Raw genomic sequence first — 115343 nt, forward strand, 5'->3', positions numbered from 1 at the left:
AATTTTAAGTTTTATTAAAAGAATTAAAATTAAAATTAGTTTTTTATCTGATTAACTTTTACTTATTCCTCCTTTATTTTAATATAAAAAAAATATACTTATCAAACTTACTTATTAGGATCTGGATTTTTAAATATTAGTTTTGGGATAGTATTTTTAGCTAAGACTTTTTAAAGGAAAGCAAGCAAACATTTATATATTAAAACTATTATATATAATTTAAAAAAACATTAATATTGGTAATAAAAAAATAGTTTATCTATAGTTTTGATTTTGTTTTAGTAATCTGATATATAAAATTAATTATATTAAATGTATTAAGTATATCATATATAAATAATATATATTATTTTAGATTAATAAACTTTAGATGAAAAAAATATATATTTAAATTTTGATAAAAAGAAAAAATATAAATACTGTAATTCCAAAAAAAAGAAAAATGCAAATTATTAATTTTTTATATCCATGATAATAAATATGCTTTTTATTATCTTTATAATTTTTAATTGCAATGTATTTTATTAATCATTTTATTTTAATAAGATTTTTTATATCTTGAATTGTATATTTTTGTTTTTTGGATAGATAATAAAGTTATATTTTTAGCAAATTTGACGATTATGCTTATTATTTGAGGAGAGTGACTATATATATTTTTTGAAAATGTGGTTTTAAAATATTGTTTAGCTTTATTTTTGATATTATTTTTAGTCTTGTGTTTAAGACCATTGGCAAAAGTAGTTTTTTTATTGGATAAAAGGCCTTTATCGGATAAATTGCTTTTATATCAAAATTTATTAGTGAAATATAAAAAAATAGATTTTTTTTATATTTGTGAACTTATATTTTGGATAATTTGGTTTGTTGTTTTAATTTTTCTTATTTATTTTGCATTACCTCAGTTTTTATTTTTTTTAGATAATTATTCTTTAAACCTATTATTATTTTTATCTAATTTGGGATGTTTAAGCTGCTTAGTACTAGGTTTAAGTTTGTTCTTCAAGTATGCGCGTCAAAAAATTATGGTTCCTTTAGGATTATCACCTTATCGATATGCTCATATTTTAATATTTATTATGTTTATTTTTCATTTATATCGTTATACTTATTTTACTAATTTATTACAATCACAAAGTGCGGAAATGTTAATTTTTTGGTATACTTTATCATCTTTTTTGTTTATTTTCGTTACATTATTTGGTTTGGGTTTTAGTATAACTAGGAATTTAAAGCAAATTTTGTTGCGAGTAGGTTGGAAGAAAAAAAATTCTCTAAAAATTTTTTTATTTGTTTTGTTCTTAGCGTTTTTTGATTATGTATGTACTAATTTCTTTTATAGTTTTTTGCATTTATTAAATAATTACTTAGGACAACCTTTTTATAGCAAGGCTTTAACGCCAATACCAGAACTTGATTTTCCTATTTTCGTATTGTTTATTATTGGTTTTTTGCATGTTTTAGGAGAAGAATTATTTTTCAGAGGTATGTTACAACCATTAATAGGGATTTTCTTTACCAGTGCTTGGTTTGCTATTATACATGCTCAGAATGATGCATTACTTATTTTTTTATTTTTTTTGGGTTCGTTAATTTATGGTTGGCTAGCAAAGCGTTATGGCTTATGGTCGTCTTTACTTATGCATATTGTTTACAATATATTATCTATTAAGCTCGATTTTGATTTTGAGTTTATGACAGAAGCTTTATTTAAAAATCTTCTACAATAAAACCATTGCCAAAAAATATAAAACGAAATTATATATTATTGATCTTATATTATTATAGATAAAATATATAATATAGTTTTAATATTTATATATTAGAACTTTCATTAGAACTTTCATAAGAGTTTTTATTAAATAAAAAACGACAACGCATATTATGGTCGTCGTTTTTTATTTAAATTTAACCAAACATTTTATGCCAAAAACGTCCTAAGGGCCAAAATGGGGTTTCTGAAGCTACACCGCGTAGGTTTTGTCTTGGTACAGGTCCAAATATGCGGCTGTCCCCGCTATTTCTGTAATTGTCTCCAACAACAAAAAATTCATCGTTATCGTCATTTTTGTCATCTTTTAATACGATATTTTTATTCTGACAGTAAGGCATGCGATCAATATTAATTTCATTAATTTTCTGATTATTCTTTGTTACTAGTATATATTGATTATATCCCAAATCATTCAGTTGGCAACTTATTTTTATTGTATCGCCTGGCTCAGCAACCACTCTTTTGATATATCTGGTTTCTTTTACAATATATTTAGCATATAAGACATTTAAGGGGGCTAACAAAGCATTGCTTTCTTTGCGTATTCTATCTAATGATTCCTCTGAAATTTCACCCTCTTTGCCTGGTGGGGTAAGGATGACGGTATGGCCTTTTTTAGGTGTTATTAGTGGTGTAATGAAAAGTCTATCTCTGTTTTCTAAAGTAGGGTACATCGAATTACCGCTCACGTTAGTTGGATATATAATAAATTTAGGGATCAATACCGTGAAGACTACAAATATTACTAAATATATTATATATTCTTTTATTGTTTCTATCAAATTTTTCATTTAAATATAAGCCCTTTCATTTACAATTGATGAAATTATTTAACAAAAATTATAGCATTATATTTACGACTATATTTATATTCATATTTTAATTCAAAAAAATTATATATTCATTATTTTTTATATAATGAAAAATCTTCTTTTGATTATTAATGATATATGAATGATATTTATATAATATCCATCAGTTTTTTGCTATAGAATAGATGATTAATATTGTTTTTAAATCTTGAATATTGAAAAAATACGATCTTGATAAAGATGAATCTTTTATAAAAATAAACTTTAAATTTAATTTTATTTCAAATTTAAACATTCTTTCAAGGTCTGATTATTCTGGTTATAAATTACTTATTATTTTTTAATTTAGTATATGAGTATATAAAATTAAAAGTTACAGAATTTGATTTATAAAAAACCAACATTTCAATTTATTATGTTTTATATGAGGACAATCAAATGTCTTTTTGATGTCAATAACTGATCTTTGACTGTCCTTTATTTTATTTGCATTTACATTAACATCAGAAATAAAAATATTTTTATAAAATTATTAACCGAATAACTTATCCCAAACACGATTTAAGGGCCAAAATGGGGTTTCTAAAGCTACACCGCGTAGATTTTGTCTTTGGATTGGACCGAAAAATCGACTATCGGTGCTATTACGGTAATTATCACCTACAACAAAAAATTCATCCAGATCGTTATCTTTTTCATCCTTTAGTGTTATATTTTGTTCTTCACAAGATGAAATATTATCAATCTTGATTTCATCAATTTTTTTGTTGTTGCGCGTTATGAGGATATTTTGATCATAATCTAAATCATTAACCTGACAACTAACTTTCACATTATCCCCTGGTACAGCAACAACCCTTTTTATATACCGTATTTCTTGGGATATATATTTGTAAGTGAATTCTCTCAAAGGAGCCATAATAGGATTACTTTCTGCGCGTATTCTTTCTAACGATTCTTCTGAGACTTCGCCTGCTTTTCCTTGTGGTCTAAGAACGACAATATCTTCTTTGTTTGGAGTTAGCATCGGGATGATAAAAAGATAATCCCCTGGTTCTAAATTAGGATGCATAGATGTACCACTTACATTTGTAGCGTATACCACGAATTTATATATTAATGTAAAAGCAACGAGGCATATAATTAAATCTTTTGCGAAGCCAAGCATATTTTTCAATTAAATCTAATTCCTTTCATAATTAATTCATAAAATTAATTAACAATAATTATATCATCAAATTACATGGTTGATAAGTTAAACTTTAATAAAAAACAAAGCTATTTTGATATAGATATTTTGATATAATGAACATATCCGGACTTTTGCTTTATCTTTAGTTTTTCACTTGTAGATATGTGTTATCTTTTGTCAAATATAACACAATAAATATAACACAATAAATACATGATTAATATAATTATATTTATTGTGTTATATTTGATAGGAATTATCTTTTATTGTTTTTATCTTTTTTAAAATAAGTTAAAATAGTGATTTTTTTAATTATATCTTCGAATTTTTGTTTTTCTATTAAACGTAGTTTTAAAATTAATCCTAGGTACAAAGCTAGTCCAATAAGGCTTAATACCACTACAATTGATAAATGCCACAAATAGCTATGTGTTTTCATTAAATCAATGCTGAAGATTTTTTTAATGAGGTATAATGAACTAAACATGATACTTGTACAGAGAAGAGGTTTGACAATCATATGGTGCATGTTAATCGATAAACTACCTGTTTTTTTCAGTATGTAACTAATATTAAGCGAGCATGAAACGATATATGCGATAACCATGGCCCAAGCTGCACCTTGAATGTCCTTCAGGAGTGGAATTAGAATTAAGTTACCCAGTACTTTGACCGCTCCTGCTAATAGCAGATGACGAAATGGTATTTTATTATAGCCGAGACCTTGTAGGATACTTGAGCTTATTGAGGTGAGTCCAGCAAATACAGATGATAAGGCTAGAACAGCTAAAATATCATGTCCCTTGTTATCAAAACCTATGATGGTTGTAACAGAAGGTGCTAAAGTTATCATAAGAATGACTATTGGTAGCGAAGTTATAATAGTCATTAACCATGAATTGCGTATTGTGTCTTTAACCTCATCCATCTCATTTCTCGCGATGTTTTTGGCTATTGTAGGTATAAGGGTTTGACCTAATGATGAAGCAAAGATAGTAATTACACCTACATATGGTTCAGCACGGTTATAGATACCCATAAGTAAATGGTGTTTGTAAGTTTCTGTAATGCCTATACTTGATAATGCGCTAGGAATAGTAAAAGAATCGATGGTATTAAGTAAAGGTAAAACGAGACTAGCTAATGAAATAGGTAGAGCATGCTTAGCTAGACTACTTGCTAAAGATGTGATCGGTGTTCTTTCATTATTACGTTTTCTGTATTGTGAAATAGGCAATCGTAATAACATCGTTTGTGTTAGATCTATTTTACGTTGCTGCTTACGGTCTTTTATATATAAATAACTAACCATAAGGAATGCTGCAATGCCGCCAGCAAGTGCGCCTGTCATAGCACCAGCACTTATGATTGATGAAGGTTGTTGGTTTTTAACTAACAAAGCTACAAAAGACAATGTGGCAATAATACGTACAACTTGTTCGATCATTTGTGAATAAGCTGTTGGTTTAACTTGTTTCTTTCCTAAGAAATATCCGCGTATAATGCCTGTAATAGGTAAAATAAGCGTAGCAAAGGCTAGTACCTGAAGTGAATTTTCTGATTCTTTACCCAGCCACGCTCTTGAAAGATATGAAGAGCCAAAAAATAAGATACCAAATCCTAATAGGCTAGTTAAAGAAATGATAATGACCGAAGCACCTAAAATGCGTTGTGCTCCTAAATCATCATCATAGGCTAATCTTTCTGATACAAATTTAGATACTACATTAGGAACACCAGCACTCGCGATGGTTAATACTGTGCTGTAAAGGGGATAGGTAGCTCTGTATAGTCCTACAACGGCATCGCCACCTGAAATATAGCGAAAGGGTATCCAGAAGAGTAAGCCCAATAGGCGGACGAAAAAAGTAGAGGCTGTTAAAAAAAGCGTCCCACTCAACAAATTTTTCATTTCAGCGGAAAATTACCCCCTTTTTATTATATATTTTGACAGTTGAGTATAGGCGAAGTATACATTTATGTAAATTTTTCGATTGCTTTTCTTGGAATTTACATCTTACAATAAGGGTAAGTAGTGATGGCTAAGCGTTCATCGAGCAGCTGCATTATCATAACATACCTTATATATTACCATAGTTAAATCATTCATAAAAAATCAAGATAGCTCACATGTGGAATATATTTTTGATGAAAGGAGATCGGGATAAAATGTATGTTACCCTAGTCAATGTAGGTTTTGGAAACATCGTTTCTGCCAATCGAATTGTCTCGATTGTTAATCCCGACTCTGCACCTATTAAACGGATGATACAAGATGCACGTCATCGTGGAGGACTTATTGATGCAACATACGGAAGGAGAACGCGTGCTGTGATTATTACAGATAGCGATCATATTGTTCTTTCAGCAGTGCAACCAGAAACTGTTGCTCACCGGTTAGCTAATAAACGGTTAGCGGTGGAAAATGAATGAAACTTTTACCCAAGAAACAAGGCCTATTATTTGTTGTTTCCGGCCCTTCCGGCGTCGGAAAAGGCACCATATGTTCTGCCTTACGTAAAATGACCCCTGATCTTTTATATTCTATTTCTATTACCACGAGACAGCCTCGAGAGGGAGAAACGAATGGTGTTGAGTATTTCTTTATTTCTAAACATCGCTTCCAGGAAATGATTAAAAATAGAGAACTGATGGAATGGACCGAATATGCGGGTCATTTTTACGGCACACCATATAATTTTGTTTATGATACCTTAAATGCTGGACGAGATGTACTATTAGAGATTGATGTTAAAGGTGCTGAGCAGGTAAAAAAACATTTTACACAAGGTGTATTTATTTTTCTCCTCCCCCCTAACAGTAAAGTTTTGCAAGACCGTATCTTAAGAAGGGGTACGGAAACAATTTCTAATATTGAAATGCGTTTAGGTGTTGTAGACAATGAATATAAACATATTAATTATTATGACTATGTTGTTGTTAATGATGAAGTTCTTGAAGCATGTGCAAAAGTAAACGCAATTCGTCAAGCTGAACTTTGTCGTCGACAGAGAATTAATCTTATTAAATAAGGAGGTAATACATATTTTATATCCTTCGGTGGATCTTTTAATGAAAAAAGCAGAAAGTAAATATTTATTAGTTATCCTTGCCTCGAAAAGGGCACGTGAATTACTGGTAGATCAAAACTCCAAGATTTCCCCTCGTGCAACGAAGTACGTAGGACTTGCTCTGGAAGAAATTGCTGCAGGATTGTTAAAAGCTGTTAAACCAGCAGTTATTGACTCAGCTAAAATAGCTGAAATAAACAAAGCTGTCACAGTTAAGAAAAAGCAATCCCAAACAAAACAAGAAGAAACAAAACAAGAAGAAACAAAACAAGAAGAAACAAAACAAGAAGAAACAAAACAAGAAGAAACAAAGCAAGAAGAAACAAAACAAGAAGAAACAAAGCAAGAAGAAACAAAGCAAGAAGAAACAAAGCAAGAAGAAACAAAGCAAGAAGAAACAAAGCAAGAAGAAACAAAGCAAGAAGAAACAAAGCAAAAAGAAATAAAACAAGAAGAAATAAAGCAAGAAGAAACGATAAAAGTTGAGTTACCAGCCAAGATTGACGATGCTAAAAAGATAGCATTAGAAGATGATGATATCGAAACTTCCGAAATAGTTGATCAAAATAAGCAAAAATCAAACATATCTAAGACCGAAGGTGTTGAAAGTGAGGATAATACAGAGAACGAAGGAGTGGTCGATGATTCAGATAATGATGAAAGATTATCTGACGTAAAGGTGGCTAAATTAGCATCTAAGGAAGCAGAAAAAGTGGAGGATGATCAATAAAAAAGTAGTGAATAGGGGAGCTCGTGTGTCAAATATTTTATTAGGTATAAGTGGTAGTATTGCAGCATATAAATCAGCTCTTTTAGCCCGTCAATTAACACAACAGGGACATGTCGTGCGTACGGTGTTAACTTCTGCAGCACAAAAGTTTGTGACTCCATTGACGATTGAAGCTTTAACGAAGCAACCTGTTTTGGTTACACCAGGACCGGTTAGTTCCCCTTTTATACATATTGATTGGATTAAATGGGCCGATATTTTTTTAATTGCCCCTGCGACAGCGAATATCATTGCAGCTATGTCACATGGTATGGCTTCAGATATGATAGCGACATTTTTTTTGGCTGCAGGAGAAACGCCTACGTTAATTGCTCCGGCTATGAATCCGGATATGTATTCCCACCCCCTTGTTTTAGCTAATTGTCAAAAATTACGCGATATTGGGGTGATTATTTTGGATCCTGACGAAGGTGAAACAGCTTGTGCGCAGTATGGAAAAGGTCGTTTTCCTGAGCCAGAGAAGATCGTATCTTTTGTAGATCGTTTTTTGCATTATAATGATGATCGACATAACAATGATCAATATACGGATGCTAAATTTAAGGATAAAAAAGTGCTTATTACAGCTGGACCTACTATAGAACCATTAGATCCAATGCGTTACATCTCCAATCGCTCTTCTGGAAAAATGGGCTATGCGATTGCGCAAGCGTCTAAATCTGCTGGAGCGGAAGTTATTTTGATCAGTGGTCCTGTGGCATTAACGCCACCACCTGATATAACGTTAATTAGTGTAGAAACAGCTTCAGAGATGTTTCAAGCAGTTCTTAAATATTTTCGTGATGTTGACGTTATTATTTTAAACGCTGCCGTAGCCGATTTTTCCCCGGCTAAGTTTGAGGAGACTAAAATAGCTAAGGCTGATTATGGTTTTTCGCTTAAATTAAATCCAACAAAAGATATTGCTGCTTTTGTTGGAGAAAATAGCTTAGATCACCAATTTGTTTTGGGTTTTGCTGCAGAAACAGGTGCTCTGGATCCTTATAAATTACAAGCTAAAAGAAAACTTAAAAAATTAGATGCTATTGCTTTTAATCGCATAGATAAGCCCGACGAGGGTTTTGATAGTATGTATAATCGTTTGGTTTTATATCAAGACCAAGGTGAAGCGATATCTTTTCCTAAGATGTCTAAGTCTATGTTGGCCCATAAATTAATAGATTGGATTGGGGAACAGTTATGACTCTTTTGGTTGATGTCGTTGTGCTAGGTGTTAGTAAGGTAATCGATCAATTTTTTTCATATATTGTACCAAAATCATTGCATATTGATTTAAAGATTGGCTCAAGTGTGAAAGTTCCTTTCCAAAGACGTATGTACCAAGGTTTTGTTTTTCGGATAGCATGTATTGATGAAACTAAGCGTTATAAACAAATTGACCAATTGTTACATCCAGTACCTATTTTAACTAAGGAGCTTTTAGGTCTTGCTTCATACATGGCTAAAAATTATTTTTGTACCGTTAGCCATGCTTTAGAAACGATTGTACCTGTAGCTGTACGTGGTAAAATTGAACGCCGTTTATGTAAGGGTAATCTTGAACATTCCTTACTTCATTTAGCGATAGCACCTTTGTTTGTTGACGGGCAAAAAAAAAAGCTTTTCGGGAAGCTGAGGTACTCGCTTTACCTGGTGTGGATAAAAAGTTGCTTAAAACGTTGTTGGAATCTGGTGTTTTAGTCTATGAAGATCATATAACTAAAACAGAAACTGTTGCAGAGATGGTTGTACACACTGGTTTAACCGATACCCAGCTTGAGGAAGCTTTAGCGATGATTCCGGAAAATGCGAATAAACAACGTCAAGTTTTGCGTTATTTTATTGATCATTGCAAACCGGTGGTTTTAAAAAAATTATATCAAGATTTAGGACCTGTAAGTCCTGTTATACAAAGATTGGTACATAAAGGATTGTTTTTTCTAAAGGAAGAAACAGCTAGTCATATGACAAAAGCACCTGATCGACCACTTATGCCTGATCAAGCTGTAGCTTGGTGTTCGATTAAAGCCGCTTTAGACCAAGCTAAATATCAAACATTACTTTTACAAGGAGTTACAGGTAGTGGCAAAACTGAATTATATATTCGGGCGATTTTAACTAGTTTGCATTATGATAAACAAGCTATCATGCTTGTACCAGAGATCGCTTTAGCTGCACAGATGATTAAGCAATTAAAAATATATTTTGGTGATCATGTTGTACTTTGGCATAGTGGGTTAACACCACGTGAAAAAGTAGCTATCTGGCATCGTTTGCTTGAACAAAAAATATCTGTTGTTATTGGTGCTCGTTCAGCAATTTTCTTACCTTTTAAAAATTTGGGTATGATTATTATTGATGAAGAGCATGAAGAAACATATAGTCAGACAGAAAGACCTGCTTATAGTACTGTTGTCATGGCTAATTATCGTGCTCGGTATCATCAATGTCCGCTTTTACTTGGTTCTGCTACACCGTCTTTAACGACTTATTGTTTAGCTAAAAAAAAAATTTATCAACATTTGCATTTAAACGAACGGATCTATCAAAGGCCATTACCACCTGTACATATTGTAGATATGCGTGAAGAATTACTGAGTGGACCATTGCAAATTTTTAGTCGTGCGTTGCATGATGATTTAAAAATATGTCTTGAACAAGGTAACCAAGCTATTTTATTTGTGAATAGGCGTGGTTTTGCTACTTGTGTCCTATGTCGTGATTGTGGACAAGCGCTTAAATGCGAACATTGCGATGTTTCTTTAACATATCATGTATCGGCACCACCTAAACTAAGATGTCACTATTGCGGTTATCATACATTGCTTTTAACGACATGTCCTCATTGTGCTGGTACTGAGCTTAAACCATTGGGCTTAGGTACACAAAAAGTTGAAGAAGCGGTTAAGTTGCTTTTTCCAACCGCTAATGTTTTGCGTATGGATGTTGATACAACGAGAAAAAAGGGTTCACATGAAAAGATTTTAACCACTTTTGCCCAAGGTAAAGCAGATTTATTAATTGGTACACAGATGATTGCCAAAGGTCTCGATTTTCCCCGTTTAACCTTAGTGGGGGTGGTTTTAGCGGATACGATGCTTCATTTACCCCATTTTCGTTCTGCTGAGCGCACTTTTCAAATGATTGTCCAAGTCAGTGGTCGTGCAGGACGTCATGGTGATGGCAAAGTGATTATTCAGACATATCATCCCGAGAACTATAGTTTGAAAATGGCTGCCAAACACAACATTCCTGTTTTTTATCATCAAGAGCTGAAGCTGAGAAAGATGCATCATTATCCACCGTTTTGCATTCTGGGGACGATTTTAATTAGTCATATACAACGTGATCAACTGGTCACATATGCGACTAAATTGACCGATGTTTTAAAGAGTACACTTAATATGATCCAAGATTTTGAAATATGGGGACCTGCCATGGCGCCTGTACCTAAAGTTGCTGATCGATATCGCATGCAGGTTGTAGTTAAATTCCCTGTATGTTTAGATAAATATCAAAAAACAGTTACCTTATTAAGAGCTTTTGTTTTACGTAAAACTGATCCTCAATTACGTTTTTTTGTATCTTTTAATGGGTCAGAAATTATCCTCGTAAAGGAAGATCAAAGTGACGATACTTTCAATTGTTAACCATCCATCTTTGCTGTTAAAACAAAAAGCCTATCCTGTACATAAATTTGATTCAAAGCTCAAGACGCTTTTAGAAGACATGGCGGAAACAATGCATAAAGAAGATGGAGTTGGATTAGCTGCTCCACAAATCGGTATTCAAAAAAGGGCGATTATTGTCCTTGATCATAATGATAAATTGTACGAGATGATCAATCCTAGCATCACCACTTTTTCTGATCAAAAGAGCGACGACGTTGAAGGTTGCTTATCTGTACCTGGATTGTTAGGTAAAGTAGAGCGTTCTCTAGAAGTAACAGTTAATTATCAAGATTCAGAGGGTACATACTATACTATCCAAGCTAAAGATTTTTTGGCGCGCGTTATTCAACATGAAATAGATCATCTAGATGGCATTTTGTTTATTGATCGTGCTATGGAAATTTATAATAAAGATGATTTACTGAAGAATGAAGACAAAAAGAAAGCGAAAAAGACAAAGAAGTGATAAGTAAGCTAAAGATAATAAATGAAGAGGTAAAGTGATGGACAAATACCGGATTATTTTCATGGGGACGCCTGTTTTTGCGCAGACGATTTTAGCCACTTTGCTTAAGCAAGGATATGATATTGTTTCCGTTGTAACACAACCAGATAAAGCGGTGGGAAGGAAGCGTCATTTAACGCCTTCACCTGTTAAGCAATTAGCTTTAGAGCATAAATTGCCTGTTTTACAGCCTGATAAGATCAAATCTCTTGAAGACGATCTTAAACAATTGGCGCCATCATTAATTATCACAGCGGCATACGGACAGTTTGTACCACAAAGTATTTTAGATCTTCCGCATTATGGTTGCCTTAATATTCATGCATCGCTTTTACCAAAATATCGTGGTGGTGCGCCTATTCATTGGTCGATTATTAATGGAGAAAAAATGACAGGTATAACTATTATGAAGATGGTTAAACAGATGGATGCTGGTGACATGTTAATGCAGCGTAGGGAATTGATTAGTGATACAGATAATGTAGGGACGATGTATGAAAAACTTGCTCGTTTAGGTTCTAATATGTTACTAGATCTTTTACCCATGTGGTTTTCTGGTCGACTGCAGCCTGTGCCTCAAGATAACCATTATGCAACATATGCACCTAATCTTAGGCGTGTTGATGAAGAGCTTTGTCTAAATTATAAATCTGCAAAACAATTATTTAATCATATCCGTGGACTTTCTCCCTGGCCTGGTGCTTTTTTTTATTTAGCTGATGGTTCGATTTGTAAAGTATGGGAGGCAACTTATCGTTATGTAACGCAGACGCCGTCGGGTATTATAGGTACAATTTCGGCCATCGATCATGAACAAGGTATCATTTGGTTATTTACCAAAGAAGGTGAACTAGGCTTAAAATCGATACAAGTAGCGGGTAAAAAACAGACTTCTATCAAACAATGGCTTCTTGGACAGCGTGATTTATGGGTTGGTAAAATGTTTTTTCATGAAGGGAATAATAAATGAAGGTACGTCAAGTGGCATTAAATTTGATCAAGAGGGTTGAAGAAGAAGGAGCTTATGCTAATCTTCTCCTTTTATACTTATATAAATATAAATTACCGTTAGCGCCAGATGAGCATCTTGTCACCAAAATCGTATATGGCTATCTACAGAACAGAGGTACATTAGATCAGATGCTTGATGTTTTGCTAACACAGCGTACATCTTTGCCTGAGGTTACACAATATATTTTACGTTTAAGCATGTATCAGCTATATTACTTAGATCGCATTCCCGCCTATGCAATTGTTGATACGGCGGTTGAGTTAACCAAAAAACAAGGTTTTGCTGGTTTTGCTAAATTAGTTAATGGTGTTTTAAGAAATGCCATTCGCAAAACAGAGCAGTTAACAGTGCTTAAAGAAGATATTAAGATCTCCTTACCATCATGGATGTTTAATTATTTAACGCGTATGTTTGAACATGAACAAGCTTTAGCTATGGCAAAATATTGGTTACAGGTACCTAGATTGAGTATCCGTTTAAATACTCTTAAAACAACTAAAGATGCTTTTTTAGCACAAACACAGGATAAATTTATTAGTTCATCTTTAACTAAAGAAGGTTTTTACTTATCTTCCAATTTATCAAATGATACAGCTTTCTCTTATATACAACAAGGTATATGTGTGGCCCAAGATGATAGTTCAATGTTAGTTACGGATGTTTTAGATCCACAACCTGGGCAAAATATTTTAGATGCCTGCGCTGCCCCGGGAGGTAAGACAGGACATATTGCACAGAGGATGCAAGATCAGGGTAGCTTAATGGCATACGATTATAAAGAACCACGTATTGCTTTATTACAAGAAACTAAAAAACGTTTAAACATATCATGTATGCAAACTAAACTACAAGATCTTTTACTGACTACAGAAGAAAAAATCTATGATAGCGTCTTATTAGATGCACCATGTTCAGGATTAGGTGTGTTAGGTCGCAAACCGGAAATTAAATGGCGCATAAGCAAAAGAGAAATTTTACGTCTATCAGCTTTGCAAAAAAAATTACTTGAAGCAGCAGCAAGATTAACAAAACATCGATTAGTATATGCCGTATGTACGTGGACAAAAGAAGAAACATTAGAACAAGTTGCATATTTCATGGAACATTGCACAGATTTTATACCAGAAGAGCAAATGCACGATAGATTACCATCAGAATTACACACAAAAATGCCAAAAGGTATAAATTGGCTACAAATTTTACCTGGATATGCCCATAATGACGGCATGTTTATTGCCTCCTGGATTAGAAAGTAATATCGATAATTTATATATTATGAATTTATAATTATTAATTTATATATATAATTTTAAAGAAATTTTATTTTTATATTAGTCATTTCCCTTTTTAATGAAAAAATAAAAAAATATAAAAATAATAAGTGCTATGCGATTAAAAGCTTAGCACTTATTATTTTTATCTAGTTTATTATGACCACTATCATATATTTTTTCGTGTAATTTATGCATAATAACACTCTATAATAATTTTTAATATTACAAATAATTATATATAATATTTAAAAAATTTTATTTTTATAATTAAAAAAATGATTTATGTTTTTAACCAAAAATTATTTTTTAATATTTATCGAAGATATTGGAATTTGTAGACAAGTTACGGCTACCTATAAACTAAAAGTATACAATTGCTTATTTTTGCACATTTTTTAAAACTTTAAACAACAAAAATAACAAATGAGTATATTCTTGATTAATTAATCATTTAATAGTATAATTACAATTACTTTGATACTGATGCAAACATAATTAGTCATTTGAGTACTTATGATGACTTTTACACACTTTTTTGCTTTAAAAGTATATAAATTCTTATGTATTTTTAAGCCTAGAGTGGAGTTTGTTTAAATCAGTACCAAAGAAGGGCGATAAATATAGACATAGATAATTTATTGCTTAAGCTATAAAAATATTGAAAATAATAAAAAGATTCAAAAAATATTTAGATGGAAAATTTAGCACAAAAACACCCTATTTTTGACTGGGTGTTTTTGTGCTAGATTTTATAAAAAGTTACCTAAATGATCTTAAAAAAATAAATTATTTAGGTAACTTTGGATAGATAGAATCATATAGTTTGCTCAATTTATTAGTCGGATCTAATGATAATAGCATTTTTTTCCTCATTATAAATTCCTGAAGCATCATTTTTTGTACGGGACTTTTCCAAGAATACTAATATATCCGATTAGTAAAGATTATGGGTATTTATTATCAATTTTAAAATTTTATTAAAAAAGCTTAAAATAAACAATAAAGCTGCCTTTTATATATTTTTTAAGATATATAAATACTAATGTTTGAATTATTTGGATATTAATAATTATATATAAAAATGCATATATTTTACTAATAGTTTTAAGTTTATGATAAAAAATAAGTTTATATAAAATAACTTTATACCCTTCTAATATTTTTAAATTTGATATATATTACTATAAAATTTGATATTTAAAAGGGAGGATTAAGCCTATATGTATAAATCTAAAGTTAAATACTTAAATATGGGATATTCAAAAATAGCAGCATTTGATTAAGGTAAATTCATGTCTGCTGTCAGTGTAGATAAAATCATCTTTTAAAGAATAGTTAATAGAGTTAGGGGAATAGATTTAAAGACACATAGAAAGGGTGGAAGGCAAAATAGCCTCGACCCCGAAAATCAAGTATACTTATTTTTTAATAATTTTTTCTAGTGCTTACAAATATAATGGTTTCACAAATTTTTGATATTAGTAAAAGTGCGGTTAATAACATTATATAAAAGATACAAGGTACCTTCAAGAAAGTATTATCTAAAAGATATCCTATAAATCAGTTTGCATATTTTTCATCCCCCATATTTGGGATGGTTATCTTTGATTGTACTGAATTACGCATAGAAAGATCAAAAAAAGATAATAAAAAATATGAATCCGGCAGATCCGAAAATGAATTCTTTCCTTATATTTGAAAAAAACAGACTTTCTATAAAATTGATATTAAGGTATAACCAAATATTTTAAAAAATACATAAATTTGCCTAGAAACTATAATAAGCACTAATTATCTTGTACTTACTGAAATTAATTTACAATTTTTTACTGCATTTTCCAGAACGTACAGAAAAATGACTATATGTTATTTTTCATCTGAATTATTGTACTATTTTTAATTATTTAAAGTAATTACTTAAGCATAAAACAATCTTGTTCATTTGTGAAATTAACTAAGATGGTTTTATTAACAAAAAAAGATTAAATAACTAGTCCTTTATCATCATACGAAAATAAACCTAATAAATAAAAGTTAATATAATAATCGATATTATCTGAATTTATAGCTGTATTAATAACATTAGGTAATGATGTTAATAGATTAATACCTAAAAATAGTTTAAGCAAACTTTTATGATCTGTTAAAAACTTAATTAAATCATCATTAGATTTTATTTTTTCTGCATCTAAAGATCCAAAAAATGATTGACTTAGAATAAATGTCAATTTTCTACTTATTATATCAACATTTTTTTCGAGATGTTCCTTTAGATTATTTTTATCATCATTTTTATAATTTAAAATTTCTTTAGCTATTTTTTCTATAAAATTGTTAAATACATCACCATCTATCTGTATCATATCAGGAGATTTAAAAAATAATCCAAAATGCTCAATTTGCTTTCCATATTCTGCCCTATTTACAATTAGGGGCATGCTATCATATTTAGAAGAAAATTCAACAAAAAAATCAGCTAATTTATTATATATTCTTTTATCATGCAAAGAAATATGTTCTTTGTGAATATCATTAGAAATATCCCATTTTTTATCAAATAAAATATCTAAAAAAGCTTTTATTTTATTCGGAAATTCTTCTGATTTAATAATATCATACAATGCATCTTCTGATTCTATATTTAAATTTCTCTTTATAATAGGAACTATATATTCAATAAATTTAGATAATAAATGATCATCCGTTTTACTAAGATTTTTTAAACTTGTTCTAAATTCTTTAGAAAATATATCTAGATAGGAACGTATATTTTGAACAAATTTAACATTTGATGCTAAATTATCATCTTTTAAAACGAAATTTTTTAAACGCATCACGAAATCTGATTCAAATGAATCTAAATAATTAACAATATTTTGAGCGAATTTATGATTAAAAAGATTTAATCCTTGATCTTTTATATGTTCTCTAACTAACTTATCCATACCAGTAATTTCATCGATTTTGATATCATCATTTATATAAATATTAATTAACGATGATGCTATATCATTTAAAATATTTTTATCTGTTAATATTTTTTTGAGATTATCTCCAGATATATTATTATTTATAGAAAAAGCAGAAAAGAATTCTATACTAAGTAATTTTTCAACCATAATTTTAGATACATTAGTTTCATCCTGATTTTTGTATAAAAAATCCTTGAAGTTATAAATAAAAACACTATCTATATCTTCATTATTACGGGAAATAACTTTATCGAAAGCAAATAAAAAAGCTTTTTCCACAAATTTAAACATTTTAGATATATTATTATATTTTTCATTTTTCTTTTTATCATAATCATTTAAAAGCTTTACAAAAGAACTGTAAAGGTAATTATCTAATGGGTCATCTAAATACCATTTTTTTATATCTAAATCTTCAAATCTAACAGAATCAAAAGGGCTAGCTGATCGAGCAATTACTTTTGCAGATAATATATTTTCTTTATTATTATGTATTTTTTCATATAAAGAAAGAAATAAATAATTTATTTTATTATCATACTTGTCTGAATTAATTTTTCCTATCATAATATCAGGTCTACCTCTATTTACATCTGATAAATTATTTAAGGAGGCGGGAATTAAAATATTATCTGAGTCATCATACCGAGATCCAGATTTATTTAATTCTCTCAGATCTGTTTTTGAATACTGTAGTTTTTTACACTCTAAATCTAAATCAGGATTCTTTTCTTTTAATTTTTTTAACCGACCACAGGATCTAAAATACGCACCTACATGTTCCATACCTGAATTATCTTTCTTAATAATTTCTATCATAATTTCTTTCAGGGATTGCAAGACGAAGGTATTTTTTGAATTATTTGAAAATAATTCAAAAAATACCTTCGTTATATTCGCATCATGAACAATATGTTCGTATAATTCATTTATTGCATTTGTAAACAATTTTTCTTCACTTGGACTACTAGCCATACTAATTAAATTATTCATACTTAGTGAATTGAATAATAAACTACAAGAACTAGCTATAGAAAAAACTAAAGCAAATTTAGATAATTTAGAAAATTTATTACTATTCATAGATGCACATATCACCTTTGGATATTAAATTTTGCAATATTTGTTATATAATAACTATTACTTAGAGTTATAGATTTCATGCTTATATTTTAATTTCTATATTAAAATGTATTATGTTAGTGACCTGAACATAAAAAACCAAATTAATCATTAATATAAAAGAAAAATAATAGATAAATCAAATATAAAATATAACATACTCTTAAATACAAATTGATAATAACACGTCTATTATTTTATAGCGAATATATATTTATTATTCCTATAAAATAAAATATATTATTAATAATATTTAGATTTTAAAAAAACATCTTACATCGATTTTTTTATGCTTTTTTATATCCATATATGCGAAAGTGAATAGAATTCCTATTGCGAAATTAATATAAAAACTATTTTGATTTATTTATAATAAATTAAATATTATAAAATTAAATTTAACACTAACTATGTGTTTGGTTATTAATAAAAAACTTATTTAAATTATAATTTTATCAATATTAATAAACGATACATTAATTACCATAAAGCATACTCATATATTAAAGTATAATTTATATACTTGTGATTAAAAAAATAGTATCAGCATGTTATTATCGTATAATTACAAAAAATATTATAAAAATTTGGATTTTATTAAATATATAAAAAGTGAGGAAATCATCTGAACCTATCAATTGTTTATTTAAAAAATGGGAAGGATGATTCATAATTCAAGAAATTATTTATTGATTTATTAAATTTAAATAAATAAAGCATTGGGATTTATATACATGACTTGCCCTTAAATGGTTAGTTAATTATGTTATTTAAATACAAAAATAGCCATTATCATCGCTTTTAGTGCATTCGATTGGGTTCTCAAACTACCTTTAGATTATTTTTCTGGCAAGCTAATCATAGAAAAGTATTTTTCTGATTCTTTTGAAAAAATATAAATATTAATGATATCTTATTATATAAATTTTTTAGAATTAATAATAAATTTCTCTTTTATATATTATATTACATAATTGATAAAACAAATGATACAGTTATTATATTTAATTCATTTAATTTTATATTAATATTAAAAAGTGAAACTAATGAGGAAATTAATATTAAACAAATCAAAAAAATCCATAATTGGCATAATGAAATTATTTGCAGTATGTGGGAGTTCATATATATTTAAACCATTTTAAAATAAATTAATTGCGGCTTTTTTAAAAGCTAATCCATATAAAAATTATTAAGCATTCTTATTTTCTGAAGAACATGATTTAATGAATTAAATTATACGAGAAGGGAGTGACACGCTGGAAAACATAGAAAAAATTTATGAGTTTTTAATAAATTGATTTCCTTATGATCCCGGTATCGCTGCTGAATTACTAATATTATTTGATGATTTAATTATTAAATGGAAAATAAAAAATCCTGAATTGTTTAGAAAAGCGGCTTTTATAAATCCTTTTGAAAACTTTTAATTAAAAAATATGGTAAACATAATTTATGTCACAATTAAATTGATATTAGTATAGAATTTGACATTTTTTTAAGAATTTCATTCTCCGATTAAACCATCCGCAAAAATTTTATAACTGTACATGCAAAAAAAGCAAAAAAATGTAAATTATTAATAAAAATAATAAAATTTTATTATATTTCCAAAGTTTACAATATATTACATTTTAATATTTTACAAACAAAAATAGACATTCCGCTATCACCTGTGTAGAATGTAAGTGTTAACAAAAAACCAACAGGAGGATAGAGAATGTCTATTAATTGTAGGTTAACAAATAAATCCCATTTGGTCAAATTTTTTCGTAAATTGGGGTTAATATCCCAATTTACTTCATCTGTTTTTAATCATATTTTGCAGATTATTGATGGTATGTTGTCACAAAACTTTAACGGAACTTTGTCAGATATTCATAAAAAAAGCTTTTATAACAGGTGCCGCCAAACGATAAGCCATATGATGACTAATTCAAAATGGGATGAAAAAATACTTAGTGACGCCATAAACAATGTTTCTTATGAAGAAGTTATCAATCAAGCTAAGAGAAAAAATAAACCTTACTTTCTGATAATTGACGATACAGTATGCCATAAGACAAAGCCATCATCATTAGCTGAACACCCTATACAAGCAGCAGGTTACCATTATTCTAATCTAGATAAAAGAAGTGTATATGGTCATTCTATTGTTCAAGCTATGTTACATACAGATGGTTTAAGCTATCCTATAGAAGTTACACGTGCTAATAAAACAGAAAGTAATAAAATGGATACTGCTTGCGATATCATATCTAGTGCTCCTGAGCCAGATCACAAAGCATATGTTTGTGTAGATTCTTGGTATATTTCAAAAAAGATCATCGAAACAAGCTTAAAAAAAGGATTTCATTTTATAGGTGCATTAAGAATCGATATTGTTATTTGTCCTTTAGGCATTAAAAATCAAATAAAAATGTTTTTAAATTTTATAAAAAATAAAGATACAAAAGTTGTTACCATTAAAAAACAAAAGTATCGTGTTTATAGATATGAAGGTAATCTTAATTTTATTGACAATGCAGTTGTCCTTATTTGTCTTAAGGAAGGTCAAGATATATCTAAAGCAAAAGCTTTTATTTGCACAGATATGGAGCTAAGTAATGAAGAAATTCTAAATTATTATTCGAAAAGATGGGAAATCGAAACCTATTTTAGAACAGCTAAAAATTATCTTGCTTTACAAGGATACCAAGTCAGATCCATCAAATCTTTAGATAGATACTTAATTTTACAAATGTTTGTAGCAATGTATTGTATACATACAGGTAATGGTAATCTCCTAAAGGGATTACGTAAATATCAGGCTAAAAAAGAAGCTGATCGAATAGAAGATATGATTGATATATTAATTTCATCCCTTAAAGAGGTAATATCATATTTAGATGTTCCTACGCATATATCTGTGAAGCTTATTTTATCACGTGCCAAAAAAGGATTAAGAGCAGCACTAAGGTCCTACTGTTATCAATTTAAAGAGGTAGCCTAAATCTGCAAATACAATTAAAAAGGATAGATATGGTAAAAAAACTAAAAAAGCTAGATTTGTTTTTTGACCATTTATAAATATAATTAAATTTATTATAAAAATACAAATATATAAATTCTCTTTTTAGAGTAATTAAACATAAGGATGCTAAATTAATCTAAAAATAAAAACGATCTTTTGTATAAACAAATAATGTTCAAACTTAGATTATAATAAACTTTTTAAGTTAATTTTTGAAAATCAAAAATTATGGCCTATTTTTTTTGGCAAGTACAGTTATATATTTTTTCATATGTTTAGGTATTTATAATGTAGCTGTTTGGATAAAAATATATTTATATTTTATATTTTTTATATATTGAAATTATGTAGCGATTTATTTTGTTTTAATATTTTGATTATTTTTATATTTTGTTTTTTAGGCTAACTTTAAGATATTTATACTAGCCAATGTTGGTTGATGTTGTAAAGTTAATCTTGTTACTTCTGAGTATGGTGTGAATTCTAATGGTGAGATTGAGGGTACGATTTGTAAGGTAGAAGTGTTTTGTATTTGTATAACGATGGATGCACCTAGCCAACTGGAGGTATTATGTATTTCTTCTCCTAGTTGGTTTGTTGTGTTTTTAAAGATGAAGCTACCTAAGATGGGATCGTTGTTTTTTAAGAGTTGACATCCTGCTATATTGTGTTCATTTTCAGAATTTGTCATGATACCATAATCTATATGATAAATACCAGGTTCTAAGGTAATTGCATCAACAGCGGAGAGACTAATACCTTTACCATAAATACGGTTGAATTTATTGATGGGTATTGGATTATCGGCTGGTAAACTGATAGGTTCTGCGGCTATGAAACCAAAAGATCCTAATCCTAGAGCAAAATCGCCTTGAGGTCCACTATTCCCAGTAGGTCCTGTATTACCTTTCATGCCGTGGATGCCGGTTAAACCTGTAATTCCTTTAGATCCTTTAGGTCCTGGAGGTCCTTGAAGTCCTTGAAGTCCTCGAATTCCTACATTTCCATCTTTTCCGATTGGACCTTGTGGCCCTTGCGGACCTTGCGGACTTATTGTGGTTGTTATACCTTCAGGTCCTATCGATCCTTGTGCTCCTATTTCGCCTGTTGCACCAGTTGGACCTTGCGGACCTTGAGGACCTACGATAGAGATGCCATCAATACCGTTATTACCTATTGGCCCTATTGGTCCTTCGGATCCATACATTCCCATGTAACCTGCTGGGCCCATATCACCATTTGGACCCGTAGGACCTGTGATAAAGAAACCAGTTGGCCCTTGCGGACCTTGTAATCCCGTGGCGGAACCGATAAGGCCGGTGGGGCCAGTTGGGCCAGTTGGACCAGGTATTGAAATAGTGTTTATAACCGAACATGTTTGATCATGTAAAGCTGCATTTTTTTGTGCGGTACTTTGTAAAATTAAATTTACGCTATTACTGATTGATATTAAATCTTGTAGTGTTGGCGGTGTGGGGTTTGTAACACCTGGTAAAGTGCCCAAAATATATTGCATTTTCTCTGCTTCAGCATTTAAAAGATGGCTTAGGCCTAATTCATTCATTGCTGTCGATACTAAGATAAGATTTAGTACGTCTGATTGATTCAGAGAAATTTGAGGAGATATACCAGGTATATTAGCTTGTGACATATTTTTTATTTATCTCCTTAACTCTAATTTAAATTAAAAGATTTTTAGCCGATTTTACGTATGACAACATAAGCGTTAATAGGGTTGTGGGGTAGTGCTGTTTTTGTTGTAGCTTCTTCAAGTATTTTTTTGTTTTTATGCGGCATTACCATTTGGATAGTTGATTTTATTTGAACATCAAAAAAGCATTCTCTATTTGTGGAAAAACACTCTAAGACTTGATTATCATTTGAAGCATTTAAGTGACAGGAGAAATTATTTAATTTAACGTTTGGATTTCCGTATGTTGTTATGTTTCCTGAATTAACTTTCCAAGATATATCGTGTTCTATTTCATGAGAGGGCATTGTTTGTGAGCCCCCATAGCTAATGATATAAACACCAGGATTTAGTATAATTTGCGATTCATTATTCAATGAGACGTTATTTGAACTGAAGTTAACTTGATAATCCCAGGTAACGGTAGGTTCAAGTTTATTTTTTTCATTGATAAAAGAGGCGAAATAAGCGATATTTGGCAAGGCGGGATCGCCTTTAATACCTGCATCACCACTAGGACCATCTTGACCTTGTTCACCTTGATTACCTTGTAAACCTTGAGATCCCATGGGACCTGTATTTCCGATTGGACCTTGCGGACCTTGAGAACCTGGTATACCGGGTTCTCCCATATCACCTATAGATCCTGTCGGTCCTGTCGGTCCTGTTATAAAAATCACAGGGCCCATTTTTCCTGTAGTTCCTGTTATACCTCTTAACCCAACAGGACCAATTGCTCCCATCAGGCCAGTTGGCCCTGTGATAGATATGCCATTTATGCCTGGTAAACCTTGAGGGCCTGGTAAGCCGACAGGTCCTATATATCCTTGTGGACCACGTGGACCATCTGGTCCTTTATTACCCATTCTTCCTATAACGCTTGGTCCTGTCGGTCCAATACTTCCTTGTGGACCACCTGGTAAACCTTGAGGACCTCTTGGTCCTATGGGCCCTTTTGGACCTATTAATATACTCATAGTTTTAAATCCTTTTCTAAAAAATATGTTTAATTAAGATATATTATTTATATTATTCATTTTGTATTATTTATCATTATAGATTAATTACATTAGTTGTTGTATTAGTAATTGAAAACGCACATTATTATGTTGGTTCATACAGCTATTCGAGTTTAAAAATTTTAAATTCGTAGACGCATCTGCTGGCAGGATAATTTTCATTGATCCAATAGCACTATTGGCTTTGCTCTGGTTAGGATTACTATACGAACCATAAAATGTTCCGCCTGAGAAAGGTACATCGTTTACAATCAATTTTAATATATTGAGATTTAATTTTTTATTAGCATTTACAGGCGCTAAGTAACCTAAATTACAGAAGATAGCGTATATACCTGGATTGATCAATGTAATTGTGGTCAAATCATCTGATATCTTAAGGGCATTTGTGTACATTTTATCGATATTGTTATCAAAAGCTAGATAGTATGAATGGATGTCTTGGCTATGAGGTACTATTTTCAAACCTTGGAAAGAATTGTAAAGATTAATACTGCCAGGTGCACCAGCATTTAAACCTTTAGGGCCTATGGGACCTTTATGTCCTTCCATGCCTTTCTTGCCGCTAGCACCTATTAAGCCTTTTTCCCCTGCAGGTCCTATTAATCCCTTTGTACCTATTAATCCTTCTGGACCAGCAGGACCTTGATTACCCTTAAAACCTTTTTCGCCTTGTGGACCAATAGGGCCTGTTGGTGCAAAACCTGTTGGTCCTAGTATACCCATTATACCTTTTGGACCAATATTTCCTTTAGGACCTATTAATCCAGCAGGACCAGTAGGGCCGATAATAGTTTTGCCATCTAAACCTTTTGGACCTTGCATACCTTGCGGACCTCTTGTTCCAAAAGGTCCTTTAGGTCCTACTGGTCCTGTTGCACCAGTAGGGCCCTTAGGACCTACGGTGATTAAGATTCCTTTTTCCAATACGCTTATTCCGGGTGCGGTTGGACCAGTTATCCCTCTAGCACCTGCAGGTCCAAGTGGACCTTTTGGACCAGTAGCACCGGTTGGGCCAGTTGGACCAACAGAGACTGCATTTAGTTCTGATAAAGCACAGCCTAATTGGGAAGCAATAGATATTTCTTGACTAGCTATTGCTTTTAAGTTATTTTGAATATTTTTATTTATTGCCAGCAAATCTTGAATTGACGGGGGATTAGGATTTGTAACACCGGCTAAGGTACCGAGGACATATTGTAGTTTATAGCAATATAGAAAAACATTTTGCTCCACACCGTACGTGAAACTAGCTGCATCTATAATTTTAACTTCTTATCTTATTTTTTTATATTAAATAATCATTTTTCATAAGAATAAAAAATTATAGTTTGCATTTATACCATGCATGAGGCTTTAACCTCACACGGCATTTTGTTATTTTCTTATATAAATTTACTTATCGTGATATCTTTGTTGTTTATTTATAGATATTTATCTAATATATAAAAATTTAATTATATATTAAAATATATAATTAAATTTTTATTTAGTAAAATTTTGTGAACTTAGATTTTTATTTAATTAAATTTTTTATATATTATTACGAATTGAAATAACTGAAAATCTATCCCTTTATATTTTTTAGATATTTACAAGGTACTTTGATTTTCGCTCTCGTAATAAATAATATCTCTAATTTATTTATTACTTTCCACGTTCCAAATGATTAAGCTATCTATGATATTTTTAGGCAGAAACTATAGGTTTGGAAATTTAAGTATAAAATTACGTTGTTGTTCCTCAATGAAATTTGTACTTAACAACATCCCCCTTTTACCCGTAAAGTTGTTTCTTTGTTTATTGTTAAAAATTATTTATTAACAATTTCCTTGCCCTATATATCTTTATTAGCCTCTTGGTTATAACCATCTTTACCTGGCTTTTTACATATACAAAATATGCAAACAGGTGTTTTAGTGTTTTGATCATTAATCATTTAGTTCATAAAATTTATGCTTAGGATTTAGCTAAGAACGTGTCGCACTTCATTTCATACGGCGTTTTATCGAACATCGATTTGTTAAGTATTTTTAGATACTTTCCTTCATCAGACGATGTTGCTTTCATAGAATTATCTACTTACCACGTTCCAAAGTGTTGTTTGATTCTTTTGCATCCTTAGGCAGAACAAATAGGTTGTGAAAGCAGATAATTATTTTTAAATTTAAAAATAATTATAATCGCCTTTCCTTAGGTGAAAATAAGTTAGCGACTTTTTACATCCTAAATATTTCTTTGCTTTATCTTGCCTTAGATGTTTTTCTATCCTTTACAAGTTTTTTGTTTTTATTGACCTGGCTTCCTACAAAATGCAGGCAGGTTTTAGGTTACAACACTTTAGTTCTATTCAGATTACTTTTATAAAAAATTTATTTTTTATAAAAGTAAACAAATGATTGACTTAAATCTTATAATTTAGATTTTTCATCAATAACGTGTCGCACTTCACCTTCAGTATTAATAATACGAGGTAGCATCTTTTGCCCCTCCCAAACCGCACAAGCATCTTGCAACACATACGGCTTTCACTCTGTTTTAGGTCATTCAACATCTTGTTCATTATCATCCACAATTTAAGAAGAAAATGACCCAAAACAGCCTATCCTCTTGAGCCTTGTAGTTGGTATTAACAACTTCTGACATTAGAGAATTCGATATATTTTTCTTAAAAAATACATAATTTTATTTTTTTTACAAAAATTAAATTTAACAATCCGATGGATGCGATTTATTTTCTTGGATCACTTATATAGCTTTAGCCACATCAAAGCTATACCCAAGTTAACTGAAAGGACATCTATGCATTTCTTATCGTTCATGTTCTTCATCCATTTAGATCAATTGGATAAACATATATGAAAAGTGATAAATATATATTTATAAAAACACTAATTAAACAACGTGGCTAAGTCCTAGTTCCTCCATGGCAATAGCTGCGGCCATTAGTTTTAATGCATCGGCTCGATTAACATTAATTAATGGTGTAATATTGGGTATATTGGGTTGCGACACTTTATCACTTTCCTTCAAAATTAATCTAATTTTTTGTGAAATTTACAACTTTATTGAGTTTTAATCTCTGCTGCTTATAGTCATATATTATGAAATTTAGTTTGATTGTTACCTAGGTTGTTGTTTGGCTTTGATCTATATAATTAAATTTTTTATATCTTGCCACATCTGAACATTATTTGACCTAATTTTAATTTTTTATACTTATTATAATGAAGTTTAAAAATAAATAAATTTATAAAATCGCAGGTTTAAAAATTACGTAGGCCGCGGAAATAAGGATATAGATAATTAACAAGGATGATTTTTATTTATTTTTATTTATTTTTATTTATTTTTATTTATTTTTATTTATTTTTATTTTTATTTATTTTTTAATTTTATCCAAAAATTTAAAATTAAAAATGCTGTTTATATACTTTTTGATATATAAACAGCATTTTTGCATTTATATTAATATAACTATGGGCTTATAATAAATATTAATATAGCTGATTAGTAATGGTGTAATTTAAACACAAAAATAGCCATTATCATAGCTTTTGAGGCATTAAATCAGGTTCTTAAACTCTCTTTAATGGACTTGTCCAGAAATATTAATATAGCCGATTAGTAATGGTGTAATTTAAACACAAAAATAGCTATTATCATAGCTTTTTGTTCATTAAATTAGGTTCTTAAACACTATTTAAGATGGGTTATTGGAAAAGGCTCTATATACCTTCTGAAAAATAGATCGAAAGAAAATATGTTTATTTATTTACGATAGTATGTAGATCCGAGTTTCAATATATTTTAAATTTATTTTTTTAAGGCCATTATTTTTTACAATTTTGCTGTCTCAAAAATAATCAAGCGTAATTTTTATGTATGTTATCGCTAATAATTGGTAACAACTTAGTTTGTTATTATTTTTGTTGGGGGTTGTTTTGTATGCTTGATGAGCATGAATTAGATTTATTGAGTCAGCAGTTAAAGGTTAGGTATTCTAAAGCTTCTTATGTTTCGTATGAAAATTGGTCAAATGCTTTAAAAGCGTTACTTGTCGTGATGTGGCTTTTATTAGTATATCCTTGTTTGAATCCTGCATTGTCTCGGGGTGCAAATATTTCATTAACAATAGATAAGCTGGTTAAGATTTTTCCGCGGATTCATTCTGTTATGATGTGGGAATTTCTTTTAAAACGTTTGGTGCGTTATGATTATTTACGTATTAAAGATGGCTGTTTTTTCGCTGGATCACGTTTATGGACGAATATAGATGCACGTCATCTATATAATTTTGCGGTTACATATCCAGAAGTTTCCAACTGGTTACATAGATGGCGTTTGGCTGAATTGCGTGATTCTTCATATATTTTCCAATGAATTGCTTTTAAAAGATAGGATATTGTCTTTTAGAATGGGCAGTCTATTGATGTCGGAGGTGACATATAAAATGTATCAAAAAAATCAAACACCAGGCCAGTCAGAAGAACAGTTAAGGCGTGGTAGTACGAATTACTTGGTTGTACCTGGTTCAGCTAAAGCTCTTGATCAAATGAAGACTGAGATTGCCCAAGAGTTAGGTGTTCAATTAGGTCCTGATGAAACATCACGTGCGAATGGTTCTGTAGGTGGTGAGATAACTAAGCGTCTTGTAACAATGGCTCAACAACAGTTAAACAAACAAGGTTCTAGTGGTAACACGCCTTCTTAAAGCTCTTAATCTTCCCTTATTTATTTCCCTTGTATTTATAAAATTAGTTTACGACCTTCATTAATCCATATTTTTCATGATATCATCATATTTAGGATATAATCTATCAAGTATATATTTTATCAATAATCCTCGCTTGTCTTTTGGGATGAGCGAGGATTATTTGTTTTTTAGTGTTACTTTTATTTTGATTTTTTCATTTATTCTGTACTTTGCGTAAAATGCCAAGATTGTCCAAAAACTTCTGTAAAGAGATTTTAAGAACCTAATTGCATTCATTAAAAGCTATGGTAATGACTACTTTTATGTTTAAATTCCATAAATAGTTTTAAAATATAAAAAAATAATATTTTTTTTAGTGATTTGATTAATAGGTTTAATTTTTCATTTTTATAGATATAAACAATGTAACTCTATTAAAAGCACCTAACTAATACATATGTAAATTATCAAAATTGTTTATTCTATATTTATTTAGTTTTCTTTTTTATCTTTTTGTGATTCCCATACAGCTAGGTTGGCATGTAACCTAGCATATATTAAATATTATTATAAATTTGAAACTATTAATAAAATATATTTTATTTTGACCTGTAATCAGTAATATTCCTATAATAAAATAATTAGTATTTATATATCTTAGAAAATATATAAAATTTATAATTATTTTTTATTTTTTATTTTATATATTGTTTTATCAAATAAATGAACAGGATGCATTGGAAAAGGAGGAAAAAAATCGAACCTTGTTCTTCGATTTATTAGATATTTTGCCTGAATTTTTAGGAGCATTAGGAGCAGTTGAAGAGGAAGTCGCATCGGGATCAAAAACAAATCCTAGGTAGAGGAGTTAACAGATGTAAAAGGAATGACACGGGATTTGGGCTGCCAGGATTTGGTCGCCTTGCAGAATCAAATAGGAATAATAGGACATAGCATTGGATTAGTCAGGTTAGAAAACGGGTAAGTCAGGTGGGAAGACGGATAAACAATAGTATACTAGAGATGTTTTAACCATTTTCTACTACCTCGCCACCTACTTACGATAGCATAATGAATATGTAAATTCTACGATCTCACCTCCGCCTAATTATGATCTGCCCCAAGCTGAATATGAACACACTGCAATAATGAGTGGTAGGCAATTGCCACATGATCAGATTTATCAACTTAATAATTTTCAAACAATAAATCCTCCACCAAGCTATGACATATCAATGTTAGATTCTTCTTTTCCAAAATTTCTAAGAATACCAAAAATATTTTAGGATCCTTCTAGATCAGTTCAGCTTGGAAATTATTAGGAGGATAGTTCCCAAGTCTGATTATCTCCTAGCCACCAAGCCCGATTCATAATAGGCCAGAGGGAGAGAAAAATATTACATACCCATCTTTAAATTGATATATAATAGCGCACAAAAATAATATTGTTATGTAATATTGTTATGTAATATTGTTATTTTTTATATTAAAATTTATGCTAATTATTAAAATAAAAAATATATCTGCAGTTGGTTTTGATAGGGGAACTGTCTTTAAAATAGTAGAAAGAGTTAAAAAATGCTACTTTAAAAAATATAAAAAATTGGGAGAATAACAATAATATATCCTGAAAATGAAGTGTTGTTTTTTTGTATAATTTTTTTGATCCTTAAATTAATAAATAAAAATCCAGATAATTATTATATTTATTAGTTAACTTACAGTTAATAGAAATCTTTTAGCCACCTTTTATTTTTTGTAAATGCAACTTACATTTTAAACAGTGGGTCTAGGGATGTCTCTTTTTTTTCAACATCTTAAAATATTATGATTTTGCAAACTTTGGTAATATTATAATTTTTCTTATTTTATTAATAATTTACAGTTTCTTGCTTTTTTTTCATGTGCAGAATATAATATAAAAAATAATATTATTTAATATGGTTATTTTTGTATTATATTAAAATTCAAAGATATAAACATAATTTTATAAATAACAATTATTTTTATTTATCTTTTATCTTTTATCTTTTATCTTTTATCTTTTATCTTAATAATACCAATAAGTTAATTTTTTATCTATATTTTATGCGATACTCTATATTTTATGCGATACTCTATATTTTATGCGATACTCTATATTAATTCCTAGAAGTATTTAAAGATAGATTTAATATGTAATTAAAGTAGGTGAACAGAGATCTATGATTAAACAATCATTATTTAGAGAACAAAAATTAAAGAAATTAATGTTAATATTTACTATATTTTCGATACCCACTATCTATGTCGCACCTTTTAATGTATTTGCTCAGGATAAGGTTGATGCTGGAAATAAGATGGGGGATATACAGACAAAAAAATTGTTTTATCAAAGTCTAAAGGAATTAAATACAAAAAATAACGATTTATTTAAAGAATGGATTCATTTATACACATATAAACAGTGGTTAGTTCATATAGATCCTTCAGGTAATGACGATTTATATGATTATAATCATAAATATTCTGATAAATACGAAAAATTTGAAAATTTTTTCCGACCATGGATAAGTGAATTTTATGGGTTATCAAATCATAAATTCGATTTTAAGAGAAGTGATTTTGTTGCTCTCGGGGTAGTACCTTATTTGATAAATCAGCTGCTTTTAAAAGATTACAAGGGCATAGATAAACAGTTTTTAAATTCATTGAAGAAACGTTTAGATGAACATGATGATTTGTTTAAAACAGAAGATCAATCTAGTTTAACCAAAAATATAGATATAGTTTTGGTCAATACAACTAATGAATTATTTGAAAAATTGAATATCGATTCTAAATCAAATTCGATTAAAGAAGATATATATAATTTATTTAAAATAAAATCATACAATAGTTTGGTAGATAAATCAAATTTTAAATCTGATTTAATTGATGCTAAGATTAAAAACAGGATACAAGAATTGGAAAAAGAGATGGATAAGAATGAAGTAGAAGGAGATAAAGAGTTAAAAACAGTTTCTGGGAGCACGGGACTTCATTTAGTACATAAAAGGGATATAGATTTTAAGGCTTTAAAACCTGATTTATTAATTTGTATGAGAAAATTGGTTCTAAATGCTGTAGATGTTTCATCTAATTTAGATTTTAATTATTATTTCGCATTGAATGATTTAGAATCATTGATTAATGGATTTATACAAAATAAAATAACATTAGAATTAAGCACCGAAGATGGCATATCTGAAGGAATGTATAAAGGTATATTTTTAGATATGGTGTCTTTGGATAAAATGCAGGATATTATATATTATTTAATCGATATGAAGTTGGTCGATAAATTATTCAAAGAAGAATATCTTCAATTTATTGGTAACTTTAGAAAAGAAACTAATAATAATTTTACATCAGACGATTTTGAAAAAATTAAAGTTCGTATTAAAGATATGAAAGGAAAGATTTTCAGGAATATAGTCAAGCGTTTATTTGATAATATTTCTATTGATTATAGATTATATGATTTTGATGAATTTTATTCTTATTTTTCGGACCCTAGGGGCCATGTGTTTGAATATTGGACTGATTTAATAGGTAAAGATAAGGATAGTATGGTTATAAACTTAGATAAAAAGATTGAGGATTTGAAAAGGGAAATTTATAGACCAGAAATCAATTCTGAAGTTTATGCTTTAAGTTTCGTACTTGGTAGCATGGCCAAAAATTTAGATAAATCGAATTATATTGATTTTAAGTCTCATTATCTTAAGTGGGGTTCTATTAAGTCTGAGTTTAAACGTCATCTAGATTCCCTTGCCGATATAGATAGTCAGAAGTTAGATGATATAACAGACTTAAATAAATTTTTATCTGATATAAAATATTTTGGAGATCTTTTAAAAAATAGTTCAAATGATGATAATAGATACTTTGGTTCTAAATCTTATAATGAGTTTTTTAAAAGTATCTTAGAAGATTATAGTTCATCTGTTGATTCTTATAAAACAACTCGATCTGCTATTATTTCGTTTTTAAAAGATATGTTTTTTGAATATATAGATATTTTGTTTAAAAGGATTTTCTCTAAAATTCTGCTTGATTCACCTTCTTTGCCTGATGCTGATTTTAATATATTTTATACATTGATATTATCAAACCAAGAAATTGAAAAAGAATGGCAGAAAGCATTAGAAAACCTTGATACTTTTAAAATGGATAAATTTGAATCTAATCTACGTTCAATAACCTCAATTATACAAAAAAAATACCCAGAATTTAAAGATAAAAATTTCTTATGTCCTGTTGAACATTCTTCTAGACCTAGGCGTATGGGTTGTTTTGATATGAGGGAGTGGTTTTATGGTCGTAGGGCAGATGAAGAAATTATTAATAGTGCTATTAATAGGAATGCAGAATCTATTCCATTAAATTTCATAAGACCTAGGTTTGAACGCAGATTAGGTTTAAACTCCCTAAGAAGATTTTCGTGGCAGACTAATCAAAATCCAAATAATGCACCTATGCCAACTAATCAAAATCCATTTGATCGTGATTATGCATTAAGATATGGTGTTAGACCTAGGAATGAAAATAATGATAGAGCTATTATTCCTAATCGATTTATAGAACAGATGGATAAATTTGAAAAGAGAAGATTAAAAATTGTAAATAGAAACCAGACATGGATGCCTGTAGGATTTAATTCTTCTGGTTTGATTAAGGCTATTAATGATAAAAGTCTATATCCTCTTAGGGATTTATTAAGATTATACTTTGATGCTAATATGGTTTGGGATATACATAATAAACTTGAGGATTCAATACGTAATGCAGATAAGATTGATTATTCAGATGTTTTCAATGATTCCATAGATCCAGAACAGTTAGACGCATATCGACCTGATTATATCACTGATGCAGATTTAAAAATTTGGGAATTGTATAAAAAAAATTATAGCGAATTAAAGAAGTTAAGAGATGAATATTTAAGAAATATTTTTACTTATAGACTTAGCGGCGATTCAGATGAATTTTATATGCATTGGCGTAATACATACAGTAGTTTTTTGAATAGATTTTATAATGAATTATCCGATATTATTTTAGATAATAAACTAATGAGCCAAGAAGAAATTTACAGGGATAAAACTGCTTTACATTCGCGATCTTTTATTTATTTAGATCATTATTTTAAGGATTTGGCTCTTCATGATAGAAGAAAGTTAGCATCATCTTTAGGTATTGAGATAGAATCTATTATTAGTTCTTCTCCGGAAATTAATTACTATGATTTGAATATATTGAGATTTATACCACACATAGATTTGGTATTTAATGTATTAAATAATATTGATCCAAATGATGCTAGGAGGACAGATAAATCAAAATTTATACATAGTCTTCAAAAGTATATATTAGCGCTTCAATCTTATAGTATTGATTATATTTCGGATATATTTTTGCATGATTCTGGACGGGATACGAGTTCCTTAAATAATTTATTAGGGATGAATATTTTACATCCTGACTGGCTTAAATTTTCTAATGTGATTTATGCTAATGCATATTATTCTGTTCTTGAAACATTGCAGTCTATGTATGGAATTTTGACTAAGGATAGAAATGCAGATCCAGAGGTTATCTCTTCGGAATGGGATAGATTGCTTTTAAAACATAAAGATAATTTTTCTGTATTATTATCGGTAATTGCTTCGCTATTTCATAATGTTATTTCTGAACGGGATTCTTATTATAATGATACGGGATATCAATCATCATATGATTCTTTTAAACGTATTAAGGTTTTACTGAAAAAATATATGGAAAATTTAAATCTTTTTCTCACTAGAGGTAGATCGGCTGTATATAATGATGACCGAGCCGCTAGGTCTTTAATTGCTCAAGCGGCGAGTGCGGATAATATAGATTCTCAGGATATTGTTCCTAAACTAAGTAGACCTGATTCTTCTCATTTTAGGGTTGCTTCTGCTTTAGGGAATGCTTTTAATAATCAGCAATTTATAAATATTGATAATCTGAGAATTGCTACATTAGTACCCCTAGCTAAGCGTGATGAAATAGATAAATTAATAAGCTCAGCTAGTAGTAAGGAAAAAGTAGATTTTTTACTTAGAGGAACTTTTTCTCATTCTCCTGTTTTTTCTATATACTTAGATTTATTTGAAGATATTCAAATATTATATAGTATTTTATTTAATAATTTAGATAGGGATTTAAATCAGCAAGAAATTAATTATATAAATGAATTTAGAAGTAAGTATTCCGAAAATGCGGATCGGTTAAAGACTTATATTTACAATCGTAATCTTAACCAAGATCTTATTTTGCCAATTAAAGATAATGAACTTATAAAGCAAGATATTTATTTTGATATTATTGATGATTTGAGCGTTTTATTAAATAGCTGTATTAAAGACCGTTATGATATTGATTTTCATGATAAAATTAATAGCCATATTTCCAGAGTTGCTCAACATCTTAATTCTCTTCTTCCTTATTTTTACCAAAAAAATGATTTTGATGATGTTAACTCTAATTTTAGGGACTATATTATTAGTTTAAGGCATTTAAGGTATAAAGATAGATTACCGCAACTTAATAAACGAGTGGAAAAATTTGGAGTTGACGCTTCTGAGAACAAAAAGTTGGTTAATGAAATTGAAGCTTTAGGAAAAGAGCTTTTGGGTATTTTAAAAAATCAAACTATAGATTCAGGGGGAACATCTTCCGGAAAGTCTAGTAATATCAAAGCTTTGATAGCTGATTCAAAAAAGCGGTTTTCTAACTTTGAGTCAGAAATTGCTCCTATAAAAAAATATTTTAAAAAGATGTTTAATATGCATAAAGATAATATGTATAAGAATTTTAGCGAACGTCAAATTAAAGATCAAAATTTAAAATTAAAAGATGCCAATCAATATTACCGAGATGCAAAGTTAGCTCTTAATAAACACATGGAAAAGTATCAGGGTAATTTACACGATGAACAGAAAGCAGAATTATATGATTCCAATGAATTTCAGGGAGCGGTTTCTAGAGAGTATACTTCTTTTCAAGAGGAAGCTAGGGATCTAATTTATAAAGTTCAGACTTCTATAGATGATTTAGAAAAGCTTTATAAAGAAAATTATAGTGGCGATTCGAATAGTCCTTATTTTTCTTTATTGACATACTATCAACCCTTTGATTTAGAGGATAGAATTATTAGGTATGCTAATCTTTTTTTCTTAGCTTCTAAATTAAGGATTTCAGCTCTCTTACAAGAGGCTAGATTCAATGATATTAAAAAACAAAAATCCGATTTAGACAGTGATGTAGATAAAGAAGAAAGTTTATTTTCTGAAGTTGATTTGCTTTTTGCAGAAGCACAAGCTATAGAATCTGCCGGAAATAATTATATAGATTTACCGTTAATAGCGGAAGATAGGAATGAATATCAAACAATTAGGACTTTGTTTAGGAGACGGATTGAAAAATTTAACGAAACTATTGAAGAACTTAATCTACCTTTAGAAGATGATTCTGATTTTTTATCATCTATTTTACAAAATTCTAAAAAATCACAAGATTATTTATCACTAATCCGTGTGGGCCAGGGTTTTTCCGCTGAGATAGTAAATTATATAGATAGCTTAGATTTCGAAAAATTGGAGTTAGATATTAATGAATTCCAAACTAAACTTTCGGGATTAAGCCCTACTTTAAACAATATTAGGAAGCATATGGAGGGATTGAAGTCTTTACGTGAAAGTATGGAGAAAAAATTAAAAGAATCAAAAGTTGCTGGTAAATCAAAAGTTCCTAATCATGATGAATTGTAATTCTGTTTTTATTTTTTCAAGATGAGATTTTTATCGTAGCACTTGCTTGGCGCAAGTTCATTTTATTCCTCATAGTTGTAATAGGTATCTATGATATTTTTCTTTTAAAAACTGGTTTGTGTATCTTTATTTACTAGGCTTCATAAGTTTTTATATTTATTTTATTACACAAATAGGGGAAAAATGCCCTATAAGTACAGTTGTATGATCGATTTCCATCTGGAGTGTGTTTTTTGAGAAGCACAGACAAGATGATGATATTCAAGATATGCTGCGTCAGGTTAGAATGCCTTTTTTAGAGGCTGATATTCGTTTTGCTATCTTTAAGTAATTTGTGGAAAGAGTAAAAGAACGCGCGTCAGGTCAAGATGTTCATGTCCTGGTCAACATGTAATCAAGATTGTCATTGATGAGCTTATGGGTCTAGAGGCAAATCCATTGACTGTTCCAACAAGTTGCGGTTTACGCTGCTTGTTGGATTTTACTTGATAGAACTACTACTATTGATTAGTTCTTTATTTCTGTACAGGCAAAAAAACAAAAAAATGTAAATTATTAATAAAAACCATAAAATGTTATTGTATTTCCTAAGTTTGCAATATATTATATTTTAAGATTTTACACAAAAAATAGACATTACTCTGAATACGCTATACAAGCAGCGGGTTATCATTATTCTAATCTAGATAAAAGAAGTGTATATGGTCATTCTATTGTTCAAGCTATTTTACATACAGATGGTTTAAGCTATCCTATAGAAGTTAAACGTGCTAATAAAACAGAAAGCAATAAAATGGATACTGCTTGCTATATCATATCTAGTGAGCCCAGATTACAAAGCATATGTTTGCGTAGATTCCTGGTATATTCCAAAAAAGATCATCGAAACAAGCTTAAAAAAAGGATTTAATTTTATAGGTGCATTAAGAATCGATATTGTTATTTGTCCTTTAAGCATTAAAAATAAAATAAAAATGTTTTTAAATTTTATAAAAAATGCAGATAAAAAAGTTGTTAACATTAAAAAGCAAAATTATAGTTTTTATAGATATGAAGGTAATCTTAATTTTATTGACAATGCGGTTGTCCTTATTTGCGTTAAGGAAGGTCAAGATATATCTAAAGCAAAAGCTTTTATTTACACAGATATGGAGCTAAGTAATGAAGAAATTCTAAATTATTATTCGAACAGATGGGAAATCGAAACCTATTTTAGAACAGCTCAAAATTACCTTTCTTTACAAGGATGCCAAGTCAGATCCAGCAAAGCTTTAGATCGATACTTAATTTTACAAATGTTTGTAGCAAGGTATTGTATACATACAGATAATGGTAATCTTCTAAAGGGATTACGTAAATATTAGGCTAAAAAAGAAGCTAATCGAATAGAAGATATGATTGATATATGCATTTCATCCTTGAAAGGGATAATATCATATTTAGATATTCCTACGCATAGATCTGTGAAGCTTATTTTATCACGTGCCAAAAAAGGATTAAGAGCAGTACTAAGGTCCTACTGTTATCAATTTGAAGAGGTAGCATAAATCTGCAAATACAATTAAAAAGGATAAATATGGTAAAAGTCTAAACAGGCAAGGTTTGTTTTTTGGCCATTCATAAATATAATTAAATTTATTATAAAAATATAAATATATAAATTATCTTTTTAGAGTAATTAAACATAAGGATGCTAAATTATCCTAAAAATAAAAGCGCTCTTTTGTATAAACAAATAATGTTCAAACTTAGATTATAATAAACATTTCAAGATAATTTTTGAAAATCAAAAATTATGGCCTATTTTTTGGCAAGTATGGTATAATAAAAAATATATTTATTGTAATTAATGCACTGTCTAAAATTTAGAAGTAAGTTTATATCTAAGATTATATTACAAAAATATACTTTATTAATTTTGATATATTTATCAACTAATTAAATCTTTATTATATCTATAATTATGGAAAAAATAAAAAGGAGTGTGCGTATATGTATAAAAAGAAAATTAATTTTAATAAAATTGCAATATCTGCATTTCTTATGAGTGGTGCATTTATTTATACCGATAATAATATTTTGCTACATATCTCAGAAGCCGGATCCCCAACTAGTGAAAATGAAGAGATTCGCTATGGTGAATATCAGTTGAACGATAACATGATTCTTGAACATAATGGTGAGTTTACTTTCAAGAATCTTAAAAGTCATGGTTATGAGGAGGATACGATGGTTTTTACTATTTATTTTGACATTGAGGATGATCCGAATGGACCTTTGTATTGTGACCCTGATGATCAACTTCCTTATGATATCAAGCAGGAAGGGGATAAATTAATTTTACGTGATGGTACTGAATTGATTTTTAATCGTGAAACTATTAGGGATTCTAGCAATAGTAGTACTTTAAATAATATAAATGATTATACTATAATTTTACCCGCCGGTAAAATTATTCGTGTTATGCCTCCTGAAAACCAAACACCACCACCAGCACCACCAGCACCACCAGCACCACCAGCACCACCAGCACCACCAGCACCACCAGCACCACCAGCACCACCAGCACCACCAGCACCAGATACTGATACATCAATAAACCCAATGTTATTAATTCTATTAACTAAATATTCATCCAAAGAATCAGCTCCACTTTCATCTGCTAATCAATCGAAAAAATCATCTGATGCAGTAAGTCATATCACCAGTACTGACGATGAGAATTGGTACAATGAGCTTAAAATTGGAATTCAAGAATTGGCCTCTGCTCAAGAGTTGAGTGATCCAGAATTGATTAATTTACTAATGGGTTATCTTGTTAATAATAATTTAGATGAGATTTGTGATGAAAAATTAATTAAAGCAATCTCGGATATTATTATGGACTTGATTGGAAAAAATAAGGACATAGCTTAATACAAAAACAACTAAGAGTTGTATAGTGAACCTGTGCCTGAAATTAATTTACAATTTTTTGCTGCGGACTTGTCCGAGAATACTAATATATCCGATTAGTGCAGATTATTGGTATTTATTGTCAATTTTAAAATTTTATAAAAAATCTTAAAATTGACAATAAAGCTGCCTTTTATATATTTTTTAAGATATATAAATACTAATGTTGTAATTATTTGAATATTTATAATTACATACCCAAATGCATACATTTTATTAATAGTTTTCAGTTTATGTTAAAAAATAAGTTTACATGAAATAATTTTTTCTTTTTCCATAATTTTTTCTTGGGATTACGAATAGAATGATTGCGCAAATTTTTGGTATTAGTAAAAGCACGGGTAATAACATCATACAAAAGATACAAGTTATCGCAAATAAAGTATTATCAAAAAGATATCCTATAAGTCAGTTTACATATTTTTCATCCCTCATATTTGGTATGTTTATCTTCGATTGTATTGAATTGGGCACAGAAAGACCAAAAAAAGATAATAAAAAATATGAATCTGGAAGAAAAAAGTATCAAACAATGAAGTCTTTCCTTGCAATTTTTGCTGAAACAGCTGTTATTGGCTACACCAATTTTTCGCCTGGTAGTGTACATGATTTTAAGTTTTTTAAAGATTCGTACATTCCATGGTTATCTGAATATGCCACTTTAATCTCTGATTTAGGCTTTCAGGGCTTACAAAAGCTATTTCTATACGTGCTTTTACCATATAAAAGAAGTAAGTTGAAGAATTTGACTCAGGAACAAAAGGAATATAATCAAAAAATTTCTCGTAAAAGATCATTGGTAGAAAGAGTTATAGGTTGGTTAAAAAGATTTAAGATTATTTCTAATAGATATCGTAATAATCCTAAAAAATTTCCAGAAAAATTTGATTTAATATTCGCAATGTGTAATGCTCACCTAGCTTTAGGGAAATTCCAAGAAGTTAAAGAAGATAAAAAAGCAATCTAAATATCAAAATTAAAAATTCCGATAATTTACATATGTATTAGTTAGGTGCTTTTAATAGAATTTCATTGTTTATAACTGAAAAAATGACAAATTAAACCTATTAATAAAATATCTAAAACAAAAATCTTCTTTTTTTTATATTTTAACACTATTGATGGAATTTAAACACGAAAATAGCCATTATCATAGCTTTTATTAACTTTGATTAGACCCTTAAACTTTCTTCGCATTGATTCTTGTACAAGTGATATATATATTAAAAAATATATATAAAAGTCATTATTTTTTAGTTTTTTTGATAGAATTCTAAAAATAAAGCAGCTTTGCTAATTGTCTATATCAGTATTTCCTTACACGTTCTACATTTCCAGGTATGTACAGTTATTATTTTATAATTTTTTTCTTTTTTCTTTTTTTTGATTTTTTACTGAACATTGTTTATGGTGACTTGATTTTTTCTTGATAAGTGGTGTTTATTTCCGTTATGCTTACGAGAGAATTTGTTTATTTCAAATGTTCGGGGTGTATTGTTTATGAACAAGGAGAACCATTTCGATTTATGGCATGTTAGTATGATAGAAGATAAAATAATTACGACTGAATTTACTAAAAATATGTTAGTTAAACGTTTACTTTTGATGAAAGAAGATGGACCTTTATTTTTTGGACTGATTTCACTTGATATGCCTCGTTTGGACTTGTGTGGTGAGGTTATGACTTTTTTAACCCAAGAAGGATTTATTTCGCCTAATATTACTTTTCGTTTGTGTGATCTTTCATGTTTATCATCTGATAATCTTGAGGTATCTGATGAAGTGCAGATAAAAGAAAATCCATTGGTGAATTTACTTTTTTCGCAAGAGGTTGCTTTTTTAGTGGAAAATAAAGAAGGTAAGTTAGTTAATTATCGTGTGTATTATTTAAATACAGAGGATGGGGTTTATTTTTTTGCAGTCCAAGTAGCTTCTTTAGATTTATTAGCACATGTGGCGGCTTTTTATGAGAAAATCGGCACTTATGGTAAAGATTTTGCTTTTAAGAGCAGAGGTTGTAAAGCTTCTTTTCGACCTTGTTTGTGATTATTTAGAAAAATTTTTTAGGCAGACGCTATGGTAGATTATTTTTCCCTCTTTCATAGTATAATACAAACCCCCATTTTATCTTTGTTCTTTCTAAAGTAATTTTTTTAATGCTTTTTTTAATTTTTTTTAACGCTTTGTTTAGCGTTTTTTTGTTTCTTTTTTATTATTTTCAATTTATTTTTAATACTTGTTGCTTTTGGTTTTTATTCATGATTGTTATGCATTGGGGTTTGGAGAAAGGAATGATCTATCATATGCGACCGCCCTCTTGGTATATAAATTCACATTTTTCACCGCGGCGTATTTTTTTATTTGGTAATCGAGGATTGTTAGCTAATTGTTTGAGAAATATGTATTTGTTTGGTATTAAACCTTTTAGATGTTTATTGAATTTGGGTATAATTATTGGTGAACCTGATTCAGGAAAGCTTCGTCTGCAAGCTGAACATGTAGAGCATGATTTGGGTTTGACATTAAATGAACCTTATTTGGAGCCGCGTATCGTTAGTACATCAAAGTTTCCTTGGGGTGTCAGACGTATTGAAGCGCCACGTGCTTGGGATTTATCGCATGGTTTGGGTGTTAAGGTTGCTGTGATTGATACTGGTATAGATCGCTATCATGAATCTTTAGCAACTAATTACCATGGTGGAGCTAATATGATTTCACCTAATGCTAAGCCTATGGACTACAATGGTCATGGCACACATGTTGCAGGCATTATTGCTGCAGCTCGTACACATCAAAGTAATTTGATTGGCGTTGCTCCTAAGGCTAAGTTATATGGTATTAAAGCTTTTAATCGTCAGGGTAGTGCTAAGTTGTCTGATCTTTTGGCTGCGCTAGATTGGTGTATTGAACATAAAATGGATATTGTTAATATGAGTTTTGGTATGACTGAACGCAGTGAATCTTTACGTCAAGCTGTGAAAAGAGCTCATAAAAAGGGTTTAATTATGGTCGCTGCTGCGGGTAATGCTGGTTCAAAGAAGCAGATTGACTATCCTGCTGCTTATCCGGAAACGATTTCTGTGGCATCTTTTTCCAAGAACGAACGTTTATCATCTTTTAGTAATTTTAATAAAAGAGTTGATTTAGGGGCACCTGGTGATAAAATTTTGTCTACGTGGATTAATGATGGTAAACGTGAGATGAGTGGTACATCTATGGCTACACCCCATGTTACAGGTACGATTGCTTTATTGTTACAACGATATGGTGCTTTAAATCCAGAAATTGTACGCATTTTTTTAAAAAATGCAGCTACGCCTATGGGAGATATTCGAGCTTTAAATGCTTACCATGTTTTACGTAAGTCTGAATTATATCCATATTATAATTTGCGTGGAAGTGCTTAAATAGGTTTTTTTTACATATTAAAAAATCCATCCTGACTGTTTTTTCAGCCAGGATGGATTCGTGGGTATTACGTTAGTTATTTTTTGGTTGTTGATTTTGGTTGCGGTTAGCAGAAGGGGTTTTGTTTGTTGAAGGAGAAGAGGACATGGAAGGAGAAGAGGAAGTTCCTAGTTCGCTACCAAATTCGTAATCCTTGCTACGTGCAGCATTTTTTTGTGGTTGACCTTGTGGTTGTTGACCTTGTTGATTCTTTTGATTTTGTTGACCTTGTTGTTGACCTTTTTTGTTATCCATTGAATGTTCACCTCCATGATAGATATAGTACCCGTTTAGCTGATTAAATACGCTGCCGCTATTTTCCTTATTGTTTCCTTATTATATTATTGGAGGGAAAAATATAATGTTATGGTCTTGGCTACCAACAAGATGGTCATCTCGGCTTTGTGGCAAGTTAATGCGGCATCCTTTGAGTAAAAAGCTAATTCCCTTTTATGTTCGTTTTTACGATGTTGATACATCTGTTTTAACTAAACCGCTTAATTCTTTTGATCATATGCTGGATTTTTTCACACGATCTCTTAAGCCAGAAGATAGACCTATTGCTGAAGGTGATGATTTGCTTGTCAGTCCTTCTGATAGTGAAGTTTCTCAGATAGGTTCAATTGATGTTAATTGTACGATTGTTGCTAAAAGTAAAATCTATACACTTCATGAACTTTTAGCTGGGCATGGTGAAGATGTTATACCTGCTTTTTCTAAGGGATCTTTTGCTGTATTTTATCTAAGTCCGCGTGATTATCATCGTTTTCACATGCCGCTTGCCGGAAAGTTACAAACTATTATCCATGTACCTGGTTCTTTGCATCCTGTACGAATCAAACGTTTAGTTAAGTTTCCAAGGGTTTTTTTAGGTAATGAACGATTGATTTTAATATTTGAAACATTTTTTGGTCCAATGATGTTAACATTAGTTGGAGCTACAAATGTTGGGTCGATTCAATTAAATTGTCAGCCTCAGTTAATGACAAATATATCAGGGCAGCGACAAGTGTTTGTGTATGATTCTGATGTTGATTTTAAAAAAGGTGAAGAATTAGGTTTTTTTGCTTTTGGTTCAACAGTTATTTTATGTTTACCGCCTCAATGTAATAGCTTAGATCAAATGCTTTCTGAGGGTAAGTTTTTAAAGATGGGACAAGCTATTGGTCGTGTGAAATAAATGTTCAATTAAGTTTTATTTTTTTCATTAGATTATTATTTTTAATTTTATTATACATAAGCTTAGTATACATATCTCAGCATAAATGTTTTTAATTTGTTGCTTGTTCAAATAATTTTCTAATGAAAGTTATTTTCGGATCATCAGGGTTTTATTTATGTAGATTTAACTTCTTATAATACGTTTTAAGCATACTTTTTAAGCATATTTATTTGGATATGAATAAGCCTATGCATTTTCCTCGTCTAGTGTTTTCTCTGATGTTTTTATTTTTTTTTTTGTTAAGCATATTGCTAAATTTGATTTTGTAGTAAAATGTTTATGTTGTAGTAATCTATATTCCTAGTTTGTCGTTTCTTGTTTTCTTTTTTTATCTTTGGGTGTACATTTGTTGTCTTTTTTATATATAACTGTTTTGGTTTTTATATATAACTTTTTTATTTTTCGTATATAATAAATTTATGTATCTTTTTATTTTTTGATGTATATCTTTAGCATGGGATTTTTATCATTAATATTTTTAGATTTATTGTTTTAAGTGATATTATTTTAACTTTTTATGTTCGGGGTGTTTGTTAAGATTTTATTTTAACTTTTGGGTATTTTCTGGTTTCTTGTTGGTTTCTTGTTGGTTTCTTGTTGGTTTCTTTTTTTCTGAATTTATATTTGAACTCAATGGATGGTTTATTGCTTTGTTTAGTTTTTTTAGAATAGCATTCATTATGGAAGGGTGTTATTTAATTGGCTTCCCAGCCGTTTTCGATGTTTTTTCTCGGTTATGCTTGTTTTTTTTTCATAGTTTTTTATATTTGGCAAGGTATGCGTTTACCACATTTTTTGCCTCGTTGGTTAACTGTCAGTTCAGAGGATGAAGTGTCGAGGGATAAGCAAGATCGTCGTCGTGCAGTGGCTACGCCTGTTGGAGATGGTTTAATGGATAGTGATTTTAAGCCTGCTTCGAACGCGTTACCATCAGATTATTCATGGCAGCGAGAACAATACAGTTATTTATTTTGGTTATTGTTTTTAACAGCAGCTGTTTCTTTGCTTTTTATGGATGAGTTGTTTATTTCTTTGTGTTGGATTGGCCTTGGTTTTACAGCTATTTTAATTGGGAAAAATTTAATTTATAAAAAATTGGTTTACAGTGGTATTTTATTGTATTTTTTTGCATCATTTATTATGTTATTTGAAAAAGTGACCTTAGGTCGAATGTTCTTTCCTATCTTCAATTTACATTCAGCTGTATATGCTGTGCTTACAATTAGTTTATGTGTGTTAGCTTTTCAAAGCCGTTTATGGAAATGGCCACCATCTAAAGGCCGTATGCCAACGAGTATGTTCATTTCTTTTTTATTGCATGTAAGTTGGTCGATGAGTTTAGTTTTTTATTTGACGTCTGAAGTGCAATTAAGTATTGATTTTTTGCTTATTGGTAAGGAGATTTTTGAATATACGTTTTTTAATCAGTGCAAAGCACCTTTAGCAAGTATTGTTTGGGCTTTGTACAGTGTTTTTCTTGCTTGGTTAGGTTTTGAAGGTAAAGTGTCGGCTTTGGTTTTTTCATCATGGTCTATTTTGGGTGTTTCGCTTTTTTCATCACTTATACGTTATGAAAATTTTGTGATGTCTACAGGTGTTAGTTTTATATATGAGTTGATTGTCCAGGGGATAGTTTTACTGGTCACTTATGGTGTACTTTTTTGGCATATTTATAATATTAAAAAGTATAATTGGTGGATTAAAACTTTCCCTACTTTTCCGGCATGGTTAATGACAGCGGGTATTTTACAGTTTTTAGTTATCATTTCTGTTGAGTTAGTTGGCTTATTAAGCTTTGCCCAGGAGCAATTATTTTCCGTGGGTTTACGTTATGATTTTATTATGTCCATGATCTTATCCATAGGAAGTTTGTTTTTATTAAGGATAGCTTCTAAATTTAAATTATCTGCTTTACAAAGTTTAAGTTTTATTATCTTATTTTTAATAAATGTATATTCTTTATTGACATCGTTAGTTTATGATATAGTTGATTATAATCCTGTGGTTAACGGTCGTTTTTTGTTTTTAATCTGGTTATTTGCTGCATCCTTCTATTACTTGTTTTTAGGTGGATCTTTTTTAGCTAGGCGGACATTAATTAAAAAATTCATTAGTATGAGTGGTATTTTACTGGCCTTGGTGGCTTGGTCTCTAGAAATGTATGATTTGATGAACTGGTTGGATATACCATCAGAGTGGTCTAAATTATATGCAGCGGTATTTATTTTATTTCCCCTAGCCGGTATTGGCTTTATTTTTCGTAAGTATAAGCCATTCCTGATTTGCATTTATTTATGTACATCTGTCGTTTTATTTAAAGCTTGGTTTTTAGATTTCCCTGGCCAAAGATGGTTAGTTTGGCGTTTGTTGGTTGCTTTTATTTTTTTACTGTGCTTTATCCATTATCGCTATCCGTTGTTAGTCAAAAGAATTGTGGCGTATGTTGAAGCTTTTTGGAAACGGTTTCAAATTTTACTTATTAAGCAGGCGTATGAATTTAAGAATAGTGAATTAGTCAAAAAAGATTTTTCTGATGATTATATGTCGCTTTTACGCAGAAGAAAAAAGCCATTTTTTAACAAGGTTACGTTGTTTTTTCGGTATACGGCTAAAGAAATGCTAAAAGTTTTTAAAGTTATGATTATCAAGTTTCAGCTAAAACAAAGCAAGTTACTTAAGAAACGATTTTTTGATGATTTCCGCTTGATGTTTTATCGTTTTGTGGCATTAGTTAATCATTGGTTTAATCGAAACAAATAGTTTTTATTTTGGTTTTAGATTTATTCATAAAAAGTTTTTCGTTACTAGGGGGATTTTTTGATGGTAGCAGGAGGTTCCAAGGCTCCGAATAAGAAGGATGTTTTGTTGACTCAAGAGGGTTTAGAGGAGATTAAGCAAGAACTTGAGGACATTAAGATTCGTAAACGACGTGAGGTTGCAGAGCGTTTAAAGGAAGCTATTGCTCAAGGAGATTTGAGCGAGAATTCAGAATATGATTCGGCTAAAGAAGAACAGGCTTTTATTGAAGCTCGTATTGTTGTTCTCGAAAGTATGATTCGTAATGCCAAAATTATTGATCCCGCCAAAAGAGATAAAAATGTTATTGATGTAGGCTCAAAAGTTACGATCCAAGAGTTACCTGATGGGGATCATGAAACATACAATATTGTTGGTCGCGCGGAATCTGATCCTGAATTGGGTCGCATTTCAAATGAATCACCACTTGGATTAGAGTTATTAGGTAAGCGTGTGGGTGATGAGGTTAATGTTTCAGCACCTGCAGGAAATATTGCATTTAAAGTCATCAAAATTGATTAAAGGGTGTTATTTATATGGGGGGTAAATTTTTACATACTTCAGATTGGCATATGGGACGTTTACCCTCAAATCTCCTTGTTGATTTAGATATAGCAGAGCATCGTGCTAAGGAACATCGTGCAACACAGATCGCGATTCTTGATCTGGTGGAATCAGAAAAAATTAATTGGTTATTGTTAGCAGGTGATATCCTGGAACACGGTTGTACGACGATCCAGGATATCAATTGGTTTCGTGATCGATTAGCTTCACTTAAGGCTCATGTGCTAATTTCTCCCGGTAACCATGATCCACTTATACCAGATAGTCCATATTTGTCTTGTCATTGGCCGCCAAATGTGCATATTTTTCAACATGAGTGGTCATATCGTTACTTTAAAGAAGAAGATGTTGTTATTTATGGGCGTGGGTTTACTGATATTTATGAACATAAAGCATTTTTGCCTTCACTTGATGTCCAAGCTAGGTTTTGTTTGATGCTTGTCCATGGTGATGTTTTAACCAATGGACAAGCATATTTTCCGCTTAAATTGTCAGAACTTACACAAATGGCTTTTCATTATATAGCTTTAGGTCATATTCATCAAGCATGGGAAAAAAACCTAATGAATTATGTCCGGACAATTGTCCGTTATTCAGGATCACCTGAAGGTCATACGTGGAATGAATTAGGACCTCGCACGGTAACTATTGGGGCACTTACGCCTTTGGGTGTACAACTTACATATCCTTGTGTTTCAACAGCGCAACATCAGTCTCACGAGCTTCATATGCCATATGGGCAGAAGTTAAATGTTTTTAAAGATTATGTTAATCAGTTATTAATTACAATTGAAAAAGATGATTATCACCTAATACGTTTAACTGGTCAGCAAATAGAAATTGCTGAGCTTACTAGGTGGTTTCAAAAAGCTGGTTTTAGGCGTTTCAAGATGATAGATGAGTCTGAGCAAGCTTTTAATCTAAATGATCTTTTACAGCAAGGTGGTATATGTGCGCATTTTATTAAAAAAATGCAGGCTAAATCAGGAGAAGACAAAGATTGTATACAACAGGCCATGCACCAAGGTCTTAGGGCTTTGTTAGGTGATGCTAATGGAGTGTGAATATTTTGTATATTGAAGAAGTTTTTTTAGATGGCTTTGGTAAATGGATAGATAAACATTGGATTTTAAAACCAGGGATTAACTGTTTATTTTTACCCAATGAGCAAGGGAAATCAACCTGGTTTCGCGCCATTTTTGCACTTCTATACGGCGAAAAGCAAGCTGGGCCTAAGCGTGCTACTAAAATGACCTGGGTCGATATTGATAAACCATGGCAGAGTTCTGCATATGGTGGATATATTATTTATCGTCTAAAAAATGTTCGTTATCGTTTAACAAGAAATTTTATTACAGGTACCTTAAGTGTAGAGAATTTACATACAGGTAAAGATATTACCAATGATTTTCCACGTGTAGCACGTACTGTCCGTTATGTTATGGATAAGCAATTAGGACTTTTGCCAGAAGCCATGTACCATCTGGCTTTTTGGGCTTCACTTTCACCTTACCACGAACGTACTCTTAACCGTCATTTAAAATGGCATGCCGAAGGCAATAATTTATTAGTTCAGCAATTTTCACGTCTATTGGGATGGATTGATACAGGACCGGCTATACAGTCGCTTAAACGTCAATTATTAGATATAGGGACCATTAATACGCGTAATAAACCACTAGGTAAAGCTTTTCTAGCTGAAAAACAAGCTAGCTCTTCATTACATCTTCTACAGCAAAAACAACGAACTTGGACAAGAGGACAAAACAAATTAACAAATCTTGTTTTTTATCAACAATTTTTGTTAGCCAAGCAAAAATTCTTAGGCAAAGTAAAGAATGAACAAGCAAAGCATCAAGATATACTAACTTGGGAAGAACGTCAACTAGCATGGCTGGATGCTAAGCCTGAGACTTTTATGCCAACAGATATATATGATAATTTGCTGGAAAAAGCGGCCTTTTTGAAAATATCAACCCAAAATTGTCAACAATTTAGCGTAAAATATCCTTATGTTAAACACACACCTGAAGAGTTAGTTCAAAAAAAATGGCAAGAAGAACTTCTTCATCAAGAAGTTAAACAATTGTGCCAACAATCGGCCAAGGAAACCAAAAAAAGGCGGTTTTTTGGTGCCATTCCCATACTTTTATTATGTATTTTGCTAGCTTCAGCGTTGCTCTCACTCAATGGAAAATACCTTCTTTTTTTATCTTTACTAGCAGTATATAGTTTTGGCCATTATTTTATTTTACGCTACAAAGGACAAAAATTTCAGCAACAAAAAAATGCTAAAGATCATGATTTAGCCGCTATTTATCAGAAATATAATGTTCAAGACGAACACGGTTGGCAGAAATATTGGCTTGAGATAAAAGATCGTGTACAAAAATATCAAAATATGTTGAAAAATCATAACTTGTCAGAAAATGCCCTGATGCCACAAATAGAGCAATACGGTAATAGTGTACATGAATGGCAAATTTACCATGAAAACTATCTGGAATGGCAACAACAAAAACCGTCTCGGGATAAATCGGGGGCGACGGATGATCTATACCAACTTATGCATGATACTTTAGCTTTACAAGAAAAAAGCTTAGCTTATACACAATACGCAAAAGCACGTCTTGAAGGTATGTTAACCGCTTATTTAACCGAAACTGTGCCTTTACCCCAAGCTTATGCTGAATGGCAAAGAACATGTGATATAATAAATAGTAAATTGCGCGAGCGTAAAGCTTTAGAGATGGCACTTGAGACTTTAAATGAAGTTATAAAAGAAGAGCAACCTGATCTAACTACTTCTTTTGTACCTTATGCTAGTATGTGGTTGAGAGACATAACCGACCAAAAATATGATAATTTAATGGTTGATCCTGAAAAAAATGCTGCTATACGTATTAGATCAAGGGATGGTATGTGGATACCCGAAGAACAGCTTAGCATGGGTACAGCAACTCAAGTTTTTCTTTCCTTGCGTTTTGCCTACTTGGCTTTTTGGCGTCAGAAGACGGATATTTCCTTACCTATGTTTTTGGATGATGCTTTAATTCATTTTGATCAAAAACGCTTACAGATTATGATGGGCCTCTTTTTTAAAGCATCTGAGCATCATCAAATTTTTCTCGCCTCTTGCCATCAACGAGAACAAAATTGGTTTGTTGAACATGGTATTCCTTATCACGAAGTACCTTCGTAGTTTATTTAATAAAATTTAATATATTTTTTCGATCCTTAATTTATATTTTGGTTTAATTGATATTTTGGTTTTATTTTAATTTATAAATCATATCAAATATTAAATATTTTTTGATTATTTAGGTACTTATTGAATTTATTTTTGATTACTTAACTTATTTGAGTTTTTGGTTAATTAAATACTAATATTTCATCTCTCTTTTATTAGCAGGGTATATATTTATATTTCTTTTATTAGCAGGGTATATATTTATATTGCTTTTAATAGCAAGGGTATATATTTATATTTCTTGATGTTGTTTCAACTATTTTAGTTAATTTTATGGTGAATGGGGGATATTATTGGAATTTATTTATTGGAAAAAAGTTGTGACGCTTCATTTGTTTTTTTCAGGTTTTTTTAAGATTTGGATGTTTTCGATCGCTTTATGGATGGTAGGATTATTAGTTATTTTAGTGCGTGAGATTTTACGTGATGTTCCATTTACTATTTCAGATTATTTATGGGATGTTTTTCGTTGGTTTATTCTTTCTTTTGAGATCGGTGCTTATCTATCTGTTCCCATATCATTATTTATGGTTAAAATGAATTGGGGTACGGATAATGAAGAGGTTGTTAAATCTTTTGTTTTGACAATAAATGGTATTATGTTATCTCTTTTTTCTCTTTATATACGATTGAAATTTAATCTGCGTTCTTTTACTTTGCAAACTAATTTTAAGAAGAAGCCTGCTTCTTCAAAACCCAGTAATTTAAAATCAGGTAGTAAGCCAGGGGATTTAGAATTAAAATCAGGTAATAAGCCTGGAAATATAGAATTAAAATCAGTTAATAAATTAACCAATAGCTCAGATTACGATGATAAATTTTCCCATAAGCTACCTTCTCGTGTATCTCGTTTAGAAAAAAAAGAGGCGAGAAGAAAGTATGGTAAGAGGAGATAATGTTTTTGTAATTATTATCTGGGCCCGTACATATCTATATCTCTATAGTTTATATCAAGGTGGGTTGGTGGGATATGGAAGTTGAGGACTTAACAGCAAAAGGTAATGGAGATTTATGTTATGAATTGCCAATGCGGTTAGCGTGGAGCGATGATATTGAATCTTCATTTTTTTTACCTAAACCTTTAATTGAGCAACTTAATTGGTGCGAAGGTGAAAATTATCGTTTGTGTATTGGTAGGGGATGGTTTTTTTGTAGGAATACATCTCCTATTACTTATGAGCTTGTTAAACAGCCTGAAGTTGTTTTAAGCCCATTACAAAAGGCTGTTAAACATTCTCATAAGAGGTATTCGCAGATTTTTAGGCGTTAATTATTTTTTTTGTCTATATTAATAGGAATTGTTTCTTTTATTTTTATTTTTTAAACTTATTTTATTTTTTAAAAATTATTTTATGATTTTGTTTTTTTAAACTTATAATAGTTTTTATTTGTTACTTAATGAAGGGTATAGTTTACCTTTAAGTTTTATAAGGTAAACTTTTATAACCCTTTGTTTTCTTATCTTTTTTTGGCTCAATGTAACACTTTATGTATTTTTTGCTATGTTATTTGATCTTTGTTTATATTTACTTTGACTGATCTTTATATATCTTTTTAATACAATTACTATTTTTTGAAGACATTAAAAATTATTTTTAAGGTTTTTCCTATTTTTGCTATCAAATGCTATGTAAATTATAAGCTTTTTCAGATAAGAGTCAGGAAAAAAATAAGTTTTTTTCCGTTTTTAGCAAAATATAATATATACTCCTATTGTAGTTATGATAAAGTAATTACCATGAGGACGCATTACACGCCAGCTAAAATGGCTAAATTATTGGGTGTTTCTGTGGCAACTTTGCAACGTTGGGACCGCGACTGTGTTTTAAAAGCTTTTCGCACACCAACGAACCGTCGTTATTATACGCATGAACAGTATTTAAACTATATAGGTGCCTCTTCAACAGATAAGGAGGGAAGAACGGTTGTTTATGCTCGTGTGTCGCGTCGAAGGCATTTACATGAACTTGAGTTGCAGAAGGATCGTCTCGGTGAATTTTGTGCTGCTAATGCTTGGCGTATCGACGAGTGGATTTGCGAATATGGTAGTAGTTTAGATTTATCTAGGCCTAAGTTTGTTGATTTAACACTTTCGATTGAAAGGGGCGAAATAAGTAGACTGGTCTTTGCTCATAAGGATAGATTGATTAGATATGGTTTTAATTGGTTCGAGACTTTTTGTAAACGACATGGTGTTCATGTGGTTGTGTTAAATGATGATCGTTTTTCTCCTGAGGAAGAGATTGTTTATGATCTGATTTCAACATTACGTGAGTCTAGTCTGCGTTTAAAAAAATTACGGCGATGCAAACGTATTTTACATGAAGTTTTATTAAAAGAGCTTCATGCTGAAACTGATCGTTTAAGAGGTAAGATGGGTTCTGAAGCGGCGATTTCTTTAGAAACAATGCATGATGATTTAGATGGCGATAATAGAAAGCGGGGTTAATATTCGGACGAGTTTAATTTGAAGTATTTTCCAATTTTCCAATTTTCCAATTTTCCAATTTTCCAATTTTATTATTTTCAATATTTTTATATTATAATTTAGAAGTATAGACTTAATTGGTCTATACTTTTTTTATTTTATACGATTGTTTTTGTTATATGCAAATTCCAAAAAATATTATTATAAAATTATATTTTTTGGATATAAAAATTAATTTTCAAAAAATATACGCGTACATAAATTTAAATCTTTTTAAGATATATCGAGATAAAAAATAGCATTATAAGGAAAAAGCCTTGAATGGGGGATTTTTTTTGATATAATATATTTGTATTTTATGAATATTGATCATTTTTTTATATATAATTAGCTGTTTTTTTCTTTACATTGTTTTCTGCATTTCCCATTAAGTTTTGTTGAACATTTTTCTGTACTTGAAAAAGCTGTTATTTTTTATTTAATTTGATAAATTATAGTTATTTTTTTGCCAATATATCTATAATTTTCTTTTATATTTTTTTTATAAATTTAGTTATTTCGCTTCTGGTTGCAGATCATATGTCAATGGATATATATTATATTGATATCTGCAATGTATAAATATATAGAATTGTACAACTTAACGCACCCTAAAATAAGGGGGGATTAATTGAATTATTTTTATAAAAATATAAGATTAATCCTCAAAAAATTAATCAGAAAATATAGTCCTAAAAATATAAGCTTTACTAACAAAAAGCTAAGGCTTAACGTTATTTTACGCTTGATTTTTGTGGGGTTTACTTGTTTTTTGATCTTAAATGTGACAAAATTCAATTTCGATTATTGGTATATCGGTTCAAATATGACCAATAATCATTTTGAGTTAGAGCGCGATGCTGAACATAATTATTTTGGAAATAACACAGTTAAATCTGATTATAGTGAACATAAGGAAGTTAAACACCAATTAAGGATGTCTTTGACATTTGATGATGGCCCTCATCCTATTTATACAGAGCAAATTTTAAATATTTTACGTCAGTATAGATTGAAAGCAACGTTTTTTGTTATAGGAACAAATGCTGAACTTTATCCAGAATTATTAGCTAGAATTGTTCGAGAGGGACATAAGCTGGGAAATCATTCTGTTACACATAAAAATTTACATGTTTTATTTAATAAAACTAATTTACAAAATGTAATTGATAAAGAGATTTTTTCGCTTAATAAAATTATCGAAAGCTATCAAGGTCATGTGCAATATTTCAGGCCTCCATACGGTGCAACTTTGCCTAAAAAAGCTGGCATGGATATGGAGAAAGTTTTAGAAGAGCAATTAAACATCAAGACGATCCTTTGGTCTGTAGATACCTTGGACTGGCGTTTGAAGAATGAACGTAAGATCATTGATCAATTTGAACGGCAGGTTAATATCTTTGTATCCCACCATCATTATAACAAAGGTCATATAGATGATGGTGTTATTTTGTTCCATGATGGTGGAGGGGACAGATCAAGTACTGTTCAGGCTTTACCCCATATTATTGATTTTCTCCAAGCTCAGGGTATTGCGATTGTTCCCGTAGATGGGTTACATCATTATTAATAATAAATTGATCGATAAAGGCTAAAAAAGATCCAAGTTTAAATATCTGGATCTTTTTTAGCAAAAATAAATTATGTTTAAGAAAAATAAATGATTAATTTTTATATTGGACTTGTCCAATAACCCATGTTAAATAGTGTTTAAGAATCTAATCTAATTCACTAAAAGCTATGCTAATGCTATTTTTGTTTTTAAATTATACCAATAGTATTAAAATATAATAAAAAATTAATTATAATTTGGATTTAAAATTATCATAAATAAATTAAACAATCTTTTTTAAATTTATTTTGCAAAATAAATTTAAAATTATTAATATTATATATTAATAACAAAAACATTGCGTTCTATATATTAACAAAATATATAGAACGCAATGTTTTTTAATTTCAAGGTGTTAAATAAAAGTTAAAAAAATCAAACATGCTTGATAATTTTTTATATCATTATTTCTGATTACGTTTATAGCTTAAAAACCGTATTTTTTAATTATGGTTTTGAATATTCAGAAGCTTAAATCTTTTATAATGAATTTTTTATTATATTTTTATCTTTTTTATATATTAATTACATATATTTTACTAGAAGTAACTATTTAATTGCGTTATAATTTAAACATACTTGTTTTTTAGAGGAGGTAGATTTATACAAAAATTAATATTATACTGTACTTGCCAAAAAAAATAGGCCATAATTTTTGATTTTCAAAAATTAACTTGAAAAGTTTATTATAATCTAAGTTTGAACATTATTTGTTTATACAAAAGATCGTTTTTATTTTTAGAGTAATTTAGCATCCTTATGTTTAATTAATCTAAAAAGAGAATTTATATATTTGTATTGTTATAATAAATTTAATTATATTTATAAATGGTCAAAAAACAAACCTAGCTTTTTTAGGTTTTTACCATATTTATCCTTTTTAATTGCATTTGCAGATTTAGGCTACCTCTTTAAATTGATAACAGTAGGACCTTAGTGCTGCTCTTAATCCTTTTTTCGCACGTGATAAAATAAGCTTCACAGATATATGCGTAGGAATATCTAAATATGATATTATCTCTTTAAGAGATGAAATTAATATATCAATCATATCTTCTATTCGATCAGCTTCTTTTTTAGCCTGATATTTACGTAATCCCTTTAGAAGATTACCATTACCTGTATGTATACAATACATTGCTACAAACATTTGTAAAATTAAGTATCTATCTAAAGCTTTTCTGGATCTGACTTGGTATCCTTGTAAAGCAAGATAATTTTTAGCTGTTCTAAAATAGGTTTCGATTTCCCATCTTTTCGAATAATAATTTAGAATTTCTTCATTACTTAGTTCCATATCTGTGCAAATAAAAGCTTTTGCTTTAGATATATCTTGACCTTCCTTAACGCAAATAAGGACAACTGCATTGTCGATAAAATTAAGATTACCTTCATATCTATAAACGCGATACTTTTGTTTTTTAATGGTAACAACTTTTGCATCTGTATTTTTTATAAAATTTAAAAACATTTTTATTTGATTTTTAATGCCTAAAGGACAAATAACAATATCGATTCTTAATGCACCTATAAAATGAAATCCTTTTTTTAAGCTTGTTTCGATGATCTTTTTTGAAATATACCAAGAATCTACACAAACATATGCTTTGTGATCTGGCTCAGGAGCACTAGATATGATATCGCAAGCAGTATCCATTTTATTACTTTCTGTTTTATTAGCACGTTTAACTTCTATAGGATAGCTTAAACCATCTGTATGTAACATAGCTTGAACAATAGAATGACCATATACACTTCTTTTATCTAGATTAGAATAATGATAACCCGCTGCTTGCATAGGGTGTTAAGCTAATGATGATGGCTTTGTCTTATGGCATACTGTATCGTCAATTATAAGAAAGTAAGGTTTATTTTTTCTCTTAGCTTGATGGATAACTTCTTCATAAGAAACATTTTTAATGGCGTCACTAAGTATTTTTTCATCCCATTTTGAATTAGTCATCATATGGCTTATCGTTTGTCGGCACCTGTTATAAAAGCTTTTTTTATGAATATCTGACAAAGTTCCGTTAAAGTTTTGTGACAACATACCATCAATAATTTGCAAAATATGATTAAAAACAGATGAAGTAAATTGGGATATTAACCCCAATTTACGAAAAAATTTGACCAAATGAGATTTATTTGTTAACCTACAATTAATAGACATTCGCTATCCCCCTGTTGTGTGTTTGCTTAACACTTACATTCTACACAGGTGATAGAGGAATGTCTATTTTTGTTTGTAAAATATTAAAATATAATATATTGTAAACTTTGGAAATACCATAACATTTTCTTGTTTTTATTAATAATTTACATTTTTTTGCTTTTTTTGCATGTACAGTATTATATATTGATCTGGTCCAAAAATTGCTATAAAGAGAGTTTAAAAACCTACTAACATCTATTATTATGGCTATTTTTGTGTTCAGATTATATTATTACTAATCTGCTATATTAATATTTCTTTATGAGTTAGATATAAATAGAGATAATTTTATTATCTTAAGATAGGAGGTTATTTGATGTTTAAAATAAATAGTAATTTGGGTGTTTGGGTTTTTTTAACTTTACCATTTGTATTTTCTAATATGATTTCATTAGCTTCGGATGATAAAAAGAATCTTAAACCAACAGGTCTTAGATCAATTATAGGTGACTTATGTTTGTCTCAGTGTGTAGATAGCGATAATCTTTCAATTGCCCGAAGATTTTTATCATATGAAGATATGATGGATGAATTAGAAACTATTTCTAGCAGTCATACGGGATATATTTTTCCAACACTATATGATTTAGGTATTTTAAGGAGTATACATGAAACTATAAATCGATATGATAATTCTAGTACAGCAATTCGTGCGCGAGGGTTTATGGAATTGCGATCGAGATATATTTCTGTATTTTTCCGACTTGTACCATTTGCTCAAGATCTTATTTCTGATCAAGGAACTTTAACCTATAGCCAACTATTTTTGCGGGTTAAAGGTGCTATGGATGATTTTCTTCAGAGGTCCTCTAGTTTAATGACAGAAATTACTTCGCGTAATTATTATGTATCTGATGATTTAGACCTTTTAATAACCTTTAGATCAGCATTTATTTTATACGCAGGTTCGCCAGATAATGTTATGCTAAGTGATGATGATAAAAAATTAAAACATATTTTTGATGCTATTTTAAAATTTTTACTTAACAAAGATCGTGATATGATTTTAGGCGTAGATATTATGCCTATACGTCGTATATCGATGATATTAAGATACACATTAGCTTTATCACAAGTTAATACTGCTATTCCAGGCACAACAAAAGCTCAAAATACCTCAAAAACTAATAATGACGATTTATTATTACCGAATACATTTTATGAATTTACTATTGAACAGATAATTGAAGAATTGAAAAAAATGACAGCTAGAGTAAGTATTGACATTAATGAATCGGATATAATATTCTTAAGTATAGTTCATGATATGTTACAGAAATATCATAATAGTGGAAATCAGAATTTTTTTTTAAGTTCTTTGGATAATTATTTTCTATACTTTTTTTTATACTTACTAAAACCCGAACAGCTATCTTTAGTTTTTAATAATACACATCAGTCAATTCCGCTTATCAAACGATTAAGGTTATTAGTCGAGCCTATTTTATCAGATGGTTGTTTAACAGAATATTGCATGATAAGAACGCCAAATATGCAAGAAGACATTTATCTTTCAATTTCAAGCGAATTAGAGCCGTTGTTTAAGGTAATGATTGCAAATATTGATATATTATTACGTAACATATCTTTGCGCGCTTTTTTTTTAGAACTTATACAGTCATCTAAAATGTATACATTAGAATCATTTAATGAGGCTATTCATAGAATTAAAAGTATCTTTCATAGAAATGAAAAATTTAACATTCATTCTGGTGACTTAAATCTCTTATATTTGTTTTATGATTATTTATTTTTACTAGAAAATAGAGGGATTTTGAGTCACGATAAGTATGTTAAATTTCATAATATTTTGGGTGATATATTAATAAAATTAAAACCAGAGATTAATAATCTGGATATTATGAATAAACAGGCAATATATGAATTATCTGCTGTACCTTCTTCTTCTCATCAAGGTGAATCTTCCACCAGCGAGTCTACCAGGACTAGCAATATAGTAATTACGTCATCCGATAATTATGCTAATACAGATGATTATTTAGAGCCACAACCCGGATCATCTGTACTTAGTAATGATGGTTATTTAAATCAAGAAGAATTAATGATTGGATTAGAAGAAATTTTAAATAGGCCAGTGATTGTTCTTGATGCTGAAGATTTAGAATTTTTACGTTTTATTAGAGGTAAACTAGAGGAACCTGAAAATTATCTTAGAGGTAAAAAGTATGATAACTATTTAGCTCTAAAAAATAAATACTATGCTTTATTTGAAAAAATGAGCAAGGCTTATCGTGAGCAGCTCGAGCATGCTACACCGATCTTAAAATCATCATGGCATCTAGCAATGATGGTTAGGTTGAGACAAAATATTTATAATAAGTTGCATAAATCGAGACCAATACAAATCTCTTCAAGAGATTTCAATATTTCTCGACAAGAAGTCGTAGAAACATCAAATCGAGATGCATTAGCTAACGATGTATTAGACACACCCGTATATCGAGATCAGCAGTCAACTTATTCCAGATCTAAACCCTATGATGCTTCCTTAGAAAGAAGAAGAAAAAAATTAAAATCAAAGAAACATGATGAATTAAAATGATTAATCAAAATGATGATTTTTTATATTTAACGTTTTTTATTACACATTTCCTTATTTATGAGATATTTATTCATAATTAATTTTTTTATTAATTAAATGAAACCGAGAACATGTTTTAAATTCACAAGAATATAAATCTAAATAATTTTTAATAAAAATAGATCCTGAATGTATAGGATGACGTTTTTCTTTTGGATATAAAAATTAAATTTAAAAATCTTATAGAAAGACAAACGGGCTATTTAGAATTAAAGGAATTAATTATTTTTTATCATAATCAGTCAGATTGGATTTTTATATTACTGTACTTGCCAAAAAAAATAGGCCATAATTTTTGATTTTCAAAAATTAACTTTAAAAGTTTATTATAATCTAAGTTTGAACATTATTTGTTTATACAAAATATCGTTTTTATTTTTAGAGTAATTTATCATCCTTATGTTTAATTACTCTAAAAAGAGAATTTATAGGTTTGTATTTTTGTAATAAATTTAATTATATTTATGGATGCTCAAAAAACAAACCTAGCCTCTTTAGGTTTTTTACCATATTTATCCTTTTTAATTGCATTTGCAGATTTAGGCTACCTCTTTAAATTTATAACAGTAGGGTCTTAGTGCTGCTCTTAATCCTTTTTTGGAACGTGATAAAATAAGCTTCACAGATATCTGTATAGGAATATCTAAATATGATATTATCTCTTTCAGATATGAAATTAATATATCGATTATATTTTATATTCAATCAGCTTCTTTTTTGGACTTGTGCCTAAACTTTAATGCAATGTGTATTTGAGACTAATAAAGTGTTTTCAAAGATGTTATTATCATTACTTTCATGATTATATTTTATCATAAGTGTTAAAATATCAATAAACATGTTTTAATAAGGAAACTAAGTTTTACTTATCCCTCTTATATGTTTAATTTAATTATTTAAATTTAAATAATAGCTAAAATTATATTGATTTGATACAATTGATTGTTCGTGTAAATTGTCTGAATTTTTTAATTTATATTTTTGGATTTTATATAAATTTTTTGAATTTATCTAAAGATAAATGATGATTGAATATTGCTGAGATTAGATCAAATTGCTTTGAGAAATTTTTCAGTTTATTACGATATCTATTAGCAATAAGCTTGAATCTTTTTAGCCATCCTATAACTCTTTCAACTAAGGATCTTTCTTGGGATAAAATATGGTTATAGTCTTTTTCTTCTTGGCTTAAAACCTTGTATTTACTGTTTTGATAAGGTATAATCGCATACAAATGATATTGGTTTAGGCCTTTAAAACCTGAATCACCTAGCAACGTTGCGTTTTCTGATAATGGAATACGTGATTTTTTGTAAAGATTAAAATCATGTACGCTACCAGGAGCGTAATTTGTAAAATAAATCTTGGCAGTTTTAGAGCAAATTAAAATTAAGGATTTCTTACTTGTTTGTTTTTTACGTCCAGATAAATAGGGTTTGTAATTCACCTTAGGACGTTGAATGCATATTTCTGTACCATCTATAATGAATCTGCCATATGTTAAGCTAGGTAGATATTTTTTCATATTTTTAGGATTTTCTTTATTAAGTACTTTTGTTGCGACAGCTTGTACCTTTTTTATAGTTTTATTAACAGTACTGCTAGTAACATCGAAAGTTTTTGCAATACTTCTATAAGTACGACCAAAGAAAAAATTATGAAAAAACAATAACACTTGATTTTCCGGGTCAAGTATGTTTGGTCTACCCCCTTTTTCATGGTTTTTCAAGTCATATTTTCGCACACTTTCTACTATAATTGAAAAGGTTATTTTATCGACGCCTACGGCGGACATAAATTCTTTTTCTGTTAATTTTGCTATTTTTGCATATTCCATATTTACATATCTCTTGTTAATATTAGACATAGTTATCTGCTCTTTTCTTTTAGTGTTAAATTCCATATTAATAGTAGTATATATACATAAAAAAAACAACACAATTTAATAATAGTGTTGTTTTTTTTATGTATATAAAGAAATAGCATTTTAATTTAAAGATATCAAAACACAAAAATTTATCTTTTTTCATATCTTAATGAAATTCCAAAAAAATAATAATATATATAATATTTTTTAGTTTATTCAGATTATTATAACAATATAGCTCATAAATAAGAATAGATATTGAAATTTTATATTTTTAAAAAAATTTAAAAATATCCATAAATGACAATTGTTCGTCTTAATCACATGTATTAAAGTTTAGGCACAAGTCCTTTAGCCTGATATTTACTTAATCCCTTTAGGAGATTACTATTACCTGTATGTATACAATAAATTGCTACAAACATTTGTAAAATTAAGTATCGCTCTAAATATTTTTTGATCTGACTTGTTATGCTTTTAAAGCGATATAATTTTTATCTTTTCTAAACTAGGTTTTTATTTCCCATCTGTTCGAATAATAATTTAGAATTTCTTCATTACTTAGCTCTATATCTTTGCAAATAAAATCCTTGGATCTAGATATATCTTTACCTTCCTTAACACAAATAAGGACAAACGAATTGTCAATAAAATTAAGATTACCTTCATATCTATACACATGATACTTTTGTTTTTTAATGGTAAAAAAATTTTTTCTACTAAAGATCTTTCTTGGGATAAAATATGGTTATAGTCTTTTTCTTCTTTGCTTAAAACCTTGTATTTACTGTTTTGATAAGGTTATGATGGCATACAAATGATATTGGTTTAGGCCTTTAAAACCTGAATCACCTAATACCTTGGTGCTTTCTTATAATGGTATACGTGATTTTTTGTAAAGATTAAAATTATGTACGCTACCAGGAGCGTAATTTGTAAAATAAATCTTAGCAGTTTTAGAGCAAATTAAAATTAGGGATTTCTGAACTTGGTTTTTTTTTACGTCCTGATAAATAGAGTTTGTAATTTACTTTAGGACTTTGAACGCATATTTCTTTACGGTCTATAATGAATCTGCCATATTTTAAGCTAGGTAGCTTTTTTTTCATATTTTTATGATTTTCTTTATTAAGTACTTTGGTTGCGATAGCTTGTACCTTTTTATAGTTTTATTAACAGTATTTCTAGTAACATCAAAAGTTTTTTCAACGCTTCTATAAGTAAGGCCGAAGAAAACATTATGAAAAAACAACAATACTTGATTTTCCGGATCAAGTATTGTTGGCTTGCCAATTTTTTATTTGTTTTCAAGTCATTTTTTTGCATGCTTTCTAAGATAACATTTTTTCAGATATGTTATTATATTTAAATACACCTTGCGCGAAAGTTTAGGCACAAGTTCTAATAAAAATTTAAAAATATATTAATTATATACTGAAATTACAGTATTTTGGCCTAATATAGCGATGTGCTATATTGTCGATATTTGATTTTAATATTATATTTATGTTAAATAGTGCGTCTTGAGCATGTTTTTTATATATTTGAATATATAAAATTTTACATATTCAAATATCAATTGTTTATTTTTAAAATTTACCAAAGATCGTAAGGGAATATTAGATTAATTTAAAATAATCCAAATATTATAGTATAAAATTTATTGTTTATAAAAAAACTAAACACAAAATATAAAAATTATTTATCTATATGTTGTATATATTAAAATATATAATTTAAGGAGTGTGTGTTTTTATTATAAAATATATGTTTAGGCAAATCTTATTTTTAGTAAGCTGTATTTCTATGTTGATTTCACCTACATATGCTATTTTATCACAAGCATCAGATATACAATTATTGGATGTAAATATTCAAGAAAATGTTTTAAATGGGGGCTCTGCGGCTTGTTCTTTAGACGATTTTATAAAAAGATTTAATATAAGGAATTTTTCTGGCCAAAGAATTCGGAAAAATATGAAAAAAGATTCGAATAGATTAAAATCCTTAGAAGATGCTTTAGCGCTTGATGGTTTTGAAGTAAAACATAATTTAGACGATATAAGTGGTTTTAGAGTTACTTTTGATAATATAAAAGATTTATCTGCAGAAGCGAAAAACAATCTTGTGTATAAATTGGGATCTGATATGAGTCATGGTTTTATGGTTCTGAACGTATATGATAAAAATACACAAAAGAAAGTGGGACAAGTTATACATTCTCGCGGTCAATTTTCTGATGGAACATTTACAGCAGTAGCTAAAATTGGTGAAAGTATGGAAGGAAAATTATATTTTTCTGATGGTCATACATCTGAAAATGTTTTAGTTAAAGATATAGAACAACGTAATATTCGTTCTAAAAGGTCATTTTGCGATTATTGTCCGGATGCTGTTAATGTTATTTGTTCAGTAGCTTCTGCGAGTTTTATTGGATGTATAAGTGATGCTTGTAAAAGATTTATCGGTAAACCTAGGGGGTTTTCTGCATGTTTATTTTTATGTCCGCTATTAGGATGGACTTTATGTAAATTATCCTCGGATGATGTTTGTCGTAGATATTGTTAGTTTTTAATATATTTTATTTATCATAAAAATATATATTTAAAATATATTTTTAGTCAAGGTTTTATTTAATACATAAAAAACAATATGTGCATTTTACGATATATTGGTTTTTATGTATTATTTTTTTATCATTTTATACATTTAATTTAATGATTATTTAATTATAATTTGAGTTTTTCTATGATTTAGGACTTTTGTTTGTAGGATTAACGATAAGGAGGATGCTTTATGATTCGCAAATTCGATTCTCAATTTTTAGAAACTAAAAAAATGAGCATTTTTATTTTCAGATCTTTTTATTATGTACTTTGTGGATTTTTATTGTTTTTGCCTTTTGGTCTTAATATTATGACAGAGGTGGAGTTGTATAGGGAATATTCAGGTTATGATTTTTTGGGAATGAAGATATTTTTATCAACAGGATTTATATTAGTTTTTATTTCTCTTTATATGTATTTATTAAATAAGAAAACAAAAAGTTTTTTTTTATTGCTTGAAGATGATTGTAACAAAGAATATTTGGAATCAAACTATATATTAGTATCAAAAGAATATTGGACGAATATTTTTTTATATTTTAAAGGTTGTTATCAATATGCTTATGATAATAAAAAAATAACAAAATTTCGTTTTTTCTTTCTTTATATTTTTAGTTTATTTGTTTTGCTTATTACAATTATTTTATTGTTTTTAGTTTCCCAACCTTCATTAGTTATGTGCATAGGCATTTTAATTTGGTGCTTATTGATTAAATTACAGAAATCGTATGAAAATTCTTGGTATGACAAGAAAGTGGATTTTAAATATTTTCTTAAAAATGACATGGTATTCTTCTTCTTTGGTTTCTATGGAATTATTGTTCCTAGTATTTATGATTCATTTTTTAATATACCTATTTTTATTAATAAGTTGCCATTTATTTTCTTAAGCTCATCATCTTATGTATACATTATTTCGACTATTACAACTTATTTTTTTATACCAAGGGTACCTGCTTTTGTGTTTGGTTTAAAAAAATAGATTTTTTCGTTAATTAATTTTTTCTTAATTCTTTCTTAATTCTTTCTTAATTTTTTCATTAAATTTTATTTAAAAATAAATTTATCTATTTAAGGACTTGTTCAAGAATCAATTTGAAGATAGTTTAAGGGTATAATTGAAGGTACTAAAAGCTATGATAATGGCTATTTTTGTGTTTAAATTCCATCAATAGTATTAAAATATAAAAAAAGATGAAGTAAATTGGGATATTAACCCCAATTTACGAAAAAATTTGACCAAATGAGATTTATTTGTTAACCTACAATTAATAGACACATTCTCTATACTCCTGTTGTGTTTTTTTATAACATTTACATTCTACACAGGTGATATAGGAATGTCTATTTTTTTGTAAATCTTAAAATAATAAAATATTATTTTTATTATAATATTTTATTATTTTTAAATTTTTTTTTTTGCATGTTCAGTAATAGATTTTAATAGTTCTCGACAAGAAGCAGTAGAAACATTACTTATATATGTATTAGCTAATGATGTATTAGACACACCCGTATATCGAGATCAGCAGGCAACTTCTTCACGATCTAAACCCTATGATTCTTCATTGTACTTGTTCAGAAACGTTAAATATCTAATTAGTCGTGGGTTAATTTAAAACCCAAAATAGCCGTTATTATAAGCTTTTGGTGGTTTCCATTAGGTTTTGCAACTCTCTTTTACATAGGTTTTTGGACAAGCTCATTAGCAAAAAGAAGAAAAAAATTAAAATCAAAGAAACATGATGAATTAAAATGATTAATCCAAATGATTATTTTTGATATTTAACGTTTTTTATTATACATTTCATTATTTATGAGATATTTATTTCTTTATATTAATTTTTTTTATCAATTAAATGAAACCGAGAACATGTTTTAAATTCACAAGAATATAAAGCTAAATAATTTTTCATAAAAATATATCCTAAATTTATAGGATGACGGTTTTCTTTTGGATATAAAAATTAAATTTAAAAAATCTTATAGCAAGACAAATGGGCTATTTAGAATTAAAGAAATAAATTAAATAAATTAAATAAATTAATTTTTATAATCATAAGTTATATGGGATTCTTTTATATTAATTAAAAAATATATTTTTTATAGCCAGGTTTATTTTTTAAGGACTAGTTTCGTTTGATATTAAAGCTTATATTTAATTACTTAAATAGTTTTTTATTTTTAAAATAATAAAAATATAATTTTGAAGAAAATGGTAACTAATGATGCTGAAAAAACCTAAAAAAATATTTTATGCTTTTGTTTTTATGACTTCTTTTTACTTATTAGAAGATAGTTTTGCTATGGCTAACAAAAGTGAGCAAAATGCTATCTTAGACTTGACTGTTAGACCTTTGGAGATTTTAAATAAGTTTTTGACAGATCGTTCTGTTAAAGATGATGATCGTATTCTTTTTAGAATTAAAAATTTTAGAAATATTAGAAGTTTAATTAATAAATTTTGGGATTCGGTAGATCTTGCAAATAAGTCCAGCCTCCATTCTTCTCCTGGAGAGATTATTATGGGTCTAGAGTTATTTCTTAAACAGCATGCGTTTGCGATTTTTGAAGGTAACCATAATGTTTTTATCAAAATTAAAGATGGACTAAAAACAGGAGAAAGTGTTGATAATGCGCAAAATAGAAACTTATTACAAAATGTAATTGATGATTTGTGGGCATCGGTATTTAAAGATCTTTGTCAAAATGGTATTTTTGATTTGTTAGATGATTCTTTAAAAAAGCATTTTGTGGATAAAGAAAAATTTTATGAACATATGAAATTTCATCAAAATGAATTGGCTAATTATATTATTGATGATACGGATGATGATATATTAATTTTTAATATTATGTCTTATATCGAGAAGATAAAAAATAGAGAAGATAAATTAATTAATGGACATACTTCTAATATTGAGGATGCTATAATTTATCAATCTATACATAAGATACCTATAAAAAATATTAATAGTTTTTTTATAGATCATAATATTGATAGTAAAATAGTGGATTGGTTTAACAGGAATATGCATAAATTAGATCCTGGTATAGACAAAGCTGATTTTGCAGTTATTTCTAGAATAGAGCGCGATGCTAAAAGTAATGTTTCAATGGATAACGATGATCAAAATGCTTTTCGTGGATTTATAAGTCGTGTTAGAAAAAATCCCATATTATTTTTTGAATTATTGATGCTTATTGTTGATAGCTTATCAGATGATTTAAAATCAGAATTTAAGCTTATATCTGGTATGACGACAGATAATTTGCCTAAATCATTTTACAGTTATTTTATAAGACATTTTGATCATAATTTATCAGCAGTATTGTGTGGTATGCAGAATATAGCAAAGGATAAGCTTAAATCTTGTAGAGCGAATTTATTAACCCCTGTATTTAATTTAATCTTACAATCATTAGATGACGATATATTTACATCATTAAACGAGGCACAGGTAGAGATTAAATTACCCGTCGCTTTGGAGAGTATTAATAAACTATTTCGCAAATTAATGATGATTGATCCTAATAGCTTGTCTGATAGAGAACAAATAGCCTTGTCTAATTTTCAGAGGACACTTGCTTTAAGGACTAATTTCAACAATTTTCTTATGCAAGATATGGATTATAAATTGAAGGATTTGCCCGATCAAATTAAAGCAATAAGAGATATAGCTAAAGATATTGATGTTCATCTTTATCAAAAAGTTTTGTCTTTTTTTGAAAAAGGAAACATTATTACAGGTGTTGATATGGCAGAGCATCAAAATTATTTAGAGCATATAGTTAGGGAATTATGGTTTATTTCATTTAAGAACTTATTTCAGGAATTTTCGCAATTTTATCTAGAAGATATTAAAGTTAAATTTGGTGATGACCAAAATTTTTATAAGATATTGTCAGACCATCGTTATCAACTATTTTATGCTTTACATGGCTATGATTTGTATAGTATTAATCGTTCTATGGAAAATTATATGTATCAAATTATAGATAACGGAGCATTATCTAACATAGATCCGATGAAATTTCAAGAAAATATGTCTTATGAATTGTCAAAAATAGATATTTTAGATTATATTTCAAAAGCTTTTTCTGAAGATAAAGGAGTTTTATTCTATGCACCTAAGAAACACCCTTCTTTTTTTAATTTTCAATGTGCTATGAATGTAAAATACTATCTTTTGCGTGATTCATTTTTTACTTATTATAATCTAATGAATGTTTTTGAAGAATATGGATTACATTCATTTAGTGATTCAACTATCGCTAAAGATTATCTAGCTATCTTGAGTCAAGTGAAACAAAAATCCAGTATGGAGGCTAATGATAAGCAAAAATTAAATCAGATATTAGATAGATGGTTAAAGTCGGAATTAAATTTAATTTTAGGTGAAATTTATAATAATGTATCTAGTTTAAGACATACATTTGTTGATAAACAAACCTTTGCTGAATTTATTTTTTCTCAGTATGATGAATTTATTAATTATTTTGGTATATCAAACGATAAATATACAGGTCATCCAAATGATGTACTTCATAAATTAAAATCATTTTATATACAAAATATTGAATTAAATTCTGGGAATATACAAAAAAAAATCAAAAATTATGTTAATGACCATTTTTTAAAAGATGAGCGATGTAAATTATCTAAATCAGGACTATTGCGTCCTAAGAGAGGATTAGACGACGATGATTTGATTAATCAAGGAGCTAGTCTACAATGTAATAACGCCCAAAATATTAGTGTAGCTCAAAGAATATATAATATTATGCAAGATTTAACCAAGCGTATTAATGAATTGTCATCCGAACTATCAGATGCTAATGAACAATTAAAGCAATCTTTATCATCCTTACAGAATTCTCGTCAAGAGAATAGGTCTATAGAGGTCTCAAATGATGAGTTGGCTATTTTAAACGAGCGTGTATCAAGTCTTCAAACGCATATTAATGAATTTTCAGAATCACTAAGAACTTGGCAAAATGAATTTGTAACTACTTTTCAAACAATTATGTCCGGTATTTCAATCTATCCTAGCTCCGATACAGGTACTACAATGTTACCTTGGCGCCATTTTATAAATGATCACAGAAATTTATATGATATGTATAACTCCATAATGGGTAGTCGACCAGATATTTTAGATTCATTAAATGCAAGTATGCACGAAAGAATAGGAGCAACTTCACCACTAAATGTATCAGGAGCAACTTCATCACTAAATGTATCAGGAGCAACTTCATCACTAAATGTATCAGGAGCAACTTCACCACTAAATGTATCAGGAGCAACTTCATCACTAAATGTATCAGGAGCAACTTCATCACTAAATGTATCAGGAGCAACTTCATCAGGGGAAACGATGCATAGAAGATTTTTATCCCAAGGTAGTAGTTTTATAAATTATTTACGGAAGTGTTTTCCTCTCCCACGAAATACAAATTCAAGAGAATCGATGAGTAGCGAAGCGCCCTGGAATAGATTTTTAGTTGATTTACTTAAAATAGTTAAGAGGAAAGATTTTGATAAATTTGGCATTTTGAAGTCGAATAAAAATGATTTGTTATATCTTTTTGAAAGTATGTTAAATGCTAATGATCAGAATTTAGATGTTATTATCTATATGTTTTTGCATAGGGTAATCTTGGCATCTAATTCTGCAGTGGAGTTATCTCCAAATTTTGAATCAGATGCCGGTAGAGCTGGGCAACTAGATTCTTTATATTTTTTTCCGCGTTCTTTTCTTCCTACTTCTTCTCCAAGAAGAATTTCTGATCCTGATATTGTATCAGAGAGACAAAGGTTAAGGAATGAAGAACAAATTTTGTCATCAGCAATAAATGATGTTCCGACGTTAATGATGGATCACATGCATATGAGTAGGTTACTGATAAATAATAATAGCAATCCAGTAGGGTCGATGTCAGAAGTTTTTTGGAGTAGTCAGCCAGGTACTTTGACAGAAACAGAGTCTTTATTAACAATTGGCTATAATGTTAATAATAACTTAGATCTGATGATGCGAAATCTTAATGATTTAATTATTTATGATCGTTTGAATAGCCCAATTCATACTGTTCCTAGGTATTTATCAAATATATATAACCTTGGATTGCCTAGAGAATTTTTTGAATTTATAGCTTATGATTCGATGCTTACATATACCTTGTCTGAATTTGAATATATGAATAGATTGTTTAATCTATCGATAAATTTAGAAAGACGACTAGACAGAAAGCGTTTGTTATATTCAACATACCGTATGTTCGCAACTGATTATACACCATATCATACATTATCTAATACATTAACTAATTTAAGGGAAGGATTTTTGCAAGATAATCGTTATCTTAGCAATATTTTAAGTAGTTTTAATTATAACTTAGTTGTTTTGCCTCGATCAAGAATGGATATAGTTTTCGATAAACTGAAGAAATGGATACAAGAAAATCCCGAAAAGTGGGCTAAGGCAAAGGCGTATTTAATGACAGATAATTCATATCCTATTAGGGCAGAGCTATGGGAAAGATTAAATGCGGAAGTTCCAGAATCTGCACATGCAACAGTTGCGCCTCTAAAGAGAGAAGAGATGTAATTTTAATTCTTTACTCTTGAAAAAATGTAAATTATTAATAAAAAGTTAGGAAATTTTAATTGTTTTTGTTTTTTAAATCTTAAAATATATGATTTTGAAAACAAAAATCAACATTATAAATAAAAGATTTTTTAATCAGATATATTTTGCTTTCTTAAAAGGAATAATAACAACTTCTAATAAAATTCAGCTTTATGGATAATATATTTATTAATAAACATTTTTTTCTATTTTTGGATAATATTTTTTATGCCAGTTAGAGTTGGTCATGATATGATTTATAGTTTGACGATTCCTATTATAAAAGCTATTTTTATGAACATCGGATAAAGTTTTAAGACATCATAATATTGATAATATTGATAATATGATTAAAAACTTATGAAGAAAATTAGGAAGTTAAATCTAATTTATAAAAAAATTTGACCAAATTGGATTTATTTGTTAATATAAATTTAATAGACATTTTTTATCCTCTGTTTGTATTTTGTTGATACAACTTACACAGAGTATGGAGAAATGTCTATTTTTGTTTGCTATATATTATATTTTAATATATCGAAAACTTTTGTAATATTAAGCCATTTTATTATTTTTAGTAATAATTTATATTTTTTGCTTTTTATGTTTTATTTGTTTTATTGTTCTTTTTTTGAAAATACATTAATTTAGATATGTTTTTTTTAGTAGATTTTTGCTTATTTTATACATCTATGCGGATAATGTTATTTGCTTTTTAATTTTCATATTTTATGGAGGTGCATGGTTTGTTAAAATATCAGCGCGTTCCTATTAAAGAGATTAATTTTAGGATTAAGAAGTTTCAGGAATATTGTCAATTGAATGATATTTCTTTGTCTTTAATTTTGCAACCGGTTGATTTGTATTATTTCACGGGTAGTATGCAACAGGGTGTACTTGTTATACCTATAGAGGGAGAGGCTGTTTTTTATGTGCGTCGTGTTTTAGAACGAGCTTGTTGGGAAGCCCATGCTTTACGTGTTGAATCTTTATTGCCTTTTCGTACGTTTAGAGATCGATTGGGCTTGATGGATGTTGTAAATTTAGGTATGGAGCTGGATGTTGTTCCTTATCAGGATGTATTACGATATCATGCGTTGTTTTCTAATGCTAAATTGTGTGATATATCTGTTGCTATCCGCAATTTGAGGAGTATTAAGAGTTTTTATGAATTACAACAACAACGACAAGCTGGTCAATATGCTTCACATGCTTTGGGTCAAATGTTAGCTTTGTCATTTCATAGCGAATTGGATTTGCATTTGAATTTAGAATATCAAACGAAAAAACAAGGTAGTTTAGGTGTTTGTCGCGTGCGTGGTTTTGGTCAAGAGATGTCATTTGGTGTGATTTCATCAGGGGGTAATGCTGCGTTACCAAGTAGTTTTATTGGTGTAACTGCTGGGCATGGTTTAAGTGCTGCTTTACCACAAGGAGCGAGTTTGGATTTTTTGAGAATTAATGAACCTATTTGTGTTGATTTCAGTTCTGTGCATGAGGGTTATATTACGGATCAGACGCGAACTTTTGTTATGGGGAGATTAGATGATACTTTAAAACGTGCTTATATGGTTAGCCTAGAGATTTTACGAATTATTGAAGAAAAAGCTTCTCCTGGTTGTATGCTTGCAGATCTTTATGAATTAGCTTTAAAGATAGCTGCTAATTATCATTTACTTGATCATTTTATGGGTTATGGTGAGACGCAGGTTAAATTTTTGGGACATGGTGTGGGTTTAGAATTAGACGAATGGCCTATTTTAACTCCTTCTTGGAAAGGTATCTTACAGGAAAATATGGTTATTGCGGTTGAGCCAAAGTTTGTTTTTCCTGGTAAAGGGACGGTGGGGATTGAAAATACGTATTTAGTTACGCCTAAAGGGTTGGTTTCTTTGGTTGATTTTGATTGTAATATTATTCATTTAGGCGGGATGGCTAAAATATAAATTTGTTGTTTATTCACCTTGTCCTGTGGTTTGCATAATATATATAAACTGGTTCCTGATCCTCAAGGTTCCATGCGCTCGGGTAAGAAAGGGTGCATTTTTTGAGCAATCATAGGGGCAAACCCTTGTTGACTAGTCGTGAACGTGAAGTATATGAGCTTTTAGTTCAAGACAAAACGACAAAGGAAGTCGCTCAAAAGCTTTTTATTAGTGAAAAAACAGTCCGCAATCATATTTCTAATGTTATGCAAAAGTTAAATGTCAAAGGTCGTTCACAGGCTGTTGTTGAGTTGGTTCGTTTGGGCGAAATAGAGATATAATTTTTTATTCTTTGTTTTTTATAATGTGAATTTTTAAAACCAATTTTTCTCAGTTATTTTGAGGGATAGATTGGTTTATTTTATATGTAACTATAAGGGGATGATATCATGTTTATAGCTCGTGATAATTTTTTAAATGAAGTATTATATATTTTAGAAAAAGGTAATGAACGAGAAGTTTTATATTTATTAAAAACATCACCTCGTTTTAAAAGGGCTTTTCGTTATATTATGTATAAACATTTACAAAACTATTTTGAACAAGAACAAAGACGCGGCTATTTTTAGAATTCTTCTCTCTTAAATAAATTCACCTTTTTCTGTTAAACGACAGCGTATTCTTTACCTATTTTTATCATAGAAATGCTGATAAAGTTTTTTTGGAGAGAGGTGTTAAAATGATTAGTCGTTTTTTATTTTTCTTTTGTTTTTTTTGCATTAGTTATGATATAAATTATTTTTCCTTAGCTTATGCACAAGAAAGTAAAACGTCATTTTTAACAACTATGGCACAAAGAATTAATCAGTATATTGATAAAGTTGATTATAATAAGGCGAGGTATGAATTAGCTAAGCTAGCTGATTATTTTGCTTATTCTAAAGTATCAGGACAAAATTTACATTTACAAGATATTAGTGTTTTATCTAATTTATTGATTTTATTTGAGACGGAGTTAAATCGTGACATTGTTAATCAAAAAAGTGTGAAGAGGATTTCCTTGCAGTTACTTTTAGCTTGTGATGCTTTGTTACATTCTAATCAGTCATTATGGAAAAAGCAGAATGTCCAAATGCAGTATCAGGTCTGGCAATTGCTTGATATGATAAATGAGGATAAATATAAAAAGCATCAACAGATCTATTTGCTAGACAATTTGCGTCAGACATATGTCATGCTTAGATCTGCCTTTTTGCTTACGCAACCCATCGAGATCGTAAATGAATTAGATGATTTGCTTAAGCATTTAAGTGTTTCTTCTGATGTTTATGAATTACAAAATTCTCTTAAGCGTATTTTGCAAGTTTTAGATCAAACCTTGTTATATGAGAGTTCACTAGCTTCTTCTGCTAGTCAAACTACATATCGTTTTTCTTTGGTTAAAACTATGTCTATAGTATTAACGATTTTGATCGGTTTGGTTTTCATATACGTTGGTTTGCGAAAATACTTAGCTAAAGTAAAATCTGAATATCTTTAATTTAGTATCAATGGATGTTATGCTTTAAACTATATTTTGGTTAGCTTTAAAATGTTATGTCTGGATATTTTCTTTGATTCTGGTTTGCTATATATTTTATTTATATATATATTTTATTTATATATATATTTTATTTTTTTCTTTTTTCTTTTTTATTTTTTCTTTTTTCTTTTTTCTTTTTTCTTTTTTTTGGCTTTGTGTTTTTTATATATTTATTTTTAAGGAGATTGATGATGAATTATTGGTTAAGGGCGAAGTATGTTTTACAGTCGGATAAGGATAAAGGTTATATCTTATGTTTAAATGGCGCTGTTGGTGTTAAAGGCGGTGAGATTGTTTATGTTGGTTTGGATGATCCAGAAGAGGCTTGTTTTTATGATAAAGTTGTCGATTATCATGATTGTTTGTTAATGCCAGGTTTGATTAATGCGCATACGCATTTAGGTTTAACGTTGTTGCGGGGATATGGAGATGATGTGCCTTTAAATATTTGGTTGACGGAGAAAATTTTTCCTTTAGAGTCACATATGACGGCAGAGATGGTTGCGGTAGGATCGCAGTTGTCTTTGTTAGAAATGATTCGTACAGGTACGACTTGTTGTGCTGATATGTATTTCCATATGGATTCTGTGGTCGATATCATTAAACAGGCTAACTTTCGTGCTTGTTTGGCACCAGGGATTGTGGGATTGGGTTGTGATGAAGCTTCGTTTAAGGTTAAAGCAGATGCTGCGGTGGATTTTGCACAAAATTGTTCACATGATCTTATTACTACGGCTATTGCACCCCATGCACCTTATACTTGTAATCCGCATCAGTTGTTTTATTTAGCTGAACGAGCTCAAGAGTTAAATGTTCCTTTACATATGCATTTATCAGAGACTGCTTTAGAGGTCGATGAACATGTGCAAAAATATGGAATGCGTCCTGTTCATCATTTAGCAGATCTTGGTATATTAAATGAAAGTTGTTTTTTTGCTCATGTTGTACATGTCACAGAAGATGAAATTAATACCTTAGCTTCATCTAAAGCGCATGTTGTGCATAATCCTCGTAGTAATTTAAAGCTAGGTAGTGGTATTGCGCCAATTCCGTTAATGATGCACCATGGGATTAAGCCTGCTTTAGGTACGGATAGTGCGGCTAGTAATAATAATTTGGATCTTTTGCAGGAAATGCAGATGGCCGCTTTATTGCATAAAGGATGTTCAGAGGATCCGCGTATTATTCCTGCTCATGAAGCAATTTCAATGGGTACAATATATGGTGCACAAGCAATAGGTTTAGCTGATAAAATAGGGAGTATTGAGGTTGGTAAGCAGGCAGATCTTTTAGCTGTTCGTTTAACTGGTTTGTCATATACACCAGATGATGTTGATCCATTAATTAAGCTTGTCTACGCATCGCATAGAGATAATATTGAAGCTGTTTATGTTTCCGGTAAATGTTTGTTTCATAAAGGAGAGTTTTTAACACTCGATGAGGAAAAAATAATTGCGGAAGCTAATAAGGTTCATCAACAATTATTTCGTTTAGCTAACGTAACGACTTTTTCTTGTTAAGTATTTACCTTAACTTTCTTCTTCTTTTTATTATATGTTCATGTTAAACTCATTTTAGTCGCCAAGGGAGTGAATGGTCTAGATGCGTAAAGTTAATATAGGCCTATGTAGTGCTTTGCTCACCTTTGCTATCCTGATCGGATCTTTTTGGATTTATCAAATTATGTATATATCTCGGCCGATTGAAGATTTTATCAGTCAATATTCTTCTGTACGTTTAGATAATTTGCGTGTTCAGCCGCAAAAAGTTAAAGTTTCGTTAGCTGCTGAACCGGATTTTTCTTTATCTCGAGATTATATAAAATTGAAGCAAAGAATTATAGAATTATCCTTATATCGCAAGCTTGAGATTAATTTAATAAATAAGCCAAATGATTTATTAAATAAAGTTTGGGAAGAACTTTCTTTCCCGCTTTATGAACATGTAAGTAAGCGTAATTTTAGTGCTATACCTGAACTGGTACAGCGCATAGCTGATGAAGAGCGTGCTGAAGGTGATGTTATTATTGTCGATGATGAGCTTTTTCTAATGTTAAAGGATCGTTATCATAAAGGTTTTTGGTTTCACAAGATACCTTTATTTAAGTTATCTGATCGATTAACATCTGAAAAGGAGGGGATTCATAATGCCAGTACTTAATTTAATAGTGGGCATTTTAATAGCTGGCTTATGTTTTCTGTCATATATTATAGATCAGCCATTACCTCTCTTAATCGCTTTAGGTGGTTTAGTTTGGATGTTTGTCTCTTCAGGTAATTTATATAGAGGTAATTCAAAGGAAAAAGAGATATCTAATGAGGATATTCCTGTTACTTCTTTTACCGATATTGCGGGTCAAGATCGTGTTAAACAAGAATTAAAAGAAGCTGTGCATTTCTTATCACAGGATAATAATTTAGGTAATTATGGTATTCGTCCTATTAAAGGTATCTTACTTACAGGACCTCCTGGGACAGGTAAGACTATGTTAGCTAAAGCTGTGGCTAATAATACAAATTCCTTATTTTTAGCTGTTAGTGGTAGTGAATTTATTGAGAAGTACGTAGGTGTTGGTTCTAGTAGAATTAGAAATCTTTTTGAAAAAGCTCGTTCTTTAGGAAAGGAATATAAAAAGGGCGTTGTGATTTTTATCGATGAGATTGATTCTATCGGTGGTCAACGTAGTAATGGACAAAGTCGTGAATATGATCAAACGCTGAATCAATTGCTTACTGAAATGGATGGGATTCAAAAAGATCCACAAGTCCAAGTGCTTGTTATTGCTGCTACTAACCGTAAAGATATGTTAGATGAAGCTTTATTAAGACCAGGTCGTTTTGATCGACATGTGTTAGTATCATTACCTGATCAAGAAGCACGTGAGTCTATTTTAAGGTTACATTTAAAGAACAAGCCTGTTCATAAGGATATTGATTTAAGTAATTTAGCACAAGCTTCATATGGTTTTTCTGGTGCTCAATTAGAGAGTTTAACAAATGAGGCAGCCATTTATGCTTTACGTGCTAAATCACCAGTCATTTTATTAGAGCATTTTACAAAAGCTGTTGATAAAGTTTTAATGGGTGAATTAAGCGATCGTAAGACAGCTATGGATGAAAAGAAGCGCGTAGCTATTCATGAACTTGGACATGCTCTTGTGACAGAAAAACTTTGCCCAGGATCTGTAGCACAGATTTCCATGCAACCGCGGGATCAAGCTTTAGGTTATGTGCGTCAGCATAACTGTCTAGAAAAAGCTTTATTAACAAAAGCTGATTTACAAAAAAGGTTACATGTATGTTTAGCAGGTCCTGCTGCCGAACAAGTTTTTTATGGACATACGAGTACAGGTGCTAAAGGCGATTACAGTCAAGCTTCAAACCTTGTACGCGAGATGGTTTTTGCAGGTTGGTCTGATTTAGGTCTAGTTGATCCAGAGTTGTTATGTAAGAATGAGCTACACAAACAAGTGCAAAAAATGTTAAAGGAATCATTCGATGATACTGTTACCATGATTGATAATTTACAGGATGATTTAAAGTATGTTTTACCTATATTATGTAAGAAAGAAAACATGGATGGAGACGTTTTTCGTGCATGTTTAGATAAAAAGCATATTGCTTAGATTTTATATAAATAAATATAAAAAAACCAAAGAAAAATATCTTTGGTTTTTTTTATATTTATAATTTATTATTTGTCAATTTATCTGTAATGTCTGTTTTTTTAAATTCAATTTTTTTTCGGAGTTCTTATGCATTGCTTTCTAAGCAAAGGGGAAGTCCCTTGCGGTTAGAATTAATTATTATGTTTTTTAAATATTTCATTAATATCTGCAACTAATATATTATTTTTAAATAACATTTTTGCGAACTAATTAGCTTGTCCAATAACCTATGTTAAAGGGAGTTTTAGAGCCTAATTTAATGCACAAAAAGTTATGATAATGGCTATTTTTGTGTTTAAATTACACCATTACTAATCGGTTTATATTAATATTTATGGACAAGTACTATGCAAAATATACAATCTATAACAATGAAAGTATTTACTAAAGGTAACCCTTAGAATATGAAAAAACATTTATCTAGCTTAATATATAATAGATTTGTCATGTTACATGCTCATTAAATATAATTTGAATATAAAAATCGATATTATCGTATCTTTTAGTTCATTCAATTAGGTTTTTAAACTTTATTGGGGATAAGCTCATATGATTAATCGTTTGTCGGAACCTATTGTAAAAGCTATTTTTATGAATATAGGACAAAGTTCTGTTAAAGTTTTGATATACCATCCATAATATACCAAAGATGATTAGAAACAGGTTAAGAAAATTAGGAAGTTAATTTACAGAAAAATTTGACTAAATAAGATTTATTTGTTAACCTGTAGTTAATATACATTCTTTATCCTTATATTGTGTTTTATTTTTATCACTTACATTTTTCACATTGGATTTAGGGATGTTTATTTTTGGTTTTAAAATCTTAAAATTTTATATTGCAAACTTTGGGAATGTCATAATATTTTCTTGTTCTTATTAATTTTTTGCATATACAGCATGTTGAACTTGCCTAAAAATGTCCTATGTTTAATGATGTAATTCTAATACAATAAAAGCTATGATAATAGCTTTTATTGTATTAGATTATGTTCTTAGATTTTCTTTAGATTAATTTGTTGGGCAATCGCATTGTTATTTTTAAAGCCGATATTAGGATTTCAAAAGTTTTTTTACTATGGTATTTCATAAAACATGTATTAGACAATTTATCATTAGGGATTATGAATATTACAAATCATTTTTTATAAAGTTTTTTGATTTTTATTTTTATCATAAAAAAAATTAAATTCATATATATATTGAGACCGGTTTCATTTTTTAAGATTTTTTGTATTTTCTTGCGCATTGTTGCTATTTTATAATATTTGGTTTTTATGTGTTTATTTATTGGAGATTATATGTTAATATTTGAATATGTTTTTTTGTTAAACCTTCGCTTTTTAAACGCATAAATGTAAAAAATCGTTTTTTTAGATTTTTTACATTTAATTTTGGGTTTAATTTTTATTATTTTTATTATTTTTTTATTTTTTTATTATTTTTTTAAAAAAGATTTTTTCATTCTTATGATCAAAATGAATATTTAACATATTACTTTTGATTTAACTATAGGGATGATTAATTCATTAATTTAGAAAGGGTTGTTTATGACTCTATTTAATATTGCTATTAATACTATTAGACATAGGCTTAGTTCTTATATTAGCTTATCTTTGAATATAATTTTATCATTCGCTATTGTTTTAGCTTTTTTGTCATTTTTCTATCATCCGGTTTTTGAAGATTTTTTATCTTCATATGGTTTTGATTATCATGATGACTTCAAATCTATTTTTATGTATTTTTCTATTTTCGTTTCTGTTATTTTGTTGTTTGCCATCTCTTATTCTGTTGTTGCACTTTATAGAGAAAGGCGTCAAGATTTAGGTATTTTGTTAATTCATGGTTTTTCACCTATTAAGTTTACGAAGCTTTTATTTTTAGAGATTCTGGTTATATGTTTGGGTTCAACTTTGATTGGTATTATACCGGGTTTATTTTTTGGATTTCTTTTACGGCAATGGGTAAACAGTCAAATTAATATTTTTCAGTTAGGTTTCTATTTTCCATGGATGGAAGTTCTTATTGCTATTTCTACTTTTGCTTTTATCTCCATTATAGCTGCTTTAATTGTGCCTTTTATAGCTAGGAGGGAGAAGATTGTTCATTTATTGCAAGGGCAAGAAAATATCAATATTGAGCCTAAGATAGGTAAAATACGTGCTTTTTTTTCTTTTGCTATATTGTCTTTTGTTATTTCGATTTTTGTGTTTATTGATCTTAAAATCTTACAAAATTGGTTACTTGCCACAAATGGTATTTTCATTGTGGGGTTAATAATTTTAAGTGTTATAGGGATTTACTTTTTTATCTCACAAGGTAGTATGTTTATATCTTCTTTTTTACGCAAAAGAATTGGGTTTTCTTGGCGTGGACCTCGTATTTTATATTTAGGTGGTTTATCCAAACGTTTGAAACAAAATTCATTTTTTATGTCTATTCTGACACTGATTTTTAGCTTTATTCTTTTAATTGCCGGAGTTATGCAAATTTTTCAAACATTTTTTGGAGATCAATGGCATGAGGCTAAAAGAGAGGCGGCGCCTTTTTTTGATTATGAATTGGGAAGAGCTGGTGTTAAAGAACTAATAGATATTAAAGATCAACGTTTGCAGGATATTAATTCAATAATTGATCCGAAAAGTTATGAAAATTCATCTGAATTATATATTTTACAACAATTGAGAGCGAAAAATCGTGTTTTTGATGCTAATTTAAAGTTTTTTCCCACTATAGAGGATAAGCTGAAAGCAGATAATAAAGATCAGACAACAAATAATGATAAATTTAGGTATTTTGATATAAATATGATGTCTGTGGATGATTATAATAAATTTGTTAAAAATAAAGTAGAAGTTAAAGATAATCAAATAATGTTTAGTTGCCAAGATCCTAGCATTCCTACAATGGATCAAGTTTCTTGTCGTGATTTTGCGGAAATGTTAAAAAAGAAATTTCCCGGTAAGACAGTTATAGCGGATAGTTTAATTAGCACTATGCGGTTAGATAATTATAAAAGTAATATATTTATTTTATTGAGCCCAAAAGTTTTTGATGAAAAATTGCATAAATTGAAAAACGAAATGCAAAATGATGAATATTATAGATCTGCTGATTTTGATAATTTCATTTTTTATCACCAAAATAATAAAAATGATGATAAATCGAAAATGAGTTTAAATGTTATAGCTATTTATCCATCTTATGGATTATTACCGGATACGAAGTTAATTAAAAATTTATCAGAAATTGATATGAATATGTACTATAATAATGATTTATCCGATGAGCCCGTATTAAATAAACTCTTTGATAAACGTAAAGAGCAATGCAAATTATACTTAGAGGATGCTAAAGTAGAGAGCTTAACTGATGATTTTATTGGTGAAGACAATAGTTATATAAAGTCGATGTGTGAAAGCGATTTGACTTTAAGAGGAATTTCGTCAGCTAGTGTTTCTGATAGAGTTGCATTAAAAGTTAATCTAATATTTATATATACTTGTATTTTAATCTTATCATTTTTAGGTATTATAATGGCTTTTATTTTCATTGCATCGCGTTTATATACCGATATTGATAGTCAGCAAAAACAATTTTATAGTTTGTATCGTATCGGCATACCTTTTAAGAGTATTTGTAGTTCAATTTTATTTCAAACCGGTGTATTGTTCTTTTTCCCAGCTTTGTTAGCTATTTTATTCTCTGCGTTACCAATTGTTTTGATTTTTCGTATGATTAAGACATTTAATGATTTATTCGAATTGAATTTTGATATGATAAAGGATTTATTAGTAGTTTCGAGTTTATTTTTATCTATTGTTTTAATTTTGTATGTCATGGCTAGATATATGATTTTATTCTTATTAAAAAGACAGATAAACAATAATGCTTAAGTATTCCGAAATGACTATATGTCAATTTAACATATAGTCATTTTTTATTGCATTTTTATAATATTTTTTATTAATTAATAAAATTGGCATTTTTATAGCGTTTAATGATCATTATAATATGTTTTTAGATCTAATTAATATATATTTTTTATCAAATATAATAGATGATAATAACCATTTTTAGACTCGTCCTAAGATATCAATATAGCTGATGTAATTAAAACAGCCAAAGAGCTAGTATAGGTCATTTGATTATGTTTTGAAACTCTCTTTACACGGGTTTTATGAAACAAGCTTGCTTTTTTATTTATATTTTTTCTAACCTAAAATTTTTATTATAAAATAGAAGTTTTAAGCAACTGGTCTCTAGATCAAATTTTAAAGATATGCAGTTGCAAGAATTTATTCTAAATATCACCTATATGGATTAAAATAAATCTTGCTGATGTTTTTTGTGCCACCATAGAGTTGGTAGAATTATGCTACAGCTATGGTTTGTATTTTTAACTTATTGATCCAATATATTTATTAGATATATTGAGCTGTTGCCTAAACTTGAATGAATAGTTCATTTAAGACTCATAAAGTGTTTGAAATGATGTTATTATCACTACTTTTATGTTTATATTTTATCATAAACATAAAAGTATAAATAAAAATCCTTTAATTTATGAATTAAGTTGTGTCTATTTAAACTATGTTTATACAATATATTTTTTGTTAATCTAAATGTATAAAGTAAATTGATGATAAATATCACTTGATTTGTTCGAGATTTTTATATATAATATCTTTCATTTTATTTATAATATATTTTTGATATAAAAGTCATATCTATCATATCCGTGAGATTTTTTAAAGAAAAAATAAGGAATAATAAAAGAGATTTTTGTTAATGTTTTTCATAACGATGATATTACTAAGTTAAATATATTTAATAAAATAATTAGAACAAAAATATTTTTATTCATATTTTTTTGTTAAAAATAATTTGTTAAAAATAATAATTATATACCGAATATAACCCATCTTCCTATCTTATTAATTAAATATATTAATAAAATAAAATATATTGTTATTTTTGCTAAATATGTTATATAATTTATAAGTATATAATTTTTAATTATATATATTTTATTTTTAAAAAGAATTGTGGGGTGATCAGATTTTGGGTATTTTTTCTCAAAATAGCACAAAAATTTTAATTTCTCTGTCTTTGGGATTGGGTTTTCCGAATTATCTAATTATTTCATCATTGAATAATATTAATGTGCATGCTTCTAATTTAAAAAACCCTAGTGGTAATACTACTAAGCCTAAAGATGATAGTGATACTTCCTTATCTACAACAATATCTGATAGACATTCAACAAAAGAATCGAAAAAACCAGTAGTTAGCGATGAACAATCATTAGGTAGTGATGCGAAACAAGTAAAAGAAACAACTGATAATAACAAAAGCGATGAACAATCAGTAGCTAGCGTTTTATCACAAGCAATAGAAACAACTGATAATAACAAAAGAAAAGCTAGCTCAAAATTAAAAGAAAAAACTGATAAATGTAAAAACAATACTGATGTCAGAAGATGCAAAAAAAAATCAAAAGAAAAAACATCAGATAGTAGTTTAACGCAATCAATTGTACAACCATCAATAAAATCAAACCAATTCACATCAGATAGTGGTTTAACGCAATCAAATGGACAATCATCAGATGTAATTATTAAAGATAAAAATAAAACAAAAGAAGCTAGCGTTGTAATGAAGACAGATGAAAAAAGACAATCAGCTAGTGGTGTAACACAGTCCAATGGACAATCATCAGATGTAATTAGTGAAGATAAAAATAAAACAAAAGAAGCTAGCGTTGTAACGAAGACAGATGAACAAAGACAATCAGGTAGTGATCAAATTAGTATTTTATCACTAAATGCTGAAATCAAACCTACAGCACCAGCTGTTGGATCACAGGATATTAACGAGGAAGTTAAGGATTTAACTACATCACCAGATTTGGATATTAAAAATAAAGATACAAGCGTAAAGCCACCATTTTCATCAGACGCAGTTGAGCATAGTTATGAGAAACTAGCACCGAATGACAGTTTAGTATCTGATGAAGATGTAAATCCACCGTTTTCATCTTCATCAGAAGCAGTTGAGCATAGTAATGATACAACGACATCAGATGACATTGCAGTATCTAAAGATACAACCGTAAAGCCATCTATAAATAATGATGAAAAAGATTCCCAGGTAATAACACCTGTTTCCAGGCTTAAGGATACTACAAGGAATTTGGTTCATGGAGCAGGATATGCGGCTGTAACTTGGGGTGCTATTCAGATGATAGGTATTTTTGCTGGTACTGCTGTAGCTACTGTTCCTGTTTTTGGTTGGATTTTTGGTGCAATATTTGGAGGTATAGCTTTACTTGTTGGTTCAGCATATATTTAGAATATATTTTCATTTAAAAGATCTTTTTTATCGTAATTGATTATTGGATTAATATTTCTGTTTTTAATATATGAATTTATTTTTTTATTTTTGAAAAAAAGATCATGTGATATATAAATATTTGATCTTTTTTTGTTTTAGAATATTCTTTTGAATGATTTTTCGGTTTGTTTTTTAGGGCTAGAATTGATGAAAGTAATGTAGTAGAATACAATTTTTTTTTGCTTTACTTGCGCATTAGTAAATTAAGTTTAATAATTAAGTTATAAGGTATGAGTTCATTTAGTAAAGGTGGTTCATTTTGATGTTGAAATTAGCTAAAAGAGTTTTGCAATTGACGCCTTCATCTACGTTGGTTATTTCTGCTAAAGCCAATGAAATGCGTCTTAAATATAATGATGTTCTTAATATGAGTGCAGGTGAATTGGATATTGCACCGCCGCCTCATGTGATTGATGCTGTTAACAAGGCTTTATTTGATGGTCATACGAGGTATACAAAAGCGGCTGGTATTACGCCTTTAAGGGAAGCTGTTATGCACAAGTTGTTTCAGTCGCATGGTATTAAGTACGATCTTGAGCAAATTGTTGTAACAACGGGTGCTAAGCAAGCGCTTTATAATGTTTTTCAAGCTTTGTTGGATCCTGCTTCCGAAGTTATTTTACCTGCACCTTATTGGGTTAGCTATGGTGAGCAAATTAAATTGGCAGGGGGTATACCAGTTGTTGTACCTACGCGTGCTGAGGATGGTTTTCTATTAGATCCTCAATCTTTAAAGCAAAGTATTACGCCAGCTACGAAGGCTTTGATTATTAATACGCCAGGTAACCCTACGGGGGTTGTTTATCCTAAAGAGCGTTTGCGACAATTAGGTGAGATTTGTTGTGAACATGGTATATTGATTATATCAGATGAGATATATGCTGATTTAGTACATAAAGATGGTGTTAAACATGCTAGTTTGCTTGATTTAGGTGAGGATATTGCTGAAAATACGCTTTGGATTGGCGGTGTTTCAAAGTCATATGCTATGACTGGTTTTCGTATTGGTTATGCCGCTGGTAATAAGAAGTTGATTAATGCAATGATTAAATTAGCAAGTCATAGTACATCTAATCCTACTTCTCTAGCGCAATATGCTGCTTTATCGGCTTTAACAGGTGATCAGACTTTTCTCGTTGATTTGCGTTATTTGTTAGCAAAAAGGCTCCGTTTATGCCAGAATTACTTAGCTGATTTAGCGAATATTTCTTTTGTACAGCCTAGTGGTGCTTTTTATATTTTTTTAAACCTGGATGCTTTTTTATCTGACAACGAAGATGATGTTTCTTTTACTATGAATCTTTTGGAAAAAGAACATGTGGCCTTAGTCCCGGGTACTGCTTTTGGTACACCTCGTCATTTGCGTTTGTCATATGCCTTGTCCGATAATGATTTAGAGTCAGCTTTAAAACGTTTGCGACGTGTATTTTCTTAGTTTAAATTAGTTCGTACTAGTCCGATGACAATGCCCACTAATTTTACGTTTTGTAGGTAAATGGTTTTAAAATCTTTATTTGCAGGTTCTAGTCGAATGCAATTTTTTTCTTTATCGTGAAAGAAGCGTTTGACAGTTGCTTCACTATCTTCTGTCATAGCTACAACAATATCCCCGTTATTGGCAACGTCTTGTTTACGTACAATTACTAGATCATCGGGTAGGATGCTTGCATTGATCATACTATTGCCTTGGATACGTAGCATGAATGTTGGTTTATCCCCTACCCAAGCAGCGGGCAGGGGATATGTTTCTTCATAGTCCTCAACGGCTAGGATAGGTTTACCTGCTGTTACTTTGCCGATTAAGGGTACATTGATGATTTTATTTGTTGGTTGTTGTGACCATTGTTTAAGCAGCTTGATTGCTCTTGGTTTAGCTGGATCACGTTTTATGTAGCCGTATTTTTCTAATTTAGATAGATATGCATGTACGCTTGCACTTGAATTCATCCCTGTTGCTTGACCGATTTCTCGTACTGAAGGAGGATATCCTTTTTCAATGACCATATTCCTGATATATTCTAATATATCTCGCTCTCGTTGCGATAGTTTTATGTTTAACATGCTTAATCCTTTCTTTTTAATATGATTTATTACCATATTTCGCCTAATTTCATTAAGGCTTTTTCTTTTTCTTCATTTACCACATGAGTATATATTTGTGTTGTTTGGATATTTTCATGTCCTAAAATTTCTTGCACTACACGCAAATTCTCACCTTGTTTTAGTAACAAGGTGGCAAAGGTATGCCTTAGTTTGTGTGGAGAGATGGTTGTTTTTTTTGGTGGTAAATTTGCTTTACGAGCATATTTCCGAATGATGTTTCCGATACTTTTGCGGCTCATAGGGGCTGTTTTATTTTTATTAAGAAAAATAATGTCCCTATTTTCTATAGGGACATTCACAGGTTTTGGGCGATGCATAAGGTAAACAGTTAATGCTTCGCTTGCCTTAGGATTTAGTGTTAACCATCTTTCTTTTTTCCCTTTTCCTCGGATAAGTATTTGATAGATATCATTATGTTGTTGTAAGCAAGCTTCACGTAAGTATGTTAACTCTGATACGCGTATACCGATACCAAGCAACATTAACAGGATAGCTCTATTTCTCACATGTAACCAAAAAGGATTATGATTGGTTATTTCATTTTTATCCGGGATCGGTTGTGCTGAATCAATTAATCTTTTCGCTTCATCGTGTGTTAAAAACACAGGTAGATTTTTTTGTTGGCGCATTGATAATGACATTTCGTCATATGCTGCCATAGGATCCACCTTGATGACTTTTTTTACAAGTAAGTAATTAAATAATGATCGCAAAGAAGATCTTTTACGTAATTTTCCACTTTGTTTGTTAATCCGATAATGTTGCCTTTCCGTTGATTTGGTGATCGAATCCGTTTGTTGGGCACCTTTGATTGTTACGTCAACAGTTACTTTTCGTTCATATCCTAGTTCTAAAGTTTGAAAGAAGTGATAAATGATACTTTGATCTACTTTTTTGAACGTTAAATTATGCGCTTCTAAGAAATTTAAAAAGATAGAAAAATCATATGCATAATTTTGGATAGTTTGAATTGATCTACCGGCACTGCGCATGTCCATTAGATATTGCTGAATTACTTTAGGGAAGCTTGCTACAGTTTTGTCCAAAGTGGTTTGTTTTTTAAACTTTGTTTCTTTCATGTACATCTAACCTGAGCTTCTTGGCATTGTTTAGTACAGAAGCCTTGCATCCTCTCGTTACATTGATCACATACGAGATGTTGTTTATGGCAAATTTCATAGGCACAGTTAATATATTTTTCGGCTTTTTCTTTACAGTTAAAGCATTTGCCGATAACAGTGTGATGTTCAACATGATTTATTGGAACAGTATTTCTTTCATCAAAAACATAACACAGACCTTTAAAATGGCGGCCTTGTGTTTTTTTGTTTTGTCCATAGCTGATAATGCCGCCATCTAATTGCGAGACATTTTGATATCCTTCTTGGATGAGGAAGGATGTTAATTTTTCACACCTAATACCACCGGTGCAGTAAGTAATGATTTTTTGGTTTTTTGGAACATGAAAATTCTTTTTAAACCAAGTCGGCATGTCTCGCGTGTATTTAACATCTATTTTCATAGCGCCTTTGAAATGGCCTACATCATATTCATAGTTATTACGACCATCTAACAAGATAGCTTTATTTTCATCTAATGATGTGATTTCTTGTTGAAATTCTTCAGGGGATAGGTACTTTCCTGTTTTCAGATTTGGTTGCACATCTTTTTCCATACGCCATGTCACAATTTCTTTTTTTAGTCGTATTTTCATTTTATTAAAGACATGTCCCTGAGTACGCTCTCTTTTGTAGACAATATTGGCGCAGTTTTTTTCTTGACCTAAAAATTTCCTATATTTTTCTGTAGCTTCCAGGGTGCCTGAAACAGTACCATTTATACCTTCTTTAGCAATCCATATTCTACCTTTTAATTCATATTTTTTTATAAAATCAAAATGTTTATCTAATAATTCATTCGGGTTTTCGATATTTGTGTATATATAGTATAAAATAACTTCATAATCATAGTTTTTTATTTTCTCATCATGATGTTTATTTGATTCGGCACTTAATTCTTGGTTCATTTTACTTTCTTTTCCATCAAAACGTTTCATCACATGACCTCCATAGGTGATGTTATGTCATTATCAACTTGTTTTAGAAAGACAGTACATTTTTATCAATTATATCATATTTAGTTGCAAATAATCTTTGTGAAATAAGCGCAGGTCGTTTAATTCCTTTATAGCTGAGAAATTTTTATGTAGCCGTTACCAAAGTTTAATCAAACCATATAATTTAATTATATTATGGTATATATTAGGGTTTTCAAAATATTTATTAATTTAAAGGGGTATTTTAATAATGGATAAAGAACAGATTCATTCTGATGGACATTGCGGACCGGAGGGTTGTTCATTATTTCAAGAGAAAAAAATTCCTAAGACAAATGACAAGACAAGTTTTGGTAGTAAATTAAAATCAAAAATAAATAATTTAAAAAAATTATCTTTAAAAAAGAAAGTCATGAAAAATGTTAAAAAAAGACAAAAATAACAATTATAAAATTTGTTTTTAGACTTTTAAGAGTTTATATTTACATCACAGACATGAATTTTGATTGCATAATACGTGCTATGTAGTTTTATCATATTTTTATAATATTTTTCATTATAATTTTATCATATTTTTTATTTCACCAATTAGATTTAGTATTGCTAATGATTTTGTACTTAACTGTTTTTTATATATTAAATAAATATATTTATGTAATATATATCATTATATATATTTATGTATTATATACCGTCTGTTTTTTGTATATTATGTATATGTTAAATATATATTTCATTATTTTGACTTAAATTATATTATATAACTATCATTAGATATGTAATTATAATCGTTTTTGTGGTATAAATAATATATAAGATATATATTTTCATTCTCTCAGAACATATATATTTTTGTTAAAATCCCATTTGAAAATATGTTCTTAATTTAGTTTCATTATTGGTTTTAGCTGTGATTTTATCTTAAATTTTTATTTTTATTATGGGATTATTAAATTTCAAAGGGGTGATATAGTTGCTTTGCACTAATAGAGTTTTTGATAAAAAAACATGTTTTAGTGTGTTAGCAATATTATTTATCCTTTGGTATTTCTTATTTATTCCTGGTGTAGCTTTGGCTTCCAAGGGGGTTGTTTCGCCTACTTTGGATTCGGGACGTGAGATTAATGGTAAGTTTATTGTTAATGGGGATAACTTAGGTAATGTGGCAAATCATTTACCATCTTCTAATCAATCACCTTATAGTAAACCGCAGCAAATTGTTAATAATCCTGCGCCATTTTCTTATAATGTTAATTCAAAAGATCCATTTCATATTGAGGTTACACCGATTACAGGTAATAATGTTGTTGAGCCGAAGGAATTGTTTGCTAATAAAAATGCAACGAGAGGCCAACCTATGAATGGGGACCAACAATTTGTTGATGCGGGTCAAGTGGCTTCTTTACCGGCTGGAGGGGGAATTAGTCCGCCTTTGCCAGTTCCTGCTAATCCTAATAATGATCAACAATTACAGCCAAAAGCAGTGGTAGCTCCTAAAGCTCCTGTTTCTATTCCTAGGGCTGGTAGTAATTTGCACCATAATAATGTACAACCAGTTAGTCCTGCATTACCATCGCCATCACGATTGCATATGTCAAATGCTCGGTCGAATAATGATACAAATTATCCAGTTGATATCCGAGTACAGGCAAAAAAGCCTAGGGTAACATCAAAAGAATCTAGTTGGTTTCAAGATGCTGTTGATTCTGCTACAGATGTTGTAACAGAAGGTGTTAAAATTTGTGTAAATTCTTTAAGAAATACCGTTCGTAGTATGACCAATAGCTTGGCCAATAAAAAAGAACGCCCAGAGTAATAAGCGTATGGTTCCTACGAGGCCATACGCTTATTACCTGTCATTTAATAAGTAATCTTATTTTTAGATTGATAAATAATTAATTGCCTAAATGCTAATGGATAAATTTTGCATATTATGAACCAAATGAAGTTTATTTTTACATATATTTTTTTATGTTCATAATTTTTCTGTATATTTTATAGCCATTTATTTTCATTATTTGCGATATTTATCCAGCAATAGGAGTGATTTTTATTGTTTAGAAAAATAAGATTATTAATAAGGATTGGTTGTTTTTGATGTTTAAGATGAGGGGATTATTTATAATTATTTTAAAAAAAATGCTAAAGATCAGCTATAGAACTTTAGCATATCAAGGGGTGTAAAATGACTAATCCGCCCCTCGATTTGACTTTAGAGGCGTTATTAGAAACGGGCTATAATTTATTACAGGATATTGATTTGCTAAAATTGTTTATAAGCGATTTGGAAAAATATGAAATTGAGAAAATTAGGGGTATTCGAATTGAACAGAATTTAGTTACAGAAGCTATTCCTGTTTCGGATACGTCTGAAGAAGGTTTTGTTGGTTTTATTAAGATAGATAATAAATTTCAAGCAAAGGATGTTTATGGTAGTCGTAACGTGGTTCATCTTGAACAAACAGTTCCTTTTCGTGTACCTCCTATGGAAGACAAATGAAAACAGCCCACCTTGCTGTTATGTAGCTAATACAGCGAAGTGGGCTGTTTTTAATTTTTAGTAATGATATTTTGCTTAATTACACGAAACATCTAATGTACTTATTATATTTACAATTCTTAGCTACTAGGTGGAGTAGGACCACCAGCGCCAGGGCCGCCAGCGCCACCAGGACCACCACCAGGGCCGCCACCAGCGCCAGGGCTACCAGGACCAGGATTTTCAGGACCAGGTGCTTGTTCAGACATTTTATCTTTGTCTTCCTTTTTTTCACCACCACAACCAGAAAATGCTCCGAGGGACATGGTCATTGTACCGAGAGCAATGGCACTCAATAAGATGCGTTTAAAATAGATCTTGGTTTTCATAATTTATATATCTCCTTTGAAAATCTTGTTTATCCAAGCGAGAGTTAGCCTGAGATGATTTTTGGGGATCTGATTTGAGAAATTAATCAAATATATACGAATTATTTTTTCCAAGAAATCATAAAAATATTTATATGATTTAAATGGCACTCTAGCCATTCGGATTGTTTGATAATTGCAAATAATTCACAGGCACTTATTTTAGCTAAAATGCAAATTCTTATTTTACCTCCCAAAGATTGGAAACTGCTACTCCTGTGAATTTTAACTCTCTTACCATAACCTTTGCAAGAAATGATTTTTTAGGTTATTTTCATAAGGCGATTTTTGCTTGTTGGACATATAATCTAGTTGTTGCACTTAAAAAATATTGCCTCTTATGAAAGGTATAGCTTGTAAATCTTATCATCATATGACGGCAATTAACATTATATGCTAGGTCTATCTTCTTCGTCCGCCGCCAGTGCGTGATGAAAACGATCTCTTATAACTTTTGCGTTTCTTCTTGAAATCTAAATCAAAATCATCATCATCAGCTTGTTCCTCACTGACTTGATCTTCTTGATTAACTAAAGATGGTTTTTCTCTGAAAAATTCCATTATTGCACCCAAAATTATGACTAAACATAAAAACCCAATGGCGAAAATTCCCATTTTTTTTTATATATCATTTACGCTTAAACCCCTTTAATAGAATTTATTTGTACACAACATTGACAAGGGTTATATTTTTTATTTTTATAATATTATACTATATTTTTTATTATAGCTATTTTTATTTTTCTATTCAAGTCATAAATTTATTTTCATGCCTTATAAAGAGCTTATTTATTAAATCATCATTTAATAAGACAGGTTGATTTTAACTTAGGTAGGAGAAATTGTCAAAGAATCGTTTTATTTATATTTATATGTTATTTTTTATAAATTTATCTTTCTTATTATGATGATAAGATTTATAAAGTATAATAATTATAAATTATAATAATTGCTTTATATCGAAATACAAAGCTAACTGGATGGTTATTTTTCATTATAGCATATGATGGTTGTTAAAATATCGTGATGTTAGCCTTACAAGAGTGAGTTATTCCTGTATCGGTTTTATTATTTCAACATTATCTTAAGCTTGGTCTTAATGATGAGGGGTTAATTTTTTTGTTGCAATTAAAGTTATTACAAGAACAAAGTTATGCATAACCTTCATTTGATTTTTATCGGTTATAAATATATAGCAGGGGATAGACGAAATATAGCATATCTTAAAGCGGATTTTAAAATATAGATGGTTAAGGGAGTTTTTTCATAAACATGAGCATATCCAGGTTGAATATGATTTTTTGCCTTTGATTGAGAAAATAGCTACTATGATTTATTTAAAAAAAAACAAGGCACAAAAGGCAGCTAATAGTATTTTTCTTTCTATGGAAAGAATTTTTGGGCGATCTTTTTCGCTATTATAGTTAGCAATGGGAAGTAGGATTTAATTGTTTTCTTATATATAACTTAATAGATGGTATTTTTCGCTTTGCAGGAGTTAAGTTTTTGCTATTATCCACATGTGTGATATATAGATCATATTTTACGTATATAGATCTTTTCCAATAGCCCATGTTAAATAGTGTTTAAGAACATAATTTAATGCACAAAAAGCTATGGTAATGGCTATTTTTGTGCATTAAATTACACAATTACTAATTGGCTATATTAATATTTCTGGACAAGTCCTATAGAAAAAAAGGCATGTTAACATGAAGAAGCATAGCTTTTTTCAGAACATAGTCGCAAAGATATACATGATCTCCCTATAAAGATTGCTTAATGATGCATAATTTGTTGAAATCATCAGACTAATTTTTAAAGTTTGTCTATAATTTTATTTTTTCTTTTCGTAATTTTTTTAATTTTAATTTCCCTAAATTCTTGTTAACTTCTTTCTCCTTATTTTTTATTATATTTTTATTTGTATTGTATTTTTTTAAGCATATGTTAACATTAAGATGAACTTTAATATTAAAAGAAAAACTAGCTGTTAATGACGTTAGAAATTGATATATAAATTATGTAGTATGCAAAAATAGGATCATTTAATAAAAAAGATACCAGTTATCGCTATAACAGCATTCAATATAGAAAATCACAAATATATAAAAAATATTTATATATTTGTTACCTGTTATAGATTTATTATATGCGTTATAAAATTACCTAACGTACTAAAGAAAATTATCAACAATACATCATACCAAGCATCTTTGATAATTGACTATATCAGTATTTCTTTACACGCTGTTTATATAGATATTTAATTTTAAATTTTCTTGTATCATGCTATAATAAAATTTATTATGTATATACCATTAATGGTCATATTCTAAAGTTATTTCATAAATATCAGTATAAATAAGAAGCTTCATTAATGGGAAATATTATTTTTATTAACTTTATAAATGTTATTACTCATAATTAATGTTTAAATTATTTTATAGCATTCAAAAAACATTAAGAGCCGATCTAAGGTCATATTACAATTAATGTAAAAAGGTAGCCTGAATCTGCAAATACACCCAAAAAGGATAATATATAAATTAATTAATCATAAATCTGCTAAATTAATATTAAAATAAAAGATATATTTTGTTTAAACAAATAATATTCCAACTTAGGTTATAATAAACTTATTAAGTTCATTTATAAAAATCAAAAATTATTTCATTATTTTTTCAGCAATTAAATTACATTGTAAAAGACATGCTAAAAAGCATGTCTTTTACAAAAAAATCGCAATTATAAACAAAAATAATATTTTGAAATAAATATTAACTAATAATTAGTTAATAAAGTTTAACTTTTAAAAAATATTTATAATTAACATTTCAAAAAATAAATACAAATGCTAGTATTTTTGTAACAATAATTTATCAATTTAAAAATATTTTTATTTAATTTCAATCAATTGCTAAGTCTAGTAATATTATCACGGATTAATTCAAATAGTTTTACATCACTAATAATTTCATCTAAATTATTAAAAAGATATTTCTTTAGTAAATTACTCACTTTTTTATTACTCAACCCTTTATTATGGGACTCTAGTATAATTTTAAGCACATTATACCAATGATTAGCGTCAGTGCTGATGGAATTATCTACTTCATAAAATAAATTTTTGGATTGATTAACAGTTGTAAATGGACCAGGTTGCATATATAGCGCCAAAGCAATAATTGATTGATCTTCATGATTGACCTCTTGGGCTCTATTTGGATTTGATTCTTTTAATAATGTTTCAATTTCTGATATTTTATTATTAATAACTACTCTTTTATCTGATATATAGCCGATAAAATTTTCAGTTTGAGAAAGATTTAGCATTTTTATATATTTTTTTATTGTTTTTGATTCTGTTTGCATTTCTTTTAATAGCTCTGAATGTTTTTGTGTATCATGACTTAACTCTGGCAACTCATTTATCTTGTCCTCATAATTTTGTAAAGCAATATCTAATTCGGTATTTAGATCGTTTAATACTTTAAGTTTATTATTTAATTCTTCTTTATTTGCCTTGTTCTCCTCGTGATCTTCCCCCGCGGCCAGCGTGCTCAGTTCTGTGTTTTCGAGAGTACTTGTTGGTACATTGTCATCGTCATCCTCGTCTTCATCTATGTTATCCGCTTCCCCCGCGGCCGGCGTGCTCAGTTCTGTGTTTTCGAGAGTACTTGTTGGTACATTGTCATCGTCATCCTCGTCTTCATCTATGTTATCCGCTTCCCCCGCGGCCGGCGTGCTATGTGGTGAGGAATCACTTATTGATTCTTCCTCTTCCTCTTCATTATTCGCTTTCCCCGCGGCCGGCGTGCTATGTGGTGAGGGTACACTCGGGGCAGCTATTCCATTAATTCCCGTTTGCTGACCCAATGATTTATCTATTCCATCAATTTCCATTTGCTGACCCAATGATGTATCATTGATCGTAAGAAAAGTACCTCCCATAATAAATAGGGAAGGAATTAAGATTCTTTTTAAGCTCTTTTTCATTTTTATATCTTTCAATAATTACACCTCTGCTAGTATATTTAATTTTTATATAATTATTTTCCTAAGTTTTTAAGATTTATTTAAACACTTAGAGACATTTAATACATAATAACTTTATTTGCTTAAAAATGCAGTAAAAAATTGTGAATTAGATCTTGATAAGGGAAAAAGTATAAAAATAGATATATCTATCACCTATGTGTAAGGTATTAAGTACTAAAAATAAACAATAAAGAGGAGGAAAAAATGTATAATAAAAATAATTTACCATAAAAAGAGGATGGGAGCAAATGTTTTAAAAAAGGGAAACTATCACTATATTTTATCAATAGTGTTAAAATATAAATTATTTTTGTGCCAAGCTAAGGTTTCTTTATTTATATTTTATTTATTTGAATTTAAATAGTAACATAAGATTATATCTTTTTTACTTCGCTAATAGTTATATCAATTATCTGGATTTTTCCATTTTTATTTTTCTGTTTTATGTAGATGTTCATCATTTACCTAAAGATAAATGATGATTTAATATTTCTTCCATTAGATCAAGTTGCTTCGAAAAGTTTTTAATTTTATTACGATAGCTATTAGCAATGAGCTTGCATTTTTTGTGCCAGCCGATAGCTCTTCCTATGAATTATCTTTCACACGGTTATGCTCTTTTGCTTCTTTTCTTAAAATATGGTATTTGTTTTTTGTGATTATTTTATATAAATGATGGGTCATATCTTGAAAATCAGAATCATTTACGAATGTTTAGCTTCCTGATAATGGAATACTTGATTTTTGGTAAAGATTAAAATCATTTATGCTAGAATGAGGATAATATTTCGAATAAATCTTTGTATTTTTATCATAAATTTAAGTTTCCTTATCTGTTTGTTTTTTCTTTTTAGATAAATCGGTTTTATAATTTGTTTTAGGACTTTTAATGTGCATATAACATCTATGACAAATCTATTATAGATTAAGCTAGGTAAATATTTTTTCATATTCTCAGGATTTTCTTTATTACATGCTTTCATTTTGATAGATTTTATTTTTTCATAGTAATTGCCTATAAATATTAGTATAGTCGATTGTTGATGATGCGATTTAAATGAAAAAATATCCATTATTATAGAGCATTTTATTAGGTTCTTAGACTATCTTGAAATTGGTTCTCGGACAGGCTCTTCATACTTTAGATATCTTTTTTAATATCAGACATATTTTTTATATTTTTTTATATGTTAAATTTTATCTTAATATTAATATAAACATAGCAAAAAAACAACAAAATTTAATAATAGTGTTGTTTTTTCTTTTTTTAAATACATTAAATTTTAATTTTAAATATATAAACACACAAAAATTTATCTTTTTCTAAATTTCAATATAGTGATAAAATCACGATAATAATAGATATAATATTTGCAAGTTTATTCAGATAATTATAACAATATAACTTATAAACAAGAATAGATAACTATGTTTTTTGATTTTATTTTTTTAATAAATTTTTAGAAATTACAATAAATAATAATTATTTATATTAATTGCCTATACTGTATTTAGGCACAAGTACCTTATTTGTTATATTTTTAGGCATTTTTTTTAGTTTGTTGATGATATGTTCTAAGTGAAGTAAACGTGATGCTTTGAAATATATAATTGATTTTTTTGGTAGTGATTGAATTTTAGTTAAGATTTGAGCATGATTTTTTGCTTTGGTTATATTTAGTGGGTCGAAACCTTTGTTGATTGCTTCATGAGCTATTATTGGGCTGTATTTACCATAGATTATGAGGTGAGAAATGCCTGTTGTTTTGATGTATTGACCGACTTTTTTATGTCCTTGGTATGTTAATTTGCCTAGAGCTAACATATCACCGATGACGGCTATTTTATATTGATTTTTACCGATGTGTTTTAAAACTTCTAAACCTGCTATTGTGCTTGTGGGATTTGCGTTCCAGGCATCGTTGATTAAGATTTCGCCGCGTTTACCTAGTATCATTTGTAAGCGCATTTGAGGGGGTTTAAAATTAGCGAGAGCTTTTTGTATGGTTTCCATATCTATATCACATGTTATTCCAATTCCTATGGCTGCTAAAGCGTTGTAAACGTTGTGTATGCCATAGGTTTTTAATTGGAAAGGATAATTTGTTTCGTTTATTTTAACATCGAATGATATGCCTTTTTGTAATTGTTCAATATTTTCGCCTTGGATATCGGATGGTGTTTGGATACCGAATGTTTTAACGATACCTGGTGCTTTATTTAAAATTAGTTTTTTTGTTCCGGGATCATCTGCATTGACGAAGAGGATACTGTTTTTATGTAATCCTTCGACAAGTTCTTGTTTTGCCATTGCTATGCCCTGGAGACTTCCTAATTGTCCAGCATGTGCTTCGCTTACATTTGTAATAGCTGCGAGTTGTGGTTTAACTATTTTACATTGTGTTCGGATGGTTCCTTTTGATTTCATGCCCATTTCTAATATTAGGTATTTATGTTTTTTGCTTATTTGATGTAAATACAGGGGTAAAAAAAAGAGTGTGTTTAAGTTATTTTCTGTTTGAATGAAGGGTTCTTGTGTTTTGAAGATCTCTGCTACCATAGCTGTTGTTGTTGTTTTACCAGAACTTCCTGAAATTGCTATTACTTTTGGGTTATAATGTTTATAACTCCAGTTGGCTAGTTTAAAAAAAGCCATATACGGATTTTTTGTGATAATTATACCCGTTTGGTATGGTAGCAAGTTATCGTATTTGAATTTTGGTGGTGTAATTACTAAATGATTTTTTTTATGATTTATGGCTTTTATTTGTTTTAGATGATTTCCTTTTTCTTGCCAAAAATAGATATGTGTTCTGGCTAATGTTTTATATTGGCCGTAATTTAGTATAGAATGCGGGAAGTATATTAGTGGTAAACGTTTTGTTTTTCCATTAATTAGGTGCAATAATTTTAGATAGGATATTTTTTTCATAATACAAAATTTCTCCCGTACATTTTACTGGATTTCAGATATAAAACTTAGAATTATTTTTATTGTTTAAATTATTTTTTGTGTTCTGTATTTATTTGCTTATATATATTATGTTTTTTTGGTTTTTCAGAGACAGTTTTTAGCCTAAGTAATATTAAATTAGTCTTTTATTATATATTTTTTATATATGGAGGGATATTTCTTGGAAGATCATACGGGCCATATAGGACATTCTGCTAATGATTTCCCTTTTAGTTTTTCTGATATTTTTTTAGGTTTATTTTTAATTGTGATAGCTTTTTTGTATTATCGTTACAAAGATAGATCTTCTAGCCTAAGGTTTTACCATGTTTTTTCTTTTTATGCAGGTTTAGCGATATATTTCATTGTTTCTATTGGGCCATTAGCTGATTTAGTGCATCAGTCGTTTAGTATCCATATGCTACAAATGAGTATTCATTATTTTATCGTTCCCTTATTACTTGTTTTTGGTTTAACAAACCATGTTTTTATACAAAAGCCGCCTCATTTTTTGCAACGTTTAGTTAAAGTGTTAAAAGTTTTTGTTCATCCATTATTTATGATGTTTTTATTTAGTGCGTTGATATCGGTATATCATATTCCTTTGGTGTTCGATCTTATTATGTCGTCGGCTTTTTTACATATTTTTTCCCATCTGATTTTGTTACTAGTTTCACTTGGTGTATATTTTACTATTTTAGCTCCATTTGGGAATAGGAAATTTGCTCCTTTGTTGCGTATTTCCCTTTTGCTTGGTTACAGTGTTTTGTTAATTCCTGTTTGTGTGCTTATTTCGTTTAGTGATGAATTATTATTTAGTAGTTATCCATCGACGATTGTCCCTTTTTTTGAACCACTTGTTGATCAACGGATGGGTGGTTTAATTATGAAATTGACGCAAGAAGCAGTATATATTATTTGTATGGGTGTTATTTTTAGACGATGGGTTAAAATGGAGCGGCAACAACAAATGTATGAAGAGAAGAATTTATTGAATGATGTTTAGGGTATAGTCGTATTTTGTTATTTTATGATTTTTCTAAATAAAAATGTTAATATATTTATTGATCTAAATGTCTGCCCGCACCTGCCTATTATTTTTGAATAAATTAAACACAAGAGATAAAAAGCATCCTTACTTTTTAGGAGGAATTTTTGTAGTATGCATGTACTTATTACAGGATCAGAAGGGCAGTTAGGGCAGGCTTTTTTAACACATTTTGCAATGGATGGACGTTTTGAGGCTAAAGGTTTAAGAAGGAATGATTTGGATATTACGTGTACGAAAAAGTTAGCGCAGGTAGTTGATAAGGCTTCTGTTAGTGTTATCATTCATTGTGCAGCATTGACGGATGTTGATTTATGTGAATTAGATCCTTTGAAAGCTTATCAGGTAAATGTTGCTTCGACACGTGCTTTGGCTGATATATGTGCTGAACGTAATATTTTGTGTGTATACATTAGTACGAGTTATGTTTTTGATGGTCGTTCTTCGGATGGATATGATGAAATAGATACGCCTAATCCTAAATATCGTTATGGTTCGACTAAATATTTAGGTGAGACATGGGTTGCGCGTTTATGTGAACGGTATTTGGTTATTAGGACGTCTTGGTTGTATGGTCAGCGTAGTAGACGTAGTTTTATCACGCGTTTGCTTCAAAGATCTCGTTTTGCACAAAAGATGCCTTTTTTGATTGCTAATGATGAGTATGGTACACCTAGTTATGCTCCGCATGTGGTTGCTAAGATAGCTGATTTGATTTACGGTAAAGCAAATGGGATTTATCATGTAACGAATACTGGGCGTTGTTCGCGTTATCAGTGGGTTAATAAGATTATGGAGTTTGAACCTTTTAAGTTAGATTATCAAGCGGCTCCATTAATGACTTGTTATAAAAATCAAGTTCAAAGGCCGGCTTGTTCAGTATTAAAGAACAAGCGTTTGATAGATGAAGGATATGGTGTTTTACCCAATTGGGAAGAAGGTTTAAAGGTTTTTTTTACTAGTTCTTAAATTTTGTATTTAAGAGGTGATGGTTCTGAATTGGCAGCGTTTATTAGACTGGACCGAGATAAATGGCGCTCCTGGTTTTGAGGATAGTATGCGCCAAGCTTTTCGTACATCTTTAAGCTGTTATGTAGATGAAATCATTACAGATCGTTTAGGTGGGATTGTTGGCTTAAAACGAGGTGATAAGCAGGGTCCTAAGGTTTTAGTTATAGCTCATTTGGATGAGATTGCTTTGATGATTACGGGGATTGATGAGGTGGGTTTTTTATCTTTTCAACCCCTTGGTGGATGGGATCCAGCTGTTTTACCTGCGCAGCGTTTTCGTTTGATAGTTAGAAGTCAGAAGGAAGGATTATTAGCTGTTGTTGGTACAATACCGCCTCATTTAGGCGGTCAGAATAAAAAGCAACGTTATTATTTAGATGTCGGTGCTTCTTCATACCAGGAAGTTATTGATTGGGGTATCCGTCTCGGTGATGTTGCTTTACCTGATGCTAAGGGTGCTACCCTAGGTAAAGGGGATCGTTTAGTAGCTAAGGCTTGGGATAATCGTTTAGGTTGTGGGCTTGTAATTGCTTTGTTAGAATATTTGCAGAATTACATAAATCCTAATATTCTTTATGCTGGAGCTACAGTACAAGAAGAAGTAGGATTACGTGGTGCGCATGTGATGACTAATCTTATTCGACCTGATGTTGTTTTAGCTGTAGATGTAGGGCCTGCGGGGGATACCCCGGGAATATCTGATGGTAGGGGTAAATTAGGTAAAGGCGTAGCGATTCGTTTTTTTGATCGTCGTACGATTACCCCGCCTTTTTTTCATGATTTTATCCTAGATACAGCCAAAGATATAGATGTACCACATCAACTTTTTTATTCTCAAGGAGCTACAGATACAGGGTCTGCACATCTTGTAGGCTTAGGTGCACCTGCAGCTACGATCGGTGTTTTAGGACGGTATATTCATTCTCATAGTTCTGTAATTGATAAGGATGATGTTGAAGCTGCGTTCAAATTATTAGTAGAGGTTATCATGCGTTTAGATCGTAAACACGCGTTGCTTTGTAATCATTTCTTGCGAAATTAAAAATATGATAAACAGGGTATAGTATAGGAGGGATGATTTGATTAATTTCATAAAGAGGTGAAGGTAGTGTGAGCTACCTGTGCGGGACAATTTTATTGTTTAATTTAATTTTTTTCGGTTTTAATCCTGATATAGCTATTCGTTATTTTCCCACCCAAGAATCCATTGTTTTCTTAACATTTGATGATGGTCCCTCAGAAGAACGGACACCTCGTCTGTTGGATTTGTTAAATAATTATAATATTAAAGCCACTTTTTTTATTACAGGAAAGAATTTAGTCCAATATCCACATATTGCAAAACGCATTTTAGCAGAAGGACATCAGCTAGCTAATCATTCTTTTTATCATAAAAAGTATCAATCTGATACATCCTCAGATGTTTGGATAGATGATATTATAAAAACAGATAATTTGTTTAAAGAACTCGGTATTCCTGAAAGCGTTTACTTTCGCCCGCCATATGGTCAGAATTATCAAGGACTTAGACAAGCTGTAGATATTTTGCATAAAAAGATGATTTTATGGAGTAATGATCCTTCACCCGAACAATATATTATTCCCTTAGATCCTTATAAATTGGTATCAGCAATTCTTAAACGTTTAAAATCAGGTGATATTATTCTCTTACATGATGGTAGACGAAAAGATCCTGATAATTGGTTAGCGGGTTTAAAAGCGACAATTGAGGTTTTGCAAGCTAAAGGCTATCGTTTTATGACGGTAGCGGAAGGTATGCCATATATATCTAGACAATGAATTTTTCCATAAGTTTGTCCTATAAGTTTTTTTTGATCATATTTTTATTAGAAATATGTAATTTTTAATACGTTAAGCACAAAGTAAAAAAAAAGTAAATAGGGGCGTAAACCCTTATTTACTTTTTTTCCTGTATTGTTTTTATTTCCTGTATTGTTTTTATTTCCTGTATTGTTTTTATTTCCTGTATTGTTTTTATTTCCGATTTTAGCGCTTTGGTTTTTATGGTTATTTTGATACAAGTAAATATCTTTCTTGACCTTTATTTGTTTTATTAGTTAGAATAAAAAAGATATTCTTTTAGATATATTGGCCCATTCGTTTATGTATTTTGGCTTTTTTATAAATTTGAGTTTTGCTTTGCTTTCGTTTTTTAATTTTTATTTTGTTTTTATTTTGTTTTTATTTTGTTTTTATTTTTTAGAATAGGAGGTAAAATATGACTTTTAATCTTTATTTGCCTGATGGTTCTCAGCGTGTATATGAGCAAAGACCTACTTTTGGTGATGTTGCAGTGTCGATTGGTAAAAAATTAGCTAAAGAAGCATTAGCTGGTATGGTGGATGATAAGTTGTTTGATTTATCTGCTTATGTGCCTGGTGATGCTAAGGTGCGTATTATTACCTTGAAAGATCCTGAGGGTTTGATGATTTATCGTCATACGACGGCGCATATTTTAGCGCAAGCTTTGCGACGTCTTTATAAGGATGTGAAATTAGGTATAGGGCCTGTGATTGAAGAAGGTTTTTATTATGATATTGATTTAAAATTCTCGATTAATGATGATGGTTTACCTCATATACAGGATATAATGAATGATATTATCAAAGAAGACCATGCTATTGTGCGTCGAGAATTGACGAAAGATGAAGCTTTGGCATTATTTGCAGATGATTATTTGAAATTAGAATTAATTAATGATTTGCCACTTGAAGAAACAATTTCTGTTTATCACCAAGGTGAATTTGTTGATTTATGTAGGGGTCCACATTTGCCTAAAACATCTTATGTGAAGGCATTTACGTTGTTGAGTGTAGCAGGAGCTTATTGGCGAGGTCAAATTGATCGACCTATGTTACAACGTATTTATGGTACTGCTTTCTCGACGAAGAAAGAATTGCAGACATATTTGCATTTTCGTGAGGAAGCTAAAAAAAGAGATCATCGTAGGGTGGGTAAAGATTTACAATTGTTTGCTTTTTTTTCTGAAGCACCCGGTATGCCTGTATACTTACCCCATGGTGTTATTGTGCGTCATCAATTAGAGAATATGATCCGCGAATTACAAGATCGTGTTGGTTATCAAGAGGTTCGTACACCTACGTTGCTTAATGAGAGTTTGTGGGAAAAATCAGGGCATATGGAACATTATGCAGATGATATGTATTTTACGGAAGCTGGCGGTACGCGCTTTGCGTTAAAGCCTATGAATTGTCCTGGTCATATGTTGATTTTTAAGCAAAAATTGCGTTCTTATCGTGATCTCCCTTTGCGTATGTCAGAATTTGGGCAGGTACATAGGAATGAATTATCAGGTGCTTTAGGTGGGTTGTTACGCGTAAGGACTTTTACACAAGATGATGCGCATATTTTTCTCGCTGAGGATCAATTAGAAGAGGAAATTACCCATGTTTTAAAATTGATTGATGAAGTTTATGGTATTTTTGGTTTTTCTTATTCTTTTGAGCTATCGACACGTCCTGTATCTTTTATGGGTGAAGTTTCTTTATGGGATAAAGCGGAATTTGCTTTAAAAAATGTTTTAGATCGGACAGGTACTGATTATCGTATTTGTGAAGGTGAAGGTGCTTTCTATGGTCCCAAAATCGATATTTTTATTCAGGATGCTTTGCGTCGAAGGCATCAGTGCGCTACCATCCAGTTAGATTTTCAATTACCACAGAAATTTGATCTTTCATATACGGGTGCTGATAATAAACCGCATCGACCTGTTGTAATTCATCGCGCTATTTCTGGATCATTAGATCGTTTTTTAGCTATTTTGATCGAACATTTTGGAGGATCTTTTCCTTTTTGGTTAGCTCCTATACAAATTAAGATTTTGTCTATTGCACCATCTGTGATACCATATGCTCAAAGGATTGAGCAGGCTTTTAAAGTATCCCATTTTAGGACAGTATTAGATGCTAGAGAAGAGAAGCTCAGTTATAAGGTTTTAGAAGGTGAAAAACAAAAGATACCATTTCTCATTGTCATAGGTGAAAAGGAAATGGCGCAAAACCTGATAAATGTTCGCCAACGTAAACCAAGGCGTCAGTTTAGTACATCCATTGATGATTTTATGAAGACATTACATTTAATTAATGAAAATAGATCACTATCTGATGAAGATCATTCATAAATAAAGACTATTATTATATTATGTATGTTGTAATACCATTAAGGTATACGTTGAAGCATTAATATGAACGTGTTAGAATAACTTGGAGATTGTTTTGCTTATTCTCGGATTATTTTTGTCTTTTTCGATATATCATCAACTATTTTTTGAAAAATATTAGCCTTTGATATGGTTGGATTTATTTTTTGATGTAATGAGATGTTAAATTAGCTTTTTATCTTCAAAAAAAGGTTAAATTATTTTAGGGGATTGCTTTTTAGCATCCATGTACTTATGTTTTATTGTTTGAATTACATTTTTTCGGAGGTGTTCGGGTTATAAGCAAGGAACAACAGCACCAGCTTAATGAGGCCATACGTGCTAGTAGAGTCCGTTTAATTTCAGATAGTGGTGAGCAATTAGGGATTTGCTCACTTAAAGAGGCATTAGAACTATCTAGAAAGGCCAAGCTCGATCTGGTGAACGTTGCTCCGCAGGCTGATCCCCCGGTTTGCCGTATCTTGGATTATGGAAAATATCGATATGAGCAGAATAAGCGGGATAAGGAAGCACGTCGGAATCAACGCGTAATGAGGATGAAGGAAGTTTGGCTAAGTCCTTTTATCAGTGAAAATGATATTAATACAAAGTTGAGTCAGATGCAGCGATTTCTTTCTAATGGTGATAAAGTTAAGATGTCGATCCGTTTTAGAGGTAGAGAGTTTGCACATCGTGATAAAGGTTTTCCCCTTTTATCAAAAATGGCAGAACTGGTATGTGACGTGTGTGAAGTCGAATGTCGACCTCGTATTGAAGGGCGTCAGATGATTATGATTTTATCTCCTAAAGCGCAAGTGTTGCCTCAGGGTACCAAGCAAAAACGGCCAAAGGAGGAAGAGTAGTTTTGGCTAAATTTAAGATAAAGACACGAAAATCAGCTGCTAAAAGATTTAAAAAAACAGCTTCTGGGAAGTTTAAGCGCAGTTGTGCTGGAACAAGTCATCTTTTAGGTCATAAGAATTCTGATCGACGTCGTCGTTTAAGAAGTGGATCAATGGTTTCTAAGTCAGATATGGGTCGTTTGAAAGCGATGCTACCCGGTTAGTATAGAGAGGAGGTTGTTATAGGTGTCACGTGTTAAAATAGGTAATTTGGCGAGAAAACGCCGTAAACGTGTGTTGAAATTAGCTAAAGGTTATTATGGTACACGGAGTCGTTCATTCAAAATAGCAAAGCGTCAGGTGACAAAATCACTGTGCTATGCTTACCGTGATCGCCGGTGTAAGAAGCGTGATTTTCGTAAGCTTTGGATTATTCGTATTAATGCTGCTGCGCGTCAACATGGCTTATCTTATAGCCGTTTGATTTCTGGTTTGCAAAAAGCTGGTATTTTATTGAACCGTAAAATGTTAGCTGAATTAGCTGTAAGTGACCAAGTTGCTTTTGCTAAATTAGCAGATGCAGCAAAACAAGCAGCATAAATTAAAAAGAGGCCATTTAAATAGGCCTCTTTTTAATTTGCATTAGTTATAATATTATTATGTTATTTATTTTTAAAAACGTCTATGTATTAGTGCTTTTTTAACAATTTTAACAAAAATATAATTTTATATTAGATTGTTCACCTATGTGGTTTAAAATGACTAGAATGTATTTTCTTATATGTAGGATCTATTTCTTCGCGATGTTTAGAAGTATTATGTACTTTTGTTTTCTTAGTGCAGCTTCTTTTAGGGTAATAACTGGTAGATATATAAAAATTTTGATATTTATAAAACTGTTGATATATCGGTTGTTTATATGATGTTGTATTTTCGATTGCTAATGATGTTGAATATCCTATGGATAATATAGATGTTACTAAACAAAATATTTTTTTGTAGCTAGGGATATATTTTTTTTGGTTCATAATAAATTTTTCCTTTTTTATAAGTTTTCATTTAATATATAATAGACAGTATTTATTTTTTAATAAAACAACAAAAAGACATTCTTAAAAATAAACAAGAATTAATTTTTTTAAACTTAGCTAATTATAGAATAAAAATAAATATTAATCAATGAAAAAAAGACCTTACAAGGTCTTTTTTCCTTTTTAGATATATTCTATTATTAATGCCATATTGGAGGCTTTGGTTTACCTATGAAAGCAGCATATGTTCTGTCGCAATCATTAGGAGCGGAACTTTTAGAAATATAAAAGCCGTATTCGTCAGCACTATTCATAATAGCTTGATAATGCCCAGGGCTTTCATGCCACATTTCTAAAGCTTCATACTCAGTCATTGGAGGACCTTGTTTGTATGCTATATTTTCTAGCAAAACGCCATTTAATTCTTTACGGTGTTTCAAGAAAGAATTAAAGAAATGGTTTATTTTATTTGTGAATGTATTACACGGTTTATTTCTATTGTAATATATCTGATATTCCACTGATTTTTTTGCTTCCATATCTAGATATGAATTTCTTCTTGTCAATTGGGGGTTTATCATTCTAATTCCTTTATCAAAAACGTTGTTATTATTGCTATGTTTATAATTATCTCTAGTATGATAAGTGCTTTGGTGTTTTATACCCTGAGTAGGGTAAGGAGTATGTGGTTTTCCCATATCCTGATTATGGTAATATGTATGTGGTTTTCCCATATACTGAGTAGGGTAAGGAGTATGTGGTTTTCTCATATCCTGAGTAGGGTAAGGAGTATGTGGTTTTCCCATATACTGAGTAGGGTAAGGAGTATGTGGTTTTCCCATATCCTGAGTAGGGTAAGGAGTATGTGGTTTTCCCATATCCTGATTATGGTAAGAAGTATGTTGGTTTCCTATACCCTGATTATGGTAAGAAGTATGTTGGTTTCCTATACCCTGATTATGGTAAGAAGTATGTTGGTTTCCTATACCCTGATTATGTTGTGGTTTCATAACCTGATTAGGAACATAGGGATATTTAGGAACTGTGAGATTTTGAGATAGATTGGGGCTTGCATCAGGTTTGTTTTTTGAAAAACCACTATCATGAGATATAAGATTTTTTATTCTTTTTGCGATATATTTTATACCATCATATATTCCGTATTTAGAAAAAGCTTCTATAATAGAAGATGGTTCATTATTTTCTTCCATATTTTCTTCCATATTTTCTTCCATAGCTAAGCTTTTTTGTTGGGTAATATTATGATTGTTCATTATTTTTTCATTAGCATTAGCTATGAAGTTAGTTGTAATCATTAACATCATAATTAATATAATAATAAATTGTTTTATTTTATCCATAATGGGTATCCAATCCTTTTTGTTATTAGAGTACAATATGGTATTTTGATGAAAATAAACTTAATATTCTGAAAAAATATAATATTAAGTTTATGCGATAAATATGATTATAGACTAAAAATAAAGTTTAGTCTATATATATTTTAATCTTTTTAGAAATATATATTAGAAATTATTTTATATATTTATTTAAATATCTTTTTTTGTAAATATTTATATTTGATGTAAAAAATGTTAATATAGTATGAGCGTTATTTATGTCGTTTTTAATATTTTTTAGTTGGTTATTATTTTTTTATAAATTTTTTTTATTATTTTATATTTTTATTTTTAATTTTCCAATATAATAAAAAACATTAACCAAGATGCTTTATAGACCGTCTCTTGGTTAATGTTTTTTATTTTCTTCTTCTTGTGGATAAAAAAGACGATTGGTTTTTAATCCAGCAATCACATTGCAATCTTTTTGAGCATTTGTATCAAACATTGATTTTGCAGTATACTAAAAATCTATCAAAAAAATATATTTTTTTGATATAATTAAGTAAATTATTTAATTATATCAACAACTATATTAAATTTATTATTTTCTTTTGTTTTTTCCTTTGTTTTTTTTTTTTTTTTGAGGGACATATCTTTCTGTAGCGAATGTATATATCAAATCCCCTGTACGCAGCAGCGCTTTAACAACAGCATGACCATAACCTTGTTTTTTATCTAATGAAGAATAATGACAACTAGCTCCTTCTATAGAATTAACAGCCTGTGACTAGGACTTTTTTTCTACAGAGAGTATCGTCAATTATACAAAAGATTGGTTGTTCATTTTTCTGAGCTTACGTCTGGATTTCCTCATAAGAAATTTGACGAACTATTCTTTTTAAAAATTCGTAACACCATTTAACTTTTTAAAGCATATCAATGATGCTTATTATGAAAGCTTTCACGATTAATATCTGTCAATGTACCTTTAAAACCATCAGATAATATTCCATTTAGCATATATTTGTAATATTATTTAAATAAGGCTTGGTAAAATAGATTGATAACTTCCATTCTTTAAAACATTTGCTCAAATTCTCTTTTTATATTAAATTATTTTTATTAGACATCCTTTTTCTACTCCGTTTGGTTTATTTTTGGCAATTATATCTTACACATAGGAGAAATATATTTCTATTTTTATACCTGATTTTATTCTTAAAAGCTAATCTAAAATTTTTTACTGCATTTTCCGGCATGTACAGAGCATTCATTAAACGCTATGATAATTGCTATTTTTTTGTTTAAATTCTTTAAATAGTTTTAAAACATAAAAAATATTGTTATTTTAATCCGGATATATCATAAAGATATTAATAATATATAGATATAATAAAAACATTATTTAGGATATATTGGTAATATATCAAAGGCATGATTTTTAATTTTAAGTTTTTTTAATAAAACTTTAAAAAGAGCTATAAATACCATTTACTAATTGTCTATATCAGTATTTTCGTACACATTCTAAGATTAGTAAAGTATTTTTGATTTTTAAATATATATTTTCTATTTTATATTCTATATTTTATGTTTTGAATATATAAAAGAGAGACTTTTTAAAAGCCTCCTTTTTAATTAATTTATATTATTTCGATTTAATAATAAAATATTGATTAAATTATATATTATAAATAAATTGTTTTCTTTTTATCATTTAGTTTGTTTATTTTTACCGATATAAGCGGCATATATAGTGCCGTTCGGTGCTTTAGCTATATTGAAACCATATTCCCCATCGGTATTCATGAAAGCTTTATAATGACCGTCGCTTTCATACCATCCTTTCAAAGCATCTATTTCAGATTGTGTATTTATCTCGCCGCCTGATTTATAGTATACATTTTCCCACATAGTTGTAACTATTGGTATTCTGTGGACCATCTGACCCTTGCTTATCATATGCTCAACACTTTTTTTGGCTTCAGCGTCTAGATTTGCGGTCCTTTTTGTTATTTTGCTATTTATTTTTTTCAAACCTTCCTCAAAAGTTTTTACTGGAGCTATATCTTTATCAAAGCTTCGAGAAGATTTTTTTTCTTCACCTTTGTTTTCTTCACCTTTGTTTTCTTCAGAGCTGTTAGCAACATTACTTTTGTCTCTATTTGATTCCGATGGAGTATTGTCACCTGGACCATTTTTATTTGTATCTCCATTATTTTTGTTATTTTTATCATCATTATTTATTTTTAGATTATTTTTCATAGTATCTAAACTATCATTTATACCTTTAGCGCATATATTTATAATATATGTTGCAGCTCCAGAGATACCGTCTTTTTTAAAAGCTTCAGGAATAGAAGTTGCTTTTTTGTCTGGGCTTATATTCATTGAATTATCATTAGACTGCGGATTACTGTTAGGGCTCGCTGGTCCCAAGGGATTTGCATTAGTTGCTGTTGGATCAGAGTGATTTTGGACTTGATCTGGTTTATTATTAATTGGGGATTGATTACCCATACTACCAGGCGCTTTTTGTGCCTTAATTGCTGTTGTTACCGGTGCAGTAGATGTTGGTGCAGTAGATGTTGGTGTAGTAGATGTTGGTGCAGTAGATGTTGGTGCAGTAGATGTTGGTGCAGTAGATGTTGGTGCAGTAGATGTTGGTGCAGTAGATGTTGGTGCAGTAGATGTTGGTGCAGTAGATGTTGGTGCAGTAGTTTCTATTGCATAAGCTTGAGGTATAAATGGCATTATCCCAATAGACATAATTGTGATTGAAATAAAAATATTTGTTTTATTTTTTTTAGTTTTATTCATAATATTTTCTCTCCTCTTATGATTTTTTATTTTGATTATACTTATAGTTTTAAATTAAATGATTTTTGTTTTTTTTAATATAAGTTAATTATTTTGTTTATTTCGTTATAGGCTTTCTTGTTAGTCTAGATGCTTTTTTTAAGCTTGTTTTTAGCGTTTTTGCTTTCGAGGTTCTTCCTTTATTGTTTTGTTTTCTATAAGCTGCGTTTTAAACTAACTTAATAATGTTTTTTCAATATATATTACCTACATATATTATCGAGATTTTTTATAAGAATCTATATATTGATTATTTATAAAATTTCATCGATATTGTTTATGTTGTTATCTATATAATACAACATTTCTGTTTATAATTAAAGGTTTTTTAGAGTTTTTAACATGGTATGTTATGGTATTTTTATCTCAGCTTTTTCATTTTTATATATTAATGTTTTTTTAGACATTTTTATATTTATATTTATTTTTTTATATTTTAATATATTTCAATTTGGAGATGAACTTGTCCAGAAATATCAATATAGACGATTAGTAATGGTGTAATTTAAAAACAAAAATAGCCATTATAATAGTTTTTTGTTTATTAAATTAGTTTATTAAACACTATTTAAAATGGGATATTGGACAAGCTATATAACTGTACTTTCCAAAAAAATAGGCCATAATTTTTGATTTTCAAAAATTAAATTAAAAATTTTATTATAATATAAGTTTTAGTATTATGTGTTTATACAAAAGAGAGTTTTTATTTTTAGAGTAATTTAGCAGCCTTATTTTTAATTTATTTATTATTAAAAATATATAAAAAAGAGGCTTTTTAAAAGCCTCTTTTTGAATTAATATTTATTCTTTCTTAAATAGTTAACTTTATTTATATCTTTTATTCTTCCAAAAAAAGCTGCATATACTATTTTGTCAGGACCTGGTTCTGGTTCGATATAGAAACCATAGTCTTCCTCTGTAGCCATTATAATGTCGTTATGATTGGGGCTATTACGCCAGGCTTTAAAAGCATCCATCGCAGATACTTTTGTAGTATTATCGTTTGCATCTAATTTCATATGGAATATAATTTCGGCCTTCTCATTCGTTATTACTTTTACCCTGTGTTCCATTTTATTAATGCTTCTCATATATTCAACTGTTTTTTTGGCTTCTTTGTCGAAATCTTCGATGCGGTTTTTGATGTTAGGATTCACTTGTTTCAAAGCTTCATCAAAATTCTTTTCGTCGCCTATGTTTCTAGAAGATTTACCTTGGTTATCCATACTACTACGTTTTGTTCTATTTGATTCCGATGGAGTATGGTTGCCTTGACCATTTTTATTTTTATCGCCATTATTGTCATTTTTATCATAAATATTTATTTTTAGATGGTTTTTCATAGTATCTAAACCATCATGTATACCTTTTGTACATATATTTATAATATATGTTGCAGCTCCAGAGATACCTTCTTTTTTAAAAGCTTCAGGAATAGAAGTTGCTTTTTTTTCTGAGCTTATATTCATGGAATTATCATTAGATTTTGTATTAGAGTGATCTTGGGCTTGATCTGGTTTATGATTAATTTGTGATTGATTGCAACACGTACTACCAGGCGTAGTTTGTGCCTTATCTGCTGTTGTTACCGGTGTAGTATATGTTATTGTGGGTTCTTATGTTTTTGTTTCAGTATTTTCTATTGCATAAGCTTGAGTTATAAATGGCATTACCCCAATAGACATCATGGTGATTGAAATAAAAATATTTGTTTTATTTGTTTTATTCATAATATTTTCTCTCCTTTTATGATTTTTTATTTTGATTATAATTATAGCTTTAAATTAAATAATTTTTGTTTTTTGTTTTTTTGATATAAGTTAATTATTTTGTTTATTTTGTTATAGGCTTTCTTGTTAGTCTAGATGCTTTTTTTTAAGCTTTTTTTAGTCTTTTTGCTTTGTAGGTTCTTCCTTATATTTTTTGTTTTTTATAAGCTGTATTTTAAACTAACTTAATAATGGTTTTTCGACATTTATTATCAATATCTATTACCTTTATTTATTATCGATATTTATTATAAGAATCTATATATTGATTATTTATAAAATTTTATCTATATTGTTATCTATATAATACAACATTTTTGTTTATATTTAAAGTTTTTTTATAGGTTTTAACATGGTATGTTATGGTATTTTTTATCTCAGCTCTTTTATTCCGATATATTAATCTTTTTTAGACATTTTGATATTTATTATGTTTTTTAGTATTGTATTTGCTTGAATGATGTTTATTATGGTAAAATATGAAGTGCTTATTTAATATAATTATTTGAAATGTGTTTAACATTTTTTGTAATATATTTAATTATTTGTTTATATATTATTTTTTCATTGTTATTATTTTTCTTTTTTTGATATTTTAATATATTTCAAGGTGGAGATGAGCTTGTCTAGGTTGAATTATAAGAAAAAATTACAAATGATGATCATCGGCACCTTATTATTTATTTTTATATTTGTAGGTGTATTTTTTATTTACGCGCCTGATAATAAAGAACCTTCTGTTGATAAAGATAAATATAATGATCATTCTAGAGATAATAAAATGGAATTGCCTGCGAGTTTTGATTATAATTTTGTGCCGTATATGGGTTCTGATGATGCACCTGTTAAAGTTTTGGTTGTTTCAGATTTATTGTGTGAGTATTGTCGTGAATTGCATAGGAATATTTATAGTAAAATTAAAGAAAATTATATTGATACCGGGAAGGTTAAATATTATTTTTTATCACTGAGTTTTTTAACGACAAAACATTATAAGCGGTTTTTAGAAAATAATTTAGATTTTTTGTCTAAGTCACTTTGGCTTCAGGGTTTAAAGGATGAGTATTGGCATTTTTTGTCTTTAATATATAAATCGCAAGATGAATTAAAAATCAGTTATACTGATAAAGAGATTGATCAACTTAAAAAGATAGACAAAGAGTTTTTGGTTTTGGTTGAGCGTTTTAATGATTCTTTTAATAAAATGAAGAAATTAAAAGAAAATGAAGATTCCGGGGAACAAGTTAATGAAGAAGATAAGCAGAATTTATTTAATCAAATGCAGCAATTTAATTTAAGTACAAGTGATCTTCATAAGAAGGCCATGGATATTTTACATAATAAATATATTGTGCCTTTTATAAAAAAGATACGATTGCTTATAGGGCGTGTAGTAATTGATCCAGGTGTAATAGCTACTTTTGATGAGTGGTTTGATCGTATTGAAGAGACAGGTTCTATGGATGCGCCAAATATTAAATATGATCAGGTTTTTGAAAAATATCTTGATGGTTATAAAGCTAATAAGGATGCTTTTGCTAATTTAAAAGAGGTACCTAAGTTGTTTATTGATGGTGTTGAAATGGGAGATAAGCGGATGAATTGGGCTGATGTTCAAAAAGCGATTGAAGATAAATTAAAATAAGTGGTGTATTTTAATGATAACAACATGTCGTTATTTTCTATACAATTATGGGATACTAATTTCTTTTTTGTTTACTTTAATAGCTAGTACGATAAGTATGTACATGAGTGATATCTTAAATTGGCCACCTTGTCATTTGTGTTGGTGGCAGAGAGTTTTTATGTTTCCTATTGTGCTTTTATTGGGTCTTGGTTTTTTTTATAAACAACGTTTGATTGTTAGCTATATTATTTGGCTTGCTACCTTAGGTTCTTCGGTTGCCATTTTTCATCTTTTAAAGATCCATATTCCGTATTTTCGTAATATGGAATGTAAGCTTGGAGATCTTGTTTCATGTTCTAAGGACAAGTTAGCTACTTTAGTTGGGGTTAGTTGGATAACGATTCCATTGTTATCATTGTTAGCTTTTTTATTTGTGATCTTTTTGCTCGTTTTTGCTTTACCAAAGTGTTCAAAGAGATGGAATAAAAAAGAAAAAAAAGAACAGTTTTAACTGTTCTTTTTTTTCTTTTTTATTATTCGATTTATTTAACTTTTTCTTCAAGTGTTTTTTCTACATCTTTTAATTCAACTTTTTTATTGTCAATATAGAAGCTTGGTGCACCTTTTATATGTTTGTTTGTATATTCTTCATCTTTTTTTATGGCTGTTTCAATGTCTTTTGGTATTTCTTTATCGCCTTTATCTAAGAATTCAACTAAGTTTTTAAACTTTTCGTTATTTCTGTTTTCTTCAGGAACGATTTTATTCAGTAGTTCTTTTAGGAAGGGGTATGTTTTTTCTTTGTGTAATTCTTGTTCAATTTTCATGAATTCACTAAATAGTTCTAAAGTTTCTTTTTGTATCTTTTCTTTATTCTCCGGTGTATCACTTGTTTGATTTTTGGCTTTTTGACTTATTTCTTTTATACGGTTATCATTGCGGATTTCTTCAGTGATTTTTTCAAATTTATCATGGTTGCTGTATAAAGCGTCTGCTAGTGGTACGTACAATGATTTATCTATGTCCATTACCATTTTAGCAAAGGTTAGTAGCTTCATATCTAGAGGGTATGATGAAATATTTACAGGGATGATGCAAAGTTTAACTTTTCCTGTATCGATATATTCTTCTTTAATTTTTTTCATTTTTTCTTCATGGAATGTTTTGCACATAGGACAAGAGAAAGAGGTGAATTCTGTTAAGGTTGTTGGAGCATCTTCTTTACCTATACATGTTAACTGTGTTTCATCTACCTCTAAGTTTTTATTTTCTTCTTTTACTTTATCTGTAGATTGAACCGTCTCTTTGGCGCTTTTATTGTAGAGAGTATATCCTCCTAAGCCCATTAAAGAT

Annotated in this window: 81 protein-coding genes and 1 pseudogene (1 of these 82 running past the window's edge); 58 read left to right on the plus strand and 24 right to left on the minus strand. The window is 29.6% G+C overall.

Annotated elements, in window-relative coordinates; translation table 11 throughout:
• The first annotated feature begins 959 nt into the window (after positions 1-959).
• Positions 960-1730 (plus strand): CPBP family intramembrane glutamic endopeptidase, encoded by a 771-nt coding sequence (locus VS182_RS04920; protein ID WP_479492380.1) that lies wholly within the window; start codon positions 960-962, stop codon positions 1728-1730.
• 178 nt (positions 1731-1908) lie between these two features.
• Here VS182_RS04920 and lepB (VS182_RS04925) read toward each other — a convergent pair whose 3' ends face one another.
• From lepB (VS182_RS04925) to VS182_RS04935, 3 genes are all read right to left on the minus strand, one after another.
• Positions 1909-2565, minus strand: coding sequence for a signal peptidase I (gene lepB / locus VS182_RS04925; RefSeq protein WP_479484063.1), 657 nt, complete (start codon positions 2563-2565; stop codon positions 1909-1911).
• A gap of 553 nt (positions 2566-3118) precedes the next feature.
• Positions 3119-3754, minus strand: a complete 636-nt coding sequence (gene lepB / locus VS182_RS04930; RefSeq protein WP_479485156.1) for a signal peptidase I — start codon at positions 3752-3754, stop codon at positions 3119-3121.
• Between the two features lie 280 nt (positions 3755-4034).
• Entirely contained in the window at positions 4035-5690 is a 1656-nt protein-coding gene (locus VS182_RS04935; RefSeq protein ID WP_479488976.1) for a putative polysaccharide biosynthesis protein, read from the minus strand.
• 257 nt (positions 5691-5947) lie between these two features.
• Here VS182_RS04935 and remA point away from each other — a divergent pair, with 257 nt between their 5' ends.
• From remA to rsmB, 9 genes and pseudogenes are all read left to right on the plus strand, one after another.
• The gene (gene remA, locus VS182_RS04940) at positions 5948-6211 is read left to right on the plus strand and encodes an extracellular matrix/biofilm regulator RemA (protein ID WP_479484065.1); all 264 of its coding nucleotides are present in this window, start codon (positions 5948-5950) and stop codon (positions 6209-6211) included.
• Positions 6208-6810 carry a guanylate kinase gene (gene gmk / locus VS182_RS04945; protein ID WP_479484066.1) on the plus strand — a complete coding sequence of 201 codons (603 nt, stop codon included), beginning with the start codon at positions 6208-6210 and terminating at the stop codon, positions 6808-6810. Before remA ends, gmk begins: the two co-directional genes overlap by 4 nt.
• Before the next feature lie 13 nt (positions 6811-6823).
• Positions 6824-7006, plus strand: a pseudogene (gene rpoZ / locus VS182_RS04950) (DNA-directed RNA polymerase subunit omega); the annotation flags it as partial.
• Between the two features lie 562 nt (positions 7007-7568).
• A complete protein-coding gene (coaBC, locus tag VS182_RS04955) occupies positions 7569-8822 on the plus strand; it encodes a bifunctional phosphopantothenoylcysteine decarboxylase/phosphopantothenate--cysteine ligase CoaBC (RefSeq protein ID WP_479492381.1) in 1254 nt (417 codons plus the stop codon).
• Positions 8819-9319, plus strand: a complete 501-nt coding sequence (locus VS182_RS04960; protein WP_479484068.1) for a primosomal protein N' family DNA-binding protein — start codon at positions 8819-8821, stop codon at positions 9317-9319. Before coaBC ends, VS182_RS04960 begins: the two co-directional genes overlap by 4 nt.
• Positions 9274-11268 carry a replication restart helicase PriA gene (gene priA, locus VS182_RS04965; RefSeq protein WP_479492382.1) on the plus strand — a complete coding sequence of 665 codons (1995 nt, stop codon included), beginning with the start codon at positions 9274-9276 and terminating at the stop codon, positions 11266-11268. The genes VS182_RS04960 and priA overlap by 46 nt, the downstream gene beginning before the upstream one ends.
• Positions 11246-11755: a peptide deformylase gene (gene def / locus VS182_RS04970; RefSeq protein ID WP_479492384.1), complete on the plus strand. Its 510-nt coding sequence runs from the start codon at positions 11246-11248 to the stop codon at positions 11753-11755. The genes priA and def overlap by 23 nt, the downstream gene beginning before the upstream one ends.
• A gap of 37 nt (positions 11756-11792) precedes the next feature.
• Positions 11793-12764 (plus strand): methionyl-tRNA formyltransferase, encoded by a 972-nt coding sequence (fmt, locus tag VS182_RS04975; RefSeq protein WP_479484071.1) that lies wholly within the window; start codon positions 11793-11795, stop codon positions 12762-12764.
• Positions 12761-14062: a 16S rRNA (cytosine(967)-C(5))-methyltransferase RsmB gene (gene rsmB, locus VS182_RS04980; RefSeq protein ID WP_479492385.1), complete on the plus strand. Its 1302-nt coding sequence runs from the start codon at positions 12761-12763 to the stop codon at positions 14060-14062. The genes fmt and rsmB overlap by 4 nt, the downstream gene beginning before the upstream one ends.
• A 2000-nt stretch (positions 14063-16062) precedes the next feature.
• On the opposite strand, the gene VS182_RS04985 is transcribed toward rsmB, so the two are convergent.
• Positions 16063-18135, minus strand: a complete 2073-nt coding sequence (locus tag VS182_RS04985; protein ID WP_479492386.1) for a hypothetical protein — start codon at positions 18133-18135, stop codon at positions 16063-16065.
• 1759 nt (positions 18136-19894) lie between these two features.
• Here VS182_RS04985 and VS182_RS04990 point away from each other — a divergent pair.
• On the plus strand, positions 19895-21166 hold the full coding sequence (locus VS182_RS04990; protein ID WP_479492387.1) for a transposase: 1272 nt from the start codon (positions 19895-19897) through the stop codon (positions 21164-21166).
• Positions 21167-21584: 418 nt separating this feature from the next.
• Here VS182_RS04990 and VS182_RS04995 read toward each other — a convergent pair whose 3' ends face one another.
• The 3 genes from VS182_RS04995 to VS182_RS05005 form a co-directional block, all read right to left on the minus strand.
• A complete protein-coding gene (locus tag VS182_RS04995) occupies positions 21585-22838 on the minus strand; it encodes an alpha-helical endospore appendage domain-containing protein (protein WP_479484074.1) in 1254 nt (417 codons plus the stop codon).
• A 44-nt stretch (positions 22839-22882) separates the two neighbouring features.
• Entirely contained in the window at positions 22883-23854 is a 972-nt protein-coding gene (locus tag VS182_RS05000; RefSeq protein WP_479484075.1) for a hypothetical protein, read from the minus strand.
• Between the two features lie 87 nt (positions 23855-23941).
• Positions 23942-25132 (minus strand): alpha-helical endospore appendage domain-containing protein, encoded by a 1191-nt coding sequence (locus tag VS182_RS05005; RefSeq protein ID WP_479492388.1) that lies wholly within the window; start codon positions 25130-25132, stop codon positions 23942-23944.
• 742 nt (positions 25133-25874) lie between these two features.
• On the opposite strand from VS182_RS05005, the gene VS182_RS05010 reads away from it, so the two are divergent.
• Positions 25875-26021, plus strand: a complete 147-nt coding sequence (locus VS182_RS05010) for a hypothetical protein (protein WP_479488982.1) — start codon at positions 25875-25877, stop codon at positions 26019-26021.
• 770 nt (positions 26022-26791) lie between these two features.
• Here VS182_RS05010 and VS182_RS05015 read toward each other — a convergent pair.
• Complete coding sequence (locus tag VS182_RS05015) at positions 26792-26929, minus strand: hypothetical protein (protein ID WP_479487621.1); 138 nt, start codon at positions 26927-26929, stop codon at positions 26792-26794.
• Between the two features lie 915 nt (positions 26930-27844).
• On the opposite strand from VS182_RS05015, the gene VS182_RS05020 reads away from it, so the two are divergent.
• The 10 genes from VS182_RS05020 (at position 27845) to VS182_RS05065 (ending at position 42774) form a co-directional block, all read left to right on the plus strand.
• Complete coding sequence (locus VS182_RS05020) at positions 27845-28279, plus strand: hypothetical protein (protein WP_479484077.1); 435 nt, start codon at positions 27845-27847, stop codon at positions 28277-28279.
• A 70-nt stretch (positions 28280-28349) separates the two neighbouring features.
• Positions 28350-28610 carry a small, acid-soluble spore protein, alpha/beta type gene (locus VS182_RS05025; RefSeq protein WP_479484078.1) on the plus strand — a complete coding sequence of 87 codons (261 nt, stop codon included), beginning with the start codon at positions 28350-28352 and terminating at the stop codon, positions 28608-28610.
• A 1130-nt stretch (positions 28611-29740) separates the two neighbouring features.
• Positions 29741-29878, plus strand: a complete 138-nt coding sequence (locus VS182_RS05030) for a hypothetical protein (protein ID WP_479492389.1) — start codon at positions 29741-29743, stop codon at positions 29876-29878.
• 918 nt (positions 29879-30796) lie between these two features.
• Entirely contained in the window at positions 30797-36412 is a 5616-nt protein-coding gene (locus tag VS182_RS05035) for a hypothetical protein (protein ID WP_479492390.1), read from the plus strand.
• Between the two features lie 821 nt (positions 36413-37233).
• Positions 37234-37776: a transposase gene (locus tag VS182_RS05040; protein WP_479492391.1), complete on the plus strand. Its 543-nt coding sequence runs from the start codon at positions 37234-37236 to the stop codon at positions 37774-37776.
• 30 nt (positions 37777-37806) lie between these two features.
• Positions 37807-37959 (plus strand): hypothetical protein, encoded by a 153-nt coding sequence (locus tag VS182_RS05045; protein WP_479488984.1) that lies wholly within the window; start codon positions 37807-37809, stop codon positions 37957-37959.
• A gap of 445 nt (positions 37960-38404) precedes the next feature.
• Positions 38405-39328, plus strand: coding sequence for a hypothetical protein (locus tag VS182_RS05050; protein ID WP_479492392.1), 924 nt, complete (start codon positions 38405-38407; stop codon positions 39326-39328).
• Between the two features lie 343 nt (positions 39329-39671).
• Positions 39672-40334: a transposase family protein gene (locus tag VS182_RS05055; protein ID WP_479488986.1), complete on the plus strand. Its 663-nt coding sequence runs from the start codon at positions 39672-39674 to the stop codon at positions 40332-40334.
• A gap of 533 nt (positions 40335-40867) precedes the next feature.
• Positions 40868-41413 carry a hypothetical protein gene (locus VS182_RS05060; RefSeq protein WP_479484085.1) on the plus strand — a complete coding sequence of 182 codons (546 nt, stop codon included), beginning with the start codon at positions 40868-40870 and terminating at the stop codon, positions 41411-41413.
• Positions 41414-41625: 212 nt separating this feature from the next.
• The gene (locus VS182_RS05065) at positions 41626-42774 is read left to right on the plus strand and encodes a S8 family peptidase (protein ID WP_479492393.1); all 1149 of its coding nucleotides are present in this window, start codon (positions 41626-41628) and stop codon (positions 42772-42774) included.
• Between the two features lie 73 nt (positions 42775-42847).
• On the opposite strand, the gene VS182_RS05070 is transcribed toward VS182_RS05065, so the two are convergent.
• Positions 42848-43069 carry a hypothetical protein gene (locus VS182_RS05070; RefSeq protein WP_479484087.1) on the minus strand — a complete coding sequence of 74 codons (222 nt, stop codon included), beginning with the start codon at positions 43067-43069 and terminating at the stop codon, positions 42848-42850.
• Positions 43070-43175: 106 nt separating this feature from the next.
• Here VS182_RS05070 and asd point away from each other — a divergent pair, with 106 nt between their 5' ends.
• The 9 genes from asd to VS182_RS05115 all read left to right on the plus strand — a co-directional run bounded on the left by asd (position 43176) and on the right by VS182_RS05115 (position 54683).
• Positions 43176-43994, plus strand: a complete 819-nt coding sequence (gene asd / locus VS182_RS05075; protein ID WP_479484088.1) for an archaetidylserine decarboxylase — start codon at positions 43176-43178, stop codon at positions 43992-43994.
• Positions 43995-44735: 741 nt separating this feature from the next.
• Positions 44736-46796, plus strand: a complete 2061-nt coding sequence (locus VS182_RS05080; protein WP_479484089.1) for a hypothetical protein — start codon at positions 44736-44738, stop codon at positions 46794-46796.
• A gap of 60 nt (positions 46797-46856) precedes the next feature.
• Positions 46857-47354, plus strand: coding sequence for a transcription elongation factor GreA (gene greA / locus VS182_RS05085; protein ID WP_479484090.1), 498 nt, complete (start codon positions 46857-46859; stop codon positions 47352-47354).
• Between the two features lie 14 nt (positions 47355-47368).
• Positions 47369-48460: a metallophosphoesterase family protein gene (locus tag VS182_RS05090; RefSeq protein ID WP_479492394.1), complete on the plus strand. Its 1092-nt coding sequence runs from the start codon at positions 47369-47371 to the stop codon at positions 48458-48460.
• Positions 48457-50598, plus strand: a complete 2142-nt coding sequence (locus VS182_RS05095; protein ID WP_479484092.1) for an ATP-binding protein — start codon at positions 48457-48459, stop codon at positions 50596-50598. Before VS182_RS05090 ends, VS182_RS05095 begins: the two co-directional genes overlap by 4 nt.
• 341 nt (positions 50599-50939) lie before the next feature.
• Positions 50940-51542: a hypothetical protein gene (locus VS182_RS05100; RefSeq protein WP_479484093.1), complete on the plus strand. Its 603-nt coding sequence runs from the start codon at positions 50940-50942 to the stop codon at positions 51540-51542.
• Positions 51543-51601: 59 nt separating this feature from the next.
• A complete protein-coding gene (locus VS182_RS05105) occupies positions 51602-51916 on the plus strand; it encodes a hypothetical protein (RefSeq protein WP_479492395.1) in 315 nt (104 codons plus the stop codon).
• A 468-nt stretch (positions 51917-52384) separates the two neighbouring features.
• Complete coding sequence (locus VS182_RS05110) at positions 52385-53095, plus strand: IS607 family transposase (RefSeq protein WP_479484095.1); 711 nt, start codon at positions 52385-52387, stop codon at positions 53093-53095.
• Positions 53096-53897: 802 nt separating this feature from the next.
• Positions 53898-54683, plus strand: a complete 786-nt coding sequence (locus VS182_RS05115; protein ID WP_479492396.1) for a polysaccharide deacetylase family protein — start codon at positions 53898-53900, stop codon at positions 54681-54683.
• A gap of 940 nt (positions 54684-55623) precedes the next feature.
• Here the strand turns inward: VS182_RS05115 and VS182_RS05120 are convergent.
• Positions 55624-56523, minus strand: coding sequence for a transposase (locus VS182_RS05120; protein WP_479492397.1), 900 nt, complete (start codon positions 56521-56523; stop codon positions 55624-55626).
• Positions 56524-56529: 6 nt separating this feature from the next.
• Positions 56530-56895 (minus strand): hypothetical protein, encoded by a 366-nt coding sequence (locus VS182_RS05125; RefSeq protein WP_479492398.1) that lies wholly within the window; start codon positions 56893-56895, stop codon positions 56530-56532.
• 358 nt (positions 56896-57253) lie between these two features.
• Between VS182_RS05125 and VS182_RS05130 the strand changes: the two genes are divergently transcribed.
• The gene (locus tag VS182_RS05130) at positions 57254-59500 is read left to right on the plus strand and encodes a hypothetical protein (protein ID WP_479492399.1); all 2247 of its coding nucleotides are present in this window, start codon (positions 57254-57256) and stop codon (positions 59498-59500) included.
• 1027 nt (positions 59501-60527) lie between these two features.
• Here the strand turns inward: VS182_RS05130 and VS182_RS05135 are convergent.
• Positions 60528-61442, minus strand: coding sequence for a transposase family protein (locus VS182_RS05135; protein WP_479492400.1), 915 nt, complete (start codon positions 61440-61442; stop codon positions 60528-60530).
• Positions 61443-61914: 472 nt separating this feature from the next.
• Complete coding sequence (locus VS182_RS05140; protein WP_479488989.1) at positions 61915-62085, minus strand: hypothetical protein; 171 nt, start codon at positions 62083-62085, stop codon at positions 61915-61917.
• Between the two features lie 1127 nt (positions 62086-63212).
• On the opposite strand from VS182_RS05140, the gene VS182_RS05145 reads away from it, so the two are divergent.
• The 13 genes from VS182_RS05145 (at position 63213) to VS182_RS05205 (ending at position 85652) form a co-directional block, all read left to right on the plus strand.
• Positions 63213-63974 (plus strand): hypothetical protein, encoded by a 762-nt coding sequence (locus VS182_RS05145; protein ID WP_479488990.1) that lies wholly within the window; start codon positions 63213-63215, stop codon positions 63972-63974.
• Positions 63975-64202: 228 nt separating this feature from the next.
• The gene (locus tag VS182_RS05150; protein WP_479484099.1) at positions 64203-64994 is read left to right on the plus strand and encodes a hypothetical protein; all 792 of its coding nucleotides are present in this window, start codon (positions 64203-64205) and stop codon (positions 64992-64994) included.
• Between the two features lie 1288 nt (positions 64995-66282).
• A complete protein-coding gene (locus tag VS182_RS05155; protein ID WP_479492401.1) occupies positions 66283-70623 on the plus strand; it encodes a hypothetical protein in 4341 nt (1446 codons plus the stop codon).
• Positions 70624-71390: 767 nt separating this feature from the next.
• Positions 71391-72590, plus strand: coding sequence for a M24 family metallopeptidase (locus tag VS182_RS05160; protein ID WP_479488992.1), 1200 nt, complete (start codon positions 71391-71393; stop codon positions 72588-72590).
• Between the two features lie 101 nt (positions 72591-72691).
• Positions 72692-72910 (plus strand): helix-turn-helix domain-containing protein, encoded by a 219-nt coding sequence (locus tag VS182_RS05165; protein WP_479484102.1) that lies wholly within the window; start codon positions 72692-72694, stop codon positions 72908-72910.
• 108 nt (positions 72911-73018) lie between these two features.
• The gene (locus VS182_RS05170) at positions 73019-73198 is read left to right on the plus strand and encodes a hypothetical protein (protein WP_479484103.1); all 180 of its coding nucleotides are present in this window, start codon (positions 73019-73021) and stop codon (positions 73196-73198) included.
• A 110-nt stretch (positions 73199-73308) separates the two neighbouring features.
• Positions 73309-74109 (plus strand): sporulation protein YpjB, encoded by an 801-nt coding sequence (locus VS182_RS05175; protein WP_479484104.1) that lies wholly within the window; start codon positions 73309-73311, stop codon positions 74107-74109.
• A gap of 233 nt (positions 74110-74342) precedes the next feature.
• Entirely contained in the window at positions 74343-75671 is a 1329-nt protein-coding gene (locus VS182_RS05180) for an amidohydrolase family protein (RefSeq protein ID WP_479484105.1), read from the plus strand.
• 82 nt (positions 75672-75753) lie between these two features.
• Complete coding sequence (locus VS182_RS05185; protein WP_479484106.1) at positions 75754-76311, plus strand: hypothetical protein; 558 nt, start codon at positions 75754-75756, stop codon at positions 76309-76311.
• Positions 76298-77776, plus strand: coding sequence for an AAA family ATPase (locus VS182_RS05190; protein ID WP_479484107.1), 1479 nt, complete (start codon positions 76298-76300; stop codon positions 77774-77776). Before VS182_RS05185 ends, VS182_RS05190 begins: the two co-directional genes overlap by 14 nt.
• Before the next feature lie 1592 nt (positions 77777-79368).
• Positions 79369-81717: an ABC transporter permease gene (locus VS182_RS05195; RefSeq protein WP_479488994.1), complete on the plus strand. Its 2349-nt coding sequence runs from the start codon at positions 79369-79371 to the stop codon at positions 81715-81717.
• 1168 nt (positions 81718-82885) lie between these two features.
• Positions 82886-84175 carry an amidase domain-containing protein gene (locus VS182_RS05200; protein ID WP_479492402.1) on the plus strand — a complete coding sequence of 430 codons (1290 nt, stop codon included), beginning with the start codon at positions 82886-82888 and terminating at the stop codon, positions 84173-84175.
• A gap of 304 nt (positions 84176-84479) precedes the next feature.
• A complete protein-coding gene (locus VS182_RS05205) occupies positions 84480-85652 on the plus strand; it encodes a pyridoxal phosphate-dependent aminotransferase (protein ID WP_479484110.1) in 1173 nt (390 codons plus the stop codon).
• Here the strand turns inward: VS182_RS05205 and lexA are convergent.
• The 3 genes from lexA to trhO are packed head-to-tail and all read right to left on the minus strand — an operon-like array spanning position 85649 to position 88376.
• A complete protein-coding gene (lexA, locus tag VS182_RS05210) occupies positions 85649-86314 on the minus strand; it encodes a transcriptional repressor LexA (RefSeq protein WP_479492404.1) in 666 nt (221 codons plus the stop codon). The two genes, VS182_RS05205 and lexA, sit on opposite strands and share 4 nt — an antisense overlap.
• Positions 86308-87405, minus strand: coding sequence for a tyrosine-type recombinase/integrase (locus VS182_RS05215; RefSeq protein WP_479484112.1), 1098 nt, complete (start codon positions 87403-87405; stop codon positions 86308-86310). Before VS182_RS05215 ends, lexA begins: the two co-directional genes overlap by 7 nt.
• Positions 87396-88376 carry an oxygen-dependent tRNA uridine(34) hydroxylase TrhO gene (gene trhO / locus VS182_RS05220; protein ID WP_479492405.1) on the minus strand — a complete coding sequence of 327 codons (981 nt, stop codon included), beginning with the start codon at positions 88374-88376 and terminating at the stop codon, positions 87396-87398. The genes VS182_RS05215 and trhO overlap by 10 nt, the downstream gene beginning before the upstream one ends.
• Positions 88377-88626: 250 nt before the next feature.
• Here trhO and VS182_RS05225 point away from each other — a divergent pair, with 250 nt between their 5' ends.
• The 3 genes from VS182_RS05225 (at position 88627) to VS182_RS05235 (ending at position 90876) form a co-directional block, all read left to right on the plus strand.
• Positions 88627-88818 carry a hypothetical protein gene (locus VS182_RS05225; protein ID WP_479484114.1) on the plus strand — a complete coding sequence of 64 codons (192 nt, stop codon included), beginning with the start codon at positions 88627-88629 and terminating at the stop codon, positions 88816-88818.
• 531 nt (positions 88819-89349) lie between these two features.
• Positions 89350-90192, plus strand: coding sequence for a hypothetical protein (locus tag VS182_RS05230; protein WP_479484115.1), 843 nt, complete (start codon positions 89350-89352; stop codon positions 90190-90192).
• Between the two features lie 369 nt (positions 90193-90561).
• Positions 90562-90876 carry a hypothetical protein gene (locus tag VS182_RS05235; protein WP_479484116.1) on the plus strand — a complete coding sequence of 105 codons (315 nt, stop codon included), beginning with the start codon at positions 90562-90564 and terminating at the stop codon, positions 90874-90876.
• Positions 90877-90995: 119 nt separating this feature from the next.
• On the opposite strand, the gene VS182_RS05240 is transcribed toward VS182_RS05235, so the two are convergent.
• The 4 genes from VS182_RS05240 to VS182_RS05255 form a co-directional block, all read right to left on the minus strand.
• A complete protein-coding gene (locus VS182_RS05240) occupies positions 90996-91244 on the minus strand; it encodes a hypothetical protein (RefSeq protein WP_479484117.1) in 249 nt (82 codons plus the stop codon).
• A 441-nt stretch (positions 91245-91685) separates the two neighbouring features.
• On the minus strand, positions 91686-91856 hold the full coding sequence (locus VS182_RS05245) for a hypothetical protein (protein ID WP_479492406.1): 171 nt from the start codon (positions 91854-91856) through the stop codon (positions 91686-91688).
• Positions 91857-94196: 2340 nt separating this feature from the next.
• Positions 94197-95297 (minus strand): hypothetical protein, encoded by a 1101-nt coding sequence (locus VS182_RS05250; RefSeq protein WP_479492407.1) that lies wholly within the window; start codon positions 95295-95297, stop codon positions 94197-94199.
• 1519 nt (positions 95298-96816) lie between these two features.
• Positions 96817-98256: a UDP-N-acetylmuramoyl-tripeptide--D-alanyl-D-alanine ligase gene (locus VS182_RS05255; RefSeq protein ID WP_479492408.1), complete on the minus strand. Its 1440-nt coding sequence runs from the start codon at positions 98254-98256 to the stop codon at positions 96817-96819.
• 202 nt (positions 98257-98458) lie between these two features.
• On the opposite strand from VS182_RS05255, the gene VS182_RS05260 reads away from it, so the two are divergent.
• The 8 genes from VS182_RS05260 to rplT all read left to right on the plus strand — a co-directional run bounded on the left by VS182_RS05260 (position 98459) and on the right by rplT (position 105958).
• Positions 98459-99283 carry a cytochrome c oxidase assembly protein gene (locus tag VS182_RS05260; RefSeq protein WP_479489000.1) on the plus strand — a complete coding sequence of 275 codons (825 nt, stop codon included), beginning with the start codon at positions 98459-98461 and terminating at the stop codon, positions 99281-99283.
• 156 nt (positions 99284-99439) lie between these two features.
• On the plus strand, positions 99440-100294 hold the full coding sequence (gene rfbD, locus VS182_RS05265; protein WP_479484122.1) for a dTDP-4-dehydrorhamnose reductase: 855 nt from the start codon (positions 99440-99442) through the stop codon (positions 100292-100294).
• A 19-nt stretch (positions 100295-100313) separates the two neighbouring features.
• The gene (locus tag VS182_RS05270) at positions 100314-101378 is read left to right on the plus strand and encodes a M42 family metallopeptidase (protein WP_479484123.1); all 1065 of its coding nucleotides are present in this window, start codon (positions 100314-100316) and stop codon (positions 101376-101378) included.
• Between the two features lie 95 nt (positions 101379-101473).
• Complete coding sequence (locus VS182_RS05275) at positions 101474-102136, plus strand: polysaccharide deacetylase family protein (protein WP_479484124.1); 663 nt, start codon at positions 101474-101476, stop codon at positions 102134-102136.
• A gap of 439 nt (positions 102137-102575) precedes the next feature.
• Positions 102576-104498: a threonine--tRNA ligase gene (gene thrS, locus VS182_RS05280; RefSeq protein ID WP_479484125.1), complete on the plus strand. Its 1923-nt coding sequence runs from the start codon at positions 102576-102578 to the stop codon at positions 104496-104498.
• A gap of 317 nt (positions 104499-104815) precedes the next feature.
• A complete protein-coding gene (infC, locus tag VS182_RS05285; protein WP_479489047.1) occupies positions 104816-105379 on the plus strand; it encodes a translation initiation factor IF-3 in 564 nt (187 codons plus the stop codon).
• Between the two features lie 2 nt (positions 105380-105381).
• A complete protein-coding gene (gene rpmI / locus VS182_RS05290; protein ID WP_479484127.1) occupies positions 105382-105582 on the plus strand; it encodes a 50S ribosomal protein L35 in 201 nt (66 codons plus the stop codon).
• Between the two features lie 22 nt (positions 105583-105604).
• The gene (gene rplT, locus VS182_RS05295; protein WP_479484128.1) at positions 105605-105958 is read left to right on the plus strand and encodes a 50S ribosomal protein L20; all 354 of its coding nucleotides are present in this window, start codon (positions 105605-105607) and stop codon (positions 105956-105958) included.
• Positions 105959-106589: 631 nt separating this feature from the next.
• Here rplT and VS182_RS05300 read toward each other — a convergent pair.
• The 3 genes from VS182_RS05300 to VS182_RS05310 form a co-directional block, all read right to left on the minus strand.
• Positions 106590-107750: a hypothetical protein gene (locus VS182_RS05300; RefSeq protein WP_479492409.1), complete on the minus strand. Its 1161-nt coding sequence runs from the start codon at positions 107748-107750 to the stop codon at positions 106590-106592.
• A 1695-nt stretch (positions 107751-109445) separates the two neighbouring features.
• Positions 109446-110552 (minus strand): CAP domain-containing protein, encoded by a 1107-nt coding sequence (locus tag VS182_RS05305; RefSeq protein ID WP_479492410.1) that lies wholly within the window; start codon positions 110550-110552, stop codon positions 109446-109448.
• Positions 110553-111388: 836 nt separating this feature from the next.
• Positions 111389-112063 (minus strand): hypothetical protein, encoded by a 675-nt coding sequence (locus VS182_RS05310; RefSeq protein ID WP_479489006.1) that lies wholly within the window; start codon positions 112061-112063, stop codon positions 111389-111391.
• Between the two features lie 922 nt (positions 112064-112985).
• Here VS182_RS05310 and VS182_RS05315 point away from each other — a divergent pair.
• Both VS182_RS05315 and VS182_RS05320 read left to right on the plus strand, forming a co-directional pair.
• Positions 112986-114008 (plus strand): thioredoxin domain-containing protein, encoded by a 1023-nt coding sequence (locus tag VS182_RS05315; RefSeq protein WP_479492411.1) that lies wholly within the window; start codon positions 112986-112988, stop codon positions 114006-114008.
• 67 nt (positions 114009-114075) lie between these two features.
• On the plus strand, positions 114076-114501 hold the full coding sequence (locus VS182_RS05320; RefSeq protein WP_479484133.1) for a disulfide bond formation protein B: 426 nt from the start codon (positions 114076-114078) through the stop codon (positions 114499-114501).
• A gap of 31 nt (positions 114502-114532) precedes the next feature.
• On the opposite strand, the gene VS182_RS05325 is transcribed toward VS182_RS05320, so the two are convergent.
• A protein-coding gene (locus VS182_RS05325) for a thioredoxin domain-containing protein (protein WP_479484134.1) crosses the window boundary here: on the minus strand, positions 114533-115343 show its 3' portion. The gene runs 56 nt beyond the window's last position; only the last 811 of its 867 coding nucleotides appear in the window; its start codon lies beyond the right edge, outside the window — the gene reads right to left on this strand; the stop codon is at positions 114533-114535.

The organism is Pasteuria ramosa (genome assembly GCF_056496785.1).

Excerpts from the sequence above, each read along its gene's own strand:
- lepB (WP_479484063.1), bottom strand. The coding sequence starts at position 2,565 with ATGAAAAATTTGATAGAAACAATAAAAGAATATATAATATATTTAGTA.
- VS182_RS05175 (WP_479484104.1), top strand. The coding sequence starts at position 73,309 with ATGATTAGTCGTTTTTTATTTTTCTTTTGTTTTTTTTGCATTAGTTAT.
- VS182_RS05155 (WP_479492401.1), top strand. The coding sequence starts at position 66,283 with ATGACTTCTTTTTACTTATTAGAAGATAGTTTTGCTATGGCTAACAAA.
- VS182_RS04995 (WP_479484074.1), bottom strand. The coding sequence starts at position 22,838 with ATGTCACAAGCTAATATACCTGGTATATCTCCTCAAATTTCTCTGAAT.
- VS182_RS05135 (WP_479492400.1), bottom strand. The coding sequence starts at position 61,442 with ATGGAATTTAACACTAAAAGAAAAGAGCAGATAACTATGTCTAATATT.
- VS182_RS05060 (WP_479484085.1), top strand. The coding sequence starts at position 40,868 with ATGAACAAGGAGAACCATTTCGATTTATGGCATGTTAGTATGATAGAA.
- fmt (WP_479484071.1), top strand. The coding sequence starts at position 11,793 with ATGGACAAATACCGGATTATTTTCATGGGGACGCCTGTTTTTGCGCAG.
- VS182_RS05240 (WP_479484117.1), bottom strand. The coding sequence starts at position 91,244 with ATGAAAACCAAGATCTATTTTAAACGCATCTTATTGAGTGCCATTGCT.
- trhO (WP_479492405.1), bottom strand. The coding sequence starts at position 88,376 with ATGAAACGTTTTGATGGAAAAGAAAGTAAAATGAACCAAGAATTAAGT.
- VS182_RS05090 (WP_479492394.1), top strand. The coding sequence starts at position 47,369 with ATGGGGGGTAAATTTTTACATACTTCAGATTGGCATATGGGACGTTTA.
- VS182_RS05020 (WP_479484077.1), top strand. The coding sequence starts at position 27,845 with ATGCTTGATGAGCATGAATTAGATTTATTGAGTCAGCAGTTAAAGGTT.
- VS182_RS05070 (WP_479484087.1), bottom strand. The coding sequence starts at position 43,069 with ATGGATAACAAAAAAGGTCAACAACAAGGTCAACAAAATCAAAAGAAT.
- VS182_RS05025 (WP_479484078.1), top strand. The coding sequence starts at position 28,350 with ATGTATCAAAAAAATCAAACACCAGGCCAGTCAGAAGAACAGTTAAGG.
- VS182_RS05255 (WP_479492408.1), bottom strand. The coding sequence starts at position 98,256 with ATGAAAAAAATATCCTATCTAAAATTATTGCACCTAATTAATGGAAAA.
- VS182_RS05145 (WP_479488990.1), top strand. The coding sequence starts at position 63,213 with ATGTTGATTTCACCTACATATGCTATTTTATCACAAGCATCAGATATA.
- VS182_RS04935 (WP_479488976.1), bottom strand. The coding sequence starts at position 5,690 with ATGAAAAATTTGTTGAGTGGGACGCTTTTTTTAACAGCCTCTACTTTT.
- rsmB (WP_479492385.1), top strand. The coding sequence starts at position 12,761 with ATGAAGGTACGTCAAGTGGCATTAAATTTGATCAAGAGGGTTGAAGAA.
- VS182_RS05050 (WP_479492392.1), top strand. The coding sequence starts at position 38,405 with ATGTATAAAAAGAAAATTAATTTTAATAAAATTGCAATATCTGCATTT.
- gmk (WP_479484066.1), top strand. The coding sequence starts at position 6,208 with ATGAAACTTTTACCCAAGAAACAAGGCCTATTATTTGTTGTTTCCGGC.
- VS182_RS05055 (WP_479488986.1), top strand. The coding sequence starts at position 39,672 with ATGATTGCGCAAATTTTTGGTATTAGTAAAAGCACGGGTAATAACATC.
- VS182_RS05030 (WP_479492389.1), top strand. The coding sequence starts at position 29,741 with ATGAGTGGTAGGCAATTGCCACATGATCAGATTTATCAACTTAATAAT.
- VS182_RS04985 (WP_479492386.1), bottom strand. The coding sequence starts at position 18,135 with ATGAATAGTAATAAATTTTCTAAATTATCTAAATTTGCTTTAGTTTTT.
- VS182_RS05120 (WP_479492397.1), bottom strand. The coding sequence starts at position 56,523 with ATGCAAGCAGCGGGTTATCATTATTCTAATCTAGATAAAAGAAGTGTA.
- VS182_RS05215 (WP_479484112.1), bottom strand. The coding sequence starts at position 87,405 with ATGTACATGAAAGAAACAAAGTTTAAAAAACAAACCACTTTGGACAAA.
- coaBC (WP_479492381.1), top strand. The coding sequence starts at position 7,569 with ATGATCAATAAAAAAGTAGTGAATAGGGGAGCTCGTGTGTCAAATATT.
- VS182_RS05270 (WP_479484123.1), top strand. The coding sequence starts at position 100,314 with ATGGTTCTGAATTGGCAGCGTTTATTAGACTGGACCGAGATAAATGGC.
- VS182_RS05300 (WP_479492409.1), bottom strand. The coding sequence starts at position 107,750 with ATGGATAAAATAAAACAATTTATTATTATATTAATTATGATGTTAATG.
- VS182_RS05225 (WP_479484114.1), top strand. The coding sequence starts at position 88,627 with ATGGATAAAGAACAGATTCATTCTGATGGACATTGCGGACCGGAGGGT.
- VS182_RS05195 (WP_479488994.1), top strand. The coding sequence starts at position 79,369 with ATGACTCTATTTAATATTGCTATTAATACTATTAGACATAGGCTTAGT.
- VS182_RS04990 (WP_479492387.1), top strand. The coding sequence starts at position 19,895 with ATGTCTATTAATTGTAGGTTAACAAATAAATCCCATTTGGTCAAATTT.
- rfbD (WP_479484122.1), top strand. The coding sequence starts at position 99,440 with ATGCATGTACTTATTACAGGATCAGAAGGGCAGTTAGGGCAGGCTTTT.
- VS182_RS05310 (WP_479489006.1), bottom strand. The coding sequence starts at position 112,063 with ATGAATATAAGCTCAGAAAAAAAAGCAACTTCTATTCCTGAAGCTTTT.
- thrS (WP_479484125.1), top strand. The coding sequence starts at position 102,576 with ATGACTTTTAATCTTTATTTGCCTGATGGTTCTCAGCGTGTATATGAG.
- VS182_RS05150 (WP_479484099.1), top strand. The coding sequence starts at position 64,203 with ATGATTCGCAAATTCGATTCTCAATTTTTAGAAACTAAAAAAATGAGC.
- VS182_RS05235 (WP_479484116.1), top strand. The coding sequence starts at position 90,562 with ATGACTAATCCGCCCCTCGATTTGACTTTAGAGGCGTTATTAGAAACG.
- VS182_RS05000 (WP_479484075.1), bottom strand. The coding sequence starts at position 23,854 with ATGAGTATATTAATAGGTCCAAAAGGGCCCATAGGACCAAGAGGTCCT.
- VS182_RS05110 (WP_479484095.1), top strand. The coding sequence starts at position 52,385 with ATGAGGACGCATTACACGCCAGCTAAAATGGCTAAATTATTGGGTGTT.
- VS182_RS05065 (WP_479492393.1), top strand. The coding sequence starts at position 41,626 with ATGATTGTTATGCATTGGGGTTTGGAGAAAGGAATGATCTATCATATG.
- VS182_RS05125 (WP_479492398.1), bottom strand. The coding sequence starts at position 56,895 with ATGTCTATTAATTGTAGGTTAACAAATAAATCTCATTTGGTCAAATTT.
- lepB (WP_479485156.1), bottom strand. The coding sequence starts at position 3,754 with ATGCTTGGCTTCGCAAAAGATTTAATTATATGCCTCGTTGCTTTTACA.
- VS182_RS05190 (WP_479484107.1), top strand. The coding sequence starts at position 76,298 with ATGCCAGTACTTAATTTAATAGTGGGCATTTTAATAGCTGGCTTATGT.
- lexA (WP_479492404.1), bottom strand. The coding sequence starts at position 86,314 with ATGGTAATAAATCATATTAAAAAGAAAGGATTAAGCATGTTAAACATA.
- VS182_RS05035 (WP_479492390.1), top strand. The coding sequence starts at position 30,797 with ATGATTAAACAATCATTATTTAGAGAACAAAAATTAAAGAAATTAATG.
- asd (WP_479484088.1), top strand. The coding sequence starts at position 43,176 with ATGTTATGGTCTTGGCTACCAACAAGATGGTCATCTCGGCTTTGTGGC.
- VS182_RS05180 (WP_479484105.1), top strand. The coding sequence starts at position 74,343 with ATGAATTATTGGTTAAGGGCGAAGTATGTTTTACAGTCGGATAAGGAT.
- greA (WP_479484090.1), top strand. The coding sequence starts at position 46,857 with ATGGTAGCAGGAGGTTCCAAGGCTCCGAATAAGAAGGATGTTTTGTTG.
- remA (WP_479484065.1), top strand. The coding sequence starts at position 5,948 with ATGTATGTTACCCTAGTCAATGTAGGTTTTGGAAACATCGTTTCTGCC.
- VS182_RS05170 (WP_479484103.1), top strand. The coding sequence starts at position 73,019 with ATGTTTATAGCTCGTGATAATTTTTTAAATGAAGTATTATATATTTTA.
- VS182_RS05205 (WP_479484110.1), top strand. The coding sequence starts at position 84,480 with ATGTTGAAATTAGCTAAAAGAGTTTTGCAATTGACGCCTTCATCTACG.
- VS182_RS05130 (WP_479492399.1), top strand. The coding sequence starts at position 57,254 with ATGTTTAAAATAAATAGTAATTTGGGTGTTTGGGTTTTTTTAACTTTA.
- VS182_RS05185 (WP_479484106.1), top strand. The coding sequence starts at position 75,754 with ATGCGTAAAGTTAATATAGGCCTATGTAGTGCTTTGCTCACCTTTGCT.
- VS182_RS04960 (WP_479484068.1), top strand. The coding sequence starts at position 8,819 with ATGACTCTTTTGGTTGATGTCGTTGTGCTAGGTGTTAGTAAGGTAATC.
- VS182_RS05305 (WP_479492410.1), bottom strand. The coding sequence starts at position 110,552 with ATGAATAAAACTAAAAAAAATAAAACAAATATTTTTATTTCAATCACA.
- VS182_RS05045 (WP_479488984.1), top strand. The coding sequence starts at position 37,807 with ATGATTGATATATGCATTTCATCCTTGAAAGGGATAATATCATATTTA.